This is a genomic window from Arthrobacter sp. TE12232, from assembly GCF_054062615.1.
In genome coordinates this window covers 4,508,218-4,620,659 of record NZ_JBSSFK010000001.1, presented here as the reverse complement: position 1 = coordinate 4,620,659, position 112,442 = coordinate 4,508,218, and the positions used below count along the sequence as shown (strand labels likewise).

Sequence of the window (112,442 nt, the reverse complement as noted above, 5' to 3'; positions counted from 1 at the left end):
GAAACCTGCGGCGGCCAGCTCTTCCCGGACGGTGTCGCCGGTGAGCCGGAGCGCGCGGGGGTGGATGACGAGGACGCGCTTGACGCGCTCGCCCAGGAGCCCCGGAAGGCTTGCCAGGAGGCCGCGGCCCACCACGACGTCGTAGTTCTCACCGGGCGTCTGTCCGGTGACTTTGATGACGGTTGATTCGGTACTCACTATTCAACTTCCTTTGTCGCCGCCGGGGCGGGCACGGCAGCGGTCTTAGCCGCGGCATACTCCCCCAGCGCATCTTCCAGCCGGTGAGCCAGTTCCGGAACGCTGCCGCTCCGGACATCCAGGACCAGGTCGGCGAGCCGTTCGTAGACCGGCTGCCGGGTGGCGAAGAGGGTCCGCCACCGGCCCATGGCGTCGCCTGCCAGCAGCGGCCTGCCCGAATTCCTGGCGATGCGTTCCGCCACGGTCTCGGCGTCGCATTCGAGGTAGACCACGGTACAGCGGCCCAGGAGCTGCTGCGTGCCGGAGTCAAGGACTGCACCGCCGCCAAGCGAAATCACGGCGTTGCTGCCCTGTGCCTCTTCGATAGCATGGGCCACGGCCCGGGCCTCCAGCTCACGGAAGGCATGCTCCCCCCGGCTGGCGAAGATCTCGGCGATCGTCCCGTGCTGGGCCACCACCACGGCGTCGGTGTCCACGAAGGCGGATCCCAGGTGCTGCGCGAGCTGCTGTCCGATCGCCGATTTGCCCACGGCCATCGGACCGATCAGGACGACCGGTCCGAGGTGTTTTGCCGCGGGCTTCGCCGCGGCGGAGCGCCCGTCGGTGTTCCAGGCCGGCACTAGTGGCCGATCGAGTCCAGGGACGCCGGAATGTTGTCCAGGTAACCCTTGATGTTGCGGGCGGTCTCCTGAACGGAGTCGCCGCCGAATTTTTCTGCGACCGCTTCGGCGAGCACGAGGGCCACCATGGCCTCGGCCACCACGCCGGCGGCCGGAACGGCACAGACGTCGGAGCGCTGGTGGTGGGCCTTGGCGGCTTCTCCCGTGCTGACGTCCACGGTCTTGAGCGCGCGGGGCACGGTGGCGATCGGCTTCATGGCGGCGCGGACGCGCAGGACGTCGCCGATGCTCATGCCGCCCTCGATCCCGCCGGCGCGGTTGGACGTGCGGATGATCTTGCCGTTCGCGTCCTTGACGATCTCGTCGTGGGCGGCCGAACCGCGGCGGGCCGCCGTGAGGAAGCCGTCGCCGACCTCGACGCCCTTGATGGCCTGGATTCCCATGAGGGCCGCGGCCAGGCGCGAGTCGAGGCGCCGGTCCCAGTGGACGTAGCTGCCGAGTCCGGGCGGCAGGCCGTAGGCGAGCACCTCGACGACACCGCCCAAGGTTTCGCCTTCCTTGTGCGCGACGTCGACTTCGGCCACCATGGCGTCGGAGGTCTCGCGGTCGAAGCAGCGCAGAGGATCGGCGTCAAGGGCCAGCACGTTGGCCGGGACCGGCAGGGGCCGGCCTTCCGGCACCGCAACGCTGGCGATCGACACAGTGTGGGAGACGAGTTCGATCCCGAGCTGCTTAAGGAAGGCGGAGGCGACCGTGCCGAGCGCGACCCTCGTGGCGGTCTCGCGGGCGCTGGCACGCTCCAGGACCGGGCGGGCCTCGTCGAAGCCGTATTTCTGCATGCCGGTGAAGTCGGCGTGGCCGGGCCGGGGCCGGGTGAGCGGGGCGTTCCGGGCCTGGTCGGCCAGGACTTCCGGGGCCACGGGATCGGAGGACATGATCTGTTCCCACTTGGGCCACTCGGTGTTGCCGACCTGGATGGCGACGGGACCGCCCTGGGTCAGGCCGTGCCGGACGCCGCCGAGGATAGTGACGACGTCCTGTTCGAATTTCATCCGGGCGCCGCGGCCGTAGCCGAGCCGGCGGCGGGCCAGCGCCTCGCTGATCTGGGCGCTGGTGAGTTCCACACCGGCGGGCACGCCTTCAATTATTCCGACCAGTGCCGGGCCATGGGATTCTCCGGCAGTCAACCAACGCAACATAAATTCCATCCTGCCATGTCGGGAGCTTAGAACACCCGTCGGGGCGCCCCGACTGCGTCACACATCACATCTATGACTCCGGCCGGCATGGCCTCGCCCAGCCCGGTGAAGAGCCGCACCTGCTCCACTGCCTGGTAGATGAGCATTTCAAGGCCGGGGACCACGGCCCCGCCCGTGTCCTGCCAGACGGCGGCAATCCTGCTGGGCCAGGGATCGTAGGCGACGTCCAGGAGCACGCCGCGGCGTCCCGCCTCGGCGTGCCGGGGCGGCTCGGCCGCCAGTTCGCCGGCCAGCGCGTCCGCCGCGCGGGGCGGCAGCGTGGAGATGACGACGTCGGCCGCGGCCACCGCGGCGGCCGCGCCGGCGAGCGGAAGCACCCGGACGGGGAGTTTCACTGCCGCGGAGGCGGCCCGGGCCTCGGCGGCGCGGCTGACGTCCCGCACGAAGACATCGGCCGATGCAGCCCCGAGTTCTTTGAGCGCGGCAATGGCCGCCGCCGAGGTGCCGCCGCCGCCGAGCACGGCAGCGGTGGGCGCCGTGGCCGCACCCGCGTGCCGGAGCGCGTTGACGATGCCGGCAACGTCGGTGTTGTACGCGACCAGCCGGGTATGGTCAGCACTACCGCCGCCGGATTCGAAGGCGACGGTGTTGACGACGCCGAGGGCGCGTGCCACGCCCCGGACCTCGTCCACTTGGGCCACCATCGCGGTCTTCAGCGGCATGGTGACCGAGAGCCCCCGCCAGCCGCCGTCCGCTCGCGCTTCATCCCTGACCTGCCGCATGAATTCCGGCAGCGCGGCCTCCGTCACGTCGATGGCGGAGTACGCGAAGTCCACGCCCAGGTGGGCGTAGGCAGCCCGGTGCAGCGCAGGCGACTTCGAATGGCTGATGGGATGCCCGAGCACGGCCGCCCGCAGCATCATACGCAGCGTCCCGGGTTGGCCGAGCACCACGCGTTGTACTGCTCCACGTAGCCGAGGTGCTCGGCCAGTGTCTTGGAGAACTTGGTCTCCTTGGTGTCCAGGTTGATGGTGACCCAGTAGAGGTAGTCATTGGTCTTGGGCTTGGCGGCGGCGTCGATCGCCGTCTTGCCGGGAGAGCCGATGGGCCCGGCGGGCAGGCCCGGGTTGGCATAGGTGTTGTACGGGTTCGACTTGTCCGCCTTCTGGGCTTCATCGATGTGGAAGCTCCGGATGCCCAGACCGTACGTGACCGTGGCATCGGACTGGATGAGTCCGTTGGTCTCGGTGTTGTTGGGCTTGAGGCGGTTATAGATGGCACCGGCGACGTCGCCGTATTCGGCCTGGCCGCCTTCAGCCTGGACGATGCTGGCGACCGTCACGACGTCGTACTGTTTGGCGGGATCGGTGATGCCCTGGGCCTTGAGCTCATCCAGGGTGGTGCCGACGAGCTTCTGCAGGATGTCCTTGGCGGAGGTCCCCAGGGGGAAGCGGTACTCCCCCGGGGCCAGGAAGCCCTCAAGGTTCTTGGCCTTGGCCGGGACGCCGAACTGCGCGGGCGCGTCGCTGAGCGCCTTCAGGTCGGGGACCGAAATCCCGGTGCCCTCAGATATGGCCTGGAGGGATTCGCTGATCCGCAAGCCGGCATTGAGTGCAAAGTACATCACCTTGCCCTGGCCCTTGTTGAGCAGGATGGCCACGGCATCGGAGTTCTTCATTTCCTGGCGCATCGTGAAGGTGCCCGGGCTCAGGGACCCGCCGGCGGCGTTGAACTCCTTGAGGAACGTGTCAGCGTTGGCCACGACCTTCTTCGATTGCAGATCGGTGGCCACGGACTTTGGCCCGGCGCCGGGTTCGACAGTGACGGTGACGTCGCCGGTTCCCGGTCCGGGGTAGTCTGCCGCGGTGTCGGCGCCCAGCAGCGGTTTGAGGAACTGGGCGCCGACGGCGATGGCAATAACGAACACGGTCAGCGTCAGCACCAGGGCCAGGAAGCGGCGCCGGCGGCGGATCTTTTTGGACGGAACCTTGTCATAGCGGATGGCTCCGGCCATCAGGTCGTGGCCGGCGTCGCTGTGGTCTCCGGCTTCCGGGTGCGCCTGGGCGTGGGCGTCGTCGTAAACATGGTGGGCCTCATCGTGGGGGTGCAGCGCGTAGCCGTCATGAGGGCCGGCATACTGGGCAGCCGCATCGTGGTGGCCAGCGTAGCCGTGCTGGCCTGCCGCCGCATAGACGGCGTCATCGTGGGCGGGCTCGTCATGGCCCACGTCCTCGCGGGCGGGCAGATCGCGGATGGGGATGATCTGCGTGAAGTCTTCGCGGGCGGGCTCTTCGCGGCTGAGGTGCTCGCGGGCCGGCACATCGTCGGCAGCGATGTCAGGCACGGTTTCCTCGTGCACTGTCGGGGCGGATTCGGGGAGTTCCGGGGCCGTTTCGGGAAGTTCGGGGCCGGCCTGCGGCGGGACGCTCGCCGGCGTCGGGGCTTCTGGGTCTTGGGGCCGGATCCGGGCCGGCGGCGCGGGATCCGGCGTCGGGTCGTCCTGTCCCGTCTCAAAAGCCTGAGGCGGGATCACGCTGTGTCCCTGCGTCGCCAGGAGCTTTTCCCGGGCCCTGATCTCTTTGCGCGTCAGCGGTCGGCCGGCACCACTCAGGGCGTCACCGGAGGAGTCATCACTGTTGACCGGGCTCACTGTAGCCTTCCATGTTCTGAAGAGTGCGTCTGTACTGCCGGGCCGGTCTGTGCGCCGCCTCCGGTCGGCCCCGGCGCAGACTCCGCGTACACGCGGTTTCCGACCTCCGTTCCCCTGGCCTTTTGCATATCAATCGCATGTTGCAGAATACCTGCCGCCGCAACCTGATCAACTACTGTACGGTGATCGCGGCTGCTCATGCCAGCTTCGTGCAGGGCACGGTGGGCGGACACGGTGCTGAGCCGCTCGTCGATCAGGCGCACCGGAATAGCGGATCCGGCGTCCTGCAGGGCACCGGCCAGCAACCGCGCATACTCTGTGGCCATGCGGGCAGAGGCGTGCTCTTCGCCCTTCATGGTCCGCGGCAGTCCTACGAAAATCTCCACCGCGTCCAGCTCCTCTGCCAGGCCGGCCAGGATGCGCACGTCAGTGTTCTTTTTCACGTTCCGCTGCAGCGTGCGCAGCGGAGTCGCCAGGATTCCGTCGCGGTCGCAGACCGCGACGCCCACGCGGACGGTGCCGACGTCGACCCCGAGCTTTACGCCCCGGGGATAGACGCCGGCTACAGCACCTTCAGTCATGTAGGGATCCGCTTATCGCCGGGTAATGGCATCCACGACGGCGCTGAGGGCAGCACCGACCTTGGCGGCGTCCGTGCCGCCGCCCTGGGCGACGTCGTCCTTGCCGCCACCGCCGCCGCCAAGGACTCCGGCGGCCAGGCGCACGAGGGCACCGGCCTTCACTCCGGCGGTCCGGGCCGCTTCGTTGGTGGCGATGAGGATCACCGGGCGGTCGTTGCTGACGCCGGCGACGGCGACGGCCGCGGCCTCGGAGCCGAGGCGGGTCCGCAGGTCCAGGGCCAGGCCGCGCAGGTCATCCGCGCCGCTGACCTGGCCGGCGTCGTGCGCAATGACCTTGATGCCGGCGGCGTCTTTGGCAGTGCCCACCAGCTGGGCCGCGGCAGCCGTGAGCTGCTCCTTGCGGAGGCGCTCGAGTTCCTTTTCGGCGGTCTTGAGCTTGGTCAGGGTGGTGGCGATCCGGTCCGCGAGGAGCCCGGAGGGGACCTTCAGCATTTCCGTGAGCTCGGTGACAAGGGCGCGCTCGGCGGCGAGGTGCCGGAAGGCGTCCATGCCCACGAAGGCTTCCACACGGCGGTTTCCCGAGCCGACGGACTGTTCGCCGAGCAGGGACAGGCTGCCGATCAGCGAGGTGTTCTCAACGTGGGTTCCGCCGCAGAGCTCGCGGGACCAGGCGCCGTCGATCTCCACGACCCGGACCTCGTTGCCGTAGTTCTCGCCGAACAGCGCCATGGCGCCGAGGGCCTTGGCCTCGGCGAGCCCCATGACTTTGGTTTCCACCCGGAAGTTGTTGCGGATGGCGATGTTGGAGACTTCTTCGATCTCGGACCGGGTGGCGGCGCTGAGGCCCTCGCCCCAGGCGAAGTCGAAGCGCAGGTAGCCGGCCTTGTTGAAGGAGCCGCGCTGCAGGGCCTCCGGGCCGAGGATCTGGTGCAGGGCCGCGTGGACAATGTGCGTGCCCGTGTGGGCCTGTTCGGCGGCGTGGCGGCGTTCCCGGTCGACGGCGGCCTGGACGAGGGCGTCCGAGCCGATTTCGCCTTCGCGGACAATGGCCTTGTGCACGCTCAGGCCCTTGATGGGGCGCTGGACGTCCAGGACCTCGACGACGAAGCCGTCGCCGGTGATGAGCCCGGTGTCGGCGGCCTGGCCGCCGGCCTCGGCGTAGAACGGCGTCTCGGCCAGGACCAGTTCGATTTCATCGCCCGTGGAGGCCTGCGAGACCTTCTGGCCGCCGGCCAGGATGCCGCGGACCTTGGATTCGCCCTGGAGTTCGGTGTAGCCGGTGAAGACGGTCTCGCCCTGGGCGAGGAGCTCCTGGAACGCGCTGAGGTCGGCGTGGGCGCCCTTCTTGCCTTTCGCGTCGGCCTGGGCGCGCTGGCGCTGTTCGAGCATGAGTTTGCGGAACTCGGGCTCGTCGACCTTGAGCCCGGCTTCCTCGGCCATCTCGAGGGTGAGGTCGATCGGGAACCCGTAGGTGTCGTGCAGGGCGAAGGCGTCGGCGCCGGAGAGCGGCCGGCCGGCGGACTTGGACTCCTTGACGGCGTCCTCGAGCCGCGCCGTGCCGGAGGCGATGGTGCGCAGGAACGCCTTCTCTTCGGCGTAGGCGATCCTGCTGATGCGATCGAAGTCGGTCTCCACGATCGGGTAGACGCCCTTCATGGCATCCCGGGAGGCCGGGAGCAGTTCCGGCAGGCATGCCTTTTCGACGCCGAGCAGGCGCATGGAACGCACGGCGCGGCGGATCAGGCGGCGCAGGACGTAGCCGCGGCCCTCGTTGGAGGGGGTGACGCCGTCGGCGATCAGCATGAGGGCCGAGCGGATGTGGTCGGCGACGACGCGCATGCGCACGTCATCGGTGTGGTGCGGGTCCTCCGGCGTCTCGGCTGAGGTGTATTCCTTGCCGGAGAGCGCTGCAGCCTTGTCGATCACGGGACGGACCTGGTCGGTCTCGTACATGTTCTCGACGCCCTGCAGGATCATCGCGAGGCGCTCCATGCCGAGGCCGGTGTCGATGTTCTTCTTGGGCAGCTCGCCGGTGATGTCGAAGTCCACCTTCGAGCGGACGTTGTCGATCTGGTACTGCATGAAGACGAGGTTCCAGATCTCGATGTACCGCGTCTCGTCAGCGATCGGGCCGCCGTCGACGCCGTACGCGGGGCCCCGGTCGTAGTAGATCTCCGAGCAGGGACCGGCCGGGCCGGGCTGGCCGGTGGACCAGTAGTTGTCGGCCTTGCCCATCCGCTGGATGCGTTCGGCGGGCACGCCGGTGTTCTTCAGCCACAGCTCCTTGGCCTCGTCGTCTTCTTCGTAGACGGTGACCCAGAGCCGCTCCGGCGGCAGGCCGTAGCCGCCGTCGGCCACGCTGGTGGTGAGCAGTTCCCACGCGAACTTGATCGCGTCTTCCTTGAAGTAGTCGCCGAAGGAGAAGTTGCCGCACATCTGGAAGAACGTGCCGTGGCGGGCGGTCTTGCCGACTTCCTCGATGTCGCCGGTACGGATGCACTTCTGCACGCTGGTGGCCCGCTGGTAGGGTGCCTCTTCACGGGCGGTCAGGTACGGGATGAACGGCACCATGCCCGCCACCGTGAACAGCAGGGAGGGGTCGCTGGAGACCAGGGAGGCGGAGGGCACGGCGGTGTGTCCCTTGCTGACAAAAAAGTCGATCCAGCGCTTGGTGATCTCCTGCGACTTCATGAGCTGATTTCTTACCCTTCAATATTCACTGCGGTGTGTGGCCCGCGGCTGTGCTGCGCGGGACAAGTTGGGGTCCGGCCCCGGTCCGGGCCCTGATCTTCCAAGACCCTTTCGAGGAGGTGCCGAGGTGCCGGCGTGCCCGTGACGGGCACCGTACTTCCTAATTCTCTCCCGACTAGCGCCGGACTGCATCCCGGCGGGCAACGATGCCATCGGTGCCCGTGGCCAGGGCCGTGTCCACGCCGAGCGCGGCGCGGAGTTCGGCTTCCCGCTCGCCCATGCCTTCCCGGACGGCGTCGGCGAAGTCGTACAGGCCGTCGGCCAGACGCCCGACGGCCCGGTTGAGTCCCTCGGGCCCGACGGCGGACCGGGCTTCGGTGATCTTTCGGAAGGCGATGACGCCGATCGCGACGCCGATTCCCATCCAGATGATTCTGTTCATGTCAGGTTCTCCAGGTGGGCTTAGCGGCTACGGCGGCCGGTGGCGGGCTTTTTGCGGGCGGTGAACGCGGAGCGGACGCCGTAGCTGAAGGACGCCACCTTGATCAGCGGCGAGCCGACGGTGGCGGCCATGAGCGAGGACAGCGCCGAAATGTTGGCGGAAGCGTCGGAGACGTTCGAGGCGATGCCGTCCACCTTCTTCAACTGCTCGTTGGTGGTGGACACCGTGGCGGTGACTTCGTCCATGAGCGGGGTGGCTCCGTCGCTGATCGAGCGGATGGAGGTCCGGACTTCGTCAAACACTCCCCCGAGTTTCAGGATCGGCACGGCGAGCAGCAGGACCAGCAGTAAAAACACTCCAGCCGCGATCAGGCCGGCAATATCGCCACCAGACATAGACAATCATCTCCTTGAACTGCAGTGGATACCTGCTCGTTGCGTCGGGCCCCGACGGTTTCAGCCGGCGGTTTGAACCGGCAAGCAGGGCTGGCTCCCGGGGAACTCCCCCAAGTACCTTACATACAAAGAAGCCCGCGGCGCTTGCCACGGGCTTCTTTGGAGGTGTTGCGTTTATTTAGCGTGCGTAGAATTCCACGACGAGCTGCTCTTCGCAGGTCACGGGGATCTCGGAACGCTTGGGGCGGCGCACCAGGCGGGCCTGCAGGGCGTCAAGCTTGACGTCCAGGTAGGCCGGAACCATCGGCAGAACGTCGCGGTGAGCGCCGGCTGCTGCAACCTGGAACGGAGGCATGGTCTCGCTGCGGCTGTGGACGTGGACCAGCTGGCCCTCGCCGACGCGGAAAGACGGGCGGTCAACGCGGATGCCGTCAACCAGGATGTGGCGGTGCACAACCAGCTGGCGGGCCTGGGCGATGGTGCGGGCGAAGCCGGCACGCAGCACGAGGGCGTCGAGACGCATTTCGAGCAGTTCGATCAGGTTTTCACCGGTCAGGCCCTTGGTGCGGCGTGCTTCTTCGAAGGCACGCGTCATCTGGGCTTCGCGGATGCCGTACTGGGCGCGCAGACGCTGCTTTTCGCGCAGACGTACGGCGTAGTCGGAGTCCTGCTTCTTGCGGGCACGGCCATGCTCACCGGGGCCGTACGGGCGGCGCTCCATGTACTTGGCGGCCTTGGGGGTCAGAGCGATGCCGAGTGCGCGCGAAAGGCGTGCGGTACGGCGAGCACGAGTGTTGTTAGCCACTAGTGTCCTTCCAATATCTGCGGTGTGTCAGTGTTACTGGCCTCCACGATGGAGAGCATCGGCCAACCGCTGCCTTTTGCTACTGGGCACAGGGCAACCCTCACTAAACCGAAGTTTTCAATGGATTGTGCGTCCGTGCCTTGCCAGACAACGAACCAGCCTACCATGAAGGGGCCCATAGCCCGAAGCCAGTACCGAAGTCAGACCCTGGCGTGCACGCCCCGGCTGCCCCGCCGCCCGAATGACGCGGCCCCCAGGAATTCCACGGCCACGAACGGATCCGGGCCCACCACCCACTCGTCATGACCCGGCGGGATCGCGTAGGTGTCGTTGGCGTGGATCGTGGAGCGCAGCCCTTCGGCCGTTTCGACCTCCAGCACACCGGAAATGCAAAAGCCCAGATGGTGGTGCTGGCAGGCGTCGGTCTGCTCGTAGGGTTTGGTGCTCTCCGACCACCGCCAGCCCGGGCCGAGGATCAACTTGGCCACCGAGTAGTCGTCCACGGTGCAGAGGTCGAATTCGGCCTTGTCCGGGCACCGCTTCCGGTCGGGCACATCAAAGGATTTGACTGCCATGGCTGTAACGAAATTAATGCTCATGGGACACTACCTGGGGACTGAGCGGGGACGCTCGCATTGGAAGACCTTGGATGGAGCGAAGCCGGCCGTCGTTCGGGGGTCCGGGTAATCGATTGCCGGCGGTGTGAGCCGCGCTGTCCCCTGCGCCGCACGGATGGTCAGCAGGTCAATGCTGGCGTATTTCCACGTTAGACCTCTTGGCCCCTATGTCAACGGCGGATTCCAGCGCTGAAGGGCGGCGCCAGAGCAGCCGCTGGTCAGCGACAGATCACGTGCCGCGGATGATCTTCCGGAGCCGCTCCAGCCGGGTGCCGATGTCCCGTTCAGCCCCGTTGGCGGTGGGTTCATAGTAATTGCGGCCCACGAGATCGTCCGGCGGATACTGCTGGGTGGCCACGCCATGCGGCGCGTCGTGGGAGTATTTGTAGCCCTTGCCGTGGCCCAGCTGCTTTGAGCCCGGGTAGTGGGCGTCGCGCAGGTGGGCGGGGATCCCGTTCCCGAGCCCCGCGCGGACGTCGGCGATTGCCTGGTTGATGCCCATGTACGCGGCGTTGGACTTCGGCGCGGTGGCCAGGTGCACCACGGCTTCGGCCAGGATGATGCGGCCTTCCGGCATGCCGATCAGCTGGACGGCCTGGGCCGCCGCGACGGCGGTCTGGAGCGCCGTCGGGTCTGCCATCCCGACGTCCTCGGCGGCGGAGATCACGATCCGCCGGGCCACGAAGCGCGGGTCCTCCCCCGCCTCGAGCATCCGGGCGAGGTAGTGCAGCGACGCGTCGACGTCCGAACCCCGGATCGACTTGATGAACGCGCTGGCGACGTCGTAGTGCTGGTCGCCGGCGCGGTCGTAGCGAACCGAGGCAACATCCAGCGCCCGTTCCGTGTGCCGCAACTGGATGGTCACGGGCTTCGGCGCAACAGCGCCGGCGGCGTCCGCGGTGTCAATGTCGGTTGCGTCAATGTCGGTTGCGTCAATGTCGGTTGCGTCAACGTCGGTTGCGTCAACGTCGTCCGCGTCCCCGAAGGCGACGCCGGCGGCGGCCTCGAGCGCCGTCAGTGCACGGCGGGCGTCCCCGCCGGAGAGCCGGACAAGGTGTGCCAGCGCGTCGGCGCTGAGCTCGGCTTTGCCATTCAGGCCACGGACATCCGTGACGGCCCGCTGGAGGAGGCCCTCGACGTCGGCGTCGGTCAGCGGCTTGAGCGTCAGCAGCAGCGAGCGGGACAGCAGCGGGGACACCACGGAGAACGAGGGGTTTTCGGTGGTGGCGGCCACAAGCACCACCCAGCGATTCTCGACGCCCGGTAGCAGCGCGTCCTGCTGGGCCTTGTTGAAGCGGTGGATCTCGTCGAGGAACAGGACTGTGGTGGTCTTGAACAGATCGCGCGCGGTCAGGGCCTCGTCCATCACGCGGCGGACGTCCTTGACGCCGGCGGTGATGGCGGAGAGTTCGACGAACTTCCGGCCGGGACCCTTGGCGATCACGTGCGCAAGCGTCGTCTTTCCGGTGCCGGGGGGACCCCAGAGGATCACCGAACTTGGCCCGGCGGGGCCGGTCGCGTCGGAGCCGGCGGCGAGCTGGCGCAGCGGGGAGCCCTGGCCGAGCAGGTGCTGCTGGCCCACCACGTCATCCAGGGTGCGGGGCCGCATCCGGACGGCGAGCGGACTCCGCGGCGAGCCGGCCCCGGCCGTGCGGGCACCGGAGCGGGCGCGGCCGGAATCGTCGGCGCCGCCGTTGTTGCCGCCGTCGTCGTCGCTTCCGTCGGCGTCGTCCCGCCCTGCGCCAAAGAGATCATCCACATAGATAGGCTACTTCTAGTTCAGGTCCGCCCTGCCACCCCTAAGCCGTCCCCCTTATCCCCGCAACGGAAGAGCCCGCCAATGCCCAGCCCCGAATCCCGTGTGGCCTTCGTTTCCGCTGCCCGGCTGCCCGGCTGGGTGGAGCGCTTTGCCTCAAGCCATGGCGCCCTGGTGGAGGAAGAGCTCGACGCCGGTCTGCAGGTGCGAGCCGCGGACGGCGCCGTGGCGCTGCTGCAGGCGCCGTGGCCCGTGGATGGCCGGCCCGGGCGCGGCGGCGACGCGGTGTCGCGGCTGGCGTCCCTGGCCGGGCAGCCCCGCAGCCTTGGCACCGTGCTGGTCCGCCGCGGCGGCTATTCGGTGGCGGTCGTCAGCGGCGGCGCCGTGGTCGCGTCCAAGACCGGCACCCGCCACGTCCAGTCGCGGACCGCTGCCGGCGGCTGGTCCCAGCAGCGCTTCGCCCGGCGGCGCGCCAACCAGGCTGATGCCCTCGTGGAGGCCGTGGCCGAGCACGCCGCGAGGATCTTCGCGGAGCACCGGATCGAGTACCTGGCGCCGGGCGGCGACCGGACGCTAGTCGACCAGGTCCTCGTCGAGCCTGTGCTGAAGCGCTACGCCGGCGTGGCCCGGCTGGCGTTCCTGGACGTTCCGGATCCGCGTGCCGCGGTCCTCAAGAAGGCTGCGGCGGAGCTGTGCTCGGTGCGGATCCTGGTGACGGATCCGGCGTCGTAGGAACCGGCGTCGTAGGAACCGGCGGCCGTTCCATCCCCCAATATATGCAGATGGAACGACGGCCTCGTCCCTATCCGGCGGCCGGACGCCGCGGCTATTCTTCGGGCGCCAGAGTGACGGTGACTCCGTTGAGGTCCTGGCTGAAGTCAAGCTGGCAGGAGAGCCTGGAGCCGCATTCCTGGTAGCCCTCGGCATCGACCAGCAACTCGAGTTCGTCCTCGCTGCGCTCGGCAAGGGTGTCGAAGACCTCCTTTTCCAGGAAGACGTGGCAGGTGGCGCAGGAGGCGGTGCCGCCGCAGGATGCCAGGACCGGGAGGTCGTTGTCCCGGAGGGCCTCCATCAGGGTCTGGTCCGGCTCCCACTGCAGGTCGTGGGTGGAGCCCTCGCGGTCGATCACGGTGAGTTTGTTGTTGCTCATGGTGGTTCCTTCGGTTTCAGGACGCTGCGAACGCGGCGTCGGTCAGTGGGGTGCCGGGATCGGCGGCGAGCAGCGGATCAATCCGTGTTTTCTGTGCGATCAGCTTCTTGGCCGGACGGAAGTCGGTAAGGCCTGCGATGGTGTCGACGGCGGCGAGGCGCCCGTCGCGGAGGTAGACCACCGAGAACTTGCCCTCCGCCGGGGTGCCGCGCACGATCACGTCGTCGTCGGGGTGCCGGACGCCGGCCGTCTGGAGCCGGACGCCGTGCTGGACGGTCCAGAACCAAGGGATCTCCGGATCCGCGGGGGCCTGGCCCGTGATGTCAGCTGCCACCCTGTCGGCCTGCGCCATGGCGTTCTGGACGCATTCGAGGCGCTGGCTGGCGCCGTCGATGGTGCTGGTGAAGCGCGTGACATCGCCCGTGGCGTAGATGCCGGGGACCGAGGTCCGCCCGTCGTCGTCCACGAGGATCCCGTCCTGGCACTGGAGGCCGGCCTCGGCGGCAAGTTCCTGGTTGGGCACCACGCCGATTCCGGCGAGGACGACGTCGGCCGGGTAGGCCGCGCCGTCGGCGGTGACGACGCGCTCGGCCCGGTCAGACCCCTCGACGGCGGTCACCGCGGCGCCGAAGACGAACCGGACACCGTTCTGTTCATGGAGCCGCTCAAAGAAGCGGGATACCGGCTCGGAGGTCACGCGGCTCATCACGCGGTCCTGGAATTCGAGCACCGTGACGTCGCAGCCTTTCGCGGCTGCGGCGGCGGCGACTTCCAGGCCGATGTATCCCGCGCCGATGATAGCGACCCGGGCGCCGGGGACGAGGGCGCGTTTGAGTTCAAGGGCGTCGTCCCGGGTCCGCAGGGCCTGCACCCCGGGGAGTTCCGCCCCGGGGACTGTCAGGGACCTGGCGCGGGAGCCGGTGGCGATGACGAGGCGGTGGTAGCCGTGGCGGCTGCCGTCGGACAGCTGGACGGTCCTGCCGCCCGGGTCGATGGCGTCGGCGGTGAGCCCTGCCCGCCGGTTAATGCGCTTTTCGTGGTAGAACTTTTCTTTGCGCAGCACGGCGGACTCATCCGGAGCGCCGGCCTTCAGGAGTTCCTTGGACAGTGGAGGGCGTTCGTAGGGCGTCTCCTTTTCCGCTTCGAGCAGCAGGATGTCCCCCTCCCAGCCGCGGGATCGCAGTCCTGCGGCCACCGCGACTCCGGAGTGGCCGGCGCCGACGATGACGATTGGATTCAGGACGGACTCAGTGGGCTGCTGACTAAGCATTGAACTTCTCCAGCTCGACGTAAAGGTGTTCCGGACCTGAGTTGGTCAGGTTGTTGCCCCGGACGTATTCGATCGGCTTGTCTTTGTTGAGGGTCAGGGAGCCGAGCTTTGCGGCGAGGAGTTCCACCGTTACGACCGTTTCCAGCCTGGCCAGCGGGGCGCCGAGACAGCTATGCACACCGTGGCCGAAGCCGAGGTGGCCGTCGGTGTTGCGGTCGATGTTGAAGGTCTCGCCGTCGGGGTACTTGGCGCTGTCGCGGTTCGCCGCTGCCGGCAGCAACCGGACGATGGCGCCGGCAGGGATGCGCACGCCGGCAACCTCGACGTCTTCGGTGGTGATCCGGCTGGCGCGCTGCACCGTTCCGCGGAAGCGGGCCAGTTCCTCGACGAAGAGGTTCGCGTCGGCGGGGTTCTGCCGGATCCGGTCCAGCAGCCCGGGTTGCTCGCTGAAGACCCGGAAGGCGTTGGCCAGCAGGATGGTGGTGGTGTCATGGCCGGCAACGAAGACGAAAGCGCAGAGTTCCTTGGCTTCCTTCTCGCTGAGGAGGCCTTCCTTCCACATCCGGGCGATATGGCCGCCCACGGACTCGCTTTCCTCGCGGTAGAGCCGTTCCATGGTGCCCTTCAGGTACGCGAAGAACTCGAAGGTGCTCTGTTCGTCGGTTCCCGTGCCCTGCGCATTGCGGGCCAGCCTGCCGAAGTAGCTGAAGGTCTCATCCGACCAGAACTTCATCTTCTCGAAGTCCGACGCCGGGACATCCAGCAGGGCGCTGATGGTGGACATGCTCAGCGGGATCGCGTAGTCATCGACGGCGTCGCCGCCGCCGGCTGCGATCATCGGGTCCAGATATTTGTGGGCGTTCTCGCGGACCCGGTCTTCAAAGCGGGCGATCGCCTTTGGAGTGAAGGCCTGCGCAACGACCTGGCGCAGCCGCGTGTGGTTCGGGGCATCGAACAGGGTCAGGAAGGTCAGCGGCACCGGGTCCACCACTTGGGAGGAAAAGACCTTCGGGGCGCGCATGGCCTTGCGGACATCGTCATAGCGGGAGATGAACCAGACGTCCGAGACCGGCGAGGCGGCGCGGAGAACCGGAGCGTTGTCCCGCATCCATGCGTAGTGCGCGTACGGGTCACCCTGGGTTCCGTCGTCGACGACCTTGAACGGCGCCATGCCATCCGGCCAGGCGAGCTCATGGGAGTAAGGCGGCAGTGCGGCCGGCCCGGAGAGTGACTCGTCCACGGGCGTTAGTTCTGTGGTGGCGGCAGACATCATTGTCCTTCTTTCATGCGTGACTGTCGTGGGTGACTCACGCGGGTGAATTCCCCGTGCGAGTCGACGTGATCCACGTCTCAATCAAGAGTGCCCACCGGCCACGCGTCGGCCCCATAGGGCTTCCGTTCATCGGTTGTGAAAGTCGCCCGGCGGCTCTTGTGCGCAGGCGAGCGTGACGGTGAAACCGGAGCCGATTGTCAGTGGCAGGAAGTGTGTCACCCCCGGGCTCGATTACCGCACTAAATTGACCCGCAACCGGTCGTTCAGGCGGATTGGTATAGGCCCCATTCGGGGATGGGGTCGTCGAGGGGTGCCGGCCAGTCGGGGTCGTCGGTGTCTGCGGCGGGGAATGGGTGCCCGGCCGTGAAGTGGTGCCAGTCGGGGAAGGGATCCGGGGGCAGTTCCGGCTCCGGATCCGCGGGCACGCCTCGCTCCGCCCGTGGGTCTGTGTCTGTAGCCGTGATCGGGAGGTGGGCGGGCCAGCGGGGCGGTTCCCAGTCCTGATGCTCGCTCGGATAGTAGCGTTTTGAGGGTGAAATCCAGCCCGGCGGGCTCGTTGTGGTGGCCCCGACGGGTGTCCAGGCGGAGGAGTGTTTGAGGCGGTGGTGTTTCGGGCAGGGCTGGCCCAGGTTGGCGATACCGGTGGTGCCGCCGTCGGCCCAGGCCAGGAGGTGGTCCGCCTCGTTGTCCAGGGAATGGTTGTTACAGCCGGGAAACGGACACCTGCCGTCCCGGAGCCGGAGCCAGTGCCGCTGCGCCGCCGGCAGACGGTAGCTGCTCCGCCCGATTTCCAGCGGCGCCCCGTCCCGGGGATCGGTCAGGACCCGGTAGAAGGAACCCGCGCCGCCACTGACGAGGCGCCGGGCCATCGACGGCGGGATCGGACCGTACCCGTCCAGGACGGCCGGTTCGTCCGTGAGGCCCAGCAGCGACAGGACCGGCACGGTGACCAGGATCTGCGCCCGCGGCACCGGAAGACCCCCGCTCCCACCGGTTCCGCAGTCAACCATTCCGCCGCTGGCAAGTCCGTTGGTGGTGCCGTCGCCGGCTGTTCGGGCTGTGGTCCCTGGGGTGGGGCCGGTGGCGTTGGTGAGGAGCCAGGTCGCGGCGATGTCGGCGCGCAGCTGGGCCAGGGTCCGGGTCTCGGCCGGGCCCTGCAGGGCGCGGGCGGCGGCGGTGGTCCGTTCCCAGATCCCGGCCGCGGTCTCGGCCGGGAGCCGGGCGGAAAGCCAGGCCATGCCGTCCCGGTCCGGGACGAACTCCACCCGCCGGTCCGCGACGCTCACGGTGTGGCGTGCCTCGATGCTCTCCGGGTGGTGGCGTTCGCGCCAAGTGCGGGCCTTGGCCCGGAACCGGGACGGCACGAGCTCCCCGGCCGCACAGCCCCGGGCCGCCCCGGGGGCGTCGGGGTCCAGGAAGTGCCCCTCCAGCGAGGCCGCCCCGGCACCGTCCAGGCCGCTGGTTTCCTCGACAAGGATCCGGGCGTGCTGCCAGGAAATCGTCCCGGCCCGCAACGCCGCCCAGGTCAGCGGCAGCCCGGTCGTCAAGGCCCGGGCCTCGGACAACAGCGCCCCGGCGGTGCGTTCGCTCACGGTCAGGACACAGGCCACCTCGGCGACCAGGGCCATCTCCTGGACGGCACGGTCCCGCACGGATCCCGCCGGCGGGGCCAGGAACCTGACCGCCCGCGCGTAGTCGGCGGCCAGCTGAACCTTCAGCGCCGCCGTCCGGGCCTCCAACCGGGCCACCTCGGCCAACCCGTCCAACAACCCATCCGCCAAATCCCGCAACGGATCAGCGTCCCGGAGGGCATCAGCATCCCGCAAGTCATTGGCATCCCGCTGGGCATCGGCGGCGGCCGGATCAGAGCGGTCCGGGCCGCCGGCACCGGACCCGAGCAAGGCAGCCAGCACAGCCACAGACGCGGCAACGGCCTCCACCGCCACCCCGCTGTCCCCGCTCCACGCCACCCTGCTTTTCATACCCCAAGTCTATGAAGGGGCACCGACAATCTTGATGCTGCTCCGACGGGACGCCGGCACTGACGCCCGGTCTGCCGTGACATCTTTTTGACCGGTGCCGTGGTCGCCGTGGTGCCCGCAACCGGGTCTGCTGCAGGCCTGTTCGGCAAGCGTGGAACTCGCCCTTCCCGTCCATCAGGGCTCAAGCCTGGGCAGCCGGCTGGGGTGCCTGCTGATTGCCTCTGCAATCACTGCACGGCTCCTGCGCTACATCGGAACCCGTGAAGTTGCGGACGGAGCCTGACGACGAGCCATGGGCCCGGCAGACCGCCGCCCACCGCCGCCCACTGCCGCTCACGGACACGTCCACAGACACGCCCTCAGCCCCGTCTCGGAACCGGGCCGGAGGCCTTCAGTGCACGGGAGATCCCGTGCGCTGCGGTCAGGAGCGCCGGGACGGTGAGGGGCACGGCGGCTTCCTGCCGCGGAACGATGGCATTGAGCGCGGCGGCGACGGTGTTGCCCGGGCCGAAGACGGGCACGGCGATGCCCGTCCACTCCGTTACGCCGATGCCCGGCAGGGCAACGTAGCCGCGATGCCTAATGTCGGCCAGGTGTTTCCGGATGAGTGCCGGGTCAGTAATGGTCTCCGCGGTCATCGCCGGCAGCGGGCGCGAAAGCACGTCGTCCTGGACGGCAGTCGGCGCGAAGGCCAGCAGCACCAGGCCGGACGAGGCGGCATGAATCGGCATCCTCTGGGCGATATGGGCGGCGTCCAGGCTGGATTGGGGCGAGGACAGCCGCTCCACGTAGAGCACGGTCCCGTGGTCCAGCACCGCCAGCGTGGTGTGCTGGTGCACGGCCGCCTGGACATCCTCCATGAAGGGCCATGCCAGCTCACGGAGATTCAGCGCACGCGATCCCCGTGCTGCCAGCTCCCACATCCGCATCCCCGAACGCAGGTTCCCGTCCGCCAGCCGCTCGATCAGGCCGTGCAGCACTAGATCGTCCACGAGCCGGTGGGTGGTGGTCAGGGGCAGGTCTGCGCGGCGGGCAAGGCCGGAGAGCGTCATGGTGGGGAGGTCGCGGTCGAACGCGCTCATGAGCCGCACAACGCGGCTGATGACCGATTCACCGGTGGGTGAGTTTGCCACGGACGCCTCCGGCCCTGCGCCTTAGCCGGCTTCCACGGTGGCCGCACGCTCCACACCCCGGACCGCGGAGAACTTCGCGATGTCGCGGCCCGCCCGGTAACCAAACACGAGGGCCGGCCCAATGTGCGAGCCGTAGCCCGGGTAGCCGCCGCCGAAGACGCTGACCGCTGCCGCACCGACGGCGATCAGGCCGGGAATGGCAGTCCCCTCGTCAGTGACCACCTCGGAGCGTTCGTTGACGCCAATCCCGGCGAAGGTGCCGAGGTCGCCCATCTGAATCTTGGCGGCATAGTACGGTCCCTTGCCCACCGGGGCCAGGTTCGGGTTCGGCTTGTGCTCCATGTCCCCGCGGAAGTGGTTGTAGAGCGTGGAACCCCGGCCAAAGTACGGGTCCTCGCCGCGCTCCGCCGCCGGGTTGAAGTCAGCCACCGTCGCCTTCAGACCCGCGGCGTCGATGCCGAGCTTGCCGGCCAGTTCCTCCAAGGTGGCGCCCTTGACCAGGTACCCGGTCTTGTAGAAGTACCCGCGCGGCATCGGCCAGGGCTTGGCGTAACCGATGCCGTATTTGTGCATCGTCTTCGCATCCCCGATCACGTACCCGAACGTCTTGTCCTGGCCCTTATTGTGCTCGATCATGGTGCCGCCGAAGTCGTGGTAACTCAGAGCTTCGTTCCCGAACCGCTTGCCGTGGCGGTCGACGGCGATCAGCCCCGGCAGTCCGATGGCGCGCAGGTGCGGGAAGAGGCGCTGCTTGCCGTTGAGGTATTTGAATACCGTGACCGGCGCCCAGGACCCGACGCTGAATACCGAATTGTCGATGTGGCCGCCGGCGCTGATCGCCAGGGTGGCGGCGTCACCGCCGTGGCCCACGGTCGGGGTGAAGTGGTCCTCGCCGTCGGCGTCGTGCGGGAAGTACTGCTGCCGCAGTTCCTTGTTGCCGGAGAAGCCGCCGGCGGCGAGGATGACGCCGAGCCGCGCCGTCACTGTGGCGGCATGCTCACCGCCGATGACCGCCCCGGTGATGGTTCCGTCGTCGTCGCGGGTCAGGGAGAGGGCCGGCGAAGACTTCCACAGGCGCACGCCCAGGTCATCGGCGCTCTTGACCATGCGGGTCATCAGTGCGTTGCCGTTGGAGCGCAGGACGGGTCGCTTGTAGCGGGCGGCGTCGGCCCAGGTGCGCAGCAGCTTCTTAGCCACATACACGAACGAACTGACCGACTGGTTCACGTGGAAGAACTCGTTGATATCCGGGCCGACCTGCGGCATGTAGCCGAACACGGTGTAGGAACTCATGTACGGCTGCATGAGGAGTCGCTTGTCCCCCAGCACGCGCGCGTCAACATCCTGCGGCAGAATGGCCCGGCCCGAGAGCTTTGCGCCCGGCAGGTCCATCTTGTAGTCCGGCGACTTCTCCGGGTAGGTGAACTTCACCTCGGTCTCGTTCTCGAAGAAGGAGATGGCTTCCGGCACGGTGTCCAGGAAGTCACGGACGCCAGCCTCGTTGAACGTCTCCGGGGCCAGGTTCCTCAGGTAGGTCTCGGCTTCCTCCCGGGTGTCCCCCTGCTCCACGCCCTGCTTGTTGCCGGGGACCCACGCCCAACCGGCGGAGATCGCCGTCGTGCCGCCGAAGTACTGTTCCTTCTCGGCCACGATCACGTTCAGTCCTTGCGAGGCGGCTTTCAACGCTGCGGCCATTCCGGCCACACCGGAGCCAATGACGAGGACATCACAGAGGACGGGTTTGCTCATGGTTTTGCTCCGTTCAGTCGGCCGCACGCTTCGCTGCGGCAGCCGGGTTGGAATGCTAGACCCCCAGTAGAGCCGGTGACGCGGATCACCGCGAGGACGATTACCATTGAGCGGGAATCCTGAGGAGGTTCAATGGCGAATTCCGCATCGGGCGAGTCGATCATCGGACGCTTTGTGAAGATCGTAAGCGCGTTCGACGACGGCCACACCTCCATGAGCGTCGCGGAACTGGGGCGCCGGACCGGGCTTCCGGTGACGACGACCTACCGGCTGGTCAACGATCTGCTGCTCGAACGGCTCCTCGAACGCGAGCCCGGCGGTGACATCCACATCGGGACCCGGATGTGGGAGCTCGTCTCCCGCGGATCCAAGATGCTGGGGCTGCGGGAGGCCGCCCTGCCGTTCATGGAGGACGTCCAGGCAGTGGTGCAGCACTCCACCACCCTGGGAATCCTTGATTCGGATGAGGTTCTGTACATCGAGCGGCTGGGCTCCGACAAGACAATCGTGGACATCACCAAGATCGCCGGCCGCCTCCCCGTCCACGCGACGTCGTCCGGGCTGGTCCTCCTTGCCCACTCCTCCGCCGCCTACCAGGACACCATCCTGGCCCGCCCGCTGACAAAGTACACCGAAACCACCCTGACCGATCCCGCCCTGCTGCGCCGCCACCTGGCCGAGATCAGGCAGCGCGGCTTCGCGGCCATGCCCGGCGTGATCGTGCCCGAGTCCAGCGGCATCGCCGTCCCCGTCTTCGGCCCCGAGAACACCATCCGCGCCGCCCTCAGCGTGGTGGTGCCGCGCAACGAGGAGAACGCAGCCGCCCGCGTCCCCGTGCTGATGGCTGCCGCGCGGGGCATCTCACGGGCCCTAGGCTGGCGCGGCGAGCTCAAGGGCACCCTCCGCCAAAGTCACTGAACCACGGTTTTCCGGTCAGACTTTTGCCGTTCATCGGCAATCGTGTGGTTGCCGTCACAACTCCCCTGCCACTCTGGCTTAGACGCAGCGAAGATGCTGCAGGAGTACGAGGAGCAGCACATGAACCCCACACAGAGCCGCGTGGCCGGGAAGACCGCCGTCGTCACCGGCGGCCGCGGAGATTTGGGCAGCGCCACCGCCGCCCTGCTCGCCGAGCACGGCGCGAAGGTCGCCAGCTTGGACGTTGCGGGCATTCCGTCCGCCGCCACCCACGAAAACATCAGCCAGTACGACGTCGACGTCACCAGCGAGGACAGCGTCGCTGACGCGATCCGCCGGGTGACGGACGAACTTGGCGCCCCGGACATCCTGGTCAACGCGGCCGGCATCATCGGCCCGGCCGGCGCCTCGCACACCGCATCACTGACGGACTTCGACACGATCTTCAACGTCAACGTCAAGGGCGTCTGGCTGATGACCAAGCACGTGGTCCCCGGCATGATCGAGAAGGGCGCCGGCAGCATCATCAACTTCTCGTCCATCCACGGCATCACGGGCGGCCGGAACGTGCCGCTCTACCACGCCACCAAAGGCGCCGTCCGGCTGCTGAGCAAATCCGACGCGGCGGCCTACGGAAGCCACGGCATCCGGGTCAATTCCATCCACCCCGGGTCCATGAACACCCGCATGAGCCGCCGCTCCGCCGAGCAGTCCGACATCGGCCCGGAGGCATATTACAAGCAGCTCGTCGGCTCAAACCCGCTCCCGCGGCAAGGCGAACCCGACGAGATCGCCTACGGCGTGCTCTACCTGGCCTCGGACGAATCGCGGTTCACCACCGGTTCCGAGCTCGTGATCGACGGCGGCTACACCGCCGTCTGACGGCCGCATACTCTTCCCTTCCTGAAAGGCAACACCCATGAAATTCGTCCATGGAACCGCGTCAGACCGCTACGACGTCGTCGTCGTCGGCTCCGGCGCCGGTGCCCTTACCGCGGCGGCCACCGCCGCCCGTGCCGGCAAGTCCGTCGTCGTGCTGGAAAAGAGCGCCCTGCTGGGCGGCACCTCGGCCGTCTCCGGCGGCATGCTCTGGGTGGCCGACAACCACCACGCCCGCGAAGCCGGCATCACCGATTCCAAGGAAGCTGCCGCCAGATATGTGCGGGCCGTGGCCCGCGGCCGCGGACGGGAGGAACTCCTGGACGCCGCCTTGGACTACGGGGACCAGATGCTCCGCTTCGTGGAAGCGGAATGCGGCGTCCGCTTCATTTTCCTGAACAACTTCCCGGACTACCGCCAGGACCTGCCCGGCGCTGTCGAGGGGGGCCGCACCGTGGAGCCGGAACTCTTCAACAGCAAGGAAGCCCTGGGCGCGCTCACCCCGCACGTCCGCACCGACGGCCGCGCCCCGTTCACCATGCAGGAGTACGAAAACTGGGGCGCCTTCACCAAGTTTCCCTGGGACGAACTGAACCGGCGCCAGGCCGACGGTTTCGTGGCCAAGGGGCAGGCCCTCGTATCCATGCTCCTTGCGAGCCTGGTCCGCGACGGCGTGGCCCTCGTCACCGAGGCCCGCGGACACCGCCTACTCACCGACGGCGGCCGGGTGACCGGCGTCGAACTCGAAACCGGCGACGTCTTCCAGGCGAACGACGGCGTGGTGCTGGCCACCGGCGGCTTCGAATGGGACAAGGCACTGGCCGACTCGATGCTCGCCTCGCGGCTCTACACGATGTGCTCTCCGCCCTCGAACACCGGCGACGGCTTGCGGATGGCGCAGCGGATCGGCGGCCAGACCCGCGGCACCAGGGAAGCCTGGTGGGCCCCGATGTCGGTCACCGGCGACACCCGGGACGGGCAGCCAATCGGCACCCTGCTCCGCTTCGAGCGCCAGGGCCCCGGATCCTTGATGGTCAACCGCCACGGCCGCCGCTTCGCCAACGAATCCCAGAACTACAACGACCTGGCCCGGAGCCTGCAGTCCTGGGACTCCCCCCGGAACCAGACCCTCAACACCCCGGCACACGTGATCGTCGACCACGCCTACATGGAGCGTTACGGCATCCTGGCGCACCGGGCCGGTCAGCCAGTCCCCGACTACCTGATCGAAGCGTCGACGCTGGCGGAGCTCGCGGCAAAGATCAAGGTTCCCGCCGGAAATCTGACGGCGACAGTGGCGCGGTTCAACGAGTTCGCCGTCAAGGGCGAGGATCCCGACTTTGGCCGCGGCGAAAGCGCGTACGACAAATACTGGGGCGACGGCGACAACCCGTACCCGAACCCGTCCCTGGGTCCCCTCGAGACCGGACCGTTCTACGCCATGGAGGTAGTGAACGGCGCCTTCGGAACCAACGGCGGCGTCGCCACGGACGGCCGCGCCCGCGTCCTGGACGTGGACAACCGCCCCATCGAGGGTCTCTACGCCGCGGGCAACACGACCGAAAACGCCTACGCCGCCGGCTACCCCGGCGCCGGTGCCACCCTCGGCCCGATCATGACCATGGGCTACCTCGCCGGCCGCACCATTGCCGGCCAGGACCCCGGCTTCGCCCCGACGGCCCGCACCACGGCCACCGCTGACGCAATCTCTGAACTGGTGGAGGCCTGAGATGATCCGCCACACCGTCCTCTTCAAGTTCAAACCGGACTTCCCGCCCGCCGACAAGCAGGCCTGGATCACCGGACTCAACAAGATGACCGGGAATATCCCCGGCATGCTCAGCCTGACCCACGGCCCGGATGTGCTCAGCACAGAGCGCTCCTTCGACTACGCCATCGTGGCGGACTTCGAAAAGGTCGAGGACATCGCGGTGTACAACACGCATCCGCTGCACGAACCGCTCAAGGCCTATTCATTCCCCAACAGCCAGCAAATCCTCTCGGTGGACTTCCACCTCGGGGATACCCAGCCGGCTGCCACTAAGACGCCGTCGTCTTAAAGGAGATCCCCATGCACACTGCACCCGCTCCACGCCTGGCCGCGCGAAAGACACCCAGGAAGGCAGCCCTGGCGTCCTTCCTGGGCAGCACCCTGGAGTACTACGACTTCTTCATCTACGGGACCGCCGCGGCGCTGGTGTTCCCGCACCTGTTCTTCCCCGCCGCCGACCCCGCCATCGGCCTGATCGGCGCCTTCGCCACCTTCGGCGTCGCGTACGTGGCGCGGCCGGTGGGCGGGCTCGTCATGGGCCACTTCGGCGACAAGCTGGGGCGTAAGAAGATCCTGTTGCTCACCCTGGGCATCATGGGCCTGGCCTCGCTCGGCATCGGCTTCCTGCCAAGCTACGAGCAGGTGGGCATCTGGGCCCCGATCCTGCTGGTGGCCGGGCGGCTCGCGCAGGGTTTCTCCGCCGGGGCTGAATCGGCGGGCGCGTCCACGCTCACGCTGGAACACTCCCCGGAGGGCAGGCGCGGCTTCTTCACCAGCTTTGTGATGACCGGCTACGCCTCCGGCATGGTGCTCGCCACCCTCGTCTTCATCCCGGTCACGTCCATGCCGCAGGAAGCCATGATGAGCTGGGGCTGGCGCATCCCGTTCTGGCTCTCCATCGTGGTCCTGGCCATCGCGTACTGGGTGCGGACCCACCTGGATGAGACCCCGGTCTTCGAGGAGGCCCAGGAACACCGGCAGGTCGCCCCGATGCCGGTCAAGGACGTGCTGAAGTTCCAAGGCCCCGATGTGCTCCGCGTGATGGGCATGTCCATCATGTCCGTCATGCAGACCATCTTCACCGTCTTCGGGCTGGCCTACGCTACCTCCACCGCCGGGTTTGACCGGGCCTCCATCCTGACCGTCAACGCCGTCGCCATCGGCTTGTCGATGTTCGCCATGCCGCTGGCCGCGAGGCTCTCGGACCGGATCGGCCGACGCCCGCTGCTGCTGACCGCCGCGATCGGCTGCTCGATCACGATCTTCCTGTACTTCCTGGCCCTGTCCTCAGGCAATATCCTGCTGGTGTTCCTGGCAGCTCTCCTCAACATGACGGTGCTGTACTCCGGCTTCAACGGCATCTGGCCCTCGTTCTTTGCCGAGCAGTTCGCCGCCCCGGTGCGCTACACGGGCATGGCGATGGGCAACCAGCTGGGCCTGGTCCTGGCCGGTTTCGCCCCGATGATCGCCGGCATGCTGCTCACCCCCGGCATCACCGGGTGGGTTCCCGTGGCAGTCTTCGCCACGGTCTGCATGGTCATCGCCGCCGTCTCCGTGTACTTCTCCCGCGAGACGTACAAGACCCCCATAGAGGACCTGGGCGGCCCCTACCTGGCCGGGACCGCCCGCCGCCGGGAAATGCTTGCCGGGGAGAATCCCGCCGCACAGCAGGCCCCGCCGGCCCTGCAGCTTCCCTGAACCGCCGCCACCCGGCGCCACCGCCCGAAGGAGAACCCCATGTCCAGCCGTCACAGCGCGTTCCCGCACCACTGGCCAATCCACGTGGCCGGGACCCGGATCCTGGGACCACAGGGGTCCGGCATGCACGGATCCGCAGGGTGCCTGGTCCCCGCCGCAGGCACCGGGGAACCGGCAACGCCTCGGACCTCCGCCGGTGAACTGACTGCCTCGCCGTGGCTCGGCCTGCACTATGACACGGAAGACATGTAGAGCAGCCTGCGGCTCCGCACTGCCCGACGGCGCCTGCCGCCCCGATCCGTTCGGGTGCCGCAGGCGCCGTTTCAGCAGCCGGTCAGGTGACGCTTCGGCCGCTCCTGCCGGTAGAGGTACCGGCAGGCTTCGCGGAAGCCTGCTTGTGCGTACAGGTCCCGGGCACCGGCGTTGGACGCCATCACCAACAGCCAGTAGCCCTCCAGCCCGCGGGGGTCGCCTTCGCGCAGCAGGGCCCGGACAATCCGGCCGCCATAGCCGCGCCGCCGCGCGTCCGGGCGCGTCGCCATGCAGTACAGGCCGCCCCAGCCCGGCCCGGCGGGCGCAGGGCCGGCCACGACGGGCACAGTCCCGGGCATGGCGAGCCGCGCGACGGCGGCCGGTACGCCGTCGTCGTCCCGCACCAGGGCGTAGACGGCCGGGCAACCTTCGAGGATGCCGCGGGCGACGGCGAGCTCTGCCGACCCGCCGCGGCCGTCGACGCTCCACCACAGGTCCAGCCAGTCGGCAGTGGGTTCAGGGGTGATTTCCACGGCCGGGTCCGGGCCCGCAGAGCCGCCGGCAGGCTCCGCCCCGGACGGACGTACCAGGACCAGGGTTTCGGACTGCCGCGTGAACCCTTCGGCGTCGAGCACCGCATTCAGGGCCGCATAGCGCGGGCCGTCAAAACTCTGGAAGATCAGCGGGAGCCGCCGGTCCCGGTACCACAGCCGCGCCTCCCGGATCCTGGCGATCAACCGGTGCGGGTCCTCGCCGGGATCCCGCGTCCAGACCGAGTTCGCCCGCTGGGTCACGCCGGACGCGGCCCGCAGCACCCACCCGCCGGACTCCTCGCATTCGGCGGCAGGCCACGCGGCATCCATCAGCGCCTCCAGACCGCGAATCCCTGCGGGGTTCCCCGGCGCGATCTGTGCGGGCTTTGGTGCGGGGTTCGGGCTCTGATCCATCGAGGTTCTCCGTCCGGAACGAATGAAGGGGCAGCTGTGCGGAGTGTAGGCACCTGTGCAGAGAGTAGGCACTTGTGCAGACAGCAGGGGCTCCGCGGTTTCCCGGGGAGCCCCTGCTGTTGATGCTGATGCTAGACGGCTAGTTCTTCGCCTCGGGGGCCTTCGTGGCCTCGGGCTTGAAGTCCACGCCGGCTTCCTTGCGCTGCTGCGCCGTGATGGGAGCGGGCGCCTGGGTCAGCGGGTCGAAGCCGCCGCCGGACTTCGGGAATGCGATGACGTCGCGGATGGACTCCACACCGGCCAGCAGGGCCACAACGCGGTCCCAGCCGAAGGCGATGCCGCCGTGCGGAGGGGCGCCGAACTTGAAGCCCTCGAGCAGGAAGCCGAACTTGGTCTGGGCGTCCTGCTTATCCAGTCCCATGAGTTCGAAGACCCGTTCCTGGACATCGCGCTCGTGGATACGGATCGAGCCGCCGCCGATTTCGTTGCCGTTGCAGACGATGTCGTAGGCGTAGGACAGTGCCGACTCGGGATCCTGGTCGAAGGTGTCCATGAACTCCGGCTTGGGCGAGGTGAACGCGTGGTGCACGGCGGTCCATTTGCCGGCTCCGACGGCGACGTCACCGGACGCGACAGCGGCGGCGGCGGGCTCGAACATCGGCGCGTCCACGACCCAGCAGAAGGCCCAGTCGGAGGGGTTGATCAGGCCGGTCCGGTGACCGATCTCCACGCGGGCCGCGCCCAGGAGGGCACGGGACGGGGTCTTCTCGCCGGCGGCGAAGAAGATGCAGTCACCGGGCTTGGCGCCAACGGCGTCGGCGAGGCCCGCACGCTCGGTGTCAGTGAGGTTCTTGGCCACGGGACCGGCGAGTTCGCCGTCTTCCTTGTACAGGACGTACGCCAGGCCCTTGGCGCCGCGCTGCTTGGCCCATTCCTGCCAGGCATCGAGGGCGCGGCGGGCCTGGGAGGCGCCGCCGGGCATGACGACGGCACCCACATAGGGCGCCTTGAAGACGCCGAAGTTGGTGTCCTTGAAGAATTCCGTCAGCTCGGTGAGCTCCTGGCCGAAGCGCAGGTCCGGCTTGTCCGAGCCATAGCGGGCCATGGCGTCGTGGTAGGTGATGCGCTGGATGGGCGTCGGGATCTCGACGTCGATCAGCTTCCACAGAGCTTTGACGATGTTCTCGCCGAGCTGGATGATGTCGTCCTGGTCCACGAAGCTGGCCTCGATGTCCAGCTGGGTGAATTCCGGCTGGCGGTCCGCGCGGAAGTCCTCATCGCGGTAGCAGCGGGCGATCTGGTAGTACTTTTCGAAGCCGCCCACCTGCAGGAGCTGCTTGAACAGCTGAGGGGACTGCGGCAGCGCGTACCAGGAGCCCGGCGCCAGGCGTGCGGGGACCACGAAGTCGCGGGCGCCTTCCGGCGTCGAGCGGGTCAGCGTGGGGGTTTCGATCTCCACGTAGCCGTCCTGGTGGAGGAGCTCGCGGGCCACGCGGTTGGCCTCCGACCGCAGGCGCAGGTTGCGGGCGGGGCCGGGGCGGCGCAGGTCCAGATAGCGGTGCTTCAGGCGGGCTTCCTCGCCGACCTCGACGTGCTCGTCGATCTGGAACGGCAGCGGATCGGAGGTGTTGAGGATGGTGACCTTCTCGGCCATGACCTCAATCTCACCGGTCGGAAGCGCCGGGTTCTCGTTGCCCTCGGGACGCTGGGACACGGTGCCGACGATCTGCAGCACGTACTCGTTGCGCAGGCCGTGGAAGACCTCTTCTTCGCGGACCACTACCTGGGCGACGCCGGACGCGTCGCGGAGGTCAACGAATGCGACACCACCGTGGTCACGACGCCGGCCGACCCAGCCGGCGAGGGTTACGGTTTGTCCAATGTGCTCGGAGCGAAGCGATCCGAGGTCATGTGTGCGCAGCACAGCACGCCTTTCTGAAGAAGACAGAGGGAAAATCAAAAGCGATATTAAAGAATGACGCTCTATAGGATCGCTACTGGAACGATCCCGTTCGAGTTTACCCGTTGGAAAGGACCCTCCCGCCATGGCGAGCCGGCATCACGGAACCCAACCCGGCGACGGGCCCGGTGAGCAGCCTGTGGAGCGCCACGGGCAGCAACAGCTGCAGCGCCGGCTCGGCGTCGTCGATTCCACGGCGATCGGCCTCGGTTCCATGCTGGGGGCCGGGGTGTTCGTGGTGTTCTCCCCCGCCGCCGCCCTGGCCGGCCCGCTCCTGACTTTGGCCGTGGCCGTCGCCGGCGTCATTGCCTACTGCAACGCCGTCGCCTCGGCGCAACTGGCGGCCAGATACCCCGCCAGCGGCGGCACCTACGTGTATGGTCGCCGGCAGCTTGGCGAATGGCCCGGGTTCATTGCGGGCTGGGGCTTCGTGACGGGCAAGACGGCGTCCTGCGCGGCAATGGCGCTCACGTTCGGGCACTACGTGGCACCGGCCTACGCCACACCGCTGGCGGTCGCCGCCGTCGTGGTCCTTACCGGAATCAACCTGCTCGGCATTACCCGGACCGCCTTCCTGACCAGGATCCTGCTGGCCATCGTGCTGGCCACGATTGTTTTCGTCGCGGTGGCGTCGCTGTTGGGTCCGCACCCGGACGGCGCCCCCGCGGTGTCCGCGGTCCCGGTCTACCCGACGCCGTCGGGCGTCGACTGGGGCGTCCTTCCGGCGGCGGGGCTGATGTTCTTCGCCTTCGCCGGCTACGCCCGCATCGCCACCCTCGGCGAAGAGGTCAAGGACCCCACCCGCACCATCCCGCGCGCCATCCTGGCAGCGCTGGCCGGGGCCTTCGTAATCTACCTCGGCCTGGCCGCACTGCTGCAGTGGCACCTTCCGCCGCAGCAGTTGGCGGAGTCAACGGCACCGCTGCTTGACGCGGTGGCCGTCTCACAGCTCAGCGCCGGAGTTCCCTTCGTCCAAGCCGGGGCGGCGGCCGCGTGTCTTGGCGCGTTGCTGGCCCTGATCACCGGGGTGGGCCGGACCACCCTGGCAATGGCCCGGGAACGTGACCTGCCGGCGCGGCTGGCCCGGGTGGGCGGCGCCCACACCGTCCCGTTCGTCGCAGAACTGGCGGTCGCCGCCGTCGTCATCGTCCTGCTGCTGAGCACGAACGTGATGACAGTCGTCGGGTTTTCCAGCTTCGGGGTGCTCATTTATTACGCCGTGACCAACGCCGCCGCCTTCACGCTGGGCCGCCGCCCGTGGCATGCGCCGCGCTGGCTCAACGTGCTGGGTTTCCTCGGCTGCCTCGTCCTGGCCGTGACCCTCCCGCCGGCCTCCATGCTGGTCATGGCGGCGGTGCTGGCCCTCGGGGTGGCCGGGCGGTTCCTGGTCCTGCGGTGGCGCAGGACTCCCCGGCAGCGCTAGGTAGCTTTAGTTCCCGCCGACGGCGGTCACGCGGACGTGCAGGTCCTCTTCGGCGGGCGTCCACGTGGCCGGGTCGGCGTCAACCTGCTCGCCCGAGCGGATGTCCTTGACCTGGTGCTTGCCGTCGTCGTCGGTGAACCAGACGAACGGGATGCCGCGGCGGTCCGCGAACTTGATCTGCTTGCCGAATTTCTCGGCCTTCGCGGCGACCTCCGTGGCGATGCCCCGGCTGCGCAGCTGCGCCGCGACGTCCTGCGCCGCGCCCCAGCTGTCGTCGTTGTTGAGGGTCACCAGGACGGCGGTCGGAACGGAGCGGGTGGCCTTGGCGAGGTCCTGGCTCAGGATCCGCGACACCAGGCGGGTCACGCCGATCGAGAGGCCGACGCCGGGGAACTTGCGGTTGCCCTTGGTGGCCAGGGCGTCGTAGCGTCCGCCGGAGCAGATCGAGCCCAGCTGCTCGTGCCCCACCAGGACGGTTTCCACCACGGTGCCCGTGTAGTAGTCGAGCCCGCGGGCGATGCTAAGGTCCGCGACCACGCGGCCCGGTGCGCGCTGGACGGCGGCCGCAATAACCTGTTCCAGCTCGTTCAGGCCCTCTTCGAGCAGCTCGTTGGTGACGCCCAGTGCCCGGACCTGGCCCACGAAGGACGTGTCCATGGTACGGATGCCCGCGAGTTTGAGGGCGGCCTGCGCCTGTTCGTCGGTGGCCCCGAGTTCCTCTTTGAGCAGCTCAGCCACTTTCGCGGGCCCGACCTTCTCAAGCTTGTCGATGCTGCGGAGAACGCCGGCCGTGTCGGTGAGCCCGATTCCGGTGTAAAAGCCTTCGGCCAGCTTGCGGTTGTTGATCCGGAGCAGGAAGTCGGGGATGGGCAGCGCGTTGAGCGCTTCGGCGATGACGAGCGCTATTTCGACGTCGTAGCGGAACGGCAGTTCGCCGTCGCCGACCACATCGATGTCCGCCTGGGTGAACTCGCGGGCCCGACCCTCCTGGGGACGCTCGCCGCGCCAGACCTTCTGGATCTGGTAGCGGCGGAACGGGAAGGCCAGGTAGCCGGCGTTCTCCACGACGTAGCGGGCGAAGGGCACAGTGAGGTCGAAGTGGAGGGCCAGGGCGTGCGGGTCGGACTTGGCCGCCGCGTCGCCTTCATCGTCCTGGAGCCGGCTGAGGCCGTAGACCTCTTTGTCGATTTCACCCTTGCGCAGCAGCTGCCCCACCGTTTCCACGGCACGGGTCTCGATCGAGGAGAAGCCATGGAGCTCAAACGTCCGGCGCAGGGTGTCCAGCACATGGAGTTCCACCAGCCGCTCCTCGGGAAGCCACTCGGGGAATCCTGACAGGGAGGCTGTGCGTGCCATGGTGAAATTTTCTCCTCTAGTTGCTGCTGGTGCTGGTGCAGAATCCGGGCGCGGACGTCACGCGGCATTCTCTGTCGAAACGTAACGAAGATAGGCGGCAGACCGGCCAGTCGTGCATAAACTGTGTGCGGCAGTCAGTTTATGCGTTCGGCGCCCGCTTCTTCCAACGGAGGCGGCCCGGCGGGACTGCCGGCAGCTTGCAGCTGTGACCGCGACGGCGCCCACGGCCCGTCACGGTCACGCACCTTACAACCAGGAGGACCTTTGGCGGCCAGTTCACGCAACGCACGCGAGGCGAAGCGGCGCGTTCAGCAGATGGAGGCCAGGCGCGGCCTGCGCCGGGACCAGGACAAGCGCCGCAAGCGCGACAACGTTCTGGCCATCAGCGCCGGCACCGGTGCGATCGCCCTGGCCCTGGTCCTGCAGCTCACCGTCTTTTCGTCGAACCCCACCGAGGAAGAGTTCGCGGCCGCGCAGGCGGGACTGCAGAGCCCCTCGGCGTCCGCCACGCCGACGGCGGCCGCCACGAATGCGGACAACATCCCCAAACCGGACACTGCCGCGGGCAAAACCTTTACCGGCGAACTCGCGCTGAACCGCGGCACGCTAGGCGTTGAAATTGACGGCACGAAGGCCCCGCAGGCCGCGGCCGTCTTCAAGTCCCTCGCCGACCAGAACTTCTACAAGGGCCTCAGCTGCCACCGGCTGACCACGGGCGAGACCTTTGGTGTCCTGCAGTGCGGGTCCAAGACCGGCGACGGCAGCAGCGATCCTTCCTACACGTGGGGCCCGCTGGAGAACACCCCGGCTGACAACAAGTACCCGGCCGGAACCATCGCCGTGGCCCGGACCAGCGGCAACGCCAACGGCAACGGCACCCAGTTCTTCATCGTCTACAAGGACACCGTCATACCCGCGGACGCCGCCGGCGGCTACACGGTGGTGGGCAAGGTGACCTCCGGGCTCGACGTGGTCGGCGGGATTGCCGCCGCCGGTCTGAAGCCGGGCGATAACGCCACGGACGGCGCACCTGTGGAACCAGTCACGATAGACTCGTTCACACTGAAGTAACCAGATGCGGCCCTGAAGGCCGTAGTCCCGGTATTTCCCTCCAAGCGAAAGACTTCTAGCGGTGACAGACAGTCAGAAATCCGACGAAACAGTGGCAACAGCAGCTGCCAACGAAACCGAAGCCGAGGCAACCACTGCCGAGGGTGCAGGCGCTGCCGTAGACGCGGCACCGGAAGCGGCAGCCGAGGCATCGACCGCAGAGGCAGGCGAGAACGCCGAGGCCGCCGATCCCGCCGTGGCCGCTCCGGCGGACCCGGCAGTCGAAACGGCAGCCGAGCCTGTTGCCAAGGCTCCTGCTCCTGCTCCCGCCCCGTCAGCGGCGGCGGCGGCGGCGCGGCCCGCGCCGAGCCCGGCAGCCTTCGCTGCCCGGCCCAAAGCCAAGCCCTCCGCAGCCGCACCGGCTCCCGCACCCGCGGCAGTCTCCTCCGCAGCCTCGCTGGCCGAGGCGGCCCGCTGGGGCCGCGTTGAAGGGGACGGCCACGTCTTCCTGACCGTTGACGGCACGGAATACCCCGTCGGCCAGTACCCCGGAGTGAGCGCCGACGAGGCACTGGGCTACTTCGCCCGCAAATTCGAGGACATCGTGGCCCAGATTGTTCTGCTGGAACAGCGCGTGAGCTCCAAGGCGCCCACCACGGACATGCAGAAGACCGTCACGCACCTGCGCGAACAGCTTGCCGAGCGGAACATGGTCGGCGACTACCTCTCCGCTGAGGCCCGGCTGGATGCCCTGGTGACGCAGATCGGCGAGCTCGAGAAGGCCGAGAAAGCAGAACACGACGCCGTCCGCGCCGCCGAACTTGCCGCCCGCGAGGCCATCGTGGCCGAGGCCGAGGAAATCGCCGGCCACGATCCTGCGCAGATCCAGTGGAAGACCTCCAGCGCACGGATGAACGAATTGTTCGAGAGCTGGAAGATCGCCCAGAAGAGCGGCGTCCGTCTCGGCCGCAGCAACGAAGACGCGCTGTGGAAGCGGTTCCGTGCCGCCCGGACAGTCTTCGACCGCCACCGCCGCGCCTATTTCTCCCAACTGGACAGCAACAACTCGGCTGCCAAGGCCGTCAAGGAGAAGCTGATCACCGAGGCCGAGGCACTCTCCTCCTCGACCGACTGGGGCTTTGCCGCCGGCGAGTACCGCCGCTTGATGGACGAATGGAAGGCCTCGCCCCGCGCCAGCCGCAAGGACGACGACGCCCTGTGGGCCCGCTTCCGCGCCGCCCAGGATGTCTTCTTCACCAACCGGCAGGCCGCCAACGACGAGATCGACCAGGAATACGGTGCGAACCTCGTGGTGAAGGAAGCGCTCCTGGTGGAGGCCAACGCGCTCCTGCCCATCAAGGACCTCAACGCTGCCAAGAAAGCGCTGCAGTCCATCCGTGACCGCTGGGAAGAAGCCGGCAAGGTTCCGCGCGCCGACATGGGCCGCATCGAAGCCGGCCTGCGGAAGGTGGAGGACGCCGTCCGCCAGGCCGAGGACGAGAACTGGAAGCGCTCCAACCCGGAGACGAAGGCGCGCACCAACAGCGCCCTGACCCAGCTCGAAGCCGCCATTGCCGGTCTCAAGGAAGACCTCGCCAAGGCGGAGAAGGCCGGCGACGAGCGCAAGATCAAGGCAGCCCAGGAGGCCCTCGAGGCGCGCCAGGCCTGGCTCGAGCAGCTCGAGCGCTCAGCGAGCGAACTCTCCTAAGCAGCCGGCACGCCGGGAAACCAGGTCCAGGCCCCGTTTCGGTTTATCCACATGACCGGAACGGGGCCTGTTCTGTGTCCGGGGAACCGGGAACGATGGCGGAATGGTACTCATGCCCCGCGCCCCTGCGGATCGTCCGGGTTTGCCGGTGCCGGGCCCGGGTCCGGGTCCGGGTCCGCGTCCGGGTCCGGGTCGGGAGCAGTGCGAGCTTTACTCCCCCGGCGCCCTGTTCTCCTGGCCGGAGCTGCAGGCCATGGCCGCCGACGGCGTGCTGACGCAGCTGTATCAGCGCGGGTACCTGCCGCCCGGCGTCCCGGCCAGTCCTCAGCTGCGCGCCCGCGCCGCGTCCCTGGCCGTGGCGCCGGCGATCCGACAGCGGGTGGTGGCGGGGCGGATGACCGCTGCGTGGATCTATGGCTGCGCCGACGAACCTGACCGCCTGGCCCTGCTGGTCGATGCCAACCGACGCATTTCCAGCCTGAGGTCCGTGCGCGGCTGTACCTTCCATGAAGTGCGGCTGGGGCCGTTCGACGTCGTGAGCCTGGGCGGTTTGATGGTGTCCAGCCCGTTGCGCACGGCTTTGGATGTGGCCCTGCACGTGGAGGCGGAGCGCGCTGTGCCGGCCCTGCGGGCGCTCCTGGCCAGCCCCGAGCTGGGAGTGCGGCTCCGGCTGCTCAGGCTGGCCGTCGAGGCCAGCCCGCGCGTCCCGCACAAGAACGCCGCCCTCGCGAAGCTCGCCGCCCTCGTGCCGGAGCCGGAGTAGCTGGCTAAAACGAGTTAGTTCCGGCGGCGGTTGCCGGTGGTGCGGTACACGTCGAAGACACCGTCGATCCGACGGACGGCACTGAGCACGTGGCTGAGGTACTTCGGGTCGCCCATCTCGAAGGCAAACTTGGAGATCGCCACCCGGTCCGTGGAGGTGTGGACGCTCGCCGCCAAAATGTTGACGTGGTTTTCCGAGAGCACACGGGTGACGTCGGAGAGCAGCGACTTGCGGTCCAGCGCCTCGACCTGGATCTCCACCAGGAACACGCTGGATTGGGTCGGTGCCCAGTCCACTTCCACGATCCTGTCCGGCTGGTCCATCAGGCCGCTGACGTTGGTGCAGTCGGTCCGGTGAACCGAGACTCCGGAGCCGCGCGTGACGAAGCCCAGGATCGGATCCGGCGGGACCGGCGTGCAGCACCGGGCCAGCTTCACCCAGACGTCGTCCACGCCGCGGACAACAACACCGGAGTCGGAGAAACGGGCCTTGCTGACCTGCGTGGGGATGGAGACCTCGGCAAGGTCATCGTCCGGGTGCTCGTTCCCGCCAAGGCTCTCCACGAGCCGCTCCATGACGGACTGCGCGGACGTGTGGCCGTCGCCCACGCCGGCGTAAAGCCCGGAGATGTCCGCGTACTTGAAGTCCTCCGCGATTGCCGCCAGGGCATCGTGGGTCATGAGCCGCTGCAGCGGAAGGTTCTGCTTGCGCATCGCCTTGGTCAGCAGGTCCTTGCCGCGGTCAATCGCTTCCTCGCGGCGTTCCTTGCTGAACCACTGCCGGATCTTGTTCCGGGCCCGGGCGCTCTTGACGAAGTGCTGCCAGTCCTGGCTGGGCCCGGCGCCCTCCGCCTTGGAGGTGAAGATCTCCACCCAGTCGCCATGGTTCAGTTCGCTGTTGAGCGGGACGAGCTTGCCGTTGACGCGTGCGCCAATGGTCCGGTGACCAACTTCGGTGTGCACGGCGTAGGCAAAGTCCACCGGGGTGGAGCCGGCAGGCAGGGCCATGACCTCACCCTTGGGGGTGAAGACAAACACCTCGCGGGCGTTGATCTCAAAGCGCAGGGAGTCGAGGAACTCGCCGGGGTCCGAGGTTTCCTGCTGCCAGTCCACGAGGGAGCGCAGCCAGCCCATGTCGCCGTCGCGCGGGCTGCCGGGGCCCGCGGCCGTCCGGTTCGGCTGGTCCTTGTACTTCCAGTGGGCGGCCACACCGTACTCGGCCCGCCGGTGCATCTCGTGGGTCCGGATCTGGATTTCCACGGGCTTGCCGCCCGGACCGATCACCGTAGTGTGCAGGGACTGGTACATGTTGAACTTCGGCATCGCAATGTAGTCCTTGAACCGCCCGGGGAGGGGGTTCCAGCGAGAGTGCATCGCGCCCAGGGCCGCGTAACAGTCCCGGACCGAATCGACCAGCACACGCACGCCCATGAGGTCGTTGATGTCGTCGAAGTCCTTATCGCGGACGATCATCTTCTGGTAGATCGAGTAGTAGTGCTTGGGCCGTCCGGTGATCGTTGCCTTGATCTTTGCCGCGCGGAGGTCCTCGGTGATCTGGTTGCGGATGACGGCCAGGTTCTTCTCGCGCTCCGGGGTCCGGTCCCCCACCATGCGCACGATTTCCTCGTACACCTTGGGGTAGAGGGCGGCGAAGGAGAGATCCTCCAGTTCCCATTTGATGGTGTTCATGCCGAGCCGGTGGGCCAGCGGGGCGAAGATTTCCAGGGTTTCGCGGGCCTTGCGTGCCGAAGACTCGGCCGAGACGAAGCGCCACGTACGGGCATTGTGGAGCCGGTCGGCGAGTTTGATCATCAGGACGCGGATGTCCTTGGCCATCGCGACGACCATCTTGCGGACGGTCTCGGACTGGGCCGCCTCACCGAAACTGACCTTGTCCAGCTTGGTCACGCCGTCCACCAGCATGGCCACTTCCGGGCCGAACTCGGCCTTGAGGTCGGCCAGCGTGTAGGACGTGTCCTCAACGGTGTCGTGCAGCAGGGCTGCGGCCAGCGTCGTGCCGCTGAGGCCGAGCTCGGCGAGGATGGTGGCCACCGCCACCGGGTGCGTAATGTACGGGTCCCCGCTCTTGCGCTTCTGGCCACGGTGGCAGCGCTCAGCCACCACGAAGGCGCGCTGGATCAGGTCGAAGTCTTCTTTGGGGTTGTTGGCCCGGACGGTGCGCAGCAACGGCTCCAGGATCGGAGAGTAGGCGGGGGCTCCGCGGCCCGTCAGTCGGGCAAGGCGTGACCTCGTGCGTTCACGCCGTCCGGGGAACGTGGGCCGGGCGCCCGAATTATCGACCGGCACGGGAACATCAGGACGTCCGGGAGCCACAAGGCCAGTTTGAGAACTCTGGCCTTGGCCCTTGCCCGCAGGTGCCTCCGGCACCGGCGTCGAACGTTCTTCCAATGGAACACCTCTCGCGACCGGTTAATTATTCAAGTGTATTCCCGCAGCAGGATACTTCGATAACCGGCCCGGATACGGCGGCGGGCCGGAGGTCGTCCCCAAGGACGTTCTCCGGCCCGCCGGTGGTGCACTTGAGCCTCCGCCTAGGCGGTGGCGGCGGATTCCTGCGTGGCGGTCTTGGCGGCCGCTTCCGCGCGCCGCTGTTCCACCCGCTTGGCCTGCTTGACCAGTTCAGGTTCGCCCTGCCGCAACGCGGCGTACAGCGGCGCCGCGATGAAGATCGTGGCGGCGGTGCCGACCAGGATGCCCACGAACAGCGCCAGGGACAGGTCCCGCAGGGTCCCGGCGCCCAGCAGACCGGCGCCGATGAAGAGGATGGCGGCGACCGGAAGGATGGCTACCACCATGGTGTTGATGGAGCGGACCAGGGTCTGGTTGATGGCCAGGTTGACCTCTTCGGCGAAGGTCCTCCGGGTGGAGGCCTGCATGTCCGAGGTGTTCTCCCGAATCTTGTCGAACACCACCACGGTGTCGTACAGCGAGTAGCTGAGAACGGTCAGGAAGCCGATGATGGCCGACGGCGTCACCTCGAAGTCGCTGAGCGCGTAGACGCCGGCGGTCACGAACAACGTGACAGCCATGCCGGCTAGTGCCGAGAGCGACATCTTCCAGGTCCGGAAGTAGAGCGCCATCAGGACGGCGGCGAGGCCGACGAAGATCGCCAGGCCCATGAGGGCCTGCTTGGTGACGTCGGCGCCCCAGGTGGGGCCGACGAAGGTCGACGTCACCTCGTTGTCTGTCACGCCGTAGGCCTTGGTCAGGCCTTCCTTGATCTGCAGCGTCTCGTCATCGGACAGCTTGTCCGTCTGGATGCGCATGGTGTTGCCGGCGACGTTGGCCACGCGTGGCACGGACCCCGACACGACGTCCTTGACGGCTTTCTCGCCGCGGGACGCATCCGTGTTCTGGACGTTGGACACCGTGAACTCGGAGCCGCCACGGAATTCGATGCCGAGGTTGAAGCCGCCCTTGGCAACCGGAATCAGGATGGACAGGGCGATGGCGACCCCGGCAATCAGGAACCAGATCTTCCGGTAGCCGACGAAGTCATACGAGCGTTTGCCCGTGTAGAGCTCATTGCCGAACGTTGAGAAGTTGACCATTTACTTGCCCTCCTTGGACGCGCTCTTGGAGGTACCGGCGAGCTGTGCCTGTTGTGCCTGTTCCTGCTTTTCGGCGAGGCGGCGTTCTGCGATAGTCATCCGGCGCTCGGCCTCTGCGGCTGCACCCGTGTTCTTCGCGCGCACCACCGCCACTGGCTTGTCTTCCGGAGTACGGATCCGGCCGGCCCCGCGGTAGAGCGGCACAGCGCCCAGGCGCTTTGGATCCAGACCCGAGAACCTGTGGCCCTCGCCGAAGAACTTGGTCCGGGCCAGAAGCTGCAGGGTGGGGTGCGTGAACATGAAGACGACGATGAGGTCGGCGATCGCGGTGAGACCCAGGGTGAAGGCGAAGCCGCGGACGTTGCCCACGGCCACGAAGAACAGCACCACGGCAGCGAGGAGGTTCACGGCCTTTGACGCGAGGATGGTGCGTTTGGCCCGCTTCCAGCCGTTCTCCACTGCCGAGACCAGGCCGCGGCCTTCGCGGAGCTCATCTCGGATGCGTTCGAAGTAGACGATGAACGAGTCGGCCGTTTGGCCGATGGCCACGATCAGACCGGCGACGCCGGCGAGCGAAAGCCGGTAGTTTTCGGTCCAGCCCAGGATGGCGATGGCCAGGAATGTGAGCACACCGGCGATCACGAGGGACGCCAGCGTCACGAAGCCCAGGGCCCGGTACTGGAACAGCGAGTAGACGGCGACCAGGAGGAGCCCGATAAGGCCGGCGAGCATGCCCATGCGGAGCTGCTCCCCGCCAAGGGTTGCGGAGATCTGCTGTTCGCTTTGGATTTCGAAGCTGATCGGCAGGGCGCCGAAACGGAGCTGGTCGGAGAGGGCCTTCGCGGAATCCTCCGTGAAGCCGCCGGTGATCTGCGGGCGGCCATCGGTGATGACAGCCAGGGAACGCGGGGCGGAGATGACCTGGTCGTCCAGGACGATGGCGAACTGGGACTTCGGATCCGAGCCCGACTCACCGCCGCCGGCGGCATAGAACTGGTACAGGCGCTGGGTGACGTCCTTGAACTTGGCGGTACCCTCATCATCGAACTGGATGTTGACGGCCCATTCGTTGGTCACGGCACCCTGGGCGCCGCGCTGCAGCTGGAACGAGGAGGACTTGATGTTCGAGCCCTTGACTTCCACCGGACCGAGGATGTACTTGATCGCCGGCGACTTCGCCGAGGCCGGCTGGCAGGTCACCAGCGGCTTCGTCGGGTCGGAGCGCTGCTGCTTGTCCTGCGAGGGGTTGTCACAGTCGAGCGCCTCGAACTGCTTGTAGATCTCGGGGGTAACCCAGTTCTCGTCGCTGCTGTTGGCAGGCGCGGCCGTCGGCTTGGGCAGCTGCGCGTCCGGGGTCCGGGATGCCTCGGGGACCGCTGCGCCGGGGCCAGCCTGGATAACGGGGCGGAAGTTCATGTCGGCGGAAGCCTGGATCAGGGCGCGGGTTTCCTTGGCAGGAGTTCCCGGGAGGCTGACCACGACGTTGCGGCCGGACTGCGTGCTGATTTCCGCTTCCGCGACGCCCGAGCCGTCCACGCGCTGACGGATGATCGCCACGGCCTGGTTGAGCTGATCTTCGGTAATGCCCGAACCGCCCTCAACCTTGGGCGCCAGGATCATCTGGGTGCCGCCTTCAAGGTCCAGGGCGAGCTTGGGAGCCCAGCTGGCCTGGCCGGCAATCGTGCCGCCCGCCAGGACGGCCGTCATGGCGGCGATGATTACGCCGAGCCAGACCAGCATCCTGATGGCTGAGTTTTTGGGGCCAGTTCGTGCCATTGTCGATCTTTCTATTATTTACGGCGGATCCGCCGGCGCGGGCACTTGGCCCCCGACGACGGATGCCCGCAACCGTTGCTTCGCGGGATAGCTCAGGTAGGCAGACTAGCTGTCTTTCTTACCTTCGTCGTTGAGGCGGCGCAGGGTTTCCTCGGGAGTTTCGATGCCGGCCGGCTCGTTGAAAGGGGCAGCGTTTTCCGGCGTCTCAGCGTCCGGCTTGTCAAGGGTCAGCGAGGATGCGTCGTCCGGAACAACCGTCGGCTCTTCGGCTGCAACAACCGGCTCCACAATCTTGGTGACGGACTGGCGGTGCACGGTGGCGGTGTTGCCCGGGGAGAGTTCCAGCGTGACCTTGTTCTCCGCTTCATTGATGTCGACGATCCGGCCGAACAGTCCGAAGCTCGTCATGACCTCGACACCGGGGCCGAACTTCGACTGGAGCTCCGCCTGCTGCTGCTGCGTCTTCTTGTTGCGGCGGAACATCATAAAGACGAACACGCCGAGCATGACGAACAGGAGAATTGTCATTGGATCCAAGGGGAAAGTTCCGTTCTGTACTTGCATAGCTGTTTTTCAGCAACGTCCGTTTGCTCCGGGCGGCGCGGCAGAGGCCTGCACAGCAAGCTGGCAGAGAGACCATCCCCCAACCGCCGGCGGCTACCTGCTCTCCGCCCACGGAAACAAAACCCGAACGTGCCGAGCGTCATACCAGTCTAAAGGGAAAAGCTGGAGGAAGGGTGTTAGCGGCTATTTCGGATCCGCTCCGGAGCTGTTTCCTCAGCGATGTCGGCGCCGGGCTCCCCCTGCGCGCCGTCGTCCGGCTCGTCAGTCTGGAACAATTCCAGCGGGTCCTGTCCGAAGACGCCGGCGGGAACGGCGAAGCCCAAGTGGGTCCATGCCGGCGCCAGGGCAATGCGGCCCCGCGGGGTCCGGCCCAGCAGCCCCTCGCGAACGAGGTAGGGCTCGGCGACCGTTTCCACGGTCTCGGTTTCCTCGCCGACGGCGATCGCGAGGGTGGACAGGCCCACGGGCCCGCCGCCGAACTTAGTAATGAGGGCTTCCAGGACAGCACGGTCCAACCGGTCCAGGCCACGCTTGTCCACCTCGTACATGTCCAGGGCCGCGGACGCCGCCCGGGCATCGATTTGTTCGATGCCGTGCACGAGCGCCCAGTCCCGGACCCGCCGCAGGAGCCGGTTGGCGATGCGCGGCGTGCCCCGGGACCGTCCGGCGATCTCGCTGAATCCTGCCGAGTTGACCTTCAAATCCAGCAGCCCGGCCGAACGGCGCAGGACGAGTTCCAGCTCCTCAACGGAGTAGAACTCGAGGTGGCCGGTGAATCCGAAGCGGTCACGCAGCGGCCCGGGAAGCAGGCCGGCCCGCGTGGTGGCTCCGACCAGGGTGAAAGGCGGCAGCTCCAGCGGGATCGCGGTGGCGCCGGCGCCCTTGCCGACGACGATGTCGACGCGGAAGTCCTCCATGGCCATGTACAGCATTTCCTCTGCCGGCCGGGACATGCGGTGGATTTCGTCCAGGAACAGGACTTCGCCCTCGGAGAGCGAGGACAGGATGGCCGCGAGGTCGCCGGCGTGCTGGATGGCCGGCCCGCTGCTGATCCGCAGCGGTACGTTCATTTCGGCGGCGATGATCATGGACAGCGTCGTCTTGCCCAGGCCGGGCGGACCCGAGAGCAACACGTGGTCCGCGCTGCGGCCGCGCATGCGCGAGGCTTCCAGGACGAGGGACAACTGCTTCCGGACGCGGTGCTGGCCGACGAAGTCGTGGAGGTTCTTGGGCCGCAGGGCGGCTTCGATGGCGCGCTCTTCCGGCTCCTCTCCCCCGGTGACAATCGACGGCTCAGCCACGCGCGCCTACCCGGTTCCCGGCGCGGGCGCCGTCCTGGCCCAGCCACCGCAGGGTTGCGCGGAGGATTTCCGCCACGTTGCCGTTAGCGGCCAGATCGGGGGAATCGGCGAGGGATTTGTCGATGCTGGCGGCGGCATCCTTTTCGGACCAGCCAAGGCTGGTCATCGCCGCGATGACCTGCGGCTTCCAGACGGACTCGGCGGACACCGACGGGACCGACGCACCCGCGGTGCCGTGCGGTACGAGCTTGCCGGCGAGTTCCAGCACAATCCGGCCGGCCACCTTGGGTCCGATGCCCGGGACCTTCGTGAAGGCCTTGCCGTCGCCGGAGTGGGCGGCCACCCGGATGGCTTCGGGTTCGTGGACGGCCAGCACAGCCAAGGCGAGGCGGGGTCCGACGCCGCTGACGCTGAGTAGGACATCGAACACTTCCCGCTCATCGTCGCTCGCGAAGCCGAAGAGCGTCAGCGAGTCCTCGCGCACGATCAGGGACGTGAACAGCTTGCCTTCGTCCCCCACCCGGAGGCTGCTGAGGGTCTGCGGCGTGGCGTTGACGCTCATGCCGGCCCCGTTGAGGTCGATCACGGCGGAGGACAGGCCAACATGCGCTACGGTTCCGCGAAGAAAACTGATCAAAGCCGGGCTCCTGGGGTTACAGCGAAACCGGGCAAAAAAAGAAGGGCGACCCGGTTATCCGAACATATCTACGAATAGCGTAGCAAGCGGCGCGGACATTCAGCGCGCACGGCGCGCTTTTGCCTCGGCGTCGGCCCATGCACGCTGGGCCGGGGTGAGGGACTGGCTGCCCGGCCCCGTGGTCACTGCATCCTTGGTGGAAGTGCCGTTCCCGGCACGCCAGGCGTGGGTGATGGCCAGGGCGAGGGCGTCGGCGGCGTCGGCCGGGCGCGGCGGCGCATCCAGCCGGAGGATCTTGGTCACCAGCTTGGTGACGGCGTCCTTGTTGGAGGTACCGCTTCCCGTGACGGCGGCCTTGACTTCCGACGGCGTGTGCAGCGCCACCGGGATGCCGCGGCGCGCGGCGGCCGCGATGACCACGCCGGAGGCCTGGGCCACCCCCATGACGGTGCTGACGTTGAGCTGGGAGAAGACCCGCTCAACGGCGAGGACGTGCGGTTCGTACGTGTCCAGCCACTCGTCGATCGAGGTCGCGATGACGAGCAGCCGCTGGTCCAGGCTCTCCTCGGGCGAGGTTCCCACGACGCCGAACGCCACCATCGTGGCGCGCCGGTTCTTTTCGACATCAACCACACCGATCCCGCAGCGGGTTAGGCCCGGGTCAACGCCCAAGACGCGCAGCGTCACGCCGGGGCCGTCAAGACCGGGCCTCAACATCACGGCGACGTGACAGGGTCACTCGGCTTCCAGTGCGGCCTGCACTTCGTCGCTGAGGTCGGCGTTGCTGTAGACGTTCTGGACGTCGTCGAGTTCCTCCAGGGCATCGACGAGCTTCATGAACTTCTTGGCGGCGTCGAGGTCCAGCGGCACCTGCATCGAGGGCACAAACTCGGCCTCGTCGGTGTCGTATTCGATTCCCGCTTCCTTGAGTGCGTCACGGATGGCCTGCAGGTCGGTGGGCTCGGAGTGGATCTCGAAGCTGTCGCCGTTGTCCTTGACTTCCTCGGCACCGGCGTCGAGGACCGCCATCAGGACGTCGTCCTCGCTCAGGCCGTTCTTCGGCAGCGAGACGACGCCCTTGCGGCTGAAGAGGTAGCTGACCGAACCGGGGTCGGCGATCGTGCCGCCGTTGCGGGAGATGGCGAGGCGGACCTCGGAGGCGGCGCGGTTCTTGTTGTCCGTGAGGCACTCGATCAGCAGTGCGGAACCCTGCGGGCCGCGGCACTCGTACATGATCTCGGTGTAGTCGACGACCTCGCCGGTGAGGCCGGCTCCGCGCTTGATGGCGCGGTCGATGTTGTCAGCAGGCACCGAGGTCTTCTTGGCCTTGGTGACAGCGAGTTCCAGGCTCGGGTTGCCGGCAAGGTCCGGGCCGCCCATGCGCGCGGCGACTTCGATGTTCTTGATCAGCTTGGCGAAGGACTTGGCCCGACGGCTATCGAGGATGGCCTTCTTGTGCTTGGTCGTCGCCCATTTGGAGTGGCCTGACATGCTTTACGCTTCTCCTCTGATCATTCGAATAAACAGTTCGTGCACGCGTTTTTCCCCTGTCACTTCCGGGTGGAAGGAGGTCGCCAGCAGCTGGCCGGAACGCACAGCAACAATTCTAGCCGTCCCGTCCAACGACTCGGGGTGGCCGGCTTTGGAGGGTTCCACCTGGGCCAGGACTTCGACGCCCTCGCCGACGCGCTCCACCCAGGGACCGCGGATGAAGACGGCGTGGACCGGAGCCACGGCGCCGGCGTCGGCGCTGAACTTCAGCCCTTTGAAGTCGAGGTCCGTCTCGAAGGACTCCCGCTGCCGGCCGAAGGCGTTGCGGCGGACGGTGATGTCGAGCCCGCCGAAGGTCTGCTGCGGGTTCCCGGCGAGATCCGTCGCGGGGTCCGCGATCTCGTCCGCGAGCAGGATCATGCCGGCGCAGGAGCCGTAGACGGGCAGGCCGGCCCGGATGCGCTCGCACAGCGGATCGCGGAGTCCGAAGATCCTGGAGAGCTTGTCGATCGTGGTCGACTCGCCGCCGGGGATGATGAGTCCGTCCAGGCCGTCAAGTTCGGCGGGGCGGCGGACCCCTACGCCCGAGGCGCCGGCGGCCTCAACGGCATGCAGGTGCTCCCGGAAATCGCCCTGAAGCGCCAGGACGCCGATCCGGAGCCCTGTTCCCGCGCGGGATTCAGGGGAAATAGAGGGGGTGGTCATCCCCACAGCATAATGTGCCGCGCTTGCCGGGGACGCATGCAACGGGCCCCGGCGTCCGGGTTCCATGCCTCTGCTGGGATATATTACAGAGCATGCTTTACTTCAGCGTTCCGCTCGGCAAGCTCGTCCGCCGGGTCTCCCGGCTCAGGGGCGGAGGCTCGGCCCTTCCCGGGCTTGTGGTCGAAAAAATCGATCCCGGCTTCATGCAACGGACACTGTCCACGCTGCCCCTGGGGGTCGCCGTCGTCAGTGGCACGAACGGGAAGACGACCACCACGAAGATGGTGGTGGAACTGCTGGAGAGCCAGGGACTGAAGGTCTTCACGAACCGCACCGGCAGCAATTTCACCCGCGGCGTGGCGGCGGCGCTCCTGGGCGAGGTGGACTGGCGCGGCCGGCTGGATGCCGACGTCGCGGTCCTGGAACTGGACGAGGCGCACGCGGTGCACTTCGTGAACAAGGTCCCGCCGCGCTACAGCCTCCTGCTCAATGTCCTCCGGGACCAGCTGGACCGCTTCGGCGAGATCGACAAGACCGCCGAGCTCCTCCAGCACATCGCCGCCAAAACTACCGGCACCGTTGTCCTGAACCGGGAAGACCCCCGCGTCGCCCGGATCGCGGCGACCCTGGACGGGCCGGAGGTGCTCTACTTCGGGCTGGACGATTCCCTCCTGAGCACCTTCCCCAACGACGACGACATGCGTGCGGCCCCGGGGAGCCCGGTCCCGGCCGCCCCCGCCCGGCCGGCCGCCGACGTCGTGCTGCGCCGCGTGGGCGTCGATGACGCCGATTTCGAGTACGACGGCGGGACGGTCACCACGGCGATGAAGCTGCGCGGCGTCTACAACATCTTCAACGCCGCCGCCGCGCTGACCCTGGCCCGGGCGATCTCAGGGGCCCGCGGCACGGGCACCGACCAGGCAGGACTGCTCACAGCGCTGTCCCAGGTGGCGCCGGCGTTCGGCCGCGGCGAGAGCCTTGTCGTCGATGGCCTGCCGCTGGAGCTGGTGCTGGTCAAGAACCCCAGCGGCTTCCGGCTCGGCCTGAAATCCTTCCCGGCCGCCGGGTACGCCACGATGATCGCCATCAACGACAACTACGCCGACGGCCGGGACATGTCCTGGCTGTGGGACGTCGAGTTCGACACCCTCCGCGATGGCGGCGTGGACCAGCTCACGGGCTCCCGCGCCTACGACATGGCGCTGCGCCTGCAGTATGACGACGTCGCCATCGGCGCCGTCGACACGGAGATCGCGCCGGCGCTGGCCGCGTTCATCCGCGGCGCCCAGGGCAAGCCGAAACGGGTTTTCTGCACGTATACGGCCATGCTGGCCATCCGCCGCGAGCTGTCCAAGATCACCACAGTGGAGGTGGTCTCATGACCCCCCAGTCCCCGGAATCGCACGAGCTCTCCTTCGGGCACGAGCTCCCGCCCGAAGACTCCGCCGCCCCGAGCAAGGGAACCATCCGGGTCCTGCAGCTCTACCCGCGGGACATGAACATCTACGGCGACTGGGGCAACGCCCTGGTCCTGGCCCAGCGGCTGCGCTGGCACGGCTACACCCCGGAACTGCTCGAATACAACGTCGGCGACCCGTTCCCCGCGGACGTGGACCTCGTTGTGGGCGGCGGCGGGCAGGACAGCGGACAGCTCGTCATCCAGGATGACCTTCTCTCCCGCGAGTCCACGCTGAAGCAACTGGCCGAGGACGGCACCCCGATGCTCGTGATCTGCGGGCTCTACCAGCTCTTCGGGAAGTTCTTCAAGACCCGGCTGGGCTCCGTCATCCCCGGCATCGGCATCCTGGACGTGGAGACCCACGGCACCGACGAACGCCTGATCGGCAACGTCACCGTCTCCTCCCCCGAGTTCGGCAACATCCTCGGCTACGAGAACCACAGCGGCCAGACCACCCTGGGACCGGGCGTGCAGCCGCTCGGAACCACGGCCAAAGGCACCGGCAACAACAGCACCGACGGCCAGGAAGGCGCCCGCTACCGCAACATCGTGGCGAGCTACCTGCACGGCTCGCTGCTCCCCAAGAACCCGGCCCTGGCCGACTTCCTGATCCGGACCGCCGTCGAACGCAAGTACGGCAGCTTCACGCCGGGCACACCGGACGACTCCTACGCGGTACTGGCGCGTGAACACGCCGCACGCCGGCCACGCTGATTCCTTCGCAGGCGACGGCATGCTGATTGAGCGGGACACCCCCGAGCGGGAGGACGTCCGGCAGCTTCTGGCCGGGCACCTGGCCGACATGTACGCGACCTCCCCGCCGGAGAGCGTCCACGCCCTCGATCCCGCCGCCTTGGCCGGACCGGGTGTCAGCTTCTGGACGGCGCGGGAGGGCTCACGGCTTCTTGGCTGCGCGGCAATGAAGCACCTGGCTACCGGCGACGGCGAGATCAAGTCGATGCGCACCGCGGAACCGGCGCGCGGGCAGGGCGTCGCCGCGGCGCTGCTCCGCCATCTCCTGGCGGAGGCCCGGAGCAGCGGGTACCGTCGGCTGTTCCTGGAGACGGGCAGCCACGAGTTTTTCGCCCCCGCGCGGCGGCTGTATACCCGGCAGGCTTCGCGGAATGCCCGCCGTTCGCCGGCTACGAGCCCGATCCCCACAGCGTCTTCATGACCCTCGACCTCACCGCCGACGCCGAACAGCCGGCCGCCGCCGGGTAGCCCTCGGGCCGGTGCCGGTCTGGTTCGCGTAGCTCTCCACCGGCCCGGTCTGCTATCAACACTCCCGGACGAAAGCCAGGACGTCCCGGGGCACCCGTCTGCTGGATGCCGTCCGGACATGGCCCCACCGCTGATAGACGATGAGGGTGCAGTCCGGGATCAGACGCGCGGTCTCCTCGATGACGGACCGAGGGAAGAACGCGTCCCGGCCGCCGCAGAGCAGCAGGACAGGCGGCCGGATCAGCGGCAGAACAGACCGCGCGTCGAAGGCCAGCCCGGCCCGGGCCTCGGTCAGCACGTCCGCGGCGGGGCAGCCGGAACGGCCCATCACGCGCCTGCCGACGACGGGTCCTACCAGCGTCCGCAGCCAGTGCGTGCGCGGACCGCGGAAGAGGTACTCCGCCAGGGCAGTCCCCGCGCCGGCCGTATCGCCGCCGGTGACGGCCGCAGCAATCCGGTGGTCCACGTCCTTGCCCCACGTGCTGAGCTCGGCCCCCGTGACCACCAAGGCGATGTGCCGGAAGGACTCCGGGTGGAAGGCGGCCAGATCCTGCCCGATCATTCCGCCGAAGGATTCGGCCACCACCAGGTCCACCCGTCCACCGAACTCCACGGCAATCAGCCGCGCGTAGTCCTCAGCCATGTCGGCGACCGTGTGCGACGGCGGCATGTTGCGCCGGCGGGTGACGATCCAGACGGCGTAGCCGGCCTTGAGGTAGGCATCAAACTCCCGCCGGAACAGGGTTCCCAACAGCCCCCGGGGCACGGAGCTCCCCGGCCCGCCCTGGACGAACAGCAGGGACTTCGCGCCCCGGCCCCACGTCACGTATTCCATCCCGTTGCGGAACACCCCGTTCCGCGGTGATCTTTCGTCCCCGGCCAACCCCGCCATCACCATGCCGCCCTAAGGCGTTGCTCCCGGCTGCCGCAACAGTGCCGCGAACTCGGCCGGCCGGGTGGCGGGCCACCAGTGCCCGCCGTCCACCCTGGTGACTGTTACATCGTCCACCCACGCTTCGAGCCCCTCGACGACGCCCGGCGCCAGGAACGGGTCCTTCAGCGGCACCACGACCTGCACCGGAACGGTCACCCGGACCGGGGCGGCCGGTTTCCGCGGGCCGCGGAAATTGCTGCGGTACAGGGCCAGGCCCCGGACGGGATCATTGCCGACGTCGCGCTTGGCCGTCCTTTCGTAGCGCCGGGTCAAGAACAGCCGCCACGCGGCCTCCGGCAGGACCGGGACGAGGAACGCCCCGACATACCAGCTGCGCAGGAGCTGCCCTGCCAGCTCCGGCCAGGCCCGCGGGTTCCGGACGCGCCGCCGGATCCAGCGGGAGAAGTGCCCCAGGTCGGGGCCGGAAATGCTCGTGTAGCGGCTGATCCGGCCGGCCGCCCTGGGGTCCTGCACGGCTGCCCAGCCTTGGATCGACCCCCAGTCGTGCCCCACGAGATGGACCGCCTCGGCGCCCGACTCGGCCAGCACGGCGAAGACGTCGTCCACGAGCGCCGTCAGTGAATAGTCCCCGCCGGGGCCGTGAACGGCGGAGGCCCCGGCGTTGCGAGTGTCGTAGGCCACCACGTGATGCGTCGGTGCCAGCTCGCGGATGGCCGGGAGGAAGACCCGGTGGTCGTCCGGGTAGCCGTGAACCAGGAGCAGGGTGGGCACGTCCGGGCCCGGTTCCGGGCCAAACTCGAACACGGCCAGCTCAGCCGCGTCCGACGCGACGGTACGCCGCCGTTCGTTGAGCATCTCCATGCCGCCCAAGCTTAGGGCTTCCGGGAAAGAATAAGCTCGTGAGCGCCCGCCGCCGCGGCGCCCATCGACTCCACCACTGCCGTGGTGCGCCGGCGCGTGGCGGCGTCCGCCGCCGTGCCTGCGCAACGGCCCTGCGGCGCGTCGGCAGCCACCGAACACCAGCGGTAGGGTCCGCGGACTACCACCGACGGCGCCCAGGCCAGGTCCGAGGCAGCCCAGGCCCCCGCCGCGTCCTGGCTGAACTGCACCCGGACCAACAGGCCCTCGTTGTTAACCACGAACGACGGCGAGAGTTCCGTGATGCCGTTGCCGAGCCCGTACACAATCCACGTGCCTTTGTACTTCTCGATCGGCAGCACCGAATGGCTGTGGTGACCGTAGATCATGCTGAACTGTCCGCTGTCCACAAGCGTATGGGCGACCTCCCGCTGCTGGGCGTTCGGCTCACTGGAGTACTCATCGCCGGCGTGCATGACCCCTAGCACGATGTCCGCGCCCAATACCCGGGCCCTGCGCGCCTTGGATATCATTGCGGCCGGATCGAGCAGGTCGACCTGCCAGGACTGCTCGGCACGCAGCCCGTTGAGGCCGTACGTGGCATCGACGACGGCGATTTTGGCCGCTGGAGTCTGCAGGATCAGCACTCCCTGCGACTCCGCCTCGGTCCGGTATGAGCCCGTGTGGCGCAGCCCGGCGGCGTCGAGGGCGTCCAGGGTGCGGACGAGGCCAGCGGTGCCGCGGTCAACCGTGTGGTTGCTGGCCGTCGTGCACGCCTGATAGCCCACACCCCGCACGGCGTGGATAATCTGCGGCGGTACGTTGAAGGAGGGATACCCGGAGAATGGTCCGTCCGGGCCCGCCACCGGGGTCTCCAGATGGCAGATCGCCACGTCGCTCTGCTCGATGTAGCGCCGCTGGCCTTCCAGCAACGGCCCGAAGTCCAGCCCCGCCGCACCGGACGCGCGGGCGTCCTCTCGGGCCTGCTGCCAGAGCTGGGGGTGTACCAGCATGTCCCCGGTGACCAGGACGGAGGTGCAGCGGACGGCCGCACAGCCGGGACCCCTCCCCGGCGTCGGCGTAGGCGTAGGCGTCGGCGTCGGCGTCGGCGCCAGCGTAGGCGTGCCCGACGGCGGCCCGGCGCCCTCTGCCGCTTCCCCGGTACTGCTGGTAGCCGACGACGGACTTGGTTCGCCCGGTCCGGCGACGAGTCCGCAGGATGCCAACAACACCGCCAGGCCAACGGCTGAGACAACGGCTGAGGCAGCGGCAACGATCCGGCCGCGCAGACCGGCACTGATGTTCCCCATGCCGGCCATCCTACGGTGGGCGGAATCACAACACACTGAAAAGATCGTTGAGAACCCGCGTCCTGCATGAAAGAGTCGCTTCATGACCAATCCCCTCCTGAGCCCCAGCACCCTGCCCTACGGCCTGCCGCCTTTCGCGCAGATCCAAGACGCGCACTACGCCGAGGCCGTTGAGGCCGGACTGGCCGAGCATCTCGCCGAGATCGAGGCCATCGTGTCCGACCCGGCGGCCCCGTCTTTCGAGAACACCGCCTTGGCCATGGAACGTTCCGGTCGGCTCCTGGAACGGGCGGCCGCCTCGTTCTTCACGCTGGTTTCCGCGCACGCCTCAGATGCCATCCGCGATCTCGAGACCCGCCTCTCCCCGCTCTTCTCCGCCCACCAGGATGCGGTGTACCTCAACCGTGGGCTCTACGAACGCTTCGCGGCGCTGGACACGACCGCCCTGGACGCGGAGTCCGCCCGGCTCGTGGAGGAATACTTCAAGGAGTTCCGCGCTTCGGGCATCCAGCTCGACGACGCCGGCCAGGAGCGGCTCAAGGCCGTCAACGCCGAGCTTGCCAGGCTGGGCACCGAGTTCGGGCAGCGCGTCAAGGAAGGCATGAAGTCTGCTGCCCTGCTGCTGGATGACGCCGCCGACCTCACCGGCCTGCCCGACGACGACATCGCCAGCGCCGCCGAGGCCGCGCGGACCGCCGGGCACGAGGGCAAGTTCCTGCTGACGCTGATCCAGCCCAGCAACCAGCCCGCCATGGCCGCCCTTTCGAACCGGGATGTCCGCCGGCGGCTCTACGAGGCCTCGATCGGCCGCGGCAGCGACGGCGGCAGCTTCGATGTGCTCGACCTGGTCAAGGACATGGTCCGGCTCCGCGCCGAGAAGGCGAGCCTTCTGGGGTTCGCCAACTTCGCCGAGCTGACGGTGGACCGGCAGACGGCACCGGACTTTCGGGCCGTGCAGGACATGATGAGCCGGCTGGCCCCTGCCGCCGTCCGCAATGCCGACGCGGAGGCCGAGGCGCTGGCCGAGGCCGCCGGACACCCGCTCGAGGCCTGGGACTGGGCGTACTACTCGGCCAAGGTCAAGCGCGAGAGGTACGCCGTGGACGAGCAGGCCCTGCGTCCGTACTTCGAACTGGACCGGGTCCTGAATGATGGCGTGTTCTTCGCGGCGAACGCCTTGTACGGTGTCACCTTCCACGAACGCGACGACCTCGCCGGCTATCACCCGGACGTGCGGGTCTGGGAGGTCAAGAATTCCGACGGCACGGACCTGGGCCTGTTCCTGGGCGACTACTACACGCGGGACACGAAGCGCGGAGGCGCGTGGATGAACTCCCTCGTGGAGCAGTCCGGACTGTTGAACACCCGCCCGGTGGTGATCAACAACCTCAATATCTCCAAGCCGCCGGCCGGCGAGCCCACTCTGCTGACGCCGGACGAGCTCCGCACCACGTTCCACGAGTTCGGCCACGCCCTCCACGGCCTGTTCTCCGCCGTCACCTATCCGCGGTTCTCCGGTACGAACGTGCCGCGGGACTTCGTGGAATACCCGTCGCAGGTCAACGAAATGTGGATCATGTGGCCCGAGGTCCTGGCCAACTATGCACGCCACCATGCGACCGGCGAGGCCCTGCCGCAGGAAACCGTGGACAAACTCAACGCCGCGCAGCTCTGGGGCGAGGGCTTCGGCACCACGGAATACCTCGGCGCGGCCCTGCTGGACCTGGCGTGGCATGTCCTGGACGGCTCCGACATCCCCGAGGATGCCGTGGAATTCGAAGCCAAGGCCCTCGCCGCGGCGGGCATCGCGCACAGCCTGATCCCGCCGCGCTACCGGACCGGCTACTTCCAGCACATTTTCGCCGGCGGCTGGTATGCCGCCGGCTACTACTCCTACATCTGGAGCGAAGTCCTGGACGCCGACACCGTGGAGTGGTTCAAGGAACATGGCGGCCTCAGCCGCGACAACGGCAACTTTTTCCGGGCGGAGCTTCTCTCCCGCGGCAACAGCCGGGACCCGCTGGAGTCATTCCGTGCCTTCCGCGGCCGGGACGCGGACCTCGAACCGCTGCTGAAGCGCCGCGGCCTCGACTAACCATTCATCGGTTGCTCCACAGGCGCCCTTTTGGAGGCGCTAAAGGGCGTTTGCGGAGCAACCGATGGGGTTAAAGAACGACGCCGGCCCGCCACCTGGAAAGGTGACGGGCCGGCGTCGGGGTTATTACTCAGGCGACAATCGCACCCGACTCTCTTGGCTTAATAAGAGAGGCTGCAGAGGCTCCATTGACGAGGCGCCTCGGCGCCGAGTCTGTGGAGAAGCAGTCGAACGCTACCAGCCGCGCTCTGCGAGGCGGTGGGGCTGCGGGATCTCGTCGACGTTGATGCCGACCATGGCCTCGCCCAGGCCGCGGGAGGCCTTGGCGATCTCGTCCGGGTCGTCGTAGAAGGTGGTGGCCTTCACGACGGCGGCGGCACGCTGGGCCGGGTTGCCGGACTTGAAGATGCCGGAGCCGACGAACACGCCGTCGGCGCCGAGCTGCATCATCATCGCCGCGTCGGCCGGGGTGGCGATGCCGCCGGCGGTGAACAGGACCACCGGGAGCTTGCCGGTCGCGGCGACTTCCTTGACCAGTTCGTACGGGGCCTGCAGTTCCTTGGCCGCGACGTAGAGCTCGTCCTCGGGCAGGGATGCGAGCTTGAGGATCTCGGCGCGGATCTGGCGCATGTGCGTCGTGGCGTTGGAGACGTCCCCGGTGCCGGCTTCACCCTTGGAGCGGATCATCGCCGCACCCTCGTTAATGCGGCGCAGCGCCTCACCGAGGTTGGTCGCACCGCACACGAAGGGAACCGTGAACTTCCACTTGTCGATGTGGTTGGTGTAGTCGGCCGGGGTCAGGACCTCGGACTCGTCGATGTAGTCCACGCCCAGGGACTGCAGGACCTGTGCCTCGACGAAGTGCCCGATCCGGGCCTTGGCCATGACCGGCACGGATACGGCCGCAATGATCTTGTCGATCATGTCCGGGTCGGACATGCGGGACACGCCGCCCTGGGCACGGATATCGGCCGGAACACGTTCCAGCGCCATCACGGCCACGGCACCGGCGTCTTCGGCGATGCGGGCCTGCTCGGCGTTGACGACGTCCATGATGACGCCGCCCTTGAGCATCTCCGCCATGCCGCGCTTGACGCGGCTGCTGCCCGTGACGTTCTTCGCGGACGCGCCGGCTTCGCTGCTTACATCAGGTGTAGACACAAAAACCCCTATGGGTAGATAGATGACCTCGCCGGGGCGCGGACGGCACGTTCATGACGTGCCTCGCACACACCGGATTACCGGATCCATTGGCCGGTAAAGCTAATACTAGCCCCCGGCCGGGGCGCGGCAGAATTCTGGTTACAGCAGCGCAAATGCGCGCGGGACCGGGAATTCCGCGGGTCTGCCGGGACGCCGCATGACCTGCTCAGGCGGCGCGTTCGGAGGCAGTGCCGTCCGGTTCCTCCAACGACTGGCGGTGGACGGTCATGATGCGCTGGACCACGGTGACCAGGCTCGCCGTCGCAAGGAGACACAGGGTCACGAAAAGCACCGCGGTGGGCAGGCCCAGGCCGGTGAGTCCCGTGACCACCAGCACGGACACGAGCCGCTCGGCGCGCTCGGCAATGCCGACATTGGCGTGAAAACCCAGGGCTTCGGCCTTGGCCCGGGCGTAGGAGACCACCATGCCCAGCACGAGGCAGACGACGGCGGCAATGGCGATCGGCGGATTGGCGCCTCCCGTGAAGAACCAGACGGCGACGCCGGCGAACAGGGCGCCGTCGGCCACACGGTCCAGGGTGGAGTCCAGGAAGTTGCCCCACCGGCCGCCGCGGTGCTGCATCCGGGCCATGATGCCGTCGATGACGTCGGAGAAAATGAAGGCCGTGATGAACAGGGTTCCCCAGAAGAGCTGCCCGAGCGGGTAGAACACGAGCGCGCCGACCACCACACCCAGCGTGCCCACCACGGTCACGGCGTCCGGGGAGACGCCGATCTTCAGCAGCCAGCGGGCCACCGGAGAAAACAGCGCGGTGAAGAACCCGCGCGCGTGCCTGTTAAGCATCCTGCTCCCCGGCTGCCTCTTGTTCCGCGGGCATTTCCTGCGGCCAGGCGTCGGCCACCTGCTGGCGAACCTCGCCGAGCGTCTGCGTGATCGCCTTGGTCTGGGCAATGATGGGGAAGAAATTCCCGTCCCCGCCCCAGCGCGGCACCACATGCTGGTGCAGGTGGCCGGCGATACCCGCCCCGCCGGTGACGCCCTGGTTCATGCCCAGATTGAAGCCGGTGGGGTTGGCGACCTTACGCAACACCCGCATGGCCGTCTGGGTCAACTCGGCGAATTCCGCCGTTTCCTCGACCGTGAGATCGGTGTAATCGGGGATGTGCCGGTACGGGCATATCAGCAGGTGACCCGGGTTGTACGGGAAGAGGTTCAGCACCACGTAGCTGGTCCGTCCCCGGTACACGATCAGGGAGTCCTCGTCCTCCCGCTCGGGCGCGACACAGAACGGGCAGTCGTCCACGTTCTTGAACTGGTGCTGGCCCCCCTTGATGTACGCCATCCGGTGCGGGGTCCACAGACGCTGGAAAGCGTCCGGGACCCCGGCCAGGCCGAAGTCGTCCGTCACGGCGTGGTCGCCCGGATACTCCGGCCCGGCCCCTGTGGATTCCTGCACGCGCTGCCCTTCCGTCTGCCTAGCTGGTCCGGTTGCGGACAGCGTCGACGATCCGCTGGACGGCTTCGGCGACGGGCACGCCGTTGTCCTGGCTGCCGTCACGGAAGCGGAAGGACACCGCTCCCGCCTCGGCGTCGTCTCCGCCGGCGATCAGCACGAACGGGATCTTGTCCTTGCTGGCCGTGCGGATCTTCTTCGGGAAGCGGTCCGAGGAAATGTCCACCTCGGCGCGGATGCCGGCTGCCTTGAGCTGACCGACGACGTCGAACATGTAGTCGTTGAAGGCCTCCGCCACCGGGATGCCCACCACCTGCACGGGAGCCAGCCAGGCCGGGAAGGCTCCGGCGTAGTGCTCGGTCAGCACGCCCATGAAGCGCTCCACCGAGCCGAACAGGGCGCGGTGGATCATCACGGGCCGCTGGCGGGTGCCGTCGGCGGCCTGGAACTCGAGCTCGAAGCGTTCGGGCAGGTTGAAGTCCAGCTGGATGGTGGACATCTGCCAGGTGCGGCCGAGCGCGTCCTTGGCCTGGACCGAGATCTTGGGGCCGTAGAACGCGGCTCCGCCCGGATCCGGGACCAGCTCCAGGCCGGAGGCTTCGGCCACCTCGGCGAGGGTGCGGGTGGCTTCCTCCCACGTGGCGTCGTCGCCGACAAACTTGTCCGGGTTCTTGGTGGAGAGTTCGAGGTAGAAGTCATCCAGGCCGTAGTCCTTGAGCAGCCCGAGGACGAAGTTCAGCGTGGTGGTGAGCTCGTCCTTCATCTGCTCGCGGGTGCAGTAGATGTGGGCGTCGTCCTGGGTCATGCCCCGAACGCGGGTCAGTCCGTGGACCACGCCGGACTTCTCGTAACGGTAGACCGAGCCGAACTCGAAGAGCCGCAGCGGCAGTTCGCGGTACGAGCGCCCCCGGGACCGGAAGATCAGGTTGTGCATCGGGCAGTTCATCGGCTTGAGGTAGTAGTCCTGGCCCGGCTTGCGGACCGTGCCGTCCTCGTTCAGTTCCGCGTCGATGTGCATGGCCGGGAACATGCCTTCGCGGTACCAGTCCAGGTGGCCGGAGACCTCGTACAGGTGGCCCTTGGTGATGTGGGGGGTGTAGACGAACTCGTAGCCGGCGTCGACGTGGCGCTGCCGGGAGTAGTCCTCCATGGCCTTGCGGATGATGCCGCCCTTGGGGTGGAAGACCGGCAGGCCGGAGCCGAGCTCGTCCGGGAAGGAGAACAGGTCCAGTTCCGCGCCGAGTTTGCGGTGGTCGCGGCGCTCGGCCTCGGCGATGCGCTCCTGGTAGGCCTTGAGCGCATCCTTGGTGGGCCAGGCGGTGCCGTAGATGCGCTGCAGCTGCTGGTTGTTCTGGTTGCCCAGCCAGTAGGCGGCCGAGGACCGGGTCAGGGCGAAGGCGTTGGAGATCAGCTTGGTGTTCGGCAGGTGCGGGCCGCGGCACAGATCGCACCAGATGCTGTCGCCGCTCTTGCGGTCCACGTTGTCGTAGATGGTGAGGTCGCCGGCGCCCACCTCGACGTTGACGCCCTCGCCGGCGTCGGCGGCGTCGTTCTTCTTGCCCAGGAGCTCAAGCTTGTAGGGCTCGTCCTTCATCGCCTCGCGGGCCTCGTCCTCGGTGACGACGCGGCGCACGAACTTCTGGTTCTGGTTGATGATCTTCTGCATCATCTTTTCCAGGGCCTTCAGGTCCTCCGGGGTGAACGGTTCCGCGACGTCGAAGTCGAAGTAGAAGCCGTCAGTGATGTAGGGGCCGATGCCGAGCTTCGCGTCGGGGCGCAGCTGCTGCACGGCCTGGGCCATGACGTGGGCCGTGGAGTGGCGCAGGACGTTGAGCCCGTCCGGGGAATCAATGGTGATGGCCTCGACCGTGGCGTGCTCGGGAAGGGGCTGGTCCAGGTCCTTCAACTCGCCGTTGACGCGGGCCACAACAACATCGCGGCGCTCAAAGAAGAGTTCCGCGCCGGTGGTCCCGGTAGTCACCTTGGTCTCTTCGCCGTCGACGAGAAGGGTGATCTGCTGGGCATCTGACACGGGTGTCTCCTATTCAAAGTTAAGGCTTCGTAGCTTGTGGCGTACGGGGACCACAGCCAGCCTCGTCCATGCTATCGGTTTCTCCAGAGGCCAACCAACGCGCCACGGGTGCGGCGGCGCCGCAGGCGCAGCGCTATTGCGGCGGCGCCGCTGGCCGGTCAGCCGCCCAGCCCGGTAATGGCGAGGTTCCTGCTGATCCCGTCCAGGGGGCCGGGCAGGGGAACGGGCAGCTCCGGCCCGGGATAGGCGGGGGCGCCCGGCGCCGCTACCGGAAACGGCAGGGTTTCGGGGCGGCTGAGGTCCCAGGCCATGGAGGCGCTGATGCTGATCCCCCGTGGCCCGGTCCGGCGGGTGGTGCCTCGGATCAGCAGCAAACGGGTCCCGAACAGCAAGGACCCGGACTGTTCCTGCGCCTCGTGGAAGAAGACCGAATCCACGCAGCCCGTGCCGTCGTCGACGCTGATGAACACCACCCGGCGGCCGCCGCGCATGGGCGGGGTCTGGGTGGCCACCCGCACCCCGGCGACCAGCACCTCCGTGCCGTTGCGCAGTCCCAGCAACTTGTCCGCGGTGGTGACGCCGAGCCGGCCCAACAGCGGACGGTGGCTGGTCATGAGGTGCTCGCTGACATCCACGGCCATGAGGTCCAGTTCCGCCCGCACGTTGTCCACCATGCTGGGCGCGGGCAGCACCGCCTTGAGGTTCTTCAGCTCCACGTCACCCAGCGGCAACGCCAGCTGGCCCTCAATGACCTCCACGCCCTTCCGGTGCGGGCGGGCCTGGAGCTTTTGCAGGTGCTGGACCAGATCCGCGCGGTTCGCCGCTCCCCCGGACGCCCGGTGCAGGGTGTCGAAGGCGCCCAGCTGGGCCAGGCGCTGGATACTCGGCCTGCTCAGCCGCGACCGGGCGCGCAGGTCCGCCAGGGAATCGTAGGGCTGGCCGGCCACAATCCGCTTCAGCTCGGCGGCGGAGAGCCCGAAGATGCCGTTCAGGCTCAGCCGGATGCCCAGCTTGCCCCGGTCCGGCCCGGATTCCACCCGTTCCACCCGGTACTCGGCCTGGCTCCGGTTGATGTCGAGGGGAAGGATGGGGATGCCCAGCCGGCGCGCCTCGGCCACGAGCAGGCGTTTGGGGTACATGCCGGGGTCGTGCTCCCAGAGCCCGGCCAGGAAGGCCTCCGGGTGGTGCGCCTTGAGCCAGGCCGACTGGTAGGTGGGCACGGCGAAGGCGGCTCCGTGGGCCTTGCAGAACCCGAAGCTGCCAAAGGCCTTCAGCGTGCCCCAGACCTTGTCCACCACCTCCGGGCTGTAGTTCCGGGCCCGCGCCTCCTTCCGGAAGAACTCCTCCACCTTGGCCTCCAGGACGTCGTTGCCCAGCGCCCGGCGGAATTCGTCGGCGCGCGCCAGCCCGCATCCGGTCATGACGTCGAAGGTTTTGAGGATTTGTTCGTGGAAGACGGTGACCCCGTGGGTCTCCTTGAGGACCGGCTTGAGGTCGGGGTGCGGGTAGACCTCGGGGGCGAACCCGTGCCGGTGCTCCAGGAAGGGCCGGACCATGTCGGATTTCATCGGGCCGGGGCGGAACAGCGAGATGTCAATGATGAGATCGTTGAATTCCCGGGGTGCCATCTTGCCGATCAGTTCGCGCTGGCCCGGGGATTCGATCTGGAAACAGCCCAGGGTGTGGGTGCTGCGGATCAGTTCAAAGGTCGGTTCGTCATCGAGCGGGACCGCGTTGAGGTCGATGTGCCCGTCCTCGGCAATGTAATCCGGGCCCGTCCCGTCCGGACCGGCCTGATGTGCGCCGGCGGCCACTACCTCGGCCTTGGAGGGGTGGAGCCGGATAACCTCCCGGACGGCGAAGGCCATGGCGCTCTGCATCCGGACGCCCAGGACATCGAGTTTGAGCATGCCCATGGGGTCCATGTCGTGCTTGTCGAACTGGCTCATGGGCAGGCCCAGGCCGCTGGGCTGCACGGGGGTGCGGTCCAGCAGGGTGGCGTCGCCGAGGATGACGCCGCACGGGTGCATGGAGATGTGGCGGGGCAGCCGGTCCAGCCGTTCCGTGAGGTCCACCAGCAGGTCCAGCTGCTGGTTTTCGCTGAAGCCGCGCTGCTCCACCCGGTCGGCGAATTCCTTCAGTTCGGGTTTCTCCACGAGGGCTTCGCGGAAGTGCCGGGCCGAGAACCGCCACAGCTGCTTGGCGATTTCCCCGACCTCGCCGTCGTCCATGCCCAGAGCCAGGCCGGCGTCCCGCACGGCACCGCGAGCGCGGTAGCCGTTTTGCATGCTCATCAGCGTGACGCGTTCGGCTCCGAAGCGCTCAAAGATCTTCCGGTAGACGTTGTGCCGTTCGGCGCTTTCGACGTCGATGTCGATGTCGGGCAGCGTGGCGCGGTCACGGGAGAGGAAGCGTTCAAAGATGAGGTCGTGCTGGAGCGGGTTCACCTGGCTGATGTCGATCAGGTAGTTGACCAGGCTGGAGGCGCCCGAACCGCGGGCGGCCGCCCGGACGCCCATGGCCAGGATCATCCGTGAGACTTCGGCGACGGTCAGGAAGTAGGAGGCGAAGCCCAGTGAGTCGATGATCCGGAGCTCGTGTTTCAGCCGGGTCCGCATCTGCTGTTCCCGCTGCCCGGAGATTCCCGGGAAGCGGCGGCCGATGCCGGCCTCACAGCGCAGGGTCAGCTCTGCGAGCGCGTCGCCGGCGATCCCGATCACGGACGCTTCCGGGACCACGGGCTGCTTCCAACCCATGTCGGCCACGGGGTCCATGCGGCAGCGGTCCGCAAGCGCCTCGGTCTGGGCGAGGAGCCGTTTGAGGTCCGCCGTGCCGTACCCGGCGGCGTGGATGATCTCCTTGGCCAGTTCGAGCATCCGGGCCGCCGATTTGAGCCAGCCCTGCCCGTTGGGCTGCAGCAGCGGGGCGGCGGAGAGCTCGGGCAGGGATTTGAGCGTCCGGGCGGAGTCCAGCACGTCGGCGGTGGCCGCGCCGTCCTCGGCGACATACCGCACGGCGTTGCTCAGCACGGCGGGCACCCCGTGTTCCGCGGCGAGTTTGAGCATGCGCACCGCGTGGGCGGTGCTCAGCGGTTCCCCGGGCGGGCTGAGCTGGGAAACGACCTCCGCCGCCAGCGTCCCGGGGGGCATGGCGTCCAGCCAGCGTTTGAACAGGGTGCGGGGCCGCAGGTACCGCCGGCCGCCCATGGCACGGCCGACGTCGGAGTCCGGACCGATCAGCACCGTCAGGACTGGCTGCAGGGTTTCCGGGTCCAGGGTGCGGGAGGCCAGTTCGGCCCGGGTGACGGCCACCGGAACCGCTCCCTGCGCCTTGCCCGTGGTACGGGCATGGGCGTCGGAGATCAGCCGGCACAGCGCCCGGTAACCGGCGCCGTTGTTGTGTCCGTGCGCCAGCACGACGACGCGTCCCCCGAGCTGGGTGCGGAGGTCGCCGTCGTCGTCAAAGACCGCGAGGTCCACCCCGACGATCGCATCCAGCCCGGCGGCCATGCACGCCTTCAGGTGCTTGACGGTTCCGTAGAGCCCGTCACGGTCGGTGCAGGCCAGCGCGGTGGCGCCGTCGGCGGCTGCGGCCGCGGCCAGTTCCTCCGGCCATGAGACGCCGTAGTGTGCGCTGAAGGCGGTGGAGACGTGCAGATGGGTGAAGCTCATGCTGTTTCGGGCTTCCGGTGGGGCTGCAGGGCGTCGTGGATTCGCACGAGCCGCCACCGGCCGCTGCTGACGTGCCGGCTCAGGTCAAGGGTGAGGGTGGGCTCCGCCGCGTCCTCCCCGTCGGCACGCACCTGGACCCGCCAGATCTCGTGGTCCACCAGGCCCGGACCGCTCCCGAGGGGTGCCCGGCTTTCCTCCGTCCACCACTGGCGGCGTTCATACCAGCGGACCGGTTCCGCGCAGACCGTGTAGCGCCGGCCCGCCCAGTCGAGCCGCAGGGGCTGCCCGGAGGGCGTGCAGGCGACATCCACGGACTCGCTGAACATGCCCACGTTGCCTCCCGACCCAGTCCGGGCTGGAGCCGGCCCAGTCCCCGCTTTCACGCCACTGCATTCACGCCACTGCATTCACGCCACTGCATTCACGCCACTGCATTCACGATATTCGAACATATCTTCGAATAAAGCCAGTCTACGTCGGAGTGGCGACAAAACCCATTCCTTGCGGCATTGCACCGGATGCATGATGGCACAGTGGACTGGGTCGGCCAGAGCTCACTGGTACCGCGGAGTAGGCTTCTTGAACCGGCATTGCAGCGCCGCGGTGCACGGCACATCTATGGGGGTAGAAAAAGTGAAGCATCAAAGCCTGAGGACTGCTGCCGCGGTGGGAGCAGTCCTTTTTCTGGGAGCGGCACCGGCCGCGGCGGCCCCCGCGGAGGTTCTCGACGTCGGCGGAACACCGGTCGGGGTGGTAGTTGGTCCTGACGGCACTGCGTACGTGGGAAATTACGGCGCGGGCGGCGGCATCCGGGTGATACCGCCGGGAGCGCCCCAACCCGCCCGCACCATCAGCACGGGCAACAATGTCTCCGGGATCGCGCTGGCCCCGGACGGCACCCTGTACGTGGCCCAACGAGACAGCGCCACGGGTCAGGACGTGGTGGGCGTCATCCCTACCGGAGCGGCGGCTGTCGCCCGGAGCATTCCGGTGTCGCGCGGGAACCACCTGATCGCCGCCGGACCCGACGGCACGGTCTTCGTTCCGAACCCTGCCGAACGCACCGTATCGATCATCGCGCCCAGGGCATCGACGGTGGACCGCACCGTCACGGTCGGCGCCGGCCCGGTGGAAGTGGCAGTGACGAAGGACGGCACCGCGTTCGTGACGAACCAAGAGGGCGGGACGGTCTCGGTGATCCCGCCCGGGGCGAACACCGTCTCACGGACCATCCAAGTCAGCTCCACCCCCGGAAAGACAGAGAACCCCCACGGGATCGCCGCCGGACCGGACGGGACAATCTATGTCACCAACATCAGTTCCAATCACGTCGCTGTCATCACACCAGGCGCCGACACCGTGGCCTACACCATCTACGTCCCGGGCGGACCCACGGAGGCAGCCGTCGGGCAAGACGGGACGCTCTACGTGGCCAGCGCCCTAAGCCCCGCCCTGTCCGTAATAACGCCGGGCGCCACAGCAACGGGCCCCTCCATCCCAACGGAGAACAACCCCGGCCACCTCGCGGTAGCCCCGGACGGGACCATCATCGTGGCGAGCCCGGGCAACGGCGCCAACAACGGCTCCGTGTCCCGCTACGCACCGGCCTCCGGCAGCCCCCAGCCCCAAGAGACGCAGGCTTCGACCGGGACCCGAGCCGCCGACGGGGCGGCAAGCCCCTGGAACACTCCGGCTGGCATCGCCGGCGCCGCAGCTATCGCCGTCGCCCTATTCATCGTGCTATTCATCGTGGCCGCGGGACGCCGCAGGAAGGCAGCCGTACGCGACCACGTCAATGGGACCGGGGACGGCACCGCCGATCCCCACGCCGCGAACGAGCTACTCCGCAGACCACCGACAGATCAGGGGTGGACGGACGCAGGTGCAGGTAGCAGGATTGAGCCATGAGCTCCCACAACGCACTCCTGAAGCACGTAAGCATCGCCGCCAAGGATTCAACCTTGGTGGCGACTTTTGATATAGACGGCAATATCCCCGGCCAGGGCGCCTATGTAGTGGGGCTCGTGGCGGCAACCCCGGACCATTCCCATCAGCGAAGAATGGGGATCGAGTTCATGAACGGCGAGGCCGTATCCTTCTACTGCTTCAGCCATGACGGCACCGAAGAAAATTTCGACCTCAAGGGCGTCGAGCACTCGGGCAACACCATTACCGGCCATTTCCCGCTCACCACGGTGCTGGGGCTGCCGAAGGGTCACCTCATGACGGCGTTCAGCGACGCCGACGGCCGGGACTACCAGTCCAACGTGCCCGTGGAAGAGGCCCTCTAGGCGCGCTGGCGCGACAAGAAGCAGAAGCCTCAGCTGCCGGCTTTGTAAACTTCGAGTTCGAGCGCGGTGAAGGCCTCCACCATGGCGCGGTAGGTCTTCTCGACGATGTCGGGATCGATGTCTTTCTGCTCCGCGACGGCCTTGACGTGTTCGATCACGCGCTCCACGCGGCCCGGCGCCCGAACCTCCGCGCTGTCCGCCTTCAGGGTCCCGGCGATCCGGATCAGCCGCTCCCGGCGGCCGATCAGCGCCACGATCTGCTCATCCACCTCATCCACTGCCACCCGCACAGCTGCGAGCTGTGCCTTGTCGGCCTGGGCATCTTTGTCGTATCCGTGATTTGTGGACATGTTCATGACAGTATCCAAAGATGCAGCCACGAGTCGATTTAATTTCACTGGGTGTCCACAGTGTTGACGCCTCCCGCAGTTTCTATGTGGATGGCCTGGGCTGGCCCGTCCGCCGGGAAGTCCGGGGCGAGGTCCTCTTTATCCAGGCCAATCACGGCCTCATCCTCTCGCTCTGGGACGCGGGTCAGATGCAGGCCGAAGCGGCCACCGATCCGCCAGCCGGCATTCCCTGCATCACGCTGAGCCACAACCTGGGCAGCGCGGCGGAAGTTGACTGGGTGATGGCGGAGGCCGAGTCCGCGGGAGCCACGATCGTCGCGGCGCCGAAGACCCAGTCCTGGGGCGGCTACACCGGGTACTTTGCCGATCCCGACGGCTACCGCTGGGAGGTCGCCTTCAATCCCGGCTGGGAGGTCGACGACGGCGGCACTGTGACACTGTGACCCGAAGACGCTGTGACTAGAACAGGCTGCCCACCGGCTTGATGAGTTCGGCGGAATCATTCTTCACGTTTCCGACCGCGGTGCCGACGGCGTCGATGGTCCAGCCCTCGGCGACATCGTGCGCCCCCGAGCGGACCAGGTCCACCAGGGTGGCGGCGTCCCCGGCGTGCGGGTCCAACCAGGCCTGCATGGTCGCCCGGTCCATCGGCAGCGGGACCCGGTCGTGCAGGGCCGTCAGTTCCGCCAGCATCCCGCCGGCATAGCCTTCGGGCGGCGAGTCGGTAGTCAGGATCGATGTCGAGAGCAGCCAGCGGTGCGGATCGCCGTCGGCCTTGGACGGGTCCTTCCACCATTCGTACAGTCCGGCGAACACCATCGGGCCGCCGTCGCTCGGGTGCACGTAGTACGGCTGCTTGCTGCGGCCCTCACCGGCTTTCCATTCGTAGTAGCCGTCCGCGGGGACGGCGCAGCGCCGGGACCGCACGGCCTTCCGGAACGAGGGCTTCTCCAGCACGCTCTCGCTGCGGGCGTTGATCATCTTCGAGCCGATCCCGGGGTCCTTGGCCCAGGACGGCACCAGCCCCCAGCGCGCAAGGTGCAGCTGCCGCACCGGGTTCCCGTCGATGAGCCGTTCGAGCAGAATGGGCACGTCCGCGGTCGGGGCGACGTTCCACGACGGCGGGACCGCGATCTCGTGTTCGAGTTCAGCGTCGAACTCGGCCAGCAGGTCTCCGACGGCCCGGGCCATCACGTAGCGTCCACACATGCCCTCCAGCATGCCACCGCGGACCGTCGTGCGGGAATAGTGTGCTGCGCGGTACGGTTATTGGAAGTGACGTACGACTTCCGTGGGCGCCCGGCTCTTCACGCCGGCCCCAACCACTAGCTTGAGGAGAACTTCGTGGATTTCACCCCCGAAACCGGCACCATCACCATGTTTTCGACCACGTGGTGCGGCTACTGCACCCGGCTGAAGAAGCAGCTGGACGCGCAGGGCATCGGGTACACCGAGATCAACATCGAGGAAGTCGAAGGCACTGCCGATCTCGTGGAGCAGCTCAACGGAGGCAACCGCACCGTCCCCACCGTGCTGTTCCCGGACGGCACCGCCGCGACCAACCCCTCCGCGGCCGAGGTCAAGAGCCGGCTCGCCGCCTAGCCTTTCCTTTATCCAAAAACAGCACCAAATCACGACGGCGCGGCCCCCACGGGCCGTGCCGTCCCCCGTTGTCCCGGCAGGCTGTGCGGGTAGATTTGCGGGTAAGTTGTGCGGGTAACCCGCGATTCGAGCAGAGGAGCTTATGCCATGGTCCATAAAGTCAAGGGCGCAGTAGTCCGTTCCAAGAATGCCGATGTCACCCTGGAGACGATCCTGGTGCCGGACCCCGGTCCCGGCGAGGCCCTCGTGGACATCCTCACGTGCGGCGTCTGCCACACCGATCTGCACTACAAGCAGGGCGCGATCAACGACGACTTCCCCTTCCTGCTCGGCCACGAGGCCACGGGCGTTGTCAGCGCCGTCGGACCGGACGTCACCGAGGTCGCTCCCGGTGACCGCGTGGTCCTGAACTGGCGTGCCGTGTGCGGCGAGTGCCGGGCCTGCCGCCGCGGTGAGCCCCAGTACTGCTTCAACACCCACAACGCCACCCAGAAGATGACGCTGGAAGACGGCACGGAGCTAAGCGCGGCCCTGGGCATCGGCGCCTTCGCCGAGAAGACCCTCGTGGCGGCCGGCCAGTGCACCAAGGTGGATCCCGACGCCGACCCCGCCGCCGTCGGGCTGCTCGGTTGCGGCGTGATGGCAGGGATCGGCGCCGCGATCAACACCGGGAACGTCCAGCGCGGCGATTCGGTCGCCGTGATCGGCTGTGGCGGCGTGGGCGTGGCGGCCATCGCCGGTGCGGCGCTCGCCGGCGCCACCACCGTGATCGCCGTCGACATCGACGCCAAGAAGCTTCAGCGCGCCCGGGAACTCGGCGCCACCCACACGGTGGACTCCTCCGCCGTCGACCCCGTGGAAGCAATCCGCGAACTGACCGGCGGTTTCGGCGCCGATGTGGTGATTGACGCCGTCGGCCGCCCGGAAACGTACAAGCAGGCCTTCTACGCCCGTGACCTCGCCGGTACCGTGGTGCTGGTGGGCGTCCCGAGCCCCGACATGACCCTGGAGCTCCCGCTGCTGGACGTGTTCGGCCGCGGCGGCTCGCTCAAGTCCTCCTGGTACGGCGACTGCCTGCCCTCGCGCGACTTCCCCATGCTCATCAGCCTCTACCGGCAGGGCAAGCTGGACCTGGACGCCTTCGTGACCGAGCGGATCACGATCGACCAGATCGAAGAAGCCTTCGGGAAGATGCACGCCGGCGCGGTGCTGCGCTCGGTGGTGGAGCTGTGAGCGTCCGGATCGACCGGCTGGTCACCTCCGGGACATTCTCGCTCGACGGCGGGACCTGGGACGTTGATAACAACGTGTGGATCGTCGGCGATGACACCGAATGCGTCATCATCGACCCCGCACACGATCCCGCTGCCGTGGCCGCGGCCGTCGCGGGCCGGAAGGTCGCCGCGATCCTGCTCACGCACGGCCACGATGACCACATCCGCGCCGTCGGCGACGTCCGGACGCTCGTGAACGCGCCCGTGTACCTGCACCGGGACGACTGGATGCTGTGGGAGCAGGTGTTCCCCGGCACCGGGCCGGACCACGCGATTGCCGACGGCGACACCTTCGACGTCGCCGGGGCCAGGCTCACGGCACTGCACACGCCCGGCCATTCGCCCGGATCCGTGTGCTTCCTGCTCGAGGGCGAGGGCGCTGTTTCTGAACACACCGTGTTCAGTGGCGACACGCTGTTCCAGGGCGGCCCCGGGGCCACCGGACGGTCCTTCAGCGACTTCCCCACCATCATCGACTCCATCCGCCACCGGCTCCTGCCGCTCCCGGCGGACACGGTGGTGCGCACCGGCCACGGAGATCCGACGACGATCGGCGCCGAAGCGCCGCACCTTGAGGAATGGATCGCCCGCGGGCACTGACCCCGCACCGGTGCCCCTTGGAAAGGCCCGGGCCGCCACTTCCGGACCGGGCCGTCCCGCCCTAGGATGAGGGCCCATGAGCCCTTTTCCCAGCATGGATCCGGCAACCCTGACCGCGGACCTGCGGAGCCAGTTCGATGCGTTCCTCGACGAGCACCGGGCGGCGCTGCACAACTGCCTGGACGGGCTCACGGAGCAGGAGGCCCGGGCATCGCTGGTTCCCTCGCGGACCACCCTCCTGGGGCTGGTCAAGCACGCCACGTTCGTGGAGAAGGTCTGGTTTGACGAGGCCATCACCTGCCGGACCCGGGCGGAGATCGGGATCCCGGCCACCCCGGACGAATCGTTCATCCTCGATGCGGCCGACACCATCGCGAGCCTGCAGAACGCCTACAGCCGGGCCTGCGCGGACTCCCGCCGGGCGGCCGCACCGCTGGATCTTGACGACCTCGTCCGGGGCAACCGACGGGGTCCGCTGCCCCTGCGGTGGGTCTACCTGCACATGCTCCGGGAACTGGCCCAGCACTGCGGTCACGCGGACATCCTGCGCGAGCAGATCCTCGCCGCCCGGAGCTAGCGCTGGGAGTTCGCGGCGGAGCGGGGCAGTGAGCTAGCCGGACCGATGGCCTCGACGGAGACCAGAATGATGCCGAGGTCCCGGACCTTCATGAGCAGCCCAAACAGGGCCGCCTGGTCGGCGACGAAACCGCTGAGGCTTGTAGTGCCGTCGCTTTCGTGGGTCAGGGCCAGGCCGCCGAACCAGGCGGACCACTGCTCGTCGAGGTGTCCGTCAACCCGGAGCCGGTAGCCCGTGGGCTCCGGCCGTTCTGGGTGCCGGGTCATGGCGACCCGGCCTCCGCCATCGCCCTGCGTGCTCACTTGACATCAGCCGGGTTGAGCGGCGCCCCGGTGAAATTGAGCTGGTCGCGGCCGGCTGCGGCGCGCTGATCGCGCCACAGCGAGTATCCGAGGCCGATCAGGGCGACACCAGTGGGGACGGCGAACAGCCTTTCGTTGATCTGCGGAAGCAGTGGGATCACGATGGTTGCGACGGTGCCGCCGGCGAGGACCGCCGCAGCCCAGCGGGCCAGGACGTTGGCGCGGAAGAGTGCGATGCCGAAGAGGAGTCCGCCGGCCAGGTAGGTGAGGCCAGACACCACGCTGAGGGGCTGCATCAGGCCGACGTCGCCGGCCGGGTGCCCGCCGGTGGCTGCGGCGAGAACGTCGTTGACGTAGCCGGGTGCACTGTTGGCGAGGGCCGGAAGGACCACTACACCAATGACTTCGACGCTCATCATGATGAGATAACCAACGCCGAACACCGTGTACCCGATCAGGCCGAGCACTCCGGTCTGCTTCACCTGGCGCAGGTACATGCCGGTGATGCCGACGAGCGACAGGACGGACATGAGGACCTTCAGGCTTTGGCGGACAGTCCATTCGGTGGTGGTGACGAAGGCGGCATCCAGGTGCGGGTGGTTGATCTGGACGCCGATGAACAGCAGGCCCGCCGCAACGGCGCAAAGGCCGGCCCAGCGGGTGAGTTTGGTGGTGGTGATGGACATGTCCGGCTCCCTGGTTCTGGGCTTCCGTGGCGGGGCGCCGCGGAATGACTCAAATGTAGGGACGGACGGGGTGACCGGGCGTCACCCCGCGATGTGACTGACAGGGTGAGATGTGCGCGCCGCGGCTACAGCAGGCCTCTTTCGCGTGCCCGGCGGACGGCCGCCCTGCGGTCCGTGACGTCGAGCTTGGTGAAGATGTGCTTGGTGTGGGTGCGCAGCGTGTTGTGCGAGATGAACAGTTCGACGGCGATCTGCGGCCCGCTCAGCTCACTGTCGAGGAGCCTGAGCACTTGCAGCTCCCGCTTGCTCAAAGGGACAACGGACGACGGCGGCGGGCGCTCCCCCGGGCCGGGGGACTGCGCCTGGACGGACGCACCCAAGCTGAGCAAGCGGCGGGCGTGGTCTCCGCCGATGCCGTGGCGTGTGGCGTCGCGCAGCAGCTCCATCATCGGGGTCCCCTCGTCCAGGAAGAGCCGCACGTAGTCGCCTGGCTCGGGTGCCTCGGCCAATGCCCGGCCGAGAGCCTCGCGGGCCTGCGTCCGATGCCCCTGCGCGTCCTGTGCCAAGGCCTGCAGCATGCGGATCTCCATGGCGCTTCCGGCGCGGCCACTTGCCCCAGCGGCCTCCAGCAACCGGTCCAATAGGCGGGCTGCCGGGCCGATCGCGATGCCGCCGGGGTCTGTACGGTGCTGCGCGATGAGCAGACGTACCAAGGTGAGGTGGTCGGACTCGCGCAGATAGCTGGCCTGGTCCGTGGCGGACACGCCGCGCTCGCGTGCCCACTCGTCGGCCTCCGGTATCTTGCCCTGGGCGATCCAGACCCTGGCCCTCATCGCAGCGATAGGGCGCACATCGGGGAAGAACCCCCGCTGGTAGAGCGTCTCCGCCTGGTCCAGGAGATTGACCGCCTTCTCCGGGGCTCCTTCGGCCCGGGCGATCAGCGCCATCGCCACGAACCACCGATAGCGGCTTTCGGTCACCGGCGCCCGCTCGGCGAATACTGCGGCGGTGTCGAGGTGTCGCCTGGCTCTGCCCAGGTCTCCGGCCTGGCAGTCGATCTCGGCCAGTCCGACGTGCAGCTCGGCGGTGGCCCGTGCTACGGACTCGCCGTGTGCCTCGGCCCGCTGCAGCGCGCTCCGGTAGAGCAGGCGTGCCTTGCCCGGCCGGCCGGCCGCGAGCCACATGTCGGCCAGCACCACCGTACTGCTGAGCTCGTCGACCAGGTTGCCGGCAGCGTGGAGGCTGGCCACGGCCTGCGTGAACGTCTCCAGCGCTGCCGCTACGTCGCCCTTTGCCCACGCGGCGAGACCTAGGAATCCGGCGGCAGCGCCTCGCCCGAGATGGTCGCCCGGGCGGGCCAGATTCAGTGCGCGCCGGGCATGTTCGACCGTGCCGGCCACATCGCCCCGTGCTTGCGCGAGCGAGGCGCGGTAGACGGCGATGGTCGATGGCAACGACTGGAGCGCCTCGGTATCGGCCCAAGGGGGAACCTCCCCGGCCGGTACCGCAGCCAGCGCGCGTTCCGCGTCGTCAAGCCGCGGGCCGACCTGATCGAGGTCTCCGGAGACCATGAGCATGAAGCCGGAGAAGACGCTCAGCACCGGGCTGCGCCGGACGGCGTCGACGGGCAGTTCCCTCAGCCAGCCGAGCAGCATCGCGTCCTGCCGGTTGCGCCGGATCGTCGGCACAGCCAGTTCCATGAGGTGAGCTGCGTGGTCGAAGTCCCCGGCGGCCATTGTGTGCCTGATCGCCTCAGCTGGCAGATCGTTGGCCTCGAACCACCGGCTGGCGCGCTGATGCAGCAGGGGAACCTGCTCAGGCCGTTCGCTGAGCAGGCGGGCGCGCAGCACGTCAGCAAAGAGGTGGTGGTACCGGTACCATTCCCGCCGCTCGTCCAGCGGGACAAGGAAGAGGTTCGCCCGCTCCAGGACCATGAGCATCTGGCTTCCGTCGTCGCGGCCGGTGACGGCGTCACAGAGCGGCCCCGTCAGCCGGTCAAGCACCGCGGACTGCAGCAGGAAGCCGCGAACCGGCTCAGGCTGATGCTGCAGCACCTCCTCGACAAGGTAGTCGACCACATACCGGTCGTTCCCGGCGAACCGGGCGATGAAACCGGCGACGTCGTCGCGCCCCTGCAGAGAGAGCGCGGCGAGCTGCAGCGCGGCGATCCACCCCTCCGTGCGCTCCTCCAAAGCCGCCACATCCGCGGCTGCCAGGTCCAGTCCCGCCGCCCCGTTGAGGTAGGCGGCGGCCTCCTCCGGCGTGAAGCGCAGCTCCGCGGCACGGATCTCGACCAGCTCGCCGCGCACCCGCCAGCGGGACAGCGGCAGCGAGGGGTCGGCGCGCGTGCTGATCACGACCTTCACGTGGGGCGGAAGGTGCTCCAGCAGGAAGGCCATACCTTCGCCGACATCGTGGCCGTCCACCAAGTGGTAGTCGTCCAGCACCAGCCAGACAGCGGCCGGGGCGGCGGCCAGTTCGTTCAGCACCGTAGTGAGCACACGCTCGGTGGGGAACGGGGACGTCCCCGTCAGTTCGAGCGCAGTAGAGCCGACGCCGGGCACCGCCGTTTGGAGCGCGGTCACCACATAAGTCCAGAACACCGCAGGCTCGCTGTCGGCTTGATCGAGCGAGAGCCACGCCACGCAATGGTCTTCGCCGGATACCTCAGCCAACCACCCGGCAAGGAGAGTCGTCTTGCCGAACCCTGCGGGGGCGGACACCAACGTCAGTGACGACTCGGCTCCGCGGCGCAGAAGCTCACTGAGCCGCGGGCGTGCCACCAGTCCACGTCGCGGCCTGGGGACGTAGAGCTTCGTGGCAATCACCGGATGTGCCATGGGATCCCCGTTCCAAACGTTCACAACCCTGGCTGAAGTGTGCTGCAGATAGCTTCAGCGTACCGGGGAGACGCCGGCGAATCCGGGTGAAGTCACTGCGCTGCGGCCGCCTGGTGGCCCACTAGTGTGGTGCGAATGAAACAGGCAGTCATTCTTGGGGGCACCGGCGTGCTTGGCCGGGCCATCGCGCACCGCTTGCTGGAGGCCGGGTGGCAGGTCCGCATCACGGGCCGGGACGCGTCAAAGATGCCGTCCGCTCTTCGTGCTGCGGGCGCCCGGTTCCTCGCATCGGACCGGCGCAGCGGACACGATCTGGCGCAGGCACTGGGAAACGGCGCGGATCTTCTAGTTGATGCCGCCTGCTACACAGCTGCCGAAGCCCGCCTGCTCCTCCCGCACCTTTCCGGGGTCGGGTCTGCGGTCATGCTGTCCAGCAAAGCCGTGTACACCGACGACGCCGGCAACCACGTCAACTCGGACGTCCCGCCGTGCTTCCCGCACCCCATCCGGGAAGACCGGCCCACCATGAAGCCGCTGAACGGCGGCTACGATTCCCGCGAGGGCTACGGCGCCAACAAAGTCGCCGCCGAAAATGTGCTGCTCGACACCGGGCATCCCGTCACTGTCATCCGCCCATCCAAGGTTCATGGCGAAGGCGCAGCCGTGCCGCGGGAGTGGATGTTCGTGAAGCGCATCCTCGACCGCCGCCCCGCAGTATTCCTGGCCACGGCTGGCGCGGGAGGCGACCATACGAGTGCCGCCGTCAACACCGCGGCCCTCATCGAAACAGTCGCCGCCCGCCCGGGACAACGGATCCTCAACAGCGCAGATCCCGATGCGCCCACCAGCCTGGAGATCGCCCGCACCGTCGCGGCCTACCTCGGCCACGAGTGGGAAGAGATCCTCCTCGAGGCCGGGGACCATCCCGAACTGGGTGCCCACCCCTGGAACTTCACCCCACCGCTGGTCCTCGACACCCAGGCTTCCACAGCACTGGGTTACGAGCCTGTGGGCACCTACGCCGAGACGGTGACGGCAGAAATTGACTGGCTCCTTGCCTCGCCTGCCAACCGGCCCGGCGCCGCGGACGCGTTCTTCAGCAACTTCACCGACTACGACCTCGAGGATTCGTACCTCACCGGCCGGGGCAGGCCAACAAGTGCTTGTTCATGCTGAGGACACGACCGTCCTGACTTCGGGCGGAAACGATGGTCTCCCGTTCGTCACTTACTGCGCGGGATCCTGAGGAACTTGTCTGGACGGTCGTGGCGACCCGGTGCGAGAAGATGGCGGTGTTCCCAAGCAGCTGGATGCGCTGTTCACTGCTGCGGCAGTCGATCACCCTCCAGCCGGAGTCCAGCCAGCCGGACACCCCAAGCCACGAATCGACAGAAATAGGAGCATCCCGAGGCGATTCAACCCGGTTGCGGGCCTGTTGACGACGCTTCCTGCTCGGACCTAGCATGGCGTTGCTGGCCGGTGAAGCTCTTGGTCATAAGCGGAGGGGAGCTGCAGACGGCGGCTCCGGTGATCGCCGATTTCGTCGGGGTCCCCGTGACGGCGCTTCACCGAATTCGGCCAACGAAGGGCCTGGTCCCCGGTCTCGGGGCAGGCTTGGTATGCCGTCACGGCCGGAGGTCGTTGAGCGGACGGCATGCTCCTGATCGTGCTGCTGACTGCATGGTCCTCGGTCTTCTTCGGAAGACTGCTGTAGCCGGTGTGCTGTTCAAAGAGCCCGCATCCGGAAAAGGGATGGAGCACCCCGATGAACGCTGAGCAGGCTTCGGGACGGGAACGTCCGGGTTTGGTGACGCGTGCGCTGGTCCGCGGTCTGGCTTGGGACGTAGGGGCACCGCTGGCTGCCTACTACGTCCTGCACCTGGCCGGTGCCACGGACTGGGCAGCACTGCTGGCGGCGACGGGAGCAGCTGCCTGCCGGCTGTTGTGGACCGCGTTCAAGGGACATTCCCTGAACCCGTTTGCGATGCTGATGGTCATCGTCTTCGGACTCGGCCTGGGCCTTTCTTTCCTTACCGGTGACCCGCGGTTTCTGCTGCTCAAGGACTCTGCTATCACCGGCGGCCTTGGTGTTTCGTTCCTGGTTTTGGCTGCCCTGGGACATCCCCTGACTTTGGACGCAGCCAAGACCTGGAGTCCGGAGCGCGCCGGGGAAATGGACCGGGAATTCCACCGCAACCCTGCGGTGCGCCGCTGGCACCTGAAGATTTCCGCCGTTTGGGGTGCGGGACTGATTGCTGAAGCCAGCACGCGGGCCGTCCTGGTCTATCTGCTGCCTATTGACGTCATGGTGGGAGTTTCGGCCGCCCTGGCAGTGACCGTTTTCGCCGCCCTCATCGCCTGGACTGCCTGGGACCTGAAACGACGGCAAGCAGCGCGGTCTTCCTGACGGCTCCATCTCGGCTCATAAGCATCGTAAGTTGATTGGAAGGCTGCATTGTGAAGGGGCTCACACTACGACCGTGAAGCGGCGGGTCTGCTGCACAGGTTAGGCTAACGCAATGACGTTGGGGGACGCTGCGGGCAAACCGCCTACCGGGACTGGGCAGCCAAACAGTGGCGTTCATCCACGCCCGCCACAGGTCGTGGACGAATCGAAACTCCAGGATCTGGTTGATCACGTCGGACGCACCGCAGCAGCAACGTTTGCCTCCAATTTCCTCGCCCTGCTCCGGGACCGCCTGGCGCAGGTGCACACGGCTCTGGGCACGGCGGACCCGGAGCATGCGCTCGATGCCGTCCTGAGCCTGAAGACAAGCTCGGCAATGGTTGGAGCAGAGCAGCTGACGCGCTACTGCACAGGCCTCGAGAAGGAACTCCGTGAGGGCCGGATCCCGAACGCCGACGCACTCCCCCGCATCGCGGCAGACCTCCGTCCCGCTTTGACGGACGTGCTGGCCAACATGCCTCCGGACACTGACGGCTGACCCGGGGCCGGCTCGGCGGCAGTGTTGAAACCGTACCGGCGGCACTCGTTATTCTAGCGACCCTATCGGCGAGGCAATTTGAGGAAGAAACCGTGATCAACCGAAGCGATGTGCTCGAGGCCGAGCGGCGCATCAACGGCTATGTGCGGCGCACGCCCCTGCTCCGCGGAGGCACCGCCGCCGCCCCGCTCTGGTTCAAGTGCGAGTTTCAGCAGCACACCGGTGTCTTTAAGGCCCGCGGGGCCTTCAACCGTCTTCTCGCCGCCCGGGAGCGAGGGGAACTTGACCCCGCCGTCGGTGTGGTGGCCGCGTCCGGCGGCAACGCGGGCCTGGCAAATGCCTATGCCGCAGCGGCGCTTGGGGTTCCGGCGACAGTGTTCGTCCCGGAGACGGCACCGCGCGTCAAGGTCGAGCGCCTCCTTGGATACGGGGCAGCCGTCCGCCAGGTCGGCGCGGAGTACGCGGAGGCCTATGCGGCTGCAATGGAGTGCGTGGAAGCCAGCGGTGCACTGTTCTGCCATGCCTACGACCAGCTCGAGATCGCTGCGGGGGCGGGCACCCTCGCCGAAGAGATCCTGGAGGATGAGCCCGGCATCGACACGATCGTCGTCGCCGTCGGAGCGAGTACCGCATCCCCGCCGAGTACGGCGCGGCCGCGGCCTTCGCTGCGCTCACCTTCGGGGCCCACACGCCCCAGGACGGCGAACGCGTGGCGGTGATCGTGTGCGGAGCCAACACAGATCCGTGCACGCTGGAGCGCATCCCGACGCCGGCATCCTGACAGCGTCGGGCAAAGACCGGGCGGATGCACGCGAGTGGGACCGTCGCCCGGTCGGTGTATTTCCCGGGAAAGGCCTGCTTCGTTAGCCAAGCAGGCCGTTCGCCCTATCGTGGCCGCATGTGGATTCTTGGGGAGATCATCCGGGCTCTGCTCCAGGCCGTGACGGAGGCCGCGTGCGAGGCACTCTTCTCAGGCCGGGACAAGAAGAAGCAGGAGGACGACTCCGGCGATTAGGTGTTGGCGCGGTTGTCACGCAAGCCGGCTTAGCATTCCTCAAGCACCGGGGGCGGACGGTCAGCGAAACCGGCCCGGCGTCTCAGCGGTCCCCATCGCGATCTCGCCGATGCGGACCTGGACAATTCTTCCGGCGGACTTCGACGGCGAAACTCTCGCAGCGGGAGGCGAGCGGTCAGCCGGGAGTCTGTCTAGACTGGCACGATGAGGTCAAATTGGGGGATCTTTCGCTCTGCCGTTGTGCTCATGCTTGCCGGCCTGCCACTGTCGGCCTGCGCAATGACCGACGTCGTTTGCCCGGCAGTTGGCTGGGTCAGCACCATCACTGTCAGGCTCCAAGGCGACATCACCGCCGTCAACGATGTTCAGCTCTGCACTCCGGAGGGCTGCTCCGTTCGCGAGGCAGCCCCGGCACAGGCTGCGTCGCCGAAAACAGCGGGCCCGAGCCTCCCGGGTGACGCTTCGCCGTCCCCGGCACCTTTCGTTGCCTCCAGGACGGCGCTCAATTCCTGGTTGTTCACTGTCAGCGGCCCATTGCCCCACGAAGTGACGACGCGCGTGCTCGCCAAGGACGGCACGGTGCTCGCCCAGCAGCAATCACCGGTGGAATGGACCAGGACCGGCGGCTCGGAAGAATGCGGCGGTCCCATAACAACGCCGCCCATCACGGTCCAGCTCCCGGGCCGGCCGCAGTGACTGGGGGCGCACGCCAACGAAAGGATCACCCATGACCTTCTTCCAGGAATTCCCGGTGCCGCCCCTTCCGCCGCGCGGACGGGCAACGCGGTATGTGCCCCCGGCCTGGGCGGGCGCCCCGCCGTCCGAACTGCCGGCCGTGCTCCATGTTGGGCAGTTTCTGCACCGGAGCCCGACGATGGTGATGGCTGTAAAAAGCGTGGATGTCTTCTCCACGGGTTGTTCGTTCGATGTGTGCTGGACCATCCGCCGGGGCGAACAGACCCAAGAGGAATGGGCGGATCTCAACGACGCATTCTTCCGGGGCAGACCCGGCGCACGCAGGGGCTCCGGCGCTGCTTCCATGCTCCTGTTCGGCGCAGCCTTTCCCGATGGCGCCAAGGCCAGCACGGGCGCACACCCGCACGGGGTCTTCGACGGCACCCAGCAGCCGCCGGCCCCGGTCCTCCTGCTGAGAAACGGCGGCGGGAACGGGGGCGACGACGAGTTGTCCGGCACAGGCACGCTCTGGCTCTGGCCGTTGCCGCCGGCAGGAGACCTCCGACTGCTCGCGCAGTGGAGAGAGTTCGGCTTAGAGGAGTGCTCCATCGTCCTCGAAGGTGCCCGGCTCCGTGACGCAGCCCCGGGTGTGCAGAAATTCTGGTGACCGCCCCGTGCCGGACCCCAAGATCTTCAGCGCCGCCAGCGATACGGGGTGGTCGTTGACACCCGGAGCAAACCGTAGCGTTCCAGAATAGGGCGTGAATACTCGGTTGAATCGCTGTGGATGAGTGTCTTGCCCCTCGCCAGCGCGGCCCGGGCACGGGCCGCGGTAACGGCCCGGTAGATGCCTTGGCCGCGCCACTCGGCGCGTGTCGCCCCGCCCCAGATGCCGGCAAATTCCGTGCCAGGAACCGGTTCGAGGCGCCCCGCGCTCACCATCGATCCCTCGTGTTCGGCCACCCAGAGTTCCATCCCGTCGCCGCGTGCCGCACGGGCCAGAATTGCGTCGGCGTTGCCGTTGGAGACGGAAACGCCGAAAACTTCGTCCTGCATTGCGCTCATGGCGCGGATGTCCTGTTCTTCGCTCACGCGGCGGAGGCTGACGCCGGGCGGGAGTTGCACGTCCGCGGTCAACGCCTTTGCTGGCCCGATCATGATCGACTCGGTTTCATCGGGCTCAAATCCGTTGGCGAGCAACGCGTCATGGAGTCCGGGCGCATCATCGTGTCCACGGGTTTTCCACTCGACCCGCACAATGGCTGGATCGCTGCGGTAGAAAGCAAGTGCCTCGGCCACCCATCGCGCGATCGTGGGTGCGGCGGCGCCACCGAGATCCTGATAGGTCACGAAGCCTCGGCCGCCGGCAAAGGTCACCAGACGCAACGGGCCCAGTAGTTCAACGGCGAGCGCGCTCGGCGTCTCCGCATCTGTTCGGAGTTGCTGGTCATAGGCCATGAGAAGCTGCGTCGAAAGTGTCATTGGCCTCCACGCTACAACGCCACAGCGGATCCGTCCCGCCAGGGAGTGAGCCTGGGAAGCCAGCGCGGGACATTGGCGCGGTAGATCTCATATTCAGGTCCGAACGTCCGTGCCAGCGTGGGCTCCTCGTGGAACACCACAAATGCGGCCACGGGGACGGCATCCACGGCGGCAAGGGCAAAAAGCTTGGGCTGCCCCAGCAGGAGGCCCTGCCCGGTAATCGAGGCGGCGAGGGCGACGTAGATGGGGTTGCGCACGTATCGGTACCAGCCGCCGACCACCAAATGCTTCGGCGGCGCAAAGGGAGCCGGGGTCCCCAGTCCCTCGACGGCGAACCGGACAAACGAACTTGTGATGACTGCCGCGCCCGCACCGATGAGCACGACGCCGGCGCATTGCGCGGGGAGTCCGCCCGGCACCGGCCGCTTCACCTTCCAGCGCGTCAACAACCACGGAACGAGCCCGGCCGCCGTCGCTGGCGCGACAGCGAACACCGCCGTGCCAATGGCTGCGAGCCTCTTCTCCCGCGACGTCTCTCCGTATGCCGTCATGCTGATCACTTGAACCTCCTAAGCGTGCGTTGCTTCCTGGGTTGGCGTGCTCCCGGTGTTCCAGGAGCTGACGAAGGCCAGACCGGCAGCCACTGCCGAACTCAGCACAATGGCCCCAAGCCACATCGACACAGGCCATCCAATCCCTGACACTACGGCGATCCCGATCATCTGGCCTGTCCAGATCAGAGCCGCCAGTACCGCGCTGACCGCCGGCAGCCGGCGGCCGGTCAATTGGCCGCCCCTTCGGGCGATCAGCACGTCCACCACAACTGCGGCCAGCGTGGCACCTGCCGCTCCGGCGACACCTGCCGGGCGGAATCCCGACATCGCCAGGGGCAGCCACGCCACGACGGCGACCAGCATGGTGGCGATGCCGCGAGGTCGCCGCAGGACTCCCGACCAGGTGTAGAGAAACGGGGCGATGATCAGTGCCGTGGTCACCAGGTAGCTGGCCATGCCGATCGCCGCAGGCATCTCCGCTTGGGTGTGGCCGGGACTGCCGATCGGCGTCGGGATGTACGGGACCGCCGGAGCGGTCCGGACAAAGGCCGAGCAGTAAATGAGGAAGAAGGCGCCCAAACCGGTCATCAGGGCCACAGCCAGCAGCGCCGGCGCCGACCACTCGAAGGCGCCCGACCGGCCACGGGCCCGTGCGCTGCGGACGCCGGTACCGAGAATGAGGAAGAGGCTAAACCCCAGCAGCAGATGGGTGGGGCTTACCAGCGCATCGAGAGAGACTTCGATGCCCAGGATTTCATGCCATGCCAGGTCCAGAACGCCGGCGACGGCGAAAAGGACAACTCCAACCACCGTGCCCCGGTAACCGGCAGGTATCGCGCGGGCGAGCGGCTGCCCGGGCTCGCGGTTCCTCCAGATCACGGTGGCCGTCCACGCTGCCATGGCAAGGAGGCCGGAATAGAGAGCGGCGTGCCACGGGGTGAAGAACGTTTCCAGTCCGGGAACGTGGAGGTGTGCCCAGCCATCCAGGAAGACCGCCAGGAGGAGCCAGATGCCCAGCAATTCTGTGACCAGGTCCCGCCCGACGCCGGTCCTGAGAGCCGGGGATGCCGTGTCAACCATGGTCGTTCTCCTCGCACTCCGCAGACCACCCTCGGCGATCCGGCACCGCCCGACGTCGGGCTACAGCCCGACTCCTTAAAGCGTGGACCTCCCGGGGTTCAAACGCCAGATGCGTAACCGCGACCGGTTGTGTTTTGATCGGCCCCGTCCCATCATGGAGCCGTGGGGCCGCCCGACGAGACTGCCGGCCGGTCACCGCGCCTGTGGCCCAAGGAGGTAAGGGCATGACCGAAACGGCCATCGAGCTCACAGAAGTCACCAAACGATTCGGCTCCTTCACCGCAATCGACAACCTCAGTCTGCGGGTCGAACGCGGGGAAATCTTCGGCCTGCTCGGGCCCAACGGATCCGGCAAGACAACCACCATCAACATGATCAGCGGCCTGAGCCGTCCGACCTCCGGAGGGGTCACGGTCCTTGGCGTGGACATGCTCGTGGATCCGCAGAGGATCCGACGCTCGCTGGGGACGGTGCCGCAAGAGAACGCCCTCTACGAGGAGCTCACGGCGGAAGCCAACCTCCGCTTTCACGCCGATCTCTTCGACGTGCCCCGGAAGGGCCTCGAGAAGCGGATCACGTCATTGCTCGAGCTTGCGCAGCTGGACGAGCGGCGAAAGAGCCGCGTCTCCACCTTCTCCGGCGGCATGAAACGACGTCTGGCCCTGGTCCGGGCACTGCTCCACGAGCCCGAGTTGCTCTACTTCGACGAGCCCGCCCTGGGAGTCGATGTGCAGAGCCGGCGCGCGCTCTGGGACCGGATCCTCGAGCTCAAAGAGCGCGGAACCACCGTGCTCATCACCACGAACTACCTCGAAGAGGCAAACGTCCTCTGTGACCGGCTGGGCATCATCGACCGCGGGCGCCTCGTGGCGCTGGACTCGCCGTCGAACCTTCGCCGCAGCTTCGGTGACACGGTCCTGGAAATGCGCACCCAGCCGGTGCCGGCGGAGGACATCGTCCGGAAAGTCCGTGCCCTGCCCGGTGTGGTTTCCGCTGTCGCTGCCGACGAATGGCTGAAGGTCACTGTAGAAGGGGGCGCCGCCGTCACCGGCAAGGTGGTGACGGCGGTGGTCGAATCCACGAGCCTCGAGGAGATCCAGAGCCGCGAACCGAGCCTGGACGAGGTCTTCCTGAGCCTGACAGGCAAGGAGCTCAGGGAATGAGCCTCCGACACAACCTGCGTGTGGTCCGGGCCGTCGCGGCGGTGGACATCCGCCTCACCCTCCGGGAACCGCTGTTCGCGATAGCCGGCATCATCATCCCGATCAACTTCCTGCTGCTTTTCCTGCTGTTCGCCATCAGCGGGGGCCAGGCGCCGATCGCGGTGGTGATGAAGACCCAAGGCCCGTTGGCCGGGCAATTCGTTCAGGCCATGAACAACTCTCAGTCGTTTATCATCCATACGGCCTCCCCGGCGGACGCGGAGCGCGAGATCCGCGCGGGAACCGTCGTCGCCGTCGTGACGGTACCGCAAGACTTTGATGCCGCGCTCAACGCTGGACGACGGGTGGACATCCCGGTCGAGCTCAACAACCTCAACGTCGACTTCACCAACGACATCCGGCGGGCGGTGCCGCTGTCCATAACATCCTTCTACGCCAGCGCGTTCCCTGAACAGGTCGTCGTGAGGGCGGTCGAGTCCGACGTCCAGGAGCACGACACCGGCTACATCCCCTACCTGGCCGTCAGCATCGTGGTGGCCGGGCTGATGCTCGCCGCGCTGTTGCAGGGCAGCGTCAACGCCGCGCGGGACTACGAACTGGGAACCATCAAGGAACTGGCACTGGCCCCGGTTAGCCGGCTTGCGATCGGGCTCGGAAAAATTCTTGGCGCAGCCGCGCTCACTGCAGCGTCGGCCATTCTGGTGCTGGGCGTCGTCATCCTGGTGATCGGGGTGCAGCCCCTCCATCCCCTGGAGGTACTCGGGTTTGGCCTTTTGATGATCGCAGCCTTTCTTGCCCTCGGTGTGCTGGTCGGGACGCTGGTCCGCCGGCGCCAGCAGGCGATCCCGCTCTCCATCGCCTGCGTCCTGCCGCTGTTCTTTCTGAGCGGTCCGTTCGGACCGGCGAACTGGCTGGGTGAAGTTCCCGGAGCCATCGCGGCCGTGTCCCCGCTCACCTATGCGATCGCCGCGTTCCAGCACGCCTTCCACGGTTTCCAGACGGCCACCCAGGACCTGACCGTCGACACGATGGTCCTGGCCGGGTTCACCCTTCTCACGGTGGCGCTCACCGCATTGGTTTTCGGCCGCCGGGGGGTGGGGCACTGATGGGATCGCACTGATGGGAGCCCTGCGGGCAGTCCTTGCCATCGCGGCCAAAGACATCGTGACGTGGGTGCGCACACCCTCGGCAATCGCGGTCAGCCTGCTGCCGCCGATCGCCTTCTTGCTGATCATCTTCGTCGTGGCGGGGGCAACCGGCCGCAATCCGGTGGCAGTGGTGGCCGAGGACACCGGCCCGCAGGCTCAGCGCCTGGTCTCGATCCTCAATGACTCCGACGCGTTCCGCGTCCAAGCCGCAACTCCGGATGAGGCGGCGCATTTGCTCGATACCCTTCAGGTGGCCGCCGTGATCACCATCCCAGCCTCCTTCGACGACGACTACCGGATGCACCGGCCGGACCCGGTACAGATCCGGATCAACAATCTGAACCTGGACTTCACCAACGACCTCCGGCGATCGCTGCCGACGGCGATCACGCGCTTTTACGCGGGCGAGCCGGACAACCCCGTCATGGTCGGCGTCGCCGAGTCGGATCTGAGGCCGCATGACGTTGACCTCGTACAGTTCGAACTGGTGCCCATCCTCGTGCTGCTGCTGACGCTCATGGGTGTCGTCAACGGCGGGCTGGCCACCGCCCGGGAATTCGAGGACCTGACCATCAAGGCGCTGCTGCTTGCACCGATCGGCCGTGGGGCCCTGATCGCCGGGAAGATCCTAGGGTGCTGGGTGACCACCATGCTGGTGGCAGCGCTGGTGCTGGTCCTGTCGGCGGTCTCGGGCTTCCTGCGGCCGGCGGGCTGGTACTGGCTGCCGGCGCTGGCCGTGATCGGGCTGATCGCACTCGCGGCGGCCGGGGTCGGGGCCGCCCTTGGAGCCACCTTCCGCCGGTTTGCCCCGGTATCGGCGGCCGGGATCAACGTGGCGATCTACCTCTTCTTCCTAAGCGGCGGAATCAGCGTCGCGGCATTCCTGCCCGGCTGGATTCAGACCATAGCGCACTTCACGCCCACGTTTTATGGGGTGGATGCGCTGGAGGCCGCGATCTTCTACCAGTCGACCGACAACCTTGGCAGGGACATGGCGGTGCTGCTGCTGACGGCCGCAGGCGGCCTGGTCTTGGGCATCATGTCACTCCGCCGGCGGCTTGAGGCCTCATAGGGCCGCACCGGAGGAAGGCTTGGTCCCGAACGTCGGGGACAGGAACCTCGGTACTCGAGATCACTCCCCCAGGGGCACCACCATCACAGGAACGCCGGAGAACTCCAGAACACGCAGGGTGTGGCTGCCGATGTAGCGGGTTGCACTGCCGGGACGATCCACCAACGCCACTACGATCAGGGCCGCCTTGGCTTCGCGGGCCTCGGCCAGGATTTCGGCCGCAACCCGGCCAGAGCGACGGCTAAGAGACACCGGCACTCCTGCCGCCGCCCCCAGCGCGGCCACATGGCGGAGCGCGGCCTCGGCTGCCAGATCCGCATGTCTGGCCAAGACGGCTGGGTCGATGGCACCGGGATGTCTATCAAGCGCCCCCGGGTCCCTGACCGTCACGACCCGCAGGCTCGCGCCCAACCGGCGCGCATACTCGACGGCCACTTCCGCTGCCCGGAAAGCTGCCCGGGAGTCATTGACTGCCACCAAGATCACATCGCTCATCGGGTCCCCCTCGTGTCGGGATCCTGCGCCAGGATTGCTGAGTTTCCTGTGGTTCCCGTGTTTCCTGAGTTCCGGTCAGCCGCCCAGCGCAGGCGCAGGCTCTCTTCAAGTTCCTGCGCGTCAAGCTGCCGCCGGATGCTCTGCAGTTCGTCTTCCAGTCTGGGAATCCAGCGGTTTTCAACCGCCCGCTGCCGGGTCCGGGTCGCCGCGAGTTCGGCAGCCAGCAGCAGTTCCGCACGCTGCACCGCGGCGTAGCGCACCCCGGCCTCGAGAGCCCTGCGATGAACGGCGGCCGCGTAGGACAAGGCCGAGCTTCCCCCCGCGTGTGGCGCCGCCGGGAGCCGGCACTCGGGGTCCTCCGGATACAGCACACCCATGGCGCTTCCCCACGGCACGCTGACCCAGGCGGGCTCCAGCGGAGCCGCTGCCTCAACCCGCCTGCTGCCGTCCAGGGCGGCAGCCCGACGCAGCCAGAGCGCCGCTTCCTTGGCCAACTCCTCCCACTCCGCCCGGCTCAGTTCCATGCGAAGTTGGAACCGTTCCAGCTCGTCCGCCAGGATGTGCTGCTTCCGGTCCAGCAGGCGCGCGCCGTGGCGGGCTGTCATCAGCCGGCGCTCCACCCGGACCTTGCCTGCCCGGCCCGTGCTGGTCATGGCCGGCCTTCCCGATGGGGAAGATACCGTTCCAGGAGCGCGGTCGAAACCATGGTCAGCTCCTGTTCCGGCAGCGCACCCAGCGCCGCCCATGCCCTGCCCAGGGTGTCGTCCAGGGACCTGATTTCGTCGCGCCCCTGGTTGAAGAGGCCCGTTTCCACCAATTCCCGGTAGTGGATGTAGCTGCGGTCGGTTTCGCTCAGCGCCGCCGCACCCACTAGTTCCGCCAGTTCCGCCGCCTGCCGCGCGCGCGCCATGGCAGCAAGAACCTGGGCGGCCACGTCAAGGTGGTCCTCGCGGGTCCGGTCTTTGCCCGCGCCGCTGCGCATGAGGCGGGACAGCGAGGACAGGACGTCCACCGGCGGGTATATGCCGCGTGCCGCAATGTCGGGCGCAAGGACAATCTGCCCCTCCGTGATGTAGCCGGTCAGGTCCGGTACCGGATGGGTGATGTCGCCGGCCGGCATCGTCAGCACCGGAACGATGGTGACGGAACCATCGTGGTCCTTGACCCGCCCGCACCGCTCGTAGAGGGTGGCGAGATCGCTATAGAGGTAACCGGGGTAGCCCCGCCGGGCCGGGATCTCCCGCCGCGCCGCAGACACTTCCCGGACCGCTTCGGCATAACTGGTCATGTCCGACATGATCACCAGAACGTCGTGGCCCTCGGTGTAGGCGAGTTGTTCGGCAATCGTCAGCGCGATCCGCGGCGTGAGGATCCGTTCAATGACGGGATCGTCGGCAGCGTTGAGCAGGAGCACCAACTCCTTCCCGGCGGAGCGTTCTTCAAGACGGTCACGCACATACGCGATATCCGCGTGCGTCAGCCCCATGGCGGCGAACACCACCCGGAATGAGTGGCCGCCTGACGTCGCCTGTGCCGCGATCTGAGTCGCCAGCGTCAGGTGTGGCAGACCCGGAACGGAGAAGATGGGGAGTTTCTGTCCCCTGACCAGCGTGGTCAAGGCGTCGATGACCGAGATGCCGGTCAGGACCGGTTCCTGCGGGGGCCGCCGGTAGACCGGGTTCAGCGGCCAACCGCTGACCGGCAGGCTTGCCGTGCCCGTCACGGGCGGTCCGCCGTCGAGCGGTTCCCCACGTCCATTGCAAACTCTGCCGAGCCACTCCGTTCCCACCTGGACGTGAAGGGGACGGCCCTCGAAGCGGATCCGGATTCCTCCCAGCGACATGCCGTCGGTGCTTTCGAGGACCTGCAACGTCGCGAGGTCCTGGTCCACTTCGAGGACGAGGCCATGGCGCCGCTCGCCGCCGTCCATGTCGATGGTGGCAAATTCATCCCAGCCAACGCCGTCAACCGCGCCCGCAATGAGCAGCGGCCCGCGGAGCTCCCGCACATCTCCGTAGGAGATCTGCGCGGCGAAGCCTGCCGACAACGGCACGGACCCGGCACCGCCGGATGCCGAGGCTGTTGCGTCATTCATTGCAGGGCCTCCAATGCCTTGAGCACCTCGCCGCCGAGGGCTTGGACAGCTGCCGCGTCCGACGGACCCGTTTCCTCACGGGCGCGAAGCACCCGACCGAGATCGGCTTGTTCGATCGTGGTGGCTGCCACGCCCCCTTCCACAAGTCTCTGGCAGGAATCAACGACGTCGAGCACAAGATCCAGCAGAGCGGCGCCCTTGTCCGCCGAACAGAAACCATCGTTGACGCTGAGCGCGTTCTGCATCAGCACGCCATCGCGCAGCAGGCGCCCGCCGAGCAGCACCATCCGTTCGTGGCCCGGCAGCGACGACGTCCCGATGATCTCCGCCAGTTCGGCCAATCGGTCTGACTCCGCCAGCAGGGCGGCGGCCCGGGCCCGGCGCTCGGCCCAGCCCGGATCCCCGTTGGCCGCATGCCAGCTGCCGAGTGCTTCCGCGTCGCGGGCGAACGAGCCTGTCCAGCTCACCGCCGGATAATGCCGGGAATAGGCGAGGTCCCTGTCCAGCGTCCACAGGGAGCGGACGAAGCGCTGGGAGTCCGTGGTTACGGGTTCCGTCATGTCGCCGCCGGGCGGCGAAACGGCCCCGATCACAGTGACGGAGGCAGTCATCCCTCCCAGCGTTGTCACGCGGCCGGCCCGCTCGTAGAAGGAGGCAAGTTCGGATGCAAGATTCGCCGGGTAGCCCTCTTCGGCAGGAAGGTCGCCGTTGCGGTTGGCGAATTCACGCAGAGCTTCGGCCCACCGGGAGGTCGAGTCCGCGATTACGACGACGTCGTACCCCATGTCCCGGTAGTACTCGGCGACCGTGATCCCGGTGAAGATGCTCGCCTCTCGCGCCATCATCGGCATGTTGGAAGTGTTGGCGATAATGACGGTGCGTTCGATCAGCTTCCCGCCGGTCCGCCCGTCCTCGAGCTGGGAGAGCCCGTCAAGGACATCAGCCATCTCGTTTCCCCGTTCCCCGCAGCCCACATAGACAATCACGTCGGCGTCGCTCCACTTGGCGATTTGCTGCAGCAGCAGTGTCTTCCCTGTACCGAAGCCGCCCGGCACCGCTGCCGCGGCCCCGCGCGCCACCGGAAATATCAGATCCAGGACCCGCTGGCCGGTATGCAGTGGCACCGTGCCGGAGTCCCTGGACTGGAAAGGACGCGGCCGGCGCACGGGACAGCGTTCGGCCAGCGCCACCTCGCGGCCGCCGATCACGGCCACAGTGTCGAGGACGTGGACCCGACTCTCCTGGGCCAGCCAGCTAAGCTCGCCGGACACACCCGCCGGCACCAGGACCCGGTGTTCCATCGCCCCGGAATTGGGGACCGTGCCCAGGACTTGGCCGGCAGAGACAGTGGTGCCGGGCACCGCCGCCGGTTGAAAGGTCCAATCGCGGGCCAAAACCGCGGGGTCTTCCGCGGATCCGGACCGCTCCGGGGTCAGCCACATCGGCGCAGACGACAACGGGCGCATCAGCCCGTCGAACACGTGTCCCAACAGTCCCGGCCCCAAGAGGCCCGCGAGTTCATCACCCGTGGGGACGGCAACATCGCCGGCTTTCAAGCCGCCGGTATATTCATAGGCCTGCAGGGTTGCCCGGTTCCCTGCAATGGCGACAGCTTCGGCGCTGATGCGCCGGGGACCGACGGCGATCAACTCCAGCATGGACAGTCCTTCCACCCCCTCGATCTCCACCAGAGGTCCGCTGACACGCACCACGGTGCCGACCCGCCGGGACGTTACGGGGTCCACAGCTCACGCGCCGCGGGCATGGCGTCCAGGGTCATCTCGGCCAGTACAGGCAGCGAAAGGTCCAGGCGGCGCGGACCGGCCTCGGCGAAGACGCCGCCCTCGAGGCTCTCTGACACGAGGGCATCAGGGCCCAGCAGTTGCCGGCACAGTCCCGCCAGCCGTGCCACCAGTTCCGGGTAGCGCGGGTCTGACGTGAGTCCGGCCGCAGCCTCCCGCACCTGGCGGTGCAGTTCCAGCCGTAGGGAACTGCGCTGTGCCAGGACCAGCTCGTGGGCCTGGCGGCGGGCCCGCGCTGAGCGCAGTGCGGCCTCGGAGCGGGCCGCGTCTTCGCCCTCCTTCACTGCTGCGGCGAGGATCGCCGCCGCTTCGGCCCGTGCAGCATCCAGCAGGGCACCGGCTTGCCGGCTTGCCTCGTCTTTGAGCTCAGCGGCCTGCTGTTCGGCCGCCGAGCGCAGTGCCCGCCGCACCGGCTCCAATGTGGCGTCTGCTTCCGGTGACAGCCCGCTCATGAGGGAAGCACCACGGTCATAGGCGAGCGGGGATCGGTCAGGGCCGGCTCCAGCGCGCGTGCAGAACGGGGCGTGAGGATGACGATGGCCGTGTCCGGGGGCAGTGCGGTCCACGCGCGGCGGATTTCCTCATCCGTGGAACCGGTGAAGATGACGACGCCGGCGAGCCGGAAACCGTCCAGCAACGCCGGTTCACCAATCGCGGCAATGGTTCCTGGCATCGTTCCAGCTCTCCGCGCTCATGCCTTGCCGATAAGGATGATGGCGATGATGAGGCCATAGATGGCGATTCCTTCCGCGAGCCCGACAACAACCATGGCCCGGCCGAAGATTTCCGGGCGTTCACTCATTGCGGCCAGTGCCGCCGATCCGGTGTAGGCCACGGCAAATGCCGCCCCGATCGATGAGCCGGCCACGGCGATGGCCGCAGCGATCAGGGCCGATCCGCCGGCGCCCGTAGTCGTGTCAGCGGCCGCAGCGGCAAGGGCAGGCACCTGGCCTGTTGCGGCAGCCGGGCCTGCACTTAACGCGCCGGCCAGAAGGGCCAGGGCCCCTCCCATCACGGCGACGTTGAGCGCCGCCAGCACCTTGAATGCCGATTTTCGCCAGCGTTTGACGAGGAGGACGGCGCCTGTTGCGGCGATAACGAAGACAGGGATGGCGCCGAACCAGAGGTTCACGGTGATTGCCTTTCAGCCGGTGTGCCGGACGGGAGGACCGAAGCGGTGGCGTCCGGATCCCCGGCGGTGGAGGTCAGTTCCGGCGACCACGGCCTGAACGGGCGCCCCTCGGCCTGGAAGACGCGGGAAAAGAGTTCGTAGTATTCGAGGCGCAGGGCCTGGATTCCCGCCACCAGCGCTTCAAGTGCGAACGTCACGGCATTTCCGACGACGAACACCAGGATGGCGGCGGCAGCGCGCCAATCCGGTCCCCACAACGCCGTCGTCCCGTTCCAGACCACCGTCAACAACGCTGCGTGCGTCAACCCGAAAGCAGCGAGTCGGGCAAAGGAGACCAGGTTCGATCCCAGACGGATCACAGTGTCCACAAGCTCGACGAATGCCTGGAAGACGGCGGTGGCCCCGCCCCCGGCTTCTACGAAGAGTCCGATGTAGATGAAGATGAGTGCGCCGAGACCGATGACCGCCGCGGCAGCCGTCAGGGACCCGGTGCCCGTCGCGAGTCCCCAGACGAGGAGCCCCAGAGCAAGGAATAGAAGGGAGCCGGCGACGCCCGAGCGGGCGTACAGGGCGTAGGCCCAGCCGCCCTCCCTGACACGGTTGATGGTGCCGACGGCGTAGGAGCCGGCAAGCAGCAACGCTCCCACCCACAGGCCGGCGATCAGGAACTGCACCGGGTCCTCCAGGGGTTGCAGCCACAGGACCGGCACCAGGCCGGTGGGACCAAAGGCCTCCCCGTACAGCGCGCCGAAGAACATCGCGGCCAACCCGGCCGCGCTCACGAACGGCCAGGTCTTGTGCAGTTTGGCCAGTCTTTTGCTCCGGCCCGTGCGGAGGAAGAGTCCCATGCCCAGCAGGATCGCGCCGTGTCCCACATCGCCGAACATCATCCCGAACATCAGCACGTAGGCCACGCCGGCGGCCCATGTGGGATCCAGATCCGCGTAGGGAACGGTTCCATAGGTATCGACGAGTGTCCGGGACACTCCGCTGCGCGCCTGTCCGCCAAGCAGCGTGGGTGGCTGGATCCACTTCGGCCGCGGCAGCGGGACAACGGCGGCCCCGAGCGGGGCAAGCCTGGCCGTCAGTGCGGGAATTTCGCGCCGTGGTGCCCAGCCCGCCAGCGCCGCGGCAGGCCCGGAGACGATGGCGGCGGCCACCGCCTTGTCCAGTTCCTCGGCGCCGCGGCCAGGCGCGTAGGGCAGGTCAAGTTCGACGACGGCGCTGCGGGCCACTTCTGCGAGCATGCGCCGGCGATCCTGCTCGGGGACCACGAGGGCCACCCGTTCCATCCGGACGGGAGCCAGAGATTCACGCCGCGGCATCGAGCACCTCGCTTGACCCCGCGCCGGAGGCAGCCGCCGCCAGGGCCGCCCGGACACGCCAGGCATCCATGGCCAGAACCGCGATGGCGCCCAGTACAACGTCCGGCCCGGGCATCGAACCCCGGAGTAGACGGAATCCATCGTTCTCCGCCGCGGCATACGCCCGGGCCTCAGCACGCCAGAGGTCCTTTGGGGACGCAACGCCAAGCACCACGCCCTGAAGAGAGTGTGGAAGGGCGGCGGTGAACCCTTCGATGTCGCTAGCGGTTTCCCAGGAACTGCCAAGGACTGGACGCAACAGGTGCAGAACCTGCGCGGCGGGAGCGGCGCCGTCGACCAGCACGATCCTGGCGGCCACGAGTACACACGCCGCGCCGCACCACGGCCGCGCCGCGGCTGCCGAGGCGGCCAGCCTTCGCGCCCATGCGACGGTCAGCGCATCCCGCATCGGGCCCGGCCCGGCGGTGCCGACGTCACCCCAGGCGCTGGCGCGCACGATGGCGGCGAGTTCTTCGGCCGAGCCCGCCGTCCGCAGCCTGGGCCACGCGGTGGCGAGCGCCCCAAGAGCGTAGAACTCCGGGGTGGGTCCTCCGCCGGCAAGGTGATGCGCTAGGGCCGCAATGTTTTCGATTTCATAAATCCCGGCAGCAGTCCGCGCGAGCGCCGTGCCCGACGCCGGAAGCCAGCCCGCCAGCACCCTCAGTTGCCACAGGACGGTTTCCTGGACGGCCCGTTCAGCGGCCGCGAGCCCGCGGGCCCCGGCCAGTCGTTGCCCGTAGCTCGATTCCCGCAGGAGGGCCACGGCACTGTCCAGCGTCGGCTGGGTGGCCATCGCCCGGCTGGCCCCGGCACCGGCGCGCCGCTGCGCCATGGACCGGGCACGCACAGAGGCCGCGACCCAGTCGGCTTTCATGACTGCTCGGCGCTCTGTGGAGCCAGCAGGTTGTCGATGACCTCTCCGACGACGGCGGGAATGCGCGCCAGGCCGGTCTTTTCCAGTGTTGCAGCCTCTTGGCGTGCCTGTTCCAGCAGCTGCGCGTCCCGCTCCGATGCATCCTGTTCGATCCGGACGGCGGCCCTGACGCGTGCCGCCTCGGCGTCAAGCCGGGCCCGGGCCACGATTGCTGCCGCTTCGGCGCGGGCCCGGGCCACCTCTCCTTCCGCGCTCAGGCGTGCCTCCGCAACGAGCGACTCGCATGCTGCTACGTCGCCGGCGAGTGCAGCGAACACTGGTGCCAGTTCTGCAGCCCGCCCCTGGTCGTCTGCAGCCGGCACCCCGGCCGGCCCGGCAGCTCCCGGGGTACCTACAGGCCTGAAACGGTCCAGAATACTCAATCGCGCCATCTCGTCTCCCGGGAATTCCTCAGGGCCGCCTTCCGGGTCCGCAGAGCCACATTCCTGAGCGGGTCCTCACATCATCCCTTGGCTCCTGGCGCGAAGGCAGAGACCAAAGACCCCATGGTCGTCCGCCCTCATTGCGGCCGACGACCCGGATGTCCAACCGTCCCGACGCGTTCGCTAAGGATGCTGCGCAGGAGCCGGAACCCCTCGCCCAGGGACAGGTCCGGCAGGTAGGCGCGCGTGAGGGCATTGGCGATGCCGGGCAGGGCTGCCGAGTCCGGATAGACCATGTAGAGAGGGACATAGCGGGGGTGAAACTTGCTCTTGAAAGCCAGGAGGGACCGGAATCCGTAGACGGGTTCAAGGGCGGATCCCAGACGATCCAAGAGCCGGTCGAGGCCGGCGGTCGCAGGCGGACGCTCCGGCGTCCCGTCCGGGTGGAGGGTGGGCGACACCCGGGCCAGGGGCGCCCCGGAGAGGCTGATGAATTCGCAGTTCTCATCCTTGAGGCTCGTTGCTGCGGAGGCTATGAGGAACTCGATAGCCGGCCGGAAGCCGGTGCTGCGCCTCCTCATGAAATCAAGGGTCCAGCCGACGATCCGTCCGTTGCGGTAGACCGGAAGCCAGGAGGTGACCGCGTGGACCTGTTGGTGGGCGTCAATGGCGAGCAGGCAGCGAACTTCAGGGTCGTTGAGTTCGTCGAGCCCGCCAAGGGTGAACCCCATTTCGGGCATTTTACGGTCCGCGACCCATTCTTCTGAGATGGCCAGGATCTGGGTCTGGATGCCCAGGCCGGCCGTGGGATAGCGAACCCATTCTGCATGGATTCCGGCCTTGGCCGCGTTGTTCAAGGCCGTGCGTATGTCCTGGAATCTCTTCCCTTTGAACGACAGGGTGTCCAGGGGCAGGACGGTTTCCTGGGCGACCTGGACGGAATCCCAGCCGAGGCCGGATGCGGCATCCCGGACCTCCGCAGTAACGGAGTAAAAGCAGGGCGTCCACCCATTGGACCTGCAGTAGCCGTAAAACTCCTCCACTACCGCCGGGATCAGGTTCTTGGGTCCAACGGGCCCGCCGGCCGTCAGGGCGATTCCGGCGATGACGCGGTAAGCGATGAAGCTCTGACCCGTGCGGGAGAACCAGTAGGCGTTCCCGGTCCACGTCGTCATCCAGGATATGGAACTGCCTTCCTGTGATGTGAGGATCGCCAACGCTTTGTCTTTGTCATCGCCGTGCCGGGGGTGTGTCGGACGGACGAAGGATTTAAGGACCAGGACGCCCGTGATGGCCCAGAAGACAATGCCCACTCCCTCGTAGAGCAGAACTGCCAAGGTGCTCTCCGGGAAGAAGGCGGGCGGAACGTCCACCGTGAAGCCCAGCGGCAGGAACCTGTCGGGGACGTCGGCCACCAGATCGGCGAGTCCGGGGACGGGGGTGAAATCCGCTGCGAGGACCAGCCCGGCCGCGACATAGATAACGCCCAGGACGCCGGCCAGGGCCAGGACCTGCAGGGCGAGCCGGGTGTAGGTCCCGGGCGGTGCGGCGACAGGAAACAACCTCCGGCAGGCCAAGACCACACCGAAAATCATGACGGGGACGAGAAGCGGGACCACAAGTGCCAGCGGTTGGGTGCTGTGGCCCGGCTGGCTCGCATCCACCAGTTCCCCGGCAACCGTGTCCGGGCCTGCCGCCAGGAGCACCCCCACCAACGTAATGAGCGCCAGCAGTGATAGCGCGGCCTGGACCACCAGCACACCGGCCCAGGCGAAGCGCCGTCCGCGTCGGAGGCCCTCAGAAAGCAGCAGCAGAAGAAAGGACGGAACAATCGCCATGAAGATTGCGCCCGCCCCTGCCCTCAGTTGCAGGTGCGCGGCCTCACAGTCCCGGTGCTGGGCCGGGACTGCGCAGACGTTCTGCAATGTCTGGGGGTCCACGGGCCGGATGTCCGTGAAGAGGAAGCGCAAGACCGAGAGCGGCCCGACAGCGTGCGGGGCCAGGCCCGCAACCACGGGCCCGACGGCCGAGACTGCCACGAGGAGAGCTACGAGGATCCTCCCCTCATGCCGTGAACTCACCGGGCGCACCAGCCGGGGGCGGCGGCCCAGAAGGATCGGGCCCAGGAGCGCGCCGGCAGCACCGGCTCCAAGTCGCGCCAGATCGGCGAACCCCCCGTTGTAGAGGGCGAGAAGAATCAGGAGCCCAAAGAGCCCCAGACGGATCCGCCGCCTCCACAAGGTGCCCATGGAAGCCGTGGCGGCCATGGCGGTCCCGCAGATGAAAGCGCTCGGGCCAAGAAAAAACGTTCCGCCGACTTCCCGGGCCCAGTTCCCCGTAAGGGCACGGGTGCCCGCCCAAAATCCTGCGGCCGCCACGAGCCCCGCAATCTGGGTCACAACGGCCGCCAGCGCGAATTTCCTGCTGCCCAGCTGCCGTTCCAACGGTATGCAGGCCAACAGCACCAGCACCGTTCCCACCACATAGCCGAGCAGATCCCGGGCCCAGAACGCGGCGGTCAAAGGCGTCCACCAATGATTCGGCAGCGACTGCGCCGTGGCCGCCACATCGGCCCTCCAGCGCAGTGCAGGGCCGGAGACAATACTCGAGGTCAGGAGACCCATGATCCAGAAGACGGCGACGAACGCCACCGTGACGGGAGCCCCCCGCAACACCGAGAGCAGCCATCGCACCGGCCTGCGGCGATGCAACCGCCGGTGCCCGGCGAGGGGCGGCGATTCTGGCACTGGGAATCCTTTCAGGATTTCGGGACACTCAAGGCAGGCCCATCCTGTCGCTTCCATTTGACCACTTACGTCCGAGCCCGCAAAGGCTGTTCCGCTGATCGCCCATCGACGGCGGCCCGGGGCCGGAACGATGGTAGCACCCCTCAAATTCCCAGCTTCGCCTACGGCTGGCGTGCTATAAAAGCCCGTGAAGGCGCCTGCATTCCCGTGCGGAGCAGCGTGCAGCCTTGGGCGGACCGCCGGGCGCAACCCCAATCGCGGACAGGAGGAAACACGATGGAGCAGCTCCTCAATGTCAGCGTCATCAATGAGCCGTTGCTCTATTCCTTCTATGCCCTGTCCGCCCTGGCGGTCCTCTTCCTGCTCCTGCGCGCCGGGCTCCTGCCGCGCCGGATCGGCCGGCCGCGGCCGTCAGCCGGAGAGGCCAGCGATCCGGCGTCGCACGCATCACAATTGCCCGGACGGCGGAGGTGGCTCGTCACGGCGGCCGTCGCCGTGGCTGCCGGCGCCCTGACCGGAGCCCTGACTCTGTTTGTCTGCGAAAGGGTGCTGAACGTCTTCGGCCTGCCACTGGACACGGACACCCGCGTCTGGGTGATCTTCGCGTTCGCAGGGCTCGGCCTGGCTGTCGTTAACCTGTGGCGGTCCTGCTGGTGGCGGAAGGCGGTTGCCGTGCTCGCCAGTGTGCTGTTCATCACGACGGCGGCGCTCGGGATCAACGCCGGCTATGGACTGAACCCGACATTGGGAGCCATGTTGGGCATCAGCCAGACGACGCATCTTGCCCTGCCCAAACTCAACCCGGCACACCAGCCAGTCACCGGGTCCGCATTGTGGCAAGAATGGAAGCCCCCTGCGGGGATGCCGGCTGTCGGACGAAGCGGAACAGTCACGATTCCGGCTGACGCCTCAGGATTCCAAGCCCGTGACGCCACCCTCTACCTCCCGCCCGCTGCCCTGGTGGACAATCCGCCGGATCTACCGATCGTCATCATGATGATGGGCCAGCCGGGCGGCCCCGAACAGAGCAAAACGGCCATCGAGGAGCTCGACACCCTGGCCCAGCAACACCAGGGGCTGGCCCCGCTATTCCTCACGGTGGATCAGCTGGGGAGTCCCTACAAGAATCCTGTCTGCGTTGACTCCGCCAAGGGCAACGTTTACACCTATGTCACTACCGACGTCGTCAACTACATCCGTAAGAACCTCAACGTGGCGACGGACCGGACCCAGTGGGCCGTGGCCGGATACTCCAACGGCGGGGAATGCGCGCTCTCGTTCGCGGCCAAGCGACCGGAGCTCTTCGGCTCGCTGCTGGACATCTCCGGAGAGCTGGAGCCCGTGGACGGCACCGCGGCGAATACCGTGAAAACCATTTTCGGCGGCAGCCAGGCCGCATTCGATGCGGAGAAGCCCGTAACGATCCTCAAAGCCCACACGTACACCGATTTGCTCGCCATCTTCACCAACGGCGCCATTGACCCGCAATACGGGCCCCAGAGCGCGAAGGCCGCGGCAGAGGCGAAGGCCGCCGGCATGACAACGCACCGGTTCGTCGGGCCCGGCATCGGACATCGCGGGGACGCTGTGAGCTACGGCCTCAAAACCGGGCTGCCGCTGCTCTTCCAGAGATTCGGCCTCGCCCCGTCATGAGTGCCTCCACCGCTTTCGGTTCGCAGGGCTTCTTGACCTAGCTTGCCGGGCCACCGACCGCCCGGCGCCGCCCGCCCCTCCCCTGACCTTTATGCAGTCCCACCTCCTGATTGGAACCCCATGCCTGTGCCAATTCTGGCCGCCCAAGACCTCACCAAGACCTACGGGCGCGGGCCCGACCGTTTCGACGCCCTCAAAGGCGTCTCCCTGGAGATCGACCGCGGCGATTCCGTGGCGATCGTGGGTAAGAGCGGCTCCGGCAAATCAACGCTGATGCACATCCTCGCACTCCTGGACACCCCCGGCGGCGGGCAGGTCCACGTCGACGGGACTGACGCGAAGACCCTGAGCGGGCGGAGGCTCAGCGCGCTGCGGAACACGATGTTCGGCTTCGTCTTCCAGCAGTTCTTCCTCAACCCGGGTTCCAGCGTGCTGGAGAACGTCGTCCTCCCCCTCAAGATTGCCGGCGTCGGCAGCCGGGAGCGGCGCGCCCGCGGGATGGCCGTCCTGGAACAGCTCGAACTGGCCGACAAGGCCCGCAACAAGGCCGGCAACCTCTCCGGCGGCCAGAAACAGCGGGTCGTGATCGCCCGTGCCCTGATCAATAGTCCCCAGGTCCTGTTCGCGGACGAGCCCACCGGGAACCTGGACACGGCCACCGGGCGCATCGTCGAGGACATCCTGTTCGACCTCAATTCCAACCACGGCATCACCCTGATCACCGTCACCCACGACCACGACCTTGCCGCCCGCTTCAACCGCCGTCTCTATATCCGTGACGGCCTGCTGATCAACACCGACGAGGAGCACGCGGCATGAACCCGCTCGAAATCCTGAAGACCGCCATGGCGAACAGCTTCCGCAGCAAGTTGCGCACGCTGCTGACCATCCTGGCGATCTTCGTCGGAGCGTTCACCCTGACCATTACCAACGGTCTTGGCACCGGCATCTCCAATTACATCGACAGCCAGATCGCCGCCGTCGGCTCCAGCAATTCCTTCACGGTCGCCAAAACTGACACGAGCGGCAATCCCGCCTCGGGACCGAAAAAATACGACGCCACTACGAAAGTCCTTGCGGCCGGCGGCAGGCCGGGTTCAACCCAGCTGGCCCTGGGCCAGGCCGATCTGGACGCGATCGGCGCCATCCCTGGTATCACAGGCGTCACCCCGGTGACCCGGCTCAGCCCGGACTTCATCCAATGGAACGACCACGACAAGTACCAGCTGTCGGTCAGCCCCCTTGCCGGGGCGCAGCCGCAGCTCGCGGCGGGCGCTCCCCTGGACGATTCCGCAGCCCAGCCGCAGCTGATCCTTCCCGCCAGCTACGTGGCCCCGCTTGGCTTTGCCGACAATAACCAGGCCGTCGGTCAGGACGCCACGATCGGCATCACCGACGCGACCGGAATCATGCACTCCATCACCGCCCGGATCACCGGCGTTGAACAGAGCGCACTGCTCGGCGGCGGCGGCGCTTTCATCAACAAGTCCCTCTCAACGGCCCTCGCCGATGCCCAGGGAACCGGCGCGCCTGCCGCATCAAAGTCCGTCTGGGCGAACGTGACAGCCAGTTTCGCACCGTCCTCCGCCGCCCAGGTCAACGACATGAAGGGCAAGCTCGCCGCAGCCGGCTACACCGCCCAGACCCTCGATGACCGGATCGGCACGGTCAAAACCGTCATCAACGGGATCATCGGCGTCCTGGACGCCTTCGCCGTCATCGCCCTGGTGGCCGCAGGCTTCGGGATCGTGAACACCCTGCTGATGTCCGTGCAGGAACGCACCCGGGAAATCGGCCTCATGAAAGCCATGGGCATGGGCAGCGGATCCGTCTTCGCGCTCTTCAGCACCGAAGCGGCATTCATCGGCTTCCTCGGAAGCGCCATCGGCTCCGCCGCCGCAATCGGGCTCGGCACCGCGGTGAGCGGCGCCCTGGCCCGCGGGCCCCTCAGCGATCTGGAGGGCCTCCACATCCTCGCCTTCGCTCCCGGCTCCGTTGCCGGCGTCATCCTCCTGGTCATGGTCATCGCCTTCATCGCCGGAACCCTCCCGGCGTGGCGGGCAGCGCGGCAAAACCCGATCGACGCCCTCCGCTACGAATAAGGCCCGCCAGGGCCTCGCTGCAGCCGGCCGCAGGCCTCTTCCGCGGCCGGCCCGCGAGGCTTAGACTCGATTGGCTTGACGAAACAGGGAGAAGTTCGGCATGAGGCTCGTCGTCGATCTCACTAAATGCCAGGGTTACGCGCAGTGTGCCTTCCTCGCCCCGGACGTCTTCACGATCCAGGGGGACGAGGCACTCACGTACGACCCGGCCCCTGACGAGGTGCAGCGAACACGGATCCGGCGGGCTGCGGCCGCCTGTCCCGTACAGGCCATCCGGCTCGACCAGCTTGAGGAGCCGGCGAGTTCGCAACCTCCGACAGAATCCCCGGGTGCGGCAGCCGCTAGCGGAGGCAACGGGGGCAGCTTCAAACGATCCGGAAGGATCGTCGTCGTGGGCGCGTCACTGACCGGCCTGCGCGCAGCGGAACGGCTGCGCGAGGAGGGGTTCACAGGTTCGCTGACCCTGATCGGCGAGGAAACACACGAGCCGTATGACCGGCCGCCGCTGTCGAAACAGGTCCTGGCCGGTGCGGTACGGTCCGAAGACACGTCGCTGCCACGCCGCCGGGCACTCGACGTCGACTGGCGTCTGGGCGTCGCCGCCACAGGACTGGATCTGGCCGCACGACAGGTGCAGCTCGCCGACGGTAGCCGGATCGGGTTCGACAAGCTGTTGATCGCCACCGGGGTGCGGGCCCGGTCCTGGCCCAACGCAGCGGAGGCGGCGCTGGCAGGAGTCCTGACCTTGCGGACCCGGGAGGATGCGGCCACGCTTCGGAAGCTCCTGGCCGGCCGCCCTCGTCGGGTCTTGGTCATTGGCGCCGGGTTCATCGGTTGCGAAGTCGCTTCGGTGTGCCGCGAACTCGGCCTGTCGGTCACTGTGGCGGAGGCGGGTCCGGCACCGCTCGGCGCGGCGCTCGGCGGTGTCATCGGCGCAATCGCCGGAGAGCTGCAGGAAGAGAACGGCGTGGATCTGCGCTGCGGCGTCAGGGTGGTTTCGCTCGAAGGCGACGCGACCGGACAGCTGTGCCGCGCCCACCTGTCCGATGGCACAGCACTGGACGTGGACGTGGCCGTCACCGCGCTCGGGGCCGTCCGTAACGCCGAATGGCTCGCCGGTTCCGGCTTGGCCAGCGGCCCGTGGGGCGTCGCGTGCGACGCCGGCTGCCGCGCTTTCGACGTCAACGGGCTGGTCACCGACGATGTCTTCGTCGCCGGTGACGCATCCCGCGCCCCGCAGCCGATGTTCGGCTACCAGTTCCTCGCCGTCGAGCACTGGGGCAACGCAATCTCCCAGGCCGAAGTTGCAGCACACAATATGGTCAGCGGCGAGACCGAACGCTGGCCGCACCTTGCCGTGCCGAAATTCTGGTCCGTCCAGTTCGGCACCGAAATCAAGAGCGTGGGCGTGCCTTCGGTTGCGGACGAGGTCGCCATCGTACAGGGATCGGTCGCGTTGCGGCGGTTCCTGGCCGTCTACGGCTACAAGGGACGCATCGTGGCTGCGGTGGCCTTCAACCAGAACAAATGGCTGGAATTCTACGAACCGCTGATCGAGCAGGCGGCGCCTTTCCCGCCCACGTTCCGCCACGTTGACGAGCCGGCCGAAGCCCGGCCGGTGCCCGCCGGATTCCCGGCCGCCGCCAACCCCACCCAGGACGCGACCGTCGTCGTAACCGGCCACTATCCCAATGAGCGACGCGCCAGGCTGACTGACCGCCGCGTCCCGTAGAGCGCCGCCCAGGAGACCGGCAGCCACCGGCCCCACGACCCAAGGAGCCTTCGCCATGTCCCAGCCCAGCACATGGGAGCAGATCCTCGACTACTCCAACCGGGCCAACCCCTACCCCTTCTACGAAGAGCTCCGCAAGACCCCGGTGACACGGCTTCCGGACGGAAGCTACCTCGTGAGCACCTACGCGGAGATTGCCGCCCTGCTGCACGATCCGCGGGTCAGTTCCGACATTGAGCGCAACCCGGCGGCCGCTGCGATGCGCGCCGCCGCCGGTGAGGACGGGGAAGGGGACGGGCCGGGCATGACGCCAACGTTCCTCAGCATGGATCCTCCGGATCACGACAAGTTCCGGCGGATCACCATGCGACATTTCGGACCACCCACGACGCCGGGCAGGGTGGCGGGGATGGAGGCGCGGATGACGGAAATTGTGACTGACCTCATCGACAACATGGCGGCCCGCAGCCGGATCGACGTCGTCGATGACCTGGCGTATCCGCTGCCCGTCACGGTGATCTGCGAACTTCTGGGAGTGCCCCCGGGGGATGAACAGCGCTTCCGGGTCTGGGTGGACGTTGCCCTGCAATCGACGGATCCCGGCCTGGATCCCGAAACACAGCAAAAGAAACGGATTGAGGCCGGCAAGGAACTGCGCGCGTTCATGGAAGAGCTGGTCGACGCCCACCGGCGCGCTCCGGGGAATGACTTGCTGTCGGCGATGGTCACCGATGACGGCCCGGAAGGCCGCATGCCGGACGAACAACTGGTGGGCACCGGGCTTCTCCTGCTCATCGCGGGACATGAAACCACCGTGAACCTCATCTCCAACGGCGCACTGACGTTGCTGCGCCACCCGGCCGAGCTCCAGAGGTTGCGTGATGATCCCGGCATGGCCATCCCGATGGTCGAGGAGCTGCTTCGCTACGAGCCGCCCGTACATTTCGTCCCGTTCAGAACGGCCCTCGATGACATCGACATCGCCGGCACCACCATCCCGGCCGGCGCTTCCCTCACCCTGGTCCTGGCCGCGGGCAACCGGGACCCCGCCCACGTGGCTGATCCCGGCCTCTTCATCCCGGACCGGCACAACAACCAACACCTCGGCTTTGGCGGCGGCGTTCATCTCTGCTTCGGGGCGCCCCTGGCCCGGCTGGAAGCGCAAATCGCCCTCACCGCCTTCGCCACCAGGCTGGAGAGCCCGCGCCTGGTCTCCGACCCGCCCCCGTACCGGCCGAGTCCGTTCCTGCGCGGCCCGTCCCACCTCCCGGTGGACATCGACGGCGTCCTCGCCCCTGACGGGCCCGCCGGCGACGGCACGGTCCGGTAGGGCCGGCTGACCCGGCTTTGGCTGCGGCCCCGCGTCGGTGTTGCAGAATCGAGAATTCTCTTGATCCAGCCCAAAATCGCCGTCGTCGGCGCCGGCATCATGGGACGCACTCGTGCCCGCCGCTGGACCGAAGCCGGCTACCCGGTGGTCTTCGGCGTCCGCACCCCCGACGACGCCAACCTCGCCGACTTCGCCAACGGCATCGGCGCTGCCCGCGACACCATCAACGACGCGATCGCCTCCTCAGACGTCGTCCTGCTGGCCATCAACGGCGCCGCCATGGAACACGCCGTACGGGCAATGGCCGCCGCGCTTGACCACAAGATGGTCATTGACGCCACCAACAACACCGGCGGCACGGCCATGAGCAGCATCGCGCTGATCAGCGACCACGCACCGGACGCCCGCGTCTACCGGGCCTCGTCGATGACTTCGCCAAGCTCTGGTTCGCTCTGGCATTCGGACAGGGCCCAGGCCGCGGCGTAAGATTTAAGATCCTCACCAGGGATATCGGGAACTAGGCCGCCGACCGCGTCACACCGCCGAGGAAAGCGCTTCAGCGCGTGATAGCCAGGGGCTGCATGGGAATCACGCACGACACCCGCTCCGGCAGGACATCCCTTGAGGCCGCCACGCGGTTGTTCCTGCCGGTGTCATCGCACCAGTCAATGTTGTAAGGCACGGCGGTGACCACCGCATCTCCGGCCACCGCCCGAAGAGGTACGACAAATGTGTAGGAGAACCCGCCGGCGTCGTTCATTTCCGTTGTAGCTTTGACCACTTCCGCACCCGAGGCATCGGTCACGGTCACCTGGATTCGTGCGTTCAAACCGTAGCGGGGATTGCAGTCGGCGTCCGGCGCCGCCACGGTGACTTTGTCCCCCGGCGTGGCTTCCGCGGGGGTCAGCGAATAGGCGGGCGGGAAACACGGCGGCTCCCCGCCTGCCGCCGAAGAGCAACCCGAAATCGGGGCAAGCAGCAACAGGGCACCCATCAGCGCAGCGGTCGTGAACCGCCGGCCACGGTACTTCAGAGAGAATGCCATCCGGTCATTCTCGGCGGAACAACAGCCCGGGGACACGGTTGTGCCGGATTCGTGCCCTGATCGTTGCCGAAGCCTGCCACGAATGAATGAGCCGGTTACCGCGCCCGAGGGAAGGTCCGGCTGTGGCGGTTCTCTGACACGGGAGGATCGAAACTGGTGTCTTCCAGGGTCGCTCCGTCGTGGAGCCAGCGACGGTTGTTGTAGAAGCTGATGGCCCTGTCGTTGCTCTTCGCCACCCAGAGAACTGCCCGCTCATAGCCGAGTTCGATCAACTGCTGTTCGGCGGCTGCAAACAAGGCGGACCCTGCGCCCTGCGCCCACCAGTCCGGATGCACATTGATCGCGTGGAGCTGACCGGTGCCCGCTGCCGGGCCTCCGACGGCGGGACCGACAATGGCGAATCCCGTCACCTCATTGCCGTCTTGGACCACGAGGTGCATAGTCCCCTCGCGGGGCTCGCGAATATTGCGGCGCCACGCAGACGCCGCGCGTCCGACGTCGAGGCCATCAAGATACTGATCGGTCATGACGCCACGGTACGTGGCCCGCCATGCCGCAACGTGAATCTCTGCCAGCCGTGCGGCGTCGTCTTCGGTCGCGGCCCTGACGCTGATATCCGAAGTGGTCATGCTCGCGAATCTACCAACTGAGTTCACCGGTGCCGTGCGGCGCGCGGGAGGGACTCTCCCGCACGGAAAGAGGTTAGGATCGCAACGCCGGGATGCCTCTCGCCCGCTCGACCACGCACATTCAAGGAGCCTCCGTGAACCGCGCCCTTCTCGTCATCGACGTGCAGAACGAATACATCTCCGGAAACCTGCCGATCGGTTTCCCCGACCCGGAAGTGAGCCTGGCCAACATCGGCAAAGCCATCGACGCCGCTACGGAAGCAGGCATTCCTGTCATTGCGGTCCAGCAAACTGCGCCGGAAACATCGCCAATTTTCGCCCGCGGCAGCCACGGATTCGCCTTGCATCCCGTCGTCAGCAGCCGTAGCCATGACCACCTGATCGAAAAGACCCTTCCCTCCTGCTTCGCCGACACAGATCTCGCGGAATGGCTCGCTGAGCGTGACATCGACACGGTCGTGATCGCCGGATACATGACGCAGAACTGCGACGAATCAACCGCCCGGGACGCGGCACACCGTGGACTGAAGGTCGAGTTCCTCTCCGACGCCACAGGAACTCTAGCCATGTCCAACCACGCGGGATCACTGGGCGCCGAACAGCTGCACAGCGCCGTGCTCGTGGTTCTGCAGTCGCGCTTCGCCTCCGTCCTGACCACCGGTGAGTGGATCGACGCTGTTGAACACGGCACGTCCGTCCCGAAACCGGACATTGTCGCCAGCACTCAGGCAGGACGCGACGCAGCCGCAGAAGGCCGATTGATGTAGGTTCCTCTTGTCCCGACGACTGCTCGGGGCATGGAGGGGGACCATTGAAAGCACCGGACGCGAACCTGAATCAACCGAAGGCTCACAGGACGGACTCTGCGCTGCAGTACAGAACGCACCGCTCGGCGTCGGGCCGTCCCGTGGTGGCCACCGGCCGTGACGAGATCGCCAAGGCCTGGCAGGACGCCCGCACCTCCGGACTCCAGTCCTCCGACGGAACAGTGAAGAGTAAATGGAACCGCCCGATGATCGCCGTCGGGGCCTTCGCACTGCTTTGGGTGATGGCCGTCGCCCTGACATAGGGGCGCTGCCACCCCGGGCCGGCCGGTCCCGAGGGGGTCTGTCACTACCTGTATCAACAGCCACTCCCAAACGTGCCGATTCTGCGGTGTTCTGTATAGGAACCCCTGGCGGCCCCACGCGGACCGCCTCCATGCTCCGGTTCCGGAGAAATGAAAGGAAGACCCAATGTCCACTTGGCTCATCACAGGATGCTCGACCGGACTCGGCCGCGCCCTCGCCCAGGCAGTGCTCGCGCACGGCCACAACGCCGTCGTCACGGCACGAAACGTCGCCACCCTGGAGGACATCGCGGCCGAATTCCCGGACACCGCACTGGCCCTTCCCCTCGACGTCACCGACAAGGCACAGATCAGCTCCGTAGTTGAGCAGGCCCGGACGCGCTTCGGCGGCATCGACGTGCTGGTCAACAATGCCGGCTACGGCTACCGCGCCGCGGTGGAGGAAGCGGACGACGCCGACATCCGGCAGTTGTTCGACACGAACGTCTTCGGCGCCGTCGACATGATCAAAGCGGCCCTCCCGGACATGCGCGCGAGAAGGGCAGGGAACATCCTGAACATCACCTCCATCGGAGCACGCATCTCACCGGCCGGGTCCGGCTACTACTCGGCAACCAAGGCGGCCCTGGAGGGCCTGTCCGGGTCCCTCCACAAGGAACTGCAGCCCCTCGGCATCAAGGTCACCGTGATCGAGCCCGGCGCGTTCCGGACCGACTTCGCCGGCCGCTCACTCACCCAGTCGGCGACGGCGATTCCGGACTATGCGGAGACGGCCGGGAAGCGACGCAAGGAGAACGACACAGTCCACGGCACCCAGCCAGGCGACCCGGCCAAGGCCGCAGAAGCCATCCTGGCAGTCGTCGACAGCGCCAACCCGCCCTCGCTCATGGTGCTCGGCAAAGACGCTTTCGACGCCTTTGCCGCCGTCGCCGACGCACAGCGTACGGAACTGGACCAATGGCGCGGGCTCAGCCTCAGCACGGGCATCGACCGCTGAACAGGCCCGGCGGCGTCAACGCCCGGCCTACGTTCGGACGGCGCGGTACCGGAGCGAGCCGGGAATCTCTCCCCGGGTTCCCAGGCTCTCCCCGTACGCGAATTTTGCCCAGAGTGCCCGCATCGCCCGGCCGTGGGCGTTGACCTCGTCCCAGGTCGCACCGGCCAGGAGTCCGGCGGACTCCCATGTCCGCTGGTGGCCGAACAGCAGCGGCAGGTCAACCGTGTGTGCGGCGCCGTAAATGTTGCCGGGCGCCCGCCAGGACAGCACGTAGCTGTGGGCCCGTCCGCCCGCGCGCACATGCCGCCTGGCAAACTGTCTGGCTGACTTGCCGTACACCACTTCGGTGACCACCCACGTGACGGCCTTGAGCACGGCGCTGCCGACGACGGGAAGCCGCGCCACCCGGCTGAGGCGTGGGCTTTGGGGCAGGAACAGCCGGGCCTCCTCCGCCGTGTGGCCAATGAGGATGTCGATCCCCGGCGCGGCAGCATTCCAGGCCTGGTCAACCTCGGACTCCTTCGGCAGGGGCGCGTGCCCGTACTGGGTTCCGAACGGCATGGCAGCCATGAGCCCGAATTTGCTGGCAGCCCGGGCCACATCCTCCTCGAGGGCGACGACCTCCATCGCCGGGGTGGAGTCGGTGACGGCTTCCGCGGCGGCGCCCATGGCGGCGCTCATCTTTTCCCGCCCGCGGGTAATCCCCAAAGGTGCGCTTTGGATGATGGCCCGCTGGAAGAGAGACGCCGCGTCCGGCGTCGCCATGAGATGTGCGACGGCGTCGCCGCCGGCCGACTGCCCGAAGGCGGTGACCCTGCCCGGATCGCCTCCAAAGGATGTGATGTTGCGCTGGACCCAGCGGAACGCCTCGATCTGGTCCAGCAGGCCCAGATTGGCCGGCCGGCCGGTGCTGGTGGACAAATATCCGAAGATGCCCAGCCGGTAGGTCACCGAGACGACGATGACGCGGGTTTCGGCAACCAGCACGGCCGGGTCGAAAATCGCCAGGTCCCCCGAGCCGGACGTGTAGGACCCGCCGTGCAGCCACACCATGACCGGCAGCCGTTCGCCGTCCCCGACGTCGGCGGGCAGGGTGATCGACAGGTGCTGGCAATGCTCGTCGCCGGGGAGTTCGCCGTAGCGGGTGCCCAGCACGTCGTCCAGGAAGGGCACCGGGGCCTGCGGGCACGCCGGGGACAGGGACGTTGCCGTGAGCACGTCCGTCCAGTCGGAGGCCGGCGCCGGCGGCTGAAAACGGCGCGCCGTGGCGTACGGAATGCCGGTGGCACGCACGACGGCGCCGTCGCGCCATCCGGTAACGGGACCGCACGGCGGTGCGAAAGAATGGTCCGCAGTCATACCGGTTCAGCCGTGTTTCAGCAGTGCCACATCGGAGACAAGGTCAATGTGCTCCAGCATTGCCGCCGCGGCGGCGGCCGAATCCTGGGACCTGATCGCATCGGCGATCTTGCGGTGGGAGGCGAGCGACTGCTCCGGACGGCCGGGCTGTCCAAGCGATTCGAGGCGCGTTTCCAGGACCATTCCGGCAATGAATGTCATCAATTGGGCCAGCACGGCCGAATGCGCGGCGGCGGTCACCGCCTGGTGAAAGAGCTCGTCGCCGCGTGCACCGCGGTCTCCGGTGGCGACTTCTTCCGCCATGGCCTCGAGGGCCTGATCGATGGCCTTCATATCCTGCCCGGTGCGCCGTGAGGCGGCCAGCTCGGCCAGCTTGACCTCGAGCGTGCTGCGCGCCTCAACGATCTCGGGGAGCCGGCTGCGGTGCTCGCGGAGGCCCTTGATCACCGAAGGAACGTTGGGCCGGTAAACCAGCACTGCACCTGTGCCGTGCTGGACGTCGATCACGCCGAGCACTTCCAGGGCCACGAGGGCCTGCGCCAGCGTTGCCCGCGAAACCCCCAGCCGCTCGGCAAGGTCCCGCTCGGCAGGCAGCGTGTCGCCAGGACCCAGCTGGGCGGCCTCGATGAAATCCATGATCTGCTCTACCAGCTGTTCGTAGAGCCGCGGCCGTGAAACGCGGGAAATCTGATGCGTTGCTGCCTGCTTTGCCATGCGCGTCCTTCCAGCCTGTCCTGACTTCTAAGAGTACCGGAGAACTATTGACAAAGACACCTAGTGTCTAGGAGGCTAGGCCACTAAGCCAGTAATCTAATCATCGCCAGATCCGGAGCCCACCTCATGACTTCTGAACCCATGCCGCGCGACCACGGTCCCCTGACCGGTTATCTCGTGGTGGACCTGAGCCGCGCCCTCGCCGGCCCGCACGCCGGCATGATGCTGGCAGATCTCGGCGCGCGGGTGTTCAAGGTGGAAAACCCCGGCACCGGAGACGACACCCGCGGCTGGGGCCCGCCGTTCGTGGGCCCCGAGGACGATCCCCAGGCCACGTACTTCCTGTCCTGCAACCGCAACAAGGAGTCCATTGCCCTGGATTTGAAGAGCGACGACGGCCGGTCAGTCCTGCGTGAACTGCTGGAGCGCGCCGATGTTGTCATCGAAAACTTCCGTCCCGGCGTCCTGGACCGGCTCGGGTTCTCCGCTGCGGAGATGCATGCCCTGAATCCGGCGCTGGTGGTCCTGTCTATCACCGGGTTCGGGCACGACGGCCCGGAATCCCGGCGCAGCGGCTACGACCAGATCCTGCAGGGCGAGGCCGGCCTGATGTCGCTGACCGGGTCCGGGCCGGACGATCCGCAGCGCGTCGGGGTCCCCATCGCAGACCTCCTCGCCGGCATGTACGGGGCGTTCGGCACCCTGGCCGCGCTGCTGCAGCGCGAACGCACCGGCCAGGGCCAGATCGTCCGCACCTCGCTGCTGGCGGCGCTGATCGGGGTCCACGCCTTCCAGGGCACCAGGTCCACCGTGGCCGGCGAGGTTCCCAGGGCCCAGGGCAACCACCACCCCTCCATCGCCCCCTACGGCTTGTTCCACTGCCGGCAGGGCCGGGTCCAGATCAGCGTGGGCAGCGAAAAACTCTGGCGCACGTTCGCTGCCGAGTTCGGGATCGACGCCGCGCGGCCGGAGTTCGCCACCAACGCGGACCGCGTTCGCAACCGCGGGAAAGTCATCGAGGAAGTGGAGCGCATGTTCTCGGATTACGACGCCGAGCCGCTGCTCGCCAAACTCAACGCCGCCGGCATCCCGGCCGGCAAGGTCAGAACCCTGGACGAGGTCTACGAATGGGACCAGGTCCGCTCGCAGGGGCTCGTGATCGACGTCGAACACAAAGTCCTCGGCACAGTGAGCCTGCCCGGTCCCCCGCTGCGGTTCTTCGGCCCCGCCGACACTACCGAAACCACCCTGAAGGCCCACACTGCACCGCCGCTGCTGGGCCAGGACGGTGAACGGATCCGTACATGGCTTGGGCTGGTGCCGGCGAGCAGTGGCGGCACGGCCACAGAATCCGGCACGGCACAGGAAGGTCACCCGGCATGCTGACCCAACAGAGAGTCCGGCACCTGGACGCCGCCGAACTCCTCGCCGCGGTCCTCGACCCGGGTTCCTATCGGAGCTGGGACGCGCCGGTCGTGGACCCCGATCCCGGGCCGGAGTACCGGCAGGAACTCGCCGTCGCCCGGGCCAAGACCGGAGTGGACGAATCCGTCCTCACCGGCGAGGGCCTCATCCGCGGGCGCCGGGTCGCCGTCATCGTCAGCGAATTCCGGTTCCTCGCGGGCTCCATCGGCCTCGCCGCGGCGCAACGGATCGTCAACGCCGTCGAACGGGCCACCCGCGAAGGCCTTCCTCTCCTCGCGGGCCCGGCGTCCGGCGGCACCCGCATGCAAGAAGGGACCATCGCGTTCCTGTCCATGGTGAAGATCAGCGCGGCCGTCCGCGCCCACCGGCAGGCGGGGCTGCCCTACTTGGTCTACCTGCGGCATCCCACCACCGGTGGCGTCATGGCGTCCTGGGGATCCCTTGGCCACATCACGGCCGCCGAGCCCGGAGCCCTGCTCGGTTTCCTTGGACCACGGGTCTACGAGGCCCTCCGCGGCGAACCGTTCCCGGAGGGCGTCCAGAGGGCCGAAAACCTCTTCGACAAGGGTCTGATCGACGCGGTGGTCCCGCCCGGGCAACTGCCCGACGTCGTCGACCGCGCCTTGAGCATTGTGACCGCCGGCCCGCAGCCGCGGGTGGTGCCTCCCGCGACGCTGTCGGTGAAGCCGTCCGACGCCGGCGCCTGGGAATCGATCAGGATCTCCCGCAATCCCCGCCGGCCGGATGTGCGCCAACTACTCGCGCACGGTGCCCGGGATGTCTTGCCTCTCAACGGCACGGGCCAGGGCGAAAAGGACCCCGGCCTTCAGCTCGCGCTGGCCCGCTTCGGCCATCAATCCTGTGTGGTCATCGGCCACACCCGGCCCCGGCCTTCCCGGCAGACGGCGATGGGCCCGGCGTCCCTCCGGGAGGCCCGGCGCGGCATGCGCCTGGCCGAAGAACTCGGGCTGCCTCTTGTCACCGTGATCGACACCGCCGGCGCGGCGCTGTCCCCGGAGGCCGAGGAAGGCGGCCTGGCCGGCGAGATCGCCCGTTCCCTGCATGACCTCATCGGACTGAACGCGCCCACGGTGTCGGTCTTGCTCGGCCAGGGTGCCGGCGGCGGCGCACTGGCCCTCCTGCCCGCGGACCGGACCATCGCGGCCCAGCATGCCTGGTTGTCTCCCCTCCCGCCCGAGGGCGCCAGCGCCATCGTCCACCGGAGCACCGGCTTCGCGCCGGCCATGTCGGAAGCCCAGGGTGTCAACGTGGCATCGCTGCACGCCAACGGACTCGTGGAGCACATCGTGGATGAATGCCCCGACGCCGCCGACGAACCGAAGGCCTTCTGCCGGCGGCTGGGCCAGGCCATCGAGTACGAACTCGGTACCCTCGCCAGTGCAGGAATCGCCGAGCTACTCCCCCGGCGGCTGGCGAAGTACCGCAACCTGGGCGGCCTGCTCCCACCTGTTGCTCCCCGGTCCGGGGCCGGTCCGGTTGAGGACCGCGCCTAGCGCAGGCTCGAGAACTCCGCATCACTGAGCGCGGCGTAGCGGCCGTAGGCGGCAACCACGGCGGCTTCGACGGCGTTGACGTCGAGGCCCGGCACGAGGTCATCGGCGGCGCCCGCCGTCGCCGGGTCCCATTCCAGGCCGAGCGCGGCGTAGCTGGCCTCCAGGACTGAGCGGATCGGGGCGGAATTCTCCACCACGATCACGGAGCTGAAGAGCCAGCCGCCGGCGACCACCCGCTGGGCGGTGCCCACGAGTTTGATGAGGTGTTCCGGGACCTGCGGGTCCCGGCCGTGCACGCTGAACTCGCCGGGGCAGTATTCGCCCGGGATCTCTCCGACGCCGGCGTCCACGCCGGCGTCGCGCAGCGCCCGGGCGAGCAGTTCGCCAAACAGCGAAAACCGGCCTTTGGCCCCGGCGATCGCGTCGGTGTCGGGTTCCAGGTGGTCGATGACCAGCGTTCCTTGGTGGTACGCGGCGGCGCGGCCGCCGGCCTTGCGGACCAGAGGCTCGAAGCCGTGTTCGCGGCAGGCGGCGGCGGCGGCCTCGAAGCCGGTCAGGTGCGTGTCGCGCTGCCCGAAGGCGACCGTGGGAACGGGCCGGTAGAGCCGGAGGGTGGGACCCAGTGCACCGGTCTTGACCTTCTGGAGGAGCCCGAGCGCGAAGTCGAGGTCGGCGGCGGCGCCGAGCGATTCCTCCTGCCGCACCACCGACAGTGTCCGGGGTCCGGCTGGCGCCTGCGGCATGTTGTTATGCTCCCTTATGGTCATCCTGCAATTCCTCGTCGTAGCCGCCGCGTTCGCCATCATCGACGCCATCTGGCTCAAGACGATGAACCCGTTCTACCGCCGCCAGATTGGTGGCCTGCTGGCCGACAAGCCCAATCTAGGGTACGCGGTGGTGTTCTACGTGATCTACATTGCCGGGATCGTGTTCTTTGCCCTGCGGCCCGCGCTCGACGGCGGCAGTTGGCTCACCGCCGTCGGCTACGGTGCCGCCCTGGGCGTGTTTGGCTACGCCACCTACGATCTGACCAATGCCGCCACCCTCAAGACCTGGCCGTGGCAGCTGATCGTGGTCGACATCCTCTGGGGTGCGGCTTTGACGGGCCTGGCCACGCTGGCCGGCTGGGTCGTCTTCCACACGAACTAGGAATCTCCCGGACGAACTAGGACTTTCGCAGCGTCAGGATCTGTTCGGCGCGGCCGAACGGTCCGGTGAGGTCATGCAGCACCGTGGAGGTCAGCCCGATCCCGTCGGTGCCGAACGATACTTCGTTATCCAGCCCCAGCCACTCCCCCTCCGGCTGCCGGTACATGTGGATCTGCAGGTCCAGGTTGGGGAAGGCGTAGCTGCCCTTGCCCGGCGGGACCCGGGCGGCAATGCCGTTGGCCGTGTCCACGAGGCCAATCAGCCGGGCGAGGTCGCCGCTGTCCGCCCGGTCGGTCAGCGGATGGTCGGTGCGGAGCCACACCGTCCCGGACCCCGCCCGGTGGCCCTCGGCGATCCGCATGTGCAGGGACGCGATGTAGCCGCCGGGCCACACGCTCGCGGCGTCGTACGGTTCGCAGTCCTCAGGGGCGGGGATCCGGGGATCCTCGAAAGCCGCGATGGCAGAGGTGTCCGTGGTGATCATCCGCCAGGCCGTGGCGCGGATGGCCGTGCGGCCACCCGCGACGAGCTCGGCCTGCACCAGTTCGATGGTCCGGCCCGGGCGCAGGGTGGAGGTCACCACCTCGAAGTCCCCGCCGGGGATCAGCCCGAGGATTTCGTAGCTGAGACGGGCCATGCGCATGTCCTCGCGCGGCTCGTGCCTGGCCAGGCAGTCGGCCATGATCCCGGATGCCGGGGCCATGTGCTGCTCGTGCACGTTCCAGGCACCCTGAGCGTGGATTGTGGAGCGGAAACGCCCGTCCCCCAGCGCCTCATAGTAGAAATCGCCCTCGGCCAGAACAGGCAGTTCAGCAGTCAACGTCGACCTTTCGCAGCTTCCATCGGAGAATTCCAGACCACCCTATCGCCGAACGCCTCGCCGGGAGGCCACGGGGTCCCTGATGCGCTCAATATTCAGCGTTCGGCCAGCCGGACTGGGTAGACTCGATCACAGCGTTCGCAACTATCATCCGAAGGGGTGCTCTCCTGATCCGAGTCATTAGCTACAACCTCCGCAAGCACAAGGCCAGTGGCGAGCTGGTCGATCTGGCCCGCGATTTCGAGATTGACGCTTTGTGCCTCCAGGAGTGCGATACCGAGGACCTGCCGGCCACCATCGGCAACCTCCACCTGGCCGACGCCACCCGGGGGAACCGGCTGGGCCTGGCGATTTACTACCGCAAGGACCGCTTCACCGCTTACGACACCAAGACCTTCGCTTTGAAGAAGTCCCTCCACGACCGCGTCCTGGCACCCGCGCATGAGCGGCTCATCGGAACGCGTGTCACGGACAACGAGACCGACCACGAGCTCGTCATCGCCTCCTTCCACGCCGCACCGCTGACGGCGTCGAACTCGTTGCGGCGGAACCAGATCCATGCCGCCCACGCCGAGCTGCTCAGCATGGGCGGCGGGCTGATGTCACTGATGGTGGGTGACTTCAACTATCCGTTCTTCACCAAATCCCTCACAGCGCAGATGAAGGACGCCGGCTACGACCTCACCATGAGCGACCGCCGGACCTACACCCGCTACAAGGTCTTCAAGGGCCACTTCGACTTCGCCACCTCCCAGGGGCTGGAGATCGAAAGCGTGGAGACACTGCCCCGCGGCGCCTCGGACCACCTTCCCATCCTGATCACGGCCGAATACGGCCAGGAGGCGTCCGGAAACGGTTCGGGACCCGCCGCTCCGTA

The 112,442-nt window shown here is 67.6% G+C and carries 106 protein-coding genes and 2 pseudogenes (2 of these 108 only partly in view); 44 read left to right on the top strand and 64 right to left on the bottom strand.

Features of this window, described 5'->3' with window-relative positions:
• The 12 genes from aroB to ACVWZ7_RS20625 all read right to left on the bottom strand — a co-directional run.
• Positions 1-198, bottom strand: the 5' end (the start) of a protein-coding gene (gene aroB, locus ACVWZ7_RS20680; RefSeq protein WP_116767613.1) for a 3-dehydroquinate synthase. It extends 894 nt beyond the left edge of the window; the window shows 198 of its 1,092 coding nt (coding positions 1-198); it begins with the start codon at positions 196-198; its stop codon lies off the left edge, out of view.
• A complete protein-coding gene (locus ACVWZ7_RS20675; RefSeq protein WP_425547233.1) occupies positions 198-746 on the bottom strand; it encodes a shikimate kinase in 549 nt (182 codons plus the stop codon). The genes aroB and ACVWZ7_RS20675 overlap by 1 nt, the downstream gene beginning before the upstream one ends.
• 71 nt (positions 747-817) lie before the next feature.
• Positions 818-2,017 (bottom strand): chorismate synthase, encoded by a 1,200-nt coding sequence (aroC, locus tag ACVWZ7_RS20670; RefSeq protein WP_116767611.1) that lies wholly within the window; start codon positions 2,015-2,017, stop codon positions 818-820.
• 26 nt (positions 2,018-2,043) lie between these two features.
• Positions 2,044-2,940, bottom strand: coding sequence for a shikimate dehydrogenase (locus ACVWZ7_RS20665; protein WP_456508971.1), 897 nt, complete (start codon positions 2,938-2,940; stop codon positions 2,044-2,046).
• Entirely contained in the window at positions 2,937-4,667 is a 1,731-nt protein-coding gene (gene mltG, locus ACVWZ7_RS20660) for an endolytic transglycosylase MltG (RefSeq protein ID WP_456508970.1), read from the bottom strand. The genes ACVWZ7_RS20665 and mltG overlap by 4 nt, the downstream gene beginning before the upstream one ends.
• Positions 4,664-5,248: a Holliday junction resolvase RuvX gene (gene ruvX, locus ACVWZ7_RS20655; protein WP_116767607.1), complete on the bottom strand. Its 585-nt coding sequence runs from the start codon at positions 5,246-5,248 to the stop codon at positions 4,664-4,666. Before ruvX ends, mltG begins: the two co-directional genes overlap by 4 nt.
• Before the next feature lie 12 nt (positions 5,249-5,260).
• On the bottom strand, positions 5,261-7,939 hold the full coding sequence (alaS, locus tag ACVWZ7_RS20650; protein ID WP_456508969.1) for an alanine--tRNA ligase: 2,679 nt from the start codon (positions 7,937-7,939) through the stop codon (positions 5,261-5,263).
• Positions 7,940-8,114: 175 nt separating this feature from the next.
• Positions 8,115-8,381: a hypothetical protein gene (locus ACVWZ7_RS20645; protein WP_237563479.1), complete on the bottom strand. Its 267-nt coding sequence runs from the start codon at positions 8,379-8,381 to the stop codon at positions 8,115-8,117.
• Positions 8,382-8,401: 20 nt separating this feature from the next.
• Positions 8,402-8,776 carry a DUF948 domain-containing protein gene (locus ACVWZ7_RS20640; RefSeq protein ID WP_091251846.1) on the bottom strand — a complete coding sequence of 125 codons (375 nt, stop codon included), beginning with the start codon at positions 8,774-8,776 and terminating at the stop codon, positions 8,402-8,404.
• Positions 8,777-8,954: 178 nt separating this feature from the next.
• Positions 8,955-9,581, bottom strand: a complete 627-nt coding sequence (rpsD, locus tag ACVWZ7_RS20635) for a 30S ribosomal protein S4 (protein ID WP_091251848.1) — start codon at positions 9,579-9,581, stop codon at positions 8,955-8,957.
• Between the two features lie 200 nt (positions 9,582-9,781).
• Complete coding sequence (locus tag ACVWZ7_RS20630; RefSeq protein ID WP_456508968.1) at positions 9,782-10,180, bottom strand: cupin; 399 nt, start codon at positions 10,178-10,180, stop codon at positions 9,782-9,784.
• A gap of 247 nt (positions 10,181-10,427) precedes the next feature.
• Positions 10,428-11,957 carry a replication-associated recombination protein A gene (locus ACVWZ7_RS20625; protein WP_456508967.1) on the bottom strand — a complete coding sequence of 510 codons (1,530 nt, stop codon included), beginning with the start codon at positions 11,955-11,957 and terminating at the stop codon, positions 10,428-10,430.
• A gap of 81 nt (positions 11,958-12,038) precedes the next feature.
• Here ACVWZ7_RS20625 and ACVWZ7_RS20620 point away from each other — a divergent pair, with 81 nt between their 5' ends.
• Entirely contained in the window at positions 12,039-12,686 is a 648-nt protein-coding gene (locus tag ACVWZ7_RS20620; protein WP_456508966.1) for an acVLRF1 family peptidyl-tRNA hydrolase, read from the top strand.
• 94 nt (positions 12,687-12,780) lie between these two features.
• Here the strand turns inward: ACVWZ7_RS20620 and ACVWZ7_RS20615 are convergent, their stop codons facing one another.
• The 6 genes from ACVWZ7_RS20615 to ACVWZ7_RS20590 all read right to left on the bottom strand — a co-directional run bounded on the left by ACVWZ7_RS20615 (position 12,781) and on the right by ACVWZ7_RS20590 (position 20,511).
• Positions 12,781-13,104, bottom strand: a complete 324-nt coding sequence (locus ACVWZ7_RS20615) for a 2Fe-2S iron-sulfur cluster-binding protein (RefSeq protein ID WP_456508965.1) — start codon at positions 13,102-13,104, stop codon at positions 12,781-12,783.
• Between the two features lie 16 nt (positions 13,105-13,120).
• A complete protein-coding gene (locus ACVWZ7_RS20610; protein WP_456508964.1) occupies positions 13,121-14,374 on the bottom strand; it encodes an NAD(P)/FAD-dependent oxidoreductase in 1,254 nt (417 codons plus the stop codon).
• Positions 14,367-15,647: a cytochrome P450 gene (locus ACVWZ7_RS20605; RefSeq protein WP_344367468.1), complete on the bottom strand. Its 1,281-nt coding sequence runs from the start codon at positions 15,645-15,647 to the stop codon at positions 14,367-14,369. The genes ACVWZ7_RS20610 and ACVWZ7_RS20605 overlap by 8 nt, the downstream gene beginning before the upstream one ends.
• A 263-nt stretch (positions 15,648-15,910) precedes the next feature.
• On the bottom strand, positions 15,911-17,629 hold the full coding sequence (locus ACVWZ7_RS20600; RefSeq protein ID WP_456508963.1) for a DUF222 domain-containing protein: 1,719 nt from the start codon (positions 17,627-17,629) through the stop codon (positions 15,911-15,913).
• A 359-nt stretch (positions 17,630-17,988) separates the two neighbouring features.
• Positions 17,989-18,762, bottom strand: a complete 774-nt coding sequence (locus ACVWZ7_RS20595; RefSeq protein WP_344367651.1) for an IclR family transcriptional regulator — start codon at positions 18,760-18,762, stop codon at positions 17,989-17,991.
• Between the two features lie 21 nt (positions 18,763-18,783).
• Positions 18,784-20,511 (bottom strand): FAD-dependent oxidoreductase, encoded by a 1,728-nt coding sequence (locus ACVWZ7_RS20590; RefSeq protein WP_456508962.1) that lies wholly within the window; start codon positions 20,509-20,511, stop codon positions 18,784-18,786.
• Positions 20,512-20,643: 132 nt separating this feature from the next.
• Between ACVWZ7_RS20590 and ACVWZ7_RS20585 the strand changes: the two genes are divergently transcribed.
• The 6 genes from ACVWZ7_RS20585 (at position 20,644) to ACVWZ7_RS20560 (ending at position 26,029) form a co-directional block, all read left to right on the top strand.
• Positions 20,644-21,429: an IclR family transcriptional regulator gene (locus ACVWZ7_RS20585; RefSeq protein WP_344367649.1), complete on the top strand. Its 786-nt coding sequence runs from the start codon at positions 20,644-20,646 to the stop codon at positions 21,427-21,429.
• 120 nt (positions 21,430-21,549) lie between these two features.
• On the top strand, positions 21,550-22,311 hold the full coding sequence (locus ACVWZ7_RS20580; RefSeq protein WP_091252424.1) for an SDR family NAD(P)-dependent oxidoreductase: 762 nt from the start codon (positions 21,550-21,552) through the stop codon (positions 22,309-22,311).
• A 37-nt stretch (positions 22,312-22,348) separates the two neighbouring features.
• Positions 22,349-24,037 (top strand): FAD-dependent oxidoreductase, encoded by a 1,689-nt coding sequence (locus ACVWZ7_RS20575; RefSeq protein WP_456508961.1) that lies wholly within the window; start codon positions 22,349-22,351, stop codon positions 24,035-24,037.
• A gap of 1 nt (position 24,038) precedes the next feature.
• Positions 24,039-24,368 carry a Dabb family protein gene (locus tag ACVWZ7_RS20570; RefSeq protein WP_091252371.1) on the top strand — a complete coding sequence of 110 codons (330 nt, stop codon included), beginning with the start codon at positions 24,039-24,041 and terminating at the stop codon, positions 24,366-24,368.
• 11 nt (positions 24,369-24,379) lie between these two features.
• Positions 24,380-25,777 (top strand): MFS transporter, encoded by a 1,398-nt coding sequence (locus ACVWZ7_RS20565; protein ID WP_456508960.1) that lies wholly within the window; start codon positions 24,380-24,382, stop codon positions 25,775-25,777.
• 39 nt (positions 25,778-25,816) lie between these two features.
• Positions 25,817-26,029, top strand: coding sequence for a hypothetical protein (locus ACVWZ7_RS20560; protein ID WP_456508959.1), 213 nt, complete (start codon positions 25,817-25,819; stop codon positions 26,027-26,029).
• A gap of 71 nt (positions 26,030-26,100) precedes the next feature.
• Here ACVWZ7_RS20560 and ACVWZ7_RS20555 read toward each other — a convergent pair whose 3' ends face one another.
• Both ACVWZ7_RS20555 and aspS read right to left on the bottom strand, forming a co-directional pair.
• Positions 26,101-26,976, bottom strand: coding sequence for a GNAT family N-acetyltransferase (locus tag ACVWZ7_RS20555; protein ID WP_456508958.1), 876 nt, complete (start codon positions 26,974-26,976; stop codon positions 26,101-26,103).
• A 139-nt stretch (positions 26,977-27,115) separates the two neighbouring features.
• A complete protein-coding gene (gene aspS, locus ACVWZ7_RS20550) occupies positions 27,116-28,900 on the bottom strand; it encodes an aspartate--tRNA ligase (protein ID WP_344367642.1) in 1,785 nt (594 codons plus the stop codon).
• Between the two features lie 121 nt (positions 28,901-29,021).
• On the opposite strand from aspS, the gene ACVWZ7_RS20545 reads away from it, so the two are divergent.
• A complete protein-coding gene (locus tag ACVWZ7_RS20545) occupies positions 29,022-30,359 on the top strand; it encodes an APC family permease (RefSeq protein WP_456508957.1) in 1,338 nt (445 codons plus the stop codon).
• Between the two features lie 6 nt (positions 30,360-30,365).
• Here the strand turns inward: ACVWZ7_RS20545 and hisS are convergent, their stop codons facing one another.
• Complete coding sequence (hisS, locus tag ACVWZ7_RS20540; RefSeq protein WP_344367639.1) at positions 30,366-31,715, bottom strand: histidine--tRNA ligase; 1,350 nt, start codon at positions 31,713-31,715, stop codon at positions 30,366-30,368.
• A 264-nt stretch (positions 31,716-31,979) separates the two neighbouring features.
• Between hisS and ACVWZ7_RS20535 the strand changes: the two genes are divergently transcribed.
• From ACVWZ7_RS20535 to ACVWZ7_RS20525, 3 genes are all read left to right on the top strand, one after another.
• A complete protein-coding gene (locus ACVWZ7_RS20535; RefSeq protein WP_116767989.1) occupies positions 31,980-32,786 on the top strand; it encodes a peptidylprolyl isomerase in 807 nt (268 codons plus the stop codon).
• Positions 32,787-32,847: 61 nt separating this feature from the next.
• Positions 32,848-34,473, top strand: a complete 1,626-nt coding sequence (locus ACVWZ7_RS20530; protein ID WP_456508956.1) for a DUF349 domain-containing protein — start codon at positions 32,848-32,850, stop codon at positions 34,471-34,473.
• Between the two features lie 103 nt (positions 34,474-34,576).
• Positions 34,577-35,236 carry a hypothetical protein gene (locus tag ACVWZ7_RS20525; protein ID WP_456508955.1) on the top strand — a complete coding sequence of 220 codons (660 nt, stop codon included), beginning with the start codon at positions 34,577-34,579 and terminating at the stop codon, positions 35,234-35,236.
• Between the two features lie 14 nt (positions 35,237-35,250).
• Here ACVWZ7_RS20525 and ACVWZ7_RS20520 read toward each other — a convergent pair whose 3' ends face one another.
• The 9 genes from ACVWZ7_RS20520 to pdxT form a co-directional block, all read right to left on the bottom strand.
• Positions 35,251-37,542 (bottom strand): RelA/SpoT family protein, encoded by a 2,292-nt coding sequence (locus ACVWZ7_RS20520; protein WP_456508954.1) that lies wholly within the window; start codon positions 37,540-37,542, stop codon positions 35,251-35,253.
• Between the two features lie 245 nt (positions 37,543-37,787).
• A complete protein-coding gene (gene secF, locus ACVWZ7_RS20515; protein ID WP_456508953.1) occupies positions 37,788-38,807 on the bottom strand; it encodes a protein translocase subunit SecF in 1,020 nt (339 codons plus the stop codon).
• Positions 38,808-40,583 (bottom strand): protein translocase subunit SecD, encoded by a 1,776-nt coding sequence (gene secD / locus ACVWZ7_RS20510; protein WP_116767984.1) that lies wholly within the window; start codon positions 40,581-40,583, stop codon positions 38,808-38,810.
• Between the two features lie 105 nt (positions 40,584-40,688).
• A complete protein-coding gene (yajC, locus tag ACVWZ7_RS20505; protein WP_344367633.1) occupies positions 40,689-41,111 on the bottom strand; it encodes a preprotein translocase subunit YajC in 423 nt (140 codons plus the stop codon).
• 212 nt (positions 41,112-41,323) lie between these two features.
• Entirely contained in the window at positions 41,324-42,448 is a 1,125-nt protein-coding gene (gene ruvB / locus ACVWZ7_RS20500) for a Holliday junction branch migration DNA helicase RuvB (protein WP_344367632.1), read from the bottom strand.
• Positions 42,441-43,085 carry a Holliday junction branch migration protein RuvA gene (ruvA, locus tag ACVWZ7_RS20495; RefSeq protein WP_344367631.1) on the bottom strand — a complete coding sequence of 215 codons (645 nt, stop codon included), beginning with the start codon at positions 43,083-43,085 and terminating at the stop codon, positions 42,441-42,443. The genes ruvB and ruvA overlap by 8 nt, the downstream gene beginning before the upstream one ends.
• 99 nt (positions 43,086-43,184) lie before the next feature.
• Positions 43,185-43,772 carry a crossover junction endodeoxyribonuclease RuvC gene (ruvC, locus tag ACVWZ7_RS20490; protein WP_091252422.1) on the bottom strand — a complete coding sequence of 196 codons (588 nt, stop codon included), beginning with the start codon at positions 43,770-43,772 and terminating at the stop codon, positions 43,185-43,187.
• Positions 43,773-43,820: 48 nt separating this feature from the next.
• The gene (locus ACVWZ7_RS20485; protein WP_091252341.1) at positions 43,821-44,576 is read right to left on the bottom strand and encodes a YebC/PmpR family DNA-binding transcriptional regulator; all 756 of its coding nucleotides are present in this window, start codon (positions 44,574-44,576) and stop codon (positions 43,821-43,823) included.
• Between the two features lie 3 nt (positions 44,577-44,579).
• Positions 44,580-45,281: a pyridoxal 5'-phosphate synthase glutaminase subunit PdxT gene (pdxT, locus tag ACVWZ7_RS20480; protein WP_456508952.1), complete on the bottom strand. Its 702-nt coding sequence runs from the start codon at positions 45,279-45,281 to the stop codon at positions 44,580-44,582.
• A gap of 92 nt (positions 45,282-45,373) precedes the next feature.
• Here pdxT and ACVWZ7_RS20475 point away from each other — a divergent pair, with 92 nt between their 5' ends.
• From ACVWZ7_RS20475 to ACVWZ7_RS20465, 3 genes and pseudogenes are all read left to right on the top strand, one after another.
• On the top strand, positions 45,374-46,663 hold the full coding sequence (locus tag ACVWZ7_RS20475; RefSeq protein ID WP_116767978.1) for a Mur ligase family protein: 1,290 nt from the start codon (positions 45,374-45,376) through the stop codon (positions 46,661-46,663).
• Positions 46,660-47,454, top strand: a complete 795-nt coding sequence (locus tag ACVWZ7_RS20470; RefSeq protein WP_456508951.1) for a type 1 glutamine amidotransferase — start codon at positions 46,660-46,662, stop codon at positions 47,452-47,454. The genes ACVWZ7_RS20475 and ACVWZ7_RS20470 overlap by 4 nt, the downstream gene beginning before the upstream one ends.
• 19 nt (positions 47,455-47,473) lie before the next feature.
• Positions 47,474-47,961: pseudogene (locus ACVWZ7_RS20465) on the top strand (GNAT family N-acetyltransferase).
• A 55-nt stretch (positions 47,962-48,016) separates the two neighbouring features.
• On the opposite strand, the gene ACVWZ7_RS20460 reads toward ACVWZ7_RS20465, so the two are convergent.
• The 3 genes from ACVWZ7_RS20460 to ACVWZ7_RS20450 form a co-directional block, all read right to left on the bottom strand.
• Positions 48,017-48,787: an alpha/beta fold hydrolase gene (locus ACVWZ7_RS20460; RefSeq protein WP_456508950.1), complete on the bottom strand. Its 771-nt coding sequence runs from the start codon at positions 48,785-48,787 to the stop codon at positions 48,017-48,019.
• Between the two features lie 78 nt (positions 48,788-48,865).
• The gene (locus ACVWZ7_RS20455; RefSeq protein WP_456508949.1) at positions 48,866-49,717 is read right to left on the bottom strand and encodes an alpha/beta fold hydrolase; all 852 of its coding nucleotides are present in this window, start codon (positions 49,715-49,717) and stop codon (positions 48,866-48,868) included.
• An 11-nt stretch (positions 49,718-49,728) separates the two neighbouring features.
• Positions 49,729-51,033 (bottom strand): CapA family protein, encoded by a 1,305-nt coding sequence (locus tag ACVWZ7_RS20450; RefSeq protein WP_456508948.1) that lies wholly within the window; start codon positions 51,031-51,033, stop codon positions 49,729-49,731.
• Positions 51,034-51,106: 73 nt separating this feature from the next.
• On the opposite strand from ACVWZ7_RS20450, the gene ACVWZ7_RS20445 reads away from it, so the two are divergent.
• Positions 51,107-53,119 (top strand): M3 family metallopeptidase, encoded by a 2,013-nt coding sequence (locus ACVWZ7_RS20445; RefSeq protein WP_456508947.1) that lies wholly within the window; start codon positions 51,107-51,109, stop codon positions 53,117-53,119.
• A 234-nt stretch (positions 53,120-53,353) separates the two neighbouring features.
• Here ACVWZ7_RS20445 and pdxS read toward each other — a convergent pair whose 3' ends face one another.
• The 6 genes from pdxS to ACVWZ7_RS20415 all read right to left on the bottom strand — a co-directional run bounded on the left by pdxS (position 53,354) and on the right by ACVWZ7_RS20415 (position 61,772).
• Positions 53,354-54,280, bottom strand: coding sequence for a pyridoxal 5'-phosphate synthase lyase subunit PdxS (gene pdxS / locus ACVWZ7_RS20440; protein WP_116767974.1), 927 nt, complete (start codon positions 54,278-54,280; stop codon positions 53,354-53,356).
• Between the two features lie 208 nt (positions 54,281-54,488).
• Positions 54,489-55,127 (bottom strand): phosphatidylinositol phosphate synthase, encoded by a 639-nt coding sequence (pgsA, locus tag ACVWZ7_RS20435; RefSeq protein WP_456508946.1) that lies wholly within the window; start codon positions 55,125-55,127, stop codon positions 54,489-54,491.
• On the bottom strand, positions 55,120-55,740 hold the full coding sequence (locus tag ACVWZ7_RS20430) for an HIT family protein (RefSeq protein ID WP_091252325.1): 621 nt from the start codon (positions 55,738-55,740) through the stop codon (positions 55,120-55,122). Before ACVWZ7_RS20430 ends, pgsA begins: the two co-directional genes overlap by 8 nt.
• A gap of 19 nt (positions 55,741-55,759) precedes the next feature.
• The gene (gene thrS / locus ACVWZ7_RS20425; RefSeq protein WP_116767972.1) at positions 55,760-57,769 is read right to left on the bottom strand and encodes a threonine--tRNA ligase; all 2,010 of its coding nucleotides are present in this window, start codon (positions 57,767-57,769) and stop codon (positions 55,760-55,762) included.
• A 158-nt stretch (positions 57,770-57,927) separates the two neighbouring features.
• Entirely contained in the window at positions 57,928-61,440 is a 3,513-nt protein-coding gene (locus ACVWZ7_RS20420) for a DNA polymerase III subunit alpha (protein WP_456508945.1), read from the bottom strand.
• Entirely contained in the window at positions 61,437-61,772 is a 336-nt protein-coding gene (locus tag ACVWZ7_RS20415) for a DUF6504 family protein (RefSeq protein ID WP_456508944.1), read from the bottom strand. Before ACVWZ7_RS20415 ends, ACVWZ7_RS20420 begins: the two co-directional genes overlap by 4 nt.
• A 301-nt stretch (positions 61,773-62,073) precedes the next feature.
• On the opposite strand from ACVWZ7_RS20415, the gene ACVWZ7_RS20410 reads away from it, so the two are divergent.
• Both ACVWZ7_RS20410 and ACVWZ7_RS20405 read left to right on the top strand, forming a co-directional pair.
• Positions 62,074-63,348: a Vgb family protein gene (locus ACVWZ7_RS20410; protein ID WP_456508943.1), complete on the top strand. Its 1,275-nt coding sequence runs from the start codon at positions 62,074-62,076 to the stop codon at positions 63,346-63,348.
• Positions 63,345-63,731 (top strand): hypothetical protein, encoded by a 387-nt coding sequence (locus ACVWZ7_RS20405; RefSeq protein ID WP_091252316.1) that lies wholly within the window; start codon positions 63,345-63,347, stop codon positions 63,729-63,731. The genes ACVWZ7_RS20410 and ACVWZ7_RS20405 overlap by 4 nt, the downstream gene beginning before the upstream one ends.
• A gap of 29 nt (positions 63,732-63,760) precedes the next feature.
• Here the strand turns inward: ACVWZ7_RS20405 and ACVWZ7_RS20400 are convergent, their stop codons facing one another.
• Positions 63,761-64,087 carry a chorismate mutase gene (locus ACVWZ7_RS20400; protein ID WP_091252314.1) on the bottom strand — a complete coding sequence of 109 codons (327 nt, stop codon included), beginning with the start codon at positions 64,085-64,087 and terminating at the stop codon, positions 63,761-63,763.
• Between the two features lie 14 nt (positions 64,088-64,101).
• On the opposite strand from ACVWZ7_RS20400, the gene ACVWZ7_RS20395 reads away from it, so the two are divergent.
• Positions 64,102-64,524, top strand: a complete 423-nt coding sequence (locus ACVWZ7_RS20395) for a VOC family protein (protein ID WP_116767969.1) — start codon at positions 64,102-64,104, stop codon at positions 64,522-64,524.
• A 16-nt stretch (positions 64,525-64,540) separates the two neighbouring features.
• On the opposite strand, the gene ACVWZ7_RS20390 is transcribed toward ACVWZ7_RS20395, so the two are convergent.
• On the bottom strand, positions 64,541-65,290 hold the full coding sequence (locus tag ACVWZ7_RS20390) for an SOS response-associated peptidase (RefSeq protein WP_456508942.1): 750 nt from the start codon (positions 65,288-65,290) through the stop codon (positions 64,541-64,543).
• Between the two features lie 135 nt (positions 65,291-65,425).
• Between ACVWZ7_RS20390 and ACVWZ7_RS20385 the strand changes: the two genes are divergently transcribed.
• The 4 genes from ACVWZ7_RS20385 to ACVWZ7_RS20370 all read left to right on the top strand — a co-directional run bounded on the left by ACVWZ7_RS20385 (position 65,426) and on the right by ACVWZ7_RS20370 (position 68,134).
• Positions 65,426-65,683 carry a mycoredoxin gene (locus ACVWZ7_RS20385; RefSeq protein WP_091252308.1) on the top strand — a complete coding sequence of 86 codons (258 nt, stop codon included), beginning with the start codon at positions 65,426-65,428 and terminating at the stop codon, positions 65,681-65,683.
• A gap of 147 nt (positions 65,684-65,830) precedes the next feature.
• Complete coding sequence (locus ACVWZ7_RS20380) at positions 65,831-66,916, top strand: S-(hydroxymethyl)mycothiol dehydrogenase (protein WP_456508941.1); 1,086 nt, start codon at positions 65,831-65,833, stop codon at positions 66,914-66,916.
• Positions 66,913-67,557, top strand: a complete 645-nt coding sequence (locus ACVWZ7_RS20375; protein WP_456508940.1) for an MBL fold metallo-hydrolase — start codon at positions 66,913-66,915, stop codon at positions 67,555-67,557. Before ACVWZ7_RS20380 ends, ACVWZ7_RS20375 begins: the two co-directional genes overlap by 4 nt.
• Before the next feature lie 76 nt (positions 67,558-67,633).
• Positions 67,634-68,134 carry a DinB family protein gene (locus ACVWZ7_RS20370; RefSeq protein WP_456508939.1) on the top strand — a complete coding sequence of 167 codons (501 nt, stop codon included), beginning with the start codon at positions 67,634-67,636 and terminating at the stop codon, positions 68,132-68,134.
• Here the strand turns inward: ACVWZ7_RS20370 and ACVWZ7_RS20365 are convergent.
• The 3 genes from ACVWZ7_RS20365 to ACVWZ7_RS20355 all read right to left on the bottom strand — a co-directional run bounded on the left by ACVWZ7_RS20365 (position 68,131) and on the right by ACVWZ7_RS20355 (position 71,962).
• Complete coding sequence (locus tag ACVWZ7_RS20365) at positions 68,131-68,400, bottom strand: hypothetical protein (RefSeq protein ID WP_456508938.1); 270 nt, start codon at positions 68,398-68,400, stop codon at positions 68,131-68,133. The genes ACVWZ7_RS20370 and ACVWZ7_RS20365 overlap by 4 nt on opposite strands.
• A gap of 32 nt (positions 68,401-68,432) precedes the next feature.
• On the bottom strand, positions 68,433-69,122 hold the full coding sequence (locus tag ACVWZ7_RS20360; RefSeq protein WP_116767964.1) for a hypothetical protein: 690 nt from the start codon (positions 69,120-69,122) through the stop codon (positions 68,433-68,435).
• A 125-nt stretch (positions 69,123-69,247) separates the two neighbouring features.
• Entirely contained in the window at positions 69,248-71,962 is a 2,715-nt protein-coding gene (locus tag ACVWZ7_RS20355) for a LuxR C-terminal-related transcriptional regulator (RefSeq protein ID WP_456508937.1), read from the bottom strand.
• A gap of 135 nt (positions 71,963-72,097) precedes the next feature.
• Here ACVWZ7_RS20355 and ACVWZ7_RS20350 point away from each other — a divergent pair, with 135 nt between their 5' ends.
• The 6 genes and pseudogenes from ACVWZ7_RS20350 (at position 72,098) to ACVWZ7_RS20325 (ending at position 77,264) form a co-directional block, all read left to right on the top strand.
• Complete coding sequence (locus ACVWZ7_RS20350; protein WP_456508936.1) at positions 72,098-73,138, top strand: NAD-dependent epimerase/dehydratase family protein; 1,041 nt, start codon at positions 72,098-72,100, stop codon at positions 73,136-73,138.
• Positions 73,139-73,727: 589 nt separating this feature from the next.
• Positions 73,728-74,369 (top strand): VC0807 family protein, encoded by a 642-nt coding sequence (locus ACVWZ7_RS20345; protein WP_116767961.1) that lies wholly within the window; start codon positions 73,728-73,730, stop codon positions 74,367-74,369.
• A gap of 196 nt (positions 74,370-74,565) precedes the next feature.
• Complete coding sequence (locus ACVWZ7_RS20340; protein WP_456508935.1) at positions 74,566-74,907, top strand: Hpt domain-containing protein; 342 nt, start codon at positions 74,566-74,568, stop codon at positions 74,905-74,907.
• A gap of 92 nt (positions 74,908-74,999) precedes the next feature.
• Positions 75,000-75,688: pseudogene (locus ACVWZ7_RS20335) on the top strand (pyridoxal-phosphate dependent enzyme).
• 438 nt (positions 75,689-76,126) lie between these two features.
• Positions 76,127-76,618, top strand: a complete 492-nt coding sequence (locus tag ACVWZ7_RS20330) for a hypothetical protein (protein ID WP_456508934.1) — start codon at positions 76,127-76,129, stop codon at positions 76,616-76,618.
• Positions 76,619-76,649: 31 nt separating this feature from the next.
• Entirely contained in the window at positions 76,650-77,264 is a 615-nt protein-coding gene (locus tag ACVWZ7_RS20325) for a hypothetical protein (protein WP_456508933.1), read from the top strand.
• 26 nt (positions 77,265-77,290) lie between these two features.
• On the opposite strand, the gene ACVWZ7_RS20320 is transcribed toward ACVWZ7_RS20325, so the two are convergent.
• Genes ACVWZ7_RS20320 through ACVWZ7_RS20310 form a run of 3 tightly spaced genes read right to left on the bottom strand, consistent with a single transcriptional unit; the run spans position 77,291 to position 79,713 of the window.
• On the bottom strand, positions 77,291-78,055 hold the full coding sequence (locus ACVWZ7_RS20320) for a GNAT family N-acetyltransferase (RefSeq protein WP_456508932.1): 765 nt from the start codon (positions 78,053-78,055) through the stop codon (positions 77,291-77,293).
• A gap of 35 nt (positions 78,056-78,090) precedes the next feature.
• Positions 78,091-78,630: a methyltransferase family protein gene (locus tag ACVWZ7_RS20315; protein WP_456509159.1), complete on the bottom strand. Its 540-nt coding sequence runs from the start codon at positions 78,628-78,630 to the stop codon at positions 78,091-78,093.
• A gap of 18 nt (positions 78,631-78,648) precedes the next feature.
• The gene (locus ACVWZ7_RS20310) at positions 78,649-79,713 is read right to left on the bottom strand and encodes a hypothetical protein (protein WP_456508931.1); all 1,065 of its coding nucleotides are present in this window, start codon (positions 79,711-79,713) and stop codon (positions 78,649-78,651) included.
• 224 nt (positions 79,714-79,937) lie between these two features.
• On the opposite strand from ACVWZ7_RS20310, the gene ACVWZ7_RS20305 reads away from it, so the two are divergent.
• The 3 genes from ACVWZ7_RS20305 to ACVWZ7_RS20295 are packed head-to-tail and all read left to right on the top strand — an operon-like array spanning position 79,938 to position 83,096.
• A complete protein-coding gene (locus ACVWZ7_RS20305) occupies positions 79,938-80,876 on the top strand; it encodes an ABC transporter ATP-binding protein (RefSeq protein ID WP_344367609.1) in 939 nt (312 codons plus the stop codon).
• A complete protein-coding gene (locus tag ACVWZ7_RS20300) occupies positions 80,873-81,982 on the top strand; it encodes an ABC transporter permease (RefSeq protein WP_456508930.1) in 1,110 nt (369 codons plus the stop codon). Before ACVWZ7_RS20305 ends, ACVWZ7_RS20300 begins: the two co-directional genes overlap by 4 nt.
• A 13-nt stretch (positions 81,983-81,995) precedes the next feature.
• On the top strand, positions 81,996-83,096 hold the full coding sequence (locus ACVWZ7_RS20295; protein ID WP_456508929.1) for an ABC transporter permease: 1,101 nt from the start codon (positions 81,996-81,998) through the stop codon (positions 83,094-83,096).
• Positions 83,097-83,156: 60 nt separating this feature from the next.
• Here the strand turns inward: ACVWZ7_RS20295 and ACVWZ7_RS20290 are convergent, their stop codons facing one another.
• The 11 genes from ACVWZ7_RS20290 to ACVWZ7_RS20240 all read right to left on the bottom strand — a co-directional run bounded on the left by ACVWZ7_RS20290 (position 83,157) and on the right by ACVWZ7_RS20240 (position 94,027).
• Positions 83,157-83,591, bottom strand: a complete 435-nt coding sequence (locus ACVWZ7_RS20290; RefSeq protein ID WP_456508928.1) for a universal stress protein — start codon at positions 83,589-83,591, stop codon at positions 83,157-83,159.
• Positions 83,588-84,244, bottom strand: coding sequence for a V-type ATP synthase subunit D (locus ACVWZ7_RS20285; protein WP_456508927.1), 657 nt, complete (start codon positions 84,242-84,244; stop codon positions 83,588-83,590). The genes ACVWZ7_RS20290 and ACVWZ7_RS20285 overlap by 4 nt, the downstream gene beginning before the upstream one ends.
• Positions 84,241-85,686, bottom strand: a complete 1,446-nt coding sequence (locus ACVWZ7_RS20280; RefSeq protein WP_456508926.1) for a V-type ATP synthase subunit B — start codon at positions 85,684-85,686, stop codon at positions 84,241-84,243. Before ACVWZ7_RS20280 ends, ACVWZ7_RS20285 begins: the two co-directional genes overlap by 4 nt.
• The gene (locus tag ACVWZ7_RS20275) at positions 85,683-87,431 is read right to left on the bottom strand and encodes a V-type ATP synthase subunit A (protein ID WP_456508925.1); all 1,749 of its coding nucleotides are present in this window, start codon (positions 87,429-87,431) and stop codon (positions 85,683-85,685) included. The genes ACVWZ7_RS20280 and ACVWZ7_RS20275 overlap by 4 nt, the downstream gene beginning before the upstream one ends.
• Positions 87,419-87,940 carry a hypothetical protein gene (locus ACVWZ7_RS20270; RefSeq protein WP_456508924.1) on the bottom strand — a complete coding sequence of 174 codons (522 nt, stop codon included), beginning with the start codon at positions 87,938-87,940 and terminating at the stop codon, positions 87,419-87,421. The genes ACVWZ7_RS20275 and ACVWZ7_RS20270 overlap by 13 nt, the downstream gene beginning before the upstream one ends.
• On the bottom strand, positions 87,937-88,161 hold the full coding sequence (locus tag ACVWZ7_RS20265; RefSeq protein WP_344367593.1) for a V-type ATP synthase subunit F: 225 nt from the start codon (positions 88,159-88,161) through the stop codon (positions 87,937-87,939). Before ACVWZ7_RS20265 ends, ACVWZ7_RS20270 begins: the two co-directional genes overlap by 4 nt.
• A gap of 18 nt (positions 88,162-88,179) precedes the next feature.
• Positions 88,180-88,620 carry an ATP synthase subunit C gene (locus tag ACVWZ7_RS20260; RefSeq protein WP_456508923.1) on the bottom strand — a complete coding sequence of 147 codons (441 nt, stop codon included), beginning with the start codon at positions 88,618-88,620 and terminating at the stop codon, positions 88,180-88,182.
• The gene (locus ACVWZ7_RS20255) at positions 88,617-89,945 is read right to left on the bottom strand and encodes a V-type ATPase 116kDa subunit family protein (RefSeq protein WP_456508922.1); all 1,329 of its coding nucleotides are present in this window, start codon (positions 89,943-89,945) and stop codon (positions 88,617-88,619) included. Before ACVWZ7_RS20255 ends, ACVWZ7_RS20260 begins: the two co-directional genes overlap by 4 nt.
• The gene (locus ACVWZ7_RS20250) at positions 89,932-90,858 is read right to left on the bottom strand and encodes a hypothetical protein (protein ID WP_456508921.1); all 927 of its coding nucleotides are present in this window, start codon (positions 90,856-90,858) and stop codon (positions 89,932-89,934) included. The genes ACVWZ7_RS20255 and ACVWZ7_RS20250 overlap by 14 nt, the downstream gene beginning before the upstream one ends.
• A complete protein-coding gene (locus ACVWZ7_RS20245; protein ID WP_344367589.1) occupies positions 90,855-91,175 on the bottom strand; it encodes a hypothetical protein in 321 nt (106 codons plus the stop codon). The genes ACVWZ7_RS20250 and ACVWZ7_RS20245 overlap by 4 nt, the downstream gene beginning before the upstream one ends.
• 242 nt (positions 91,176-91,417) lie before the next feature.
• Positions 91,418-94,027 (bottom strand): bifunctional lysylphosphatidylglycerol flippase/synthetase MprF, encoded by a 2,610-nt coding sequence (locus tag ACVWZ7_RS20240; protein ID WP_456508920.1) that lies wholly within the window; start codon positions 94,025-94,027, stop codon positions 91,418-91,420.
• A 276-nt stretch (positions 94,028-94,303) separates the two neighbouring features.
• On the opposite strand from ACVWZ7_RS20240, the gene ACVWZ7_RS20235 reads away from it, so the two are divergent.
• From ACVWZ7_RS20235 to ACVWZ7_RS20210, 6 genes are all read left to right on the top strand, one after another.
• The gene (locus tag ACVWZ7_RS20235) at positions 94,304-95,680 is read left to right on the top strand and encodes an alpha/beta hydrolase (RefSeq protein ID WP_456508919.1); all 1,377 of its coding nucleotides are present in this window, start codon (positions 94,304-94,306) and stop codon (positions 95,678-95,680) included.
• A 120-nt stretch (positions 95,681-95,800) separates the two neighbouring features.
• Complete coding sequence (locus ACVWZ7_RS20230) at positions 95,801-96,499, top strand: ABC transporter ATP-binding protein (RefSeq protein WP_456508918.1); 699 nt, start codon at positions 95,801-95,803, stop codon at positions 96,497-96,499.
• Complete coding sequence (locus tag ACVWZ7_RS20225; protein ID WP_456508917.1) at positions 96,496-97,782, top strand: ABC transporter permease; 1,287 nt, start codon at positions 96,496-96,498, stop codon at positions 97,780-97,782. Before ACVWZ7_RS20230 ends, ACVWZ7_RS20225 begins: the two co-directional genes overlap by 4 nt.
• Before the next feature lie 100 nt (positions 97,783-97,882).
• The gene (locus ACVWZ7_RS20220) at positions 97,883-99,514 is read left to right on the top strand and encodes an FAD-dependent oxidoreductase (protein ID WP_456508916.1); all 1,632 of its coding nucleotides are present in this window, start codon (positions 97,883-97,885) and stop codon (positions 99,512-99,514) included.
• A 55-nt stretch (positions 99,515-99,569) separates the two neighbouring features.
• The gene (locus ACVWZ7_RS20215; protein ID WP_456508915.1) at positions 99,570-100,844 is read left to right on the top strand and encodes a cytochrome P450; all 1,275 of its coding nucleotides are present in this window, start codon (positions 99,570-99,572) and stop codon (positions 100,842-100,844) included.
• Positions 100,845-100,904: 60 nt separating this feature from the next.
• Complete coding sequence (locus ACVWZ7_RS20210) at positions 100,905-101,330, top strand: NAD(P)-binding domain-containing protein (protein ID WP_456508914.1); 426 nt, start codon at positions 100,905-100,907, stop codon at positions 101,328-101,330.
• A 70-nt stretch (positions 101,331-101,400) separates the two neighbouring features.
• Here ACVWZ7_RS20210 and ACVWZ7_RS20205 read toward each other — a convergent pair whose 3' ends face one another.
• Positions 101,401-101,889: a hypothetical protein gene (locus ACVWZ7_RS20205; RefSeq protein ID WP_456508913.1), complete on the bottom strand. Its 489-nt coding sequence runs from the start codon at positions 101,887-101,889 to the stop codon at positions 101,401-101,403.
• A 95-nt stretch (positions 101,890-101,984) separates the two neighbouring features.
• Positions 101,985-102,518 carry an N-acetyltransferase family protein gene (locus ACVWZ7_RS20200; RefSeq protein WP_456508912.1) on the bottom strand — a complete coding sequence of 178 codons (534 nt, stop codon included), beginning with the start codon at positions 102,516-102,518 and terminating at the stop codon, positions 101,985-101,987.
• Positions 102,519-102,652: 134 nt separating this feature from the next.
• Here ACVWZ7_RS20200 and ACVWZ7_RS20195 point away from each other — a divergent pair, with 134 nt between their 5' ends.
• From ACVWZ7_RS20195 to ACVWZ7_RS20185, 3 genes are all read left to right on the top strand, one after another.
• Positions 102,653-103,285: a cysteine hydrolase family protein gene (locus ACVWZ7_RS20195; RefSeq protein WP_456508911.1), complete on the top strand. Its 633-nt coding sequence runs from the start codon at positions 102,653-102,655 to the stop codon at positions 103,283-103,285.
• A 44-nt stretch (positions 103,286-103,329) separates the two neighbouring features.
• Entirely contained in the window at positions 103,330-103,587 is a 258-nt protein-coding gene (locus ACVWZ7_RS20190) for a hypothetical protein (protein ID WP_456508910.1), read from the top strand.
• A 166-nt stretch (positions 103,588-103,753) separates the two neighbouring features.
• Positions 103,754-104,584 carry an oxidoreductase gene (locus ACVWZ7_RS20185; protein ID WP_456508909.1) on the top strand — a complete coding sequence of 277 codons (831 nt, stop codon included), beginning with the start codon at positions 103,754-103,756 and terminating at the stop codon, positions 104,582-104,584.
• 27 nt (positions 104,585-104,611) lie between these two features.
• Here ACVWZ7_RS20185 and ACVWZ7_RS20180 read toward each other — a convergent pair whose 3' ends face one another.
• Entirely contained in the window at positions 104,612-105,943 is a 1,332-nt protein-coding gene (locus ACVWZ7_RS20180; protein WP_456508908.1) for a carboxylesterase family protein, read from the bottom strand.
• Between the two features lie 6 nt (positions 105,944-105,949).
• Positions 105,950-106,657 carry a FadR/GntR family transcriptional regulator gene (locus ACVWZ7_RS20175; RefSeq protein WP_456508907.1) on the bottom strand — a complete coding sequence of 236 codons (708 nt, stop codon included), beginning with the start codon at positions 106,655-106,657 and terminating at the stop codon, positions 105,950-105,952.
• Between the two features lie 126 nt (positions 106,658-106,783).
• Between ACVWZ7_RS20175 and ACVWZ7_RS20170 the strand changes: the two genes are divergently transcribed.
• A complete protein-coding gene (locus ACVWZ7_RS20170; RefSeq protein ID WP_456508906.1) occupies positions 106,784-108,043 on the top strand; it encodes a CaiB/BaiF CoA transferase family protein in 1,260 nt (419 codons plus the stop codon).
• Positions 108,037-109,596: a carboxyl transferase domain-containing protein gene (locus tag ACVWZ7_RS20165; protein ID WP_456508905.1), complete on the top strand. Its 1,560-nt coding sequence runs from the start codon at positions 108,037-108,039 to the stop codon at positions 109,594-109,596. Before ACVWZ7_RS20170 ends, ACVWZ7_RS20165 begins: the two co-directional genes overlap by 7 nt.
• Here the strand turns inward: ACVWZ7_RS20165 and ACVWZ7_RS20160 are convergent.
• Positions 109,593-110,339, bottom strand: coding sequence for a lipoate--protein ligase family protein (locus tag ACVWZ7_RS20160; protein WP_456508904.1), 747 nt, complete (start codon positions 110,337-110,339; stop codon positions 109,593-109,595). The genes ACVWZ7_RS20165 and ACVWZ7_RS20160 overlap by 4 nt on opposite strands.
• 16 nt (positions 110,340-110,355) lie before the next feature.
• Between ACVWZ7_RS20160 and ACVWZ7_RS20155 the strand changes: the two genes are divergently transcribed.
• Entirely contained in the window at positions 110,356-110,745 is a 390-nt protein-coding gene (locus ACVWZ7_RS20155; RefSeq protein WP_456508903.1) for a DUF2177 family protein, read from the top strand.
• A 16-nt stretch (positions 110,746-110,761) separates the two neighbouring features.
• On the opposite strand, the gene ACVWZ7_RS20150 is transcribed toward ACVWZ7_RS20155, so the two are convergent.
• Positions 110,762-111,565: a thioesterase family protein gene (locus tag ACVWZ7_RS20150; RefSeq protein ID WP_456508902.1), complete on the bottom strand. Its 804-nt coding sequence runs from the start codon at positions 111,563-111,565 to the stop codon at positions 110,762-110,764.
• Between the two features lie 170 nt (positions 111,566-111,735).
• Here ACVWZ7_RS20150 and ACVWZ7_RS20145 point away from each other — a divergent pair, with 170 nt between their 5' ends.
• Positions 111,736-112,442, top strand: partial view of an endonuclease/exonuclease/phosphatase family protein gene (locus ACVWZ7_RS20145; protein ID WP_116768287.1) — the 5' portion only. The gene runs 1 nt beyond the window's last position; 707 of the gene's 708 nt are visible here — the first part of the coding sequence; its start codon is at positions 111,736-111,738; its stop codon straddles the right edge of the window (only 2 of its three bases are visible, at positions 112,441-112,442).

What these genes read in the sequence shown, in the direction of transcription:
- ACVWZ7_RS20445 (WP_456508947.1), top strand. Translation starts at nt 51,107, where the DNA reads ATGACCAATCCCCTCCTGAGCCCCAGCACCCTGCCCTACGGCCTGCCG.
- ACVWZ7_RS20330 (WP_456508934.1), top strand. Translation starts at nt 76,127, where the DNA reads ATGAGGTCAAATTGGGGGATCTTTCGCTCTGCCGTTGTGCTCATGCTT.
- ACVWZ7_RS20345 (WP_116767961.1), top strand. Translation starts at nt 73,728, where the DNA reads ATGAACGCTGAGCAGGCTTCGGGACGGGAACGTCCGGGTTTGGTGACG.
- ACVWZ7_RS20665 (WP_456508971.1), bottom strand. Translation starts at nt 2,940, where the DNA reads ATGATGCTGCGGGCGGCCGTGCTCGGGCATCCCATCAGCCATTCGAAG.
- ACVWZ7_RS20565 (WP_456508960.1), top strand. Translation starts at nt 24,380, where the DNA reads ATGCACACTGCACCCGCTCCACGCCTGGCCGCGCGAAAGACACCCAGG.
- ACVWZ7_RS20170 (WP_456508906.1), top strand. Translation starts at nt 106,784, where the DNA reads ATGACTTCTGAACCCATGCCGCGCGACCACGGTCCCCTGACCGGTTAT.
- ACVWZ7_RS20400 (WP_091252314.1), bottom strand. Translation starts at nt 64,087, where the DNA reads ATGAACATGTCCACAAATCACGGATACGACAAAGATGCCCAGGCCGAC.
- ACVWZ7_RS20620 (WP_456508966.1), top strand. Translation starts at nt 12,039, where the DNA reads ATGCCCAGCCCCGAATCCCGTGTGGCCTTCGTTTCCGCTGCCCGGCTG.
- ACVWZ7_RS20560 (WP_456508959.1), top strand. Translation starts at nt 25,817, where the DNA reads ATGTCCAGCCGTCACAGCGCGTTCCCGCACCACTGGCCAATCCACGTG.
- ACVWZ7_RS20390 (WP_456508942.1), bottom strand. Translation starts at nt 65,290, where the DNA reads ATGTGTGGACGCTACGTGATGGCCCGGGCCGTCGGAGACCTGCTGGCC.
- ACVWZ7_RS20250 (WP_456508921.1), bottom strand. Translation starts at nt 90,858, where the DNA reads ATGAAAGCCGACTGGGTCGCGGCCTCTGTGCGTGCCCGGTCCATGGCG.
- ACVWZ7_RS20200 (WP_456508912.1), bottom strand. Translation starts at nt 102,518, where the DNA reads ATGACCACTTCGGATATCAGCGTCAGGGCCGCGACCGAAGACGACGCC.
- ACVWZ7_RS20270 (WP_456508924.1), bottom strand. Translation starts at nt 87,940, where the DNA reads ATGAGCGGGCTGTCACCGGAAGCAGACGCCACATTGGAGCCGGTGCGG.
- ACVWZ7_RS20215 (WP_456508915.1), top strand. Translation starts at nt 99,570, where the DNA reads ATGTCCCAGCCCAGCACATGGGAGCAGATCCTCGACTACTCCAACCGG.
- hisS (WP_344367639.1), bottom strand. Translation starts at nt 31,715, where the DNA reads ATGGCACGCACAGCCTCCCTGTCAGGATTCCCCGAGTGGCTTCCCGAG.
- ruvX (WP_116767607.1), bottom strand. Translation starts at nt 5,248, where the DNA reads ATGACTGAAGGTGCTGTAGCCGGCGTCTATCCCCGGGGCGTAAAGCTC.
- alaS (WP_456508969.1), bottom strand. Translation starts at nt 7,939, where the DNA reads ATGAAGTCGCAGGAGATCACCAAGCGCTGGATCGACTTTTTTGTCAGC.
- ACVWZ7_RS20350 (WP_456508936.1), top strand. Translation starts at nt 72,098, where the DNA reads ATGAAACAGGCAGTCATTCTTGGGGGCACCGGCGTGCTTGGCCGGGCC.
- ACVWZ7_RS20265 (WP_344367593.1), bottom strand. Translation starts at nt 88,161, where the DNA reads ATGCCAGGAACCATTGCCGCGATTGGTGAACCGGCGTTGCTGGACGGT.
- pdxT (WP_456508952.1), bottom strand. Translation starts at nt 45,281, where the DNA reads ATGACCACCCCCTCTATTTCCCCTGAATCCCGCGCGGGAACAGGGCTC.
- ACVWZ7_RS20160 (WP_456508904.1), bottom strand. Translation starts at nt 110,339, where the DNA reads ATGCCGCAGGCGCCAGCCGGACCCCGGACACTGTCGGTGGTGCGGCAG.
- ACVWZ7_RS20315 (WP_456509159.1), bottom strand. Translation starts at nt 78,630, where the DNA reads ATGACGGCATACGGAGAGACGTCGCGGGAGAAGAGGCTCGCAGCCATT.
- ACVWZ7_RS20600 (WP_456508963.1), bottom strand. Translation starts at nt 17,629, where the DNA reads ATGAAAAGCAGGGTGGCGTGGAGCGGGGACAGCGGGGTGGCGGTGGAG.
- ACVWZ7_RS20230 (WP_456508918.1), top strand. Translation starts at nt 95,801, where the DNA reads ATGCCTGTGCCAATTCTGGCCGCCCAAGACCTCACCAAGACCTACGGG.
- ACVWZ7_RS20355 (WP_456508937.1), bottom strand. Translation starts at nt 71,962, where the DNA reads ATGGCACATCCGGTGATTGCCACGAAGCTCTACGTCCCCAGGCCGCGA.
- ACVWZ7_RS20545 (WP_456508957.1), top strand. Translation starts at nt 29,022, where the DNA reads ATGGCGAGCCGGCATCACGGAACCCAACCCGGCGACGGGCCCGGTGAG.
- pgsA (WP_456508946.1), bottom strand. Translation starts at nt 55,127, where the DNA reads ATGCTTAACAGGCACGCGCGCGGGTTCTTCACCGCGCTGTTTTCTCCG.
- ACVWZ7_RS20320 (WP_456508932.1), bottom strand. Translation starts at nt 78,055, where the DNA reads ATGGCCTATGACCAGCAACTCCGAACAGATGCGGAGACGCCGAGCGCG.
- ACVWZ7_RS20570 (WP_091252371.1), top strand. Translation starts at nt 24,039, where the DNA reads ATGATCCGCCACACCGTCCTCTTCAAGTTCAAACCGGACTTCCCGCCC.
- ACVWZ7_RS20585 (WP_344367649.1), top strand. Translation starts at nt 20,644, where the DNA reads ATGGCGAATTCCGCATCGGGCGAGTCGATCATCGGACGCTTTGTGAAG.
- ACVWZ7_RS20255 (WP_456508922.1), bottom strand. Translation starts at nt 89,945, where the DNA reads ATGCCGCGGCGTGAATCTCTGGCTCCCGTCCGGATGGAACGGGTGGCC.
- secF (WP_456508953.1), bottom strand. Translation starts at nt 38,807, where the DNA reads ATGGTCAACTTCTCAACGTTCGGCAATGAGCTCTACACGGGCAAACGC.
- ACVWZ7_RS20555 (WP_456508958.1), bottom strand. Translation starts at nt 26,976, where the DNA reads ATGGATCAGAGCCCGAACCCCGCACCAAAGCCCGCACAGATCGCGCCG.
- aroC (WP_116767611.1), bottom strand. Translation starts at nt 2,017, where the DNA reads ATGTTGCGTTGGTTGACTGCCGGAGAATCCCATGGCCCGGCACTGGTC.
- ACVWZ7_RS20360 (WP_116767964.1), bottom strand. Translation starts at nt 69,122, where the DNA reads ATGTCCATCACCACCACCAAACTCACCCGCTGGGCCGGCCTTTGCGCC.
- ACVWZ7_RS20575 (WP_456508961.1), top strand. Translation starts at nt 22,349, where the DNA reads ATGAAATTCGTCCATGGAACCGCGTCAGACCGCTACGACGTCGTCGTC.
- ACVWZ7_RS20310 (WP_456508931.1), bottom strand. Translation starts at nt 79,713, where the DNA reads ATGGTTGACACGGCATCCCCGGCTCTCAGGACCGGCGTCGGGCGGGAC.
- ACVWZ7_RS20395 (WP_116767969.1), top strand. Translation starts at nt 64,102, where the DNA reads ATGCAGCCACGAGTCGATTTAATTTCACTGGGTGTCCACAGTGTTGAC.
- ACVWZ7_RS20605 (WP_344367468.1), bottom strand. Translation starts at nt 15,647, where the DNA reads ATGATGTCTGCCGCCACCACAGAACTAACGCCCGTGGACGAGTCACTC.
- ACVWZ7_RS20485 (WP_091252341.1), bottom strand. Translation starts at nt 44,576, where the DNA reads ATGTCAGGCCACTCCAAATGGGCGACGACCAAGCACAAGAAGGCCATC.
- ACVWZ7_RS20295 (WP_456508929.1), top strand. Translation starts at nt 81,996, where the DNA reads ATGGGAGCCCTGCGGGCAGTCCTTGCCATCGCGGCCAAAGACATCGTG.
- ACVWZ7_RS20475 (WP_116767978.1), top strand. Translation starts at nt 45,374, where the DNA reads ATGCTTTACTTCAGCGTTCCGCTCGGCAAGCTCGTCCGCCGGGTCTCC.
- secD (WP_116767984.1), bottom strand. Translation starts at nt 40,583, where the DNA reads ATGGCACGAACTGGCCCCAAAAACTCAGCCATCAGGATGCTGGTCTGG.
- ACVWZ7_RS20225 (WP_456508917.1), top strand. Translation starts at nt 96,496, where the DNA reads ATGAACCCGCTCGAAATCCTGAAGACCGCCATGGCGAACAGCTTCCGC.
- ACVWZ7_RS20235 (WP_456508919.1), top strand. Translation starts at nt 94,304, where the DNA reads ATGGAGCAGCTCCTCAATGTCAGCGTCATCAATGAGCCGTTGCTCTAT.
- ACVWZ7_RS20290 (WP_456508928.1), bottom strand. Translation starts at nt 83,591, where the DNA reads ATGAGCGATGTGATCTTGGTGGCAGTCAATGACTCCCGGGCAGCTTTC.
- ACVWZ7_RS20180 (WP_456508908.1), bottom strand. Translation starts at nt 105,943, where the DNA reads ATGACTGCGGACCATTCTTTCGCACCGCCGTGCGGTCCCGTTACCGGA.
- ACVWZ7_RS20420 (WP_456508945.1), bottom strand. Translation starts at nt 61,440, where the DNA reads ATGAGCTTCACCCATCTGCACGTCTCCACCGCCTTCAGCGCACACTAC.
- ACVWZ7_RS20155 (WP_456508903.1), top strand. Translation starts at nt 110,356, where the DNA reads ATGGTCATCCTGCAATTCCTCGTCGTAGCCGCCGCGTTCGCCATCATC.
- ACVWZ7_RS20645 (WP_237563479.1), bottom strand. Translation starts at nt 8,381, where the DNA reads ATGAACAGAATCATCTGGATGGGAATCGGCGTCGCGATCGGCGTCATC.
- ACVWZ7_RS20450 (WP_456508948.1), bottom strand. Translation starts at nt 51,033, where the DNA reads ATGGCCGGCATGGGGAACATCAGTGCCGGTCTGCGCGGCCGGATCGTT.
- ACVWZ7_RS20285 (WP_456508927.1), bottom strand. Translation starts at nt 84,244, where the DNA reads ATGACCAGCACGGGCCGGGCAGGCAAGGTCCGGGTGGAGCGCCGGCTG.
- ACVWZ7_RS20325 (WP_456508933.1), top strand. Translation starts at nt 76,650, where the DNA reads ATGACCTTCTTCCAGGAATTCCCGGTGCCGCCCCTTCCGCCGCGCGGA.
- ACVWZ7_RS20380 (WP_456508941.1), top strand. Translation starts at nt 65,831, where the DNA reads ATGGTCCATAAAGTCAAGGGCGCAGTAGTCCGTTCCAAGAATGCCGAT.
- ACVWZ7_RS20455 (WP_456508949.1), bottom strand. Translation starts at nt 49,717, where the DNA reads ATGGAGATGCTCAACGAACGGCGGCGTACCGTCGCGTCGGACGCGGCT.
- ACVWZ7_RS20165 (WP_456508905.1), top strand. Translation starts at nt 108,037, where the DNA reads ATGCTGACCCAACAGAGAGTCCGGCACCTGGACGCCGCCGAACTCCTC.
- ACVWZ7_RS20175 (WP_456508907.1), bottom strand. Translation starts at nt 106,657, where the DNA reads ATGGCAAAGCAGGCAGCAACGCATCAGATTTCCCGCGTTTCACGGCCG.
- ACVWZ7_RS20185 (WP_456508909.1), top strand. Translation starts at nt 103,754, where the DNA reads ATGTCCACTTGGCTCATCACAGGATGCTCGACCGGACTCGGCCGCGCC.
- ACVWZ7_RS20640 (WP_091251846.1), bottom strand. Translation starts at nt 8,776, where the DNA reads ATGTCTGGTGGCGATATTGCCGGCCTGATCGCGGCTGGAGTGTTTTTA.
- ACVWZ7_RS20370 (WP_456508939.1), top strand. Translation starts at nt 67,634, where the DNA reads ATGAGCCCTTTTCCCAGCATGGATCCGGCAACCCTGACCGCGGACCTG.
- ACVWZ7_RS20305 (WP_344367609.1), top strand. Translation starts at nt 79,938, where the DNA reads ATGACCGAAACGGCCATCGAGCTCACAGAAGTCACCAAACGATTCGGC.
- ACVWZ7_RS20280 (WP_456508926.1), bottom strand. Translation starts at nt 85,686, where the DNA reads ATGAATGACGCAACAGCCTCGGCATCCGGCGGTGCCGGGTCCGTGCCG.
- ACVWZ7_RS20205 (WP_456508913.1), bottom strand. Translation starts at nt 101,889, where the DNA reads ATGGCATTCTCTCTGAAGTACCGTGGCCGGCGGTTCACGACCGCTGCG.
- ACVWZ7_RS20590 (WP_456508962.1), bottom strand. Translation starts at nt 20,511, where the DNA reads ATGAGCAAACCCGTCCTCTGTGATGTCCTCGTCATTGGCTCCGGTGTG.
- ACVWZ7_RS20610 (WP_456508964.1), bottom strand. Translation starts at nt 14,374, where the DNA reads ATGCTTAGTCAGCAGCCCACTGAGTCCGTCCTGAATCCAATCGTCATC.
- ACVWZ7_RS20630 (WP_456508968.1), bottom strand. Translation starts at nt 10,180, where the DNA reads ATGAGCATTAATTTCGTTACAGCCATGGCAGTCAAATCCTTTGATGTG.
- ACVWZ7_RS20405 (WP_091252316.1), top strand. Translation starts at nt 63,345, where the DNA reads ATGAGCTCCCACAACGCACTCCTGAAGCACGTAAGCATCGCCGCCAAG.
- yajC (WP_344367633.1), bottom strand. Translation starts at nt 41,111, where the DNA reads ATGACAATTCTCCTGTTCGTCATGCTCGGCGTGTTCGTCTTTATGATG.
- ACVWZ7_RS20525 (WP_456508955.1), top strand. Translation starts at nt 34,577, where the DNA reads ATGGTACTCATGCCCCGCGCCCCTGCGGATCGTCCGGGTTTGCCGGTG.
- ACVWZ7_RS20615 (WP_456508965.1), bottom strand. Translation starts at nt 13,104, where the DNA reads ATGAGCAACAACAAACTCACCGTGATCGACCGCGAGGGCTCCACCCAC.
- ACVWZ7_RS20365 (WP_456508938.1), bottom strand. Translation starts at nt 68,400, where the DNA reads ATGACCCGGCACCCAGAACGGCCGGAGCCCACGGGCTACCGGCTCCGG.
- ACVWZ7_RS20470 (WP_456508951.1), top strand. Translation starts at nt 46,660, where the DNA reads ATGACCCCCCAGTCCCCGGAATCGCACGAGCTCTCCTTCGGGCACGAG.
- ACVWZ7_RS20220 (WP_456508916.1), top strand. Translation starts at nt 97,883, where the DNA reads ATGAGGCTCGTCGTCGATCTCACTAAATGCCAGGGTTACGCGCAGTGT.
- ACVWZ7_RS20300 (WP_456508930.1), top strand. Translation starts at nt 80,873, where the DNA reads ATGAGCCTCCGACACAACCTGCGTGTGGTCCGGGCCGTCGCGGCGGTG.
- ACVWZ7_RS20580 (WP_091252424.1), top strand. Translation starts at nt 21,550, where the DNA reads ATGAACCCCACACAGAGCCGCGTGGCCGGGAAGACCGCCGTCGTCACC.